Origin of the sequence: Kitasatospora sp. NPDC018058 (genome assembly GCF_044327205.1) — a bacterium.
Taxonomy (GTDB): Bacteria; Actinomycetota; Actinomycetes; order Streptomycetales; family Streptomycetaceae; genus Kitasatospora.
Map to the genome: position 1 here is coordinate 1 of NZ_JBIRFA010000014.1, position 112,924 is coordinate 112,924.

The following is a 112,924-nucleotide window of genomic DNA, read 5'->3' on the forward strand; positions in this document are numbered from 1 at the left end:
GCCACCCCGAAACCCGCACCACCACAACAGCCCTCGCCACCCTCCACACCCACGGCCACCCCGTCACCTGGCCCCACCTCGACGGCATCGCCACCCACCCCGCCGACCTGCCCACCTACCCCTTCCAACGCGAGCGCTACTGGCTCCACCCCACCCCCAGCACGGCCTCCGGCTCCACCGGTCTCGTCTCGGGCGGCCACCCGCTGCTCGACATCGCGATCGAACTCCCGGACGGCGGTCACCTGTTCACCGGTGTCCTCGCCCTTCAGCACCACGCATGGCTGGACGGGCACGCCGTCCTGGGTGTTCCGGTACTGCCGGGCGCCGCGTTCGCGGACATCGCGCTGACACTCGGTGATCGGCTCGGCCTCGGCCGGCTGGACGACCTCGCCCTCGAGCACCCGTTGGTGCTTCCCGAGCGGGGCGAGGTCGAGTTCCAGGTGTTCGTCGGCCCGGCGGACGAGTCGGGGGCCCGCCCCATCGACTTCCGCTCCCGCCCGCGCCCCACCGACCACGAGGCAGCCCAGGAGTGGGTCGGCAACGCCTCCGGCCGGCTCGCCGTGAGCACGCCGTCCCCCGCTGCGCCCCGGCCGGAGGCCTGGCCGCCGGCGGGCGCCGAGCCGGTGCCGGTCGAGCCCCTGTACGCGCAGGTCGCCGCAGTCGGCGTCGACTACGGTCCACTCTTCCGCGGCCTGCGGTCCGCCTGGCGGCACGGGACGGACCTCTACGCCGAGGTCGCCCTCCCCGAGGGCACCGCGACGGACGGGTTCGCCCTCCACCCGGCGCTGCTCGACGCCGCCCTGCACCCGCTGCTGGTCTGGTCCGGCGCCGACGACGGCCTCCAGCTGCCCTTCGCGTGGCAGGGCGTCAGCCTCCGGAGCAGCGCGGGGACCGCACTGCGCGTGCGGATGTCCCGCCTCGGCGCGGACGGCCTCGCCCTCACCCTCACCGAGCCGGTGACCGGCGCGCTGGTGGCCTCCGTCGAGTCCCTGGCTGTACGCCCGGTCGACCCGGCGACGTTCCACCGCGCAGGCACCGCCGCCCCGCTGTACGGACTCGACTGGGTCACCGTGGCCCGGTCGGCCTCGGAGTCGGTCCGTCTCGCCGCACTCGGCACCCTTCCGAAGGTGCCCTCAGGCCTGCCCCTCGACGTCCACCCGGACCTTGAGACCCTCGCCGAGAAGACGGCCGACGCCCCGCCGACCGACGTGCTCCTCGTCCTGCCCACCGAGGCCGACACCGACCACGGGCCCGACCCGGTGGCGGCCGCCCACCAGACCGCGGAGGCCGTTCTCACGGCCGTTCAGGACTTCGTCGCCGACGAGCGGCTCGCCGACAGCCGACTGGTGGTGGTGACGCGGGGCGCCGTGGCGGCCCGCCCGGGCGACGACGTCCCGGCGCTGGCGGGTTCGCCCGCCTGGGGCCTGGTCCGCGCGGCGCTCTCGGAACACCCCGGCCGGTTCGCGCTGGTCGACCACGACGGCAGCGACGCCTCCTGGCTGGCCCTGCCGACCGCGCTCGCCGTCGAGGAGGAGCAGGTCGCCCTGCGCGACGGGCAGCTCCTGGCTCCGCGCCTGGCCGCCGTCGGCGCGTCCGAGGACCTGGCCGAGCCGCGCCCGCTGGACCCGAACGGGACCGTCCTGGTCACCGGCGGCACCGGCACCCTCGGCACCCTCCTCGCCCACCACCTCGTCACCACTCACGGTGTGCGGCACCTGATGCTCACCAGCCGACGCGGCCCCCACACCCCGGGAGCCGCCCAACTCATGGACGAGCTCCGGGAACTGGGCACCACCGTCACCGTCACCGCCTGCGACACCACCGACCCCGACGCCGTGAACACCCTGCTCGCCGGCATCCCCACCGAACACCCCCTCACCGCCGTCATCCACACCGCCGGTCTCCTCGACGACGCCACCCTCACCACCCTCACCGCCCACCAACTCCACACCGTCCTCCAGCCCAAGATCGACGCCGCCTGGCACCTCCACCGGGCCACCGAACACCTCGACCTCCGCGCCTTCGTCCTCTACTCCTCCATCGCCGGCACCGTCGGCAGCCCCGGACAGGCCAACTACGCCGCCGCCAACGCCTACCTCGACGCCCTCGCCACCCACCGCCACGCCCACGGCCTACCCGCCCACTCCCTCGCCTGGGGCCTCTGGGCCCAGCCGGGCGGCATGGCGGGCACCCTGGACACCCAGGACCAGGCCCGACTGCGCCGCTCGGGCATCGCGCCGATGTCCGCCGGGTACGCGCTCGCCCTGTTCGACCGGGCGCTCCTCACGGACCGGCCGGTGCTCGTGCCCGCCAGGGTCGACACGGCGGCACTGCGCAGCGCCGAGACGGTGCCGCCGCTCTTCCGCTCGCTGGTCCGCCCGGCGGCCCACGCGGTCTCCGGGTCCACCCGGACGGCCGACGAGCCGGTGCTGCGCGAGCGGTTGGCGGTGCTCAGCGCCGCCGAACGGCTCGACGCCCTGCTGGACCTCGCGCGTACCAGGATCGCCGAGATCCTTGGCCACGACAGCCCGCGCGCGGTCGGCCCGGACCGCGGCCTGATGGACCTCGGCTTCGACTCCCTGATGGCCGTCGAGCTGCGCAACAGCCTGGGCCGGCTCACCGGTCTGCGGCTGCCGAGCACCTTCGTCTTCGACTACCCCACACCCGTCGCCATGGCCCAGGAGCTGGACGCCCGCCTCGGCCTCGGCGACGGCGGCGGCGCGGACGACGGTGCCGACACCGCCGACGAGGCGACGATCCGCCAGGCCCTGGCCGCCATCCCGCTGGACGTCCTACGGGCGTCCGGGCTGATCGAACCGCTGCTGCGCCTTGGCCGGACGGCCGAACCTGCGCCGGCCCCGGAGGACCGCAGCGCCTCCATCCAGGAGGCCGACACCGACGAGCTGATCCGGATGGCGCTCGCCGGCCTCGACTGACCACGCTCCAGCGCCACGCAGCCCCGGCCCTCCAGGCCGGGGCTGCACGGCGTCCACGGCGTCCACGGCGTCCACGGCGTCCACGGCCAGGCTGATGACGTCCGTTACTCCCCGGCGGCGTCCAGCAGGATCCGGGCCAGTTCGGCGGGCCGGGAGAACATCGGCCAGTGTCCGGTGGCCAGTTCGACCAGGCGCCACTGCCCACCCGCCACCAGCGCGGCCACGTCCTCGTCGGGCTCCTCCCCCGCGAGCAGGCACCGCAGGTACGTCGCGGGCAGCTCGCCGAGGGGGCGGGTCAGGACGGCGGGCTCGGTCAGGGTGGCGCCCGGGTGCGGAGTGGAGCCGGTGACGATGCGGGCGATCTGCTCGTCGGTGAGGTCGTGCCCCTCGAAGTGGGCGGCGGAGGCGCGCGGCCAGAAGCCGTCGTTCCCGGTGATCGCCGCCGTCAGCGCCGCTCCGCCGTCCGGCCAACTCGCGGCGAAGGACCGGCCGTCGACCGGGACGCCGGAGTCGACGAAGACCACGTGGGCCAGCCGGTCGCCGATCCGGGCCGCGGCCTGGCCGACCGGGATCCCCCCGTAGCTGTGGCCGACCAGGACGACCTCGCGCAGGTCCAGTCGCTCGATCGCAGCCACGATGTCCTGGACGTGGGTCTGCTGCCCGGCCGGCACGCCCTGCTTGTCGGCGAGGCCGGAGAGGGTCAGCGGGTGGACGCCGTGTCCGGCCGCCCGCAGGTGCGGCACCACGTCGCCCCACGCCCATGCCCCGAGCCGCGCGCCCGCCACCAGTACGAAATTCACCATGATCGTCACCGTAGCGGTCCGCCTCCGCGGCGCCCCAGGGAATTGTCCATGCCCCGGACATGACACATGCTCGCCATCCGCCTCGGCCACACTCCCCGCCCACCCCGGCAGCCGGACGACACCTCGAACAGGGAGCCGACGGTGGCGGATCGGAATCAGGCCTCGCGGCACCAGGGCGACGAGCCCGCTCCCGACAGTAACCGCGGTGGCCGTCCTCAGTCGACGGCCACCGCGGTGAACTCGGCCGTGTGGACCGCGTCGCCGTGCTTAGCTGATGCGTGTTCATATCGTCAACCATGACCCGTGAGGCCGCAGTTGATCAAGCGATTCTCCGGGATACCCCCTCCCGGTGTCGCCATCGCACCGGATCGAAGGCGGTCACCCGGGGTTCCGACGAGGCCTGCGCCCGGTACCCACCGCACGAGAGCACCAGCATCTCGTCGCCCCCGGGCTGGAATTCGTACGCCACCCTCTCCACCCGGCTCCCGATCCCGACCCCGGCCAAGTCCTCCCGCAGCCGTTCCAGCCCGTCGTACCGCTCCCCGGTGTCGTACACCACGACCGGGAAGATCCGGACCTCCCGCCGCGCCACCCGGGCGAGTTCCAGCAGCGCCGCCCGGTGGAAGTCCCCGCCGAGCCGATTGCCGTAGGAGAACAGCAGGTGTGAGCTGAGCACCAGGTCGAAGGATCCGTCGGCGAAGGGGAGTTGCGGCAGCGCCCCGGCCAGGTAGCGCTCCGGCCGGGCGGTGATGTCGGAGCGGAACAGCCGGGCGCTGCCGATCCGCTCCCGGAGCAGGCCGGCCGGGTCGCCGTACCAGGACCAGACGAAGTCCGCGGCCTCCCGCATCAGCTGCCCGCGTTTGAAGAGGGTCTCCCGCTCGACCAGCAGCCCCAGCTTCTCTCGGTGCGAGGCGTATTCACGGTCCACCGCCACCGCGTCGATGCCGCGCTGCCCCGCTTCGGCCACGAAGCTCGCCGCGCCGCCCGGGCAGTCCAGGATGCGCTGCGCCAAGTCCCGGTCGGTGAGCGCGAACATCGCCCGGTACTCCGCGAAGGAACGGGCGCTGACCAGCACGGCTCACCCCCGCCCGACGAACGGCATGGTGCTCGGCAGCACCACCAGGGACTGGATGGTGGTGTCCGGCGGCTGCGAGGCCATCAGCAGCAGGGCCTCGGTGAAGCGCTCCACCGGGATGGTCGCCTCCACCGCCATCGTCCCGTCGGCCTGCATCGCGGCGGGCTGCGGGCCACCGTCCAGCGGGGTGACGTTGCCGACGTCGATCTGCCCGCAGGAGATGCCGTACGGACGGCCGTCCAGGGCGAGCACCTTGGTGAGGCCGAGGACGGCGTGCTTGGCGGCCGTGTACGCCAGGGAGTTGGGGCGCGGCACGTACGCCGAGGGCGCGCCGTTGTTGATGATCCTGCCGCCCTGCGGGGACTGGGCGCTCATCAGCCGGAAGGCCTCCCGGGCGCACAGGAAGCTGCCGGTGGCGATGGTGTCCAGCACCCGGTTCCAGTCCTCGAACGGGGTCTCGACGATCGGCCGACGCGGGGCGGCCGCACCCGCGTTGTTGAACAGCAGGTCGAGGCGGCCGTACCGGTCGCGGACGGCGTCGAAGAGCCGGGCGACCTCCTCGGGGCTGCGGATGTCGGTCGGGACGGTCAACACCCGTGCCGGGTCGACCTCCGAGAGCGCCGCGGTCTCCTCCAGGGCGTCCTTGCGCCGCCCGGCGAGCACCACCGTCCAGCCCGCCTCCAGCAGGGCCAGCGAGGAGGCCCGGCCGAGCCCGCTGCCGCCGCCGGTGACCAGGGCGATCCTTCCGTTCAGAGTGTCCATGCCTCCCCCTCGTTCAGCCAGATCCGCAGCATCCGCCGGGCGTGCGGACCGGGTTCGTCCACGTACGGTGAACGCCCGTGCAGCACCCGGCTGTTGCGGATGACCAGTAGGTCTCCGGCGGCCATCGGCAGCCCGAAGGCGATCTCCGGCCGGTACAGCACCTCGTCCAGCACGCCCAGCGCCTCCCACTGACGGTCCGTCAGTTCCGGTGCGCCCCGGTCGGGGGAGGAACGGACGGTGCGGGTCTGGTAGTAGCAACCGATGGTCCCGTCCTTCTGCGGATACAGGATCGGGGTGACCACGACCTGCGGGCCCGCCCGGCCGGTCCGGTCGAAGGTCCAGTCCTCACCGAGGGTGGCCAGCGCGTCCGGCCGTTCCTGCCCGATCAGGTCGTGGACGTGCCGGGCGCTCGCCAGCTTGGTCAATCCTCCCCCGTGGTAGGCGGGTTGGATGCAGAGCAGGACGAGCAGGTCGCAGGTGTCGCAGTGGAAGCCGAGTTCGGTGTTGCCGTCGCCGTCCTGGTCGCGCAGCACCGAGGTGAGGTCGCCGCGCCCGTTCTGCGGCACGATCCGGCCGAAGTCCCGCAGCAGGAAGGAGAGCGCCTCGGCGATCTCCCGTTCCGGCTGCGCCGGGTCGACCAGCCGGCCGACGTGGGCGAGGCCGACCGAGGCGAGGCCGTCCCGGACGAAGCCGCGCAGCCGCCGGCGCACCGGCTCGGCCACGCCCCAGCGCTCGGCCCGCGCGTCGGCCCAGAGCAGCCGCCGCTCCTCGTCCCCCAGCGGCAGCGACCACAGCTCCCGTCGGGCCTCCAACTCCAGGCTGCTCCAGCCGATCTCGGCCACCGTGTGCTCACTCATGATGCCTCCTTCTACCGGGCCCCGGCCGCGACGGCCTTGGACCAGAGCGCCAGTGCCTCGTCGATCTGCCCGGCCGTGACGACCAGCGCGGGGATCATCCGGACCACGTTGAGGTGGATCCCGCAGAGCAGGAGCAGCAGACCGAGGTCGGCCGCGGCCTGCTGGGCCCGCCGGGCGGCGTCCGGGTCCGGTGTGCCGTCCGGGCGGCAGAACTCGCTGGCCGCCATCAGCCCGAGGCCGCGGACGTCGGCGATGCCGGGCGCCTCGGCGGCGACCGTCCGCAGTCCGTCCAGCAGCCGCACGCCCTGCTCGGCCGCGTTCTCGACCAGCCGTTCCTCGCGTAGCACGTCCAGGGTGGCCAGGGCGGCGGCGCAGGCCACCGGGTTCCCGCCGTAGGTGCCGCCCTGCGAGCCGGGCCAGGCGCGCCGCATCAGCTCGGTCGGCGCGGCGATCGCGGACAGCGGGAAGCCGCTGGCCAGGCCCTTGGCGGTGATCAGCACATCGGGCACCACCCCGTCCTCGTACTGGTGGGCCCAGAACCGGCCGGTGCGGCCGAAGCCGCTCTGCACCTCGTCCACCACGAGCAGGATGCCGTGCCGGTCGGCCCGCTCGCGCAGTCCGGCCAGGAATCCGGCCGGGGCGGGGACGTAGCCGCCCTCGCCGAGCACCGGCTCGACGAACATGGCCGCCGTCTCGGCGGGCGCGGAGACGGTGGCCAGCACCTCGTCAAGCCCGCGCAGGGCGTGCGCCACGGCCTCCTGGTCCGACAGCCCCAGCCGGAAGGCGGCCGGGAAGGGCGCCACCGCGACGCCGGGCACCAGCGGGCCGATGCCCGCCCGGAAGCGGGTCCCGGCGGTGGTGAGCGAGGCCGCACCCATGGTGCGGCCGTGGAAGGAGCCCTCGAAGACGATCACGTTCTGCCGCCCGGTGGCGTGCCGGGCCAGCCGCAGCGCCGCCTCCACCGCCTCCGTCCCGGCGGTGGCGTAGCACAGCGAGTCCAGGCCGGGCGGCAGAACGTCGCCCAACCGCTCGGTGAGGGTGAGCAGTCGGTCGTGCAGGACGGTGGTGTACTGGCCGTGGATCAGCCGGCCGGCCTGCTCGCGGACCGCCTCGACCACGCGCGGGTGGCAGTGGCCGGTACTGGTCACCCCCACGCCGGAGGTGAAGTCGAGGTAGCGGCGGCCGTCGGCGTCGTAGAGGTGGAGGCCTTCGCCGCGGACGGCGACGACCGGGGTGGCCTGCTTGAGCACCGGGGAGAGCTGGGACAACGGAGTCTGCCTTCTTCTGGAGGGGACGGGTCAGCGGGGCGGCAGGTAGCCGGCCTCGGCGGCCCAGGTGAGCGCGGCCGACCACCACTGCGGGGTCGGCGCGGTGAAGCGGACGCCCAGCCGGTCGAGCACGGAGGTGGTGTAGGCGCAGTCCACCCGGACGTTGCGCTCCTCCTGCTGGGCCCAGGCGGCGGCCAGGCGGGCGGCTGTCGGGTGCCGGTGCTCGGCCCGGGCGATGGCGGCCGCGAAGGTCCCGTCGTCGGTGATCCGGACGGGGTAGCCGAACTCGGCGAGCCGGCCCACGAGTTCGTCGTGCGGTGTCAGGTGGGGGTTCTCGACGTGGTACGCGCCGGGTGCGGCGTACGGGTCCAGCGCGATCGCGGCGATCCCGGCGGCCACCGTGTCCACGTGCGAGAACGCGAAGGCGGTGTCCGGCCGGCTGGGGGCGGCGCCCGCCAACAGGTAGCCGCGGATGAGCTGGTAGATCCGGTTGTCGCCGATGTTGGCCTGGAACGCCCCGGTCCGGCTGTGCGCCGCGATGTGGCCGCTGCGGTACAGGTAGGCGGCGTGCCCGGTGGCCGCCCAGGCCCGAACGGCCTGCTCGGCCCGGTACTTGGTGCGCTCGTACGGGGTGCGGAAGTGCTGGCCGATCCACAGGTCCGCCTCGCTGAAGCGGCGCGACGGGCCGTCCACCCCGCCGGAGACGGCGAGGGTGGAGACGTGGTGGACCGCGGCGGCCGGGGTGTGCTCCTCGACCCATCCGAGCAGCCGGCGCACCGCCGCGTGGTTGGTGCGCTCCAGCTCGTCGGGCGAGGCGACCAGTCGGACGTCCGCCGCCGCGTGCACCACGATCCGGGCGGTCCGGGCGTGCTCCAGCCCGGCCGGGGAGAGGCCGAGGCCGTCCCGGCCGATGTCCCCTGCGACGGCCCGGGCCCGGCCGACTGCCAGGCGCCGTAAGGCCTCCGCCTCGTCGGCGGCCCGGACCAGGCAGGTGACCTCGGCTCCGCGCCGCAGGAAGGCGTACAGCAGGTGGCGGCCGAGGTAGCCGGTGGCGCCGGTGAGCAGCACCCGGGCCGGCTCCCGGACGCTCACCCGGGCGGTGCGCGGCACCCGGGCGTGCAGCAGTTGCCCGGAGGTGGACAGCGGCGCCCGCACGGGCCGCTCCGCCGACGGTCCGGCGAGCGCCTGGGCGAACCGGGTGACGATCCGCTCGGCGGCGGGGTGCGCCACAGCGGGCCACCCGTACACCAGGTCGGCGACCAGGCGCTGCTCCACCACCCTGGCCGTGAGCCGCAGTCGGTAGATCGGGTCGCCCCCGGCGCAGCGGGCCACGCCCGCCTGCTCGTCGGCGACGGTCCAGTCCAGCGCGGGTTCCTCGGGCAGCCGGAAGGTGCCGAGGAAGTTGAACCCGACGGTCGGGCGCTCGCCGGACGTGTCCATCGCCCGGACGGGCGCCTCCCGCAGCCGCTGCGCCACGGCCTGCGCGCCCGCCGCCGGTTCCAGCTCGACGTGCTTGACGGCGGTGAACCAGCCGACGGTGTCCAGGAATTCGCCCGGGTCGCCGGCGGTGTCCCGACCGTGGGTCTCCACCTCCACGGCGAGCCGGGGCTCGCCCCGCCACTGCGCGACGGCCCCGGTGAAGGCGGCGAGCAGGGCGGCCTCCAGGTCGGCCCCGCCGCCGTGTCGTGCGATCAGTCGGGCGGTGGGTTCCTCGTCCAGGGCCCAGCTGAGCGCGGCCGGTCGGGAAGGCGGAACGGGCTCGGAGGTTTCCGGCGCAGGTGTCGGCGGGGCGGCCGCCGCCCACTGGTAGAAGTCGGGCGTGGGCGGCAGGTCGGCCGGTCGTCGATCGAGCACAGTCCGGTCGAGCACCGCACGGTAGGCGTGGGCGAGGTCGTCCAGCAGGATCCGCCAGGACAGCCCGTCCACCACCAGGTGGTGGGCGATCAGCGCCAGCCGGTCGTCGGTGCCGGGCGGCCCGGTGAACAGGTGGGCGCGCAGGAGCCGTCCGGCCAGCGGGTCGAGGCTGCGGTGGAGTGCGGTGCAGACCCCGGCGACGGTGTCGGCGATCGCGCCCGCCGCGCGCGGGATGCGGGAGTGGGAGAGCGGGTCGAGGTCGGCCACCGCCCTGGGTTCGCCGTACCCCTCCGGCGAGACGGGGCGCCGCAGTGCCGGGTGGCGTTCCAGTACGGCCCCGACCGCCGCCGAGAGTGCGGCCGGGTCGACGGCGGTGCGGCAGCGCAGCAGCACGGACTGGTTCCAGTGCCGCAGGTCCTCGACGGACCGCTGCCGGAACAACCAGCGCTGGGCGGGCGCGAGTCGGCCTCCGCTGTCGCCGCGACGCGGTACCGGAACGGCGGGAACCACCGGCTCGGCCACCGAAGCCAGCCCGGCTGCCGTCGGGTGCCGGTAGAAGTCCTCGTAGGCGACCCGCAGTCCGGAGCGCCGCAGGAAGGCGATGGTGCGCATGGCGAGGATGGAGTCCCCGCCGAGGCCGAGCACGTCCGCCTGCGGTCCGACGCCGGACAGTCCGAGCGCGTCGGCCCAGAACCGGGCGATCTCCCCGGCCAGGCCGTCGCCGGCCGTGCCCGACGGCTCCGCTCGGGCCTCGACCAGTTCGGACACCAGAGTGCCCAGCCGCCGCCGGTCCAGCTTGCCGTTCGGCCCGACCGGGAACTCCGGCAGCACCAGGATCGGCTGTGGCACCGAGTAGCCGGGCAGCCGGTCGCGCAGGTACGCGCCGAGGCCGTCGACACCCGAGCCGTCCAACAGTCGCACCGCGCCCAGCAGTTGGTTTCCCACCCCGGTCTCGCGCAGCAGCGCCGCCGAACCCGCCACGCCGGGGTAGCCGTCCATGGCCCGCTCGACCTCGGAGAGGTCGACCCGGTAGCCCCGGACCTTCACCTGCCGGTCCACCCGTCCGAGGAAGACCAGGTGACCGTCCGCCCGTCGACGGCACAGGTCACCGGTGCGGTACATCAGGTGCCCACCGCGCCGGACGAAGCTGCGCGCGGTCTCGTCCGGCCGGCCGAAGTAGCCGGCGCTGACGCCCCGCCCGCCGATCAGCAGCTCGCCCTCCGGCGCGGCCCGCCCCTCCCCGTCCACCACGGCGAGCAGCGCCTCCCCGATACCGCTGCCGATCGGCACGGTCGGCTCCCCGACGGGCAGCTCATGTGCGGCGGTGGCGAGGAAGCAGGTCGCCCCGACCGTGGTCTCCGTCGGCCCGTAGTGGTTGACCAGCCGCTCGGTGACCCCGCCGTCCAGCAGTGCGGCCGCCAACGGGCGCGGCAGCGCCTCGCCGCCCAGCAGCAGGGTGCGCAGCGGTGCGGTGTCGGTCGGGCGGCCCTCCAGCAGGGCGGTCAGATGCGAGGGGGTGGTCTTCAGCGTGTCGACCCCGACCCGGCGCAGCGAGGCCCAGAAGGCCTCCGGGTCACGCACCTCCCGGTCCGGGACGACGTGTACCGAGCCCCCGGTGGCCAGGGCGAGCAGCCAGGCGGTGTGGCCGAGGTCGGCGGCCAGCGTCGTGACGTGCGCCAGGCGGGGCGCGTCGGCCGAGGTCAGGCCGAGCCGCGCGGCCAGCGACAACGCGTAGTGCACGGCGTTGGCGTGGGTGACCGCCACCGCCTTGGGCTCGCCGCTGGACCCCGAGGTGAAGGACAGGTAGGCGAGGTCCTCGGCGCCCACCTCCCCACCCCGCCCCGAGGGACCGGCCGCCTCGACGTCCACCACGTCCCCGCCGAGCCCGCCCTCCGTGGCGAGCACCCGTCCGACCCGAACGGCGGCGAGCCGCCGGGCGAGGTCGGCCGCCGACCAGTCCGGGTCGGCCGGCACGGCCGCCGCGCCGGAGCGCAGCACCCCGTGCAGCAGCACCAGCATCCGGGCGTCCCGGGGCCCGAGCAGGGCGACCCGGTCGCCCGGGCCGGTGCCGTCGGCAGCCAGCCGGGTGGCGATCCGCCCGGCGGCGGTGTCGAGCGTGCGGTAGTCGTAGGCGCGGACGCCGTCGGTGACGGCGGGCCGGTCGGGGTGGGACCGGGCGAGGTGCGACAGGAGCGCGGTCAGCGAGCCGGTGGCGGACGTGGACCGGAGGTGCTGCGTCGCGGAGGTCACGCCGACTCGTCCCCCGTCCGTGCCGTTCCCACCGGCTGGGCGAGCACCCCGGGGTCGCCCACCAGGTACCCGTCCAGCCCGGCCCGTTCGGGCAGACGCCCGGCCAACTCCCAGGCCAGCATGCGGTGCAGGCCGTCGATGTGGATCAGTCCCTCCCGGACCAGCAGGTCCGAGTAGTCGGAGTGGTCGACCGGCCCGGTGCTGAGGAAGAGCGGCGTGAACGGTGCCCAGCGCAGCAGCCGCAGCTTGGCCGCGCAGACCGGGTTGGCCGCCGCCCAGGCGGCTGCGCCGGAGCGGACGCGTTCGGCCGCCTGGGCCACGGTCAGCCCGGTCCGCGGGACGAGTTCGAGCTCGCCGCCCTCGCTGAGGTGCCAGGGCAGGAGGACGCCGAGGATGTCGTCCCGGCTCAGCCGGACCCGCCACCAGCCGCCGGGGATCCGGTCGGCGCGTTCGATGTTCTCCTCGCCGTACGGGTTGCTGTTCGCCTCGTGAGCCCGCTCCACCGGGTGGTCCCGCAGGTAGGCGTCGTGGACCTCGGGGTAGGCGACGGCGGTGACGATCTCCACGGCAGTGCTCCTCAGACGGATCCGGTGTACTCGGTGAAGTGGTGTTCCGCGAACAGCTCGGGCCACTGGCCGTCGGCCAGGTCCAGCTCGCGGGCCCGGGCGAGCATCTGCCGCCAGTAGGGCTTCACCGGGCGCCAGCGCGCTCCCACCTGGCAGTAGGAGGCGTCGATGAAGTACCGGGCTCCGCCTGGCCCGTCCGGTGCCGGTCTGCGGGTGTGGAACAGCGCCGAGTTGAGCAGCACGGTGGAGCCGGGCGGCAGCCGGTCGATGACCACCTCGCCGGGCAGTTCCGCGGTGCCGTGGTGGGCGTAGGCGGTCTTGCCGACGGTGCTGCGGTGCGAGCCGGGCAGCACGGCCAGGCGGCCGACCTTCCCGTCCAGGCCGCCGAGGTAGTGCAGCGCGTGGACCATCAGCAGCGACGGATCGGAGCCGTCGTTGGGCTCGCAGTCGTGGTGCCAGGGCTTTCCGGGGATGCCCGGGGCCTGGCGGTCGCTGTGCAGGTGGTGGAAGACGAAGGAGGGCCCGATCAGTCCGGTCAGCGCCCGCAGCAGCGGCGGGTGGGCGAGCAGCTGTCCGTGGGCGGGGAGCTCCAGTTCCAGCAGCGGGGGCGGCCCGTGCCGGTCGGGGTGGGTGCAGGCCTGGATCGAGCGGGCCCGCAGGCCCTCGTCCACCCAGCGGTCCACTTCGGGGACGAGGCGTTCGCGCAGCGCCTCGGGCAGCAGTCCGGGCAGGACCAGGTAGCCGGATTCCAGGAACTGGCGGCGGTGCTCGGTGTCGAGGGCCTCACGCCCAGCGGAGTACAAGGTCACCGAACCGACCCCCTCCTTCCGTTCGACGGGATCGCACAGGGACGGGACGCGCAAGGGGATGTGGCACGAGCCAAGAGGCACACGGGTTCATCCAGACCTCAGGTGGCGGCGGTGTCGCCCGTCGTCGCCACGGACAGCTGAGATTCGCGGCCACCGGAATCCACGGGCACCACGAAGAGGAATGCCGCGATCACGCAAAGTGATCCGCCTCAGGAGTATGAACCGGCCTTCGCGTCCACGACAAGACCAAAGCCAACCCGTGGACACCTTCCCGCCACCGTGCCGTTCAGCTCCGGCCACCAGTCGATTCCTCCCCCACGGGAAACTCCGGTCGTGCCGTGTCCCGGTGATTCGCCGTCGGAACAGCGGATGCGGCAGAGTTGCCACATGAGCTCGGACACGCGGAGTCACCACAGCCCCGGAACGACCCGCCGCCGGCCGGTCCAGCAGCGCAGCCAGGAGCGGTACGGCCGCATCCTGGACGCCTGCGCCGGGCTGCTGGACGAGGTCGGGGCGACCGCGCTCACCACCAAGGAGGTCGCCCAGCGCGCCCAGGTGCCGATCGGCACCCTGTACCAGTTCTTCGCCGGCAAGGAGGACCTGCTGGCCGCGCTCGCCACCCGCAACCTGGACCGGTACCTCCAGCGCCTGGACGCCCGACTGGCCGAGTCCGCCCCGGTGGGCCCGGCCGGCTTCACCGACCTCGCGGTGGAGGAGTTCGTGGCGATGAAGCGCGCGGTGCCCGGCTTCGGCCAGGTGGACTTCGGACTGGCGGGGGCGGGGGTGCCCACCGGGGTCCGGGACGAGCAGCACCTGCTGGACGCGGGCGTGGACAACAACACCGCCGTCGCCCTGCGTCTGCAGGCCCTGGGCGGCGAACTGTTCGCGGCGAGCGACCCGGCGGCCACCACACTCACCCTGCGGGTCGCCCTGGAGGCGGCCGACGCGGTGCTCAAGCTGGCCTTCCGGGGGGATCCGGACGGCGATCCGGCGCTGATCGCCGAGTGCAAGCGGCTGGTGCGCGGTTACCTTGCGCAACAGCCGTCCGGCCTCTGACGCGGGGCCCACGGGTCCGGCGCGTCCCGTCCGCCCGAGCCGTTGCGAGCGCGGCGCGCCCGCAGCACAGTGGATAGCGGAACGGCTGCGGAGGCGGCCTCCACGACCCGAGGAGTACGACCATGCACGCAGCGGTAGGTGACCAGCTCCACATCCACAGCAGGTCGGTGGGCATGGTGGACCAGAAGGGCGAGATCATCGAGGTGCGCGGCACCAACGGCGAGCCCCCGTACGTCGTCCGCTTCGAGGACGGCCACGAGGGCCTGATCTACCCCGGCCCCGACTGCAACATCGAACCGCGCCTGGCGGAACGCTGACCGACTCCCCCACCACCCCGTGCCCGACCACCGGGGCGAGGTGGTGAGGAACGGTGTCCACCCCCTCGCCCCCGCTGCCCGGGGCGCTCGCCGGGCTCACGCCACTGCTGGACCACTACGGGTACCTCGCGGTGGCGCTGCTCGTACTGCTGGACAACTGCGGCATCCCGGTACCCGGGCAGACCATCCTGGTGCTCGCCTCGGTGTACGCCGGCACCGGGCACCTGGACTTCGCCGCCGTGCTGCTGATCGCGGCCTGCGCCGCCACGCTCGGTAACAGCCTGGGCTACCTGATCGGCCACACCGGCGGGCGCGCCTTCGTCCACCGCTGGGGCCGGTACGTGCTGCTCACCCCGGCCCGGATGGAACGCGCGGACGGCTTCTTCGCCCGCCAAGGCGGCAAGGTGGTCACGGTCGCCCGCTTCGTGGACGGGCTGCGCCAGTACAACGGCATCATCGCCGGGACCACCGAGATGCCCTGGCGCCGCTTCTCCGTCTTCAACCTGATCGGTGCCGTGCTGTGGACCGGCGTATGGGGCACAGTCGGCTATGTCGCCGGGGCCAACATCGGCACGGTCTACCGGACGGCGATCCGCTACCAGCTGTGGTTCGCGATCGGCCTCGGGCTGCTGGTCGCGGCCTTCCTGCTCCGGCAGGTGCTGCGCTACCGGCGTCAGCGCCGCGAAGGCGCCGACGCCGACTCGGACGCTGGCTCCGGCTCGGACTCCGACTCCGGCTCCTCATCGGACTCCGGCTCGGACTCCGATGAGGAGTCCTGACTCAGCGCAGCGGGAACACCTCGAACGGCACCGCGAAGCGCGTCCCCAGCCGGGCGCCCGCGCCCCGCCCGAAGCCCTCCAGGAACTCCCGGGCGTCCGCCATCGCCCCGCCCAGCCCGGCCAGGTACGCCTTGTGCTCCTCCAGTGAGGCGACGCCGACGTCGAAGTGGTCGCTGGTGTCCACCGCGTGCCGGGACTCCGGCGAGGCCGCCGCCCAGATCTGCCGCACCCCGTTCCACGGCTCGTGCCCCTCGTCCAGCAGCTCGCGGAACACCCAGCGGTTCCCGGCGTCCCGAACCCCGTCCAGGGCGGCCCGGCCGACCGCGATGTGGTCGGCCTGGTTGAGGAGCACCCCGCCGTAGGTCTCCCGGAAGTTGCCGGTGATCACGATGTCCGGCCGGTGCCGGCGAACCACCCGGGCGATGTCCCGGCGCAGCGGCAGCCCGTACTCCACCACCCCGTCCGGGTACCCGAGGAACTCGACGGTCTCCACCCCGACCACCCGCGCCGAGGCTATCTGCTCGGCCTCCCGCAGCGGCCCGCACTCCTCGGGGCTCATCGAGTCGATCCCGGCCTCGCCGCTGGTGACCATCACATAGATCACCTTCTTGCCCTGCGAGGTCCAGCGGGCGACGGCCGAGGCACCGCCGTACTCCATGTCGTCGGGGTGCGCGACGATCGCCACCGCGGTCTGCCAGTCCTCGTCGACGTGCTCGAAGGGCTCGGGGGCCTGCTCGGTCATGCTGCTCTTCCGTTCCTGATTCCGTAGTCGAATACCAGCAATCCCGGCCTTTCGGCCGGGAAGGTCCGTAGCGGTGTCACCACAGCGTGAGCGCCGTGGTGTCCTGATGACGGTCTCGCGCTTCCTCCGGCCGCTGGTGCGGCACGATCGCGCCACCCGCGCCACCACCCGCAGCCTTGCGGCTGCGGGTGGTGGCGCGGGTCTTCCGGTCGGCTCCACGCGGTTTCGACGCTCGCGCGTCCGGGTCTCCGGCCACTCCGGTACCCGTGGTACGGGCCGACGCGAGGTCGGCGAGGTTGCGGGCCGCGTTCTCGTCCCGGTCCATGACCAGACCGCAGGCGTCGCAGATGAACACTCGGACGTGCAGTGGCAGTTTGGCTTTCACTGTCCTGCAGTTCGAGCAGGTCTTGGAGGACGGGTACCAGCGGTCCGCCACTACTGTGCGGCCTCCGGCCCAGCCGGTCTTGTAGGTGATCTGACGGCGGATCTCGCCGAACCCGGCGTCCTGGATCCTGCGGGCCAGACGGTGGTTCCTGAGCATGCCGGCCACGTTGAGGTCTTCGACCATCACCGTGCCGTACTCGGCGGCGATGCCGGTGGTGAGCTTGTGCAGGGCATCGGCGCGCAGGTTCGCCACCCGGTGGTGCACACGGTTGCGCTCGGCGTCGGCGATCAGCCACCGCTTGGACGGGTTCCGACCGGTTCGCCGATCCGGGCCCTGGCGGCGCGAGACCCGGCGGGAGAGGCGCTTGAGCCTTTTGAGCGCGGTGTCGTAGTGCGCCGGGTTCGGCACGTGCCGAACCTCGCCGGCGCTGTCGGCCATCACCGCCAGGCACTTCACGCCCAGGTCCACGCCCACCACCGTGTTCGGGCGTGCGGCAGTGCGTTCGGTCTTTTTGACCTCGACCTGAAACGAGACGAACCAGCGGCCGCGCTCATACCGCACGGTCGCCGACAGAAGGCGAGCCGTGCCGTTGCCGATCCGCCGTTCGAGCTTGCGCGTGGACTCGTGGGTACGGATCGTCCCGATCCGGGGAAGCGTCACATGCCTGCGGTCGGGCTCGACGCGGATGGCGCCGGTGGTGAACCGACACGACAGGCTGGCCCTGTGCTTCGACTTTCGACGCGGCATCCCCACCTGCCTGCCCTTGCGGCGGCCGCGCTTGGACTTGGCATAGTTGTCGAACGCGGCGGCGGCGTTCGCCAGACCGGTCGAGTACGCCTCCTTCGAGTTCTCCTCCCACCAATCGGCGAACCGGGGATCGGTCCTCTTCGCCTCGTTGAACACCTTCCGCAGCGCGGGCAACGACCACGGCCGCCACTCGGTCAGCTCGGCCTCGGGGATGCCATAGGACTCCTCAGCCTTCCTCTGCCACCACGACGCCTCGACCCACGACACCGCCCAGTTGTACGCAGCCCGAGCCGCGCCACAGTGCGACCGAAGAGCCGCCTCCTGCTCGACGTTCGGATCCAGCGCGAAACGGTACGCCTGGACAACGAACCCAGGACGCTCCTCAAACTTCCGCACGACCCCCCCCCAGCCAGAGCCAGATCAGCAACGTCTCGGACCATACCGGACGGCACTGAAAAACAAGCTCGCGCGGCACATCCGTGACGGGAACGCGGGTGTGCCGGGCGAGGGTTGAGGGTGGATCAGTCGGCCTCGGGTCTGAGCTGAGCGACGGCGGCAGCGGGCTGCGGCCAGCGGATGCGGGTGGCGCAGAGGGATACCACGGCCGCGGAGACGGCGACCGCGGCCATGCCCCAGACCAGGCTGGTGGCGCCGGCGATGAAGCCGATGGCGGCGGGGCCGGCGAGCAAGCCGGTGGTGCCCAGGGCGGCGACCAGGGAGAGGGCGTCGGAGCCCTGGCGGGCGGCGGCGACGTAGACGCACGGGGTGACGGCGGCGACGCCGAGGCCGACGCAGGCGAAACCGAGCAGGGTGGGGACGACGCCGCCGACCAGCAGGGCGAGGGCGAGGCCCAGGCCGGCCAGCAGGCTGCCGGTGCGGACGATACAGCCGTCGCCGAAGCGGGTGCGCCAGCCGTCGGCGAAGATCCGGGCGCAGACCATCATCACCGAGACCACGGCGATGCCCATCGGGGCGAGCCCGGCGCCGGCGTGCACCACGTCCTTGAGGTAGAGCGCGGACCAGTCGTTCATGGCGCCCTCGGTGACGGTGCCGAAGACCATCGCCAGACCCATCCAGAGCGTCGCCGCGGCGGGCAGGGTGAAGCCGCGCCGCTGTTTCGCCGCCTCCGCCGTCACCTCCTCCGCGGCTTCCTGCGGCCCGTCGGCCAGCAGCCCGGGCCGGGCGGCGACGACCAGCACGGCCAGCAGCAACGCGGCCAGGCCGAAGTGGACGGCGAGGGTGCCGGTGAAGGCGTTGACGCCGGAGGCCAGCAGCGCGGCCAGCAGCGAGCCGGCGCTGAAGGCGGCGTGCAGCCTGGACATCGTGGTCCGCTCGAAGCGGGCCTCCAGCGCGGCGCCCTGGGCGTTCATCGCGACGTTGAGGCAGCCGACCGCGACGCCGTCGCAGAACAGCACCAGCAGGGTGACCGGGTAGTCGGGCACCGACGACAGCGCGAGCAGGATGACGCCGAGGGCGAGCGTGGACAGCACCGAGAGCAGGCGGGAGCCGAGCCGCCGCATCAGCACCGCGACCAGCGGGAAGGACACCGCCGCGCCGATCCCGCAGGTCATCAGCAGCAGGCCGATCTGGGCCTCGCCCAGGTCGAGCCGGGCCTTGAGCGCGGGCACCCGGGAGACCCAGGTCGCGTACTGGAATCCGAGGGCGAAGAACAGTGCGCCGATGGCCAGTTGGGACCGGCGGAACTCGTCGCGTACGGGGGACATGTGTATCAGCCCACTTCGGCTCTGGGTGGGGACCCGGGGGTCGGATCGGTGGAGTGCGGCAACGGGCCGGCGACGGCGGCTTCCAGGGGCTTGACCATGTAGACCGCCTCGGCGCCGTAGCTCGGGGGCAGCCCGATCTCGGGCCGGGCACGGTAGCCGATCGGGGTCCACAGCACCTGCGAACCGCGGACGGCGACCAGCGAGAGGGTCCGGTAGCCGGCCGCCCGCCCGGTCTCCTCCAGGTGCCGCAGCATCCGGTGGGCCAGGCCCCGGCCGCGGGCCCGTTCGGCGATCACCAGGTCGTGGGCGTGCAGGTTGCCGGCCCTGGAAACGCCTGCGGACTCCGCCAGGCTGAGGTCCGGACAGCGGAACAGCGGGTACGGCAGCGCGAGCAGGTAGCCGCCGAAGTCGCCGGCGTGCTCCAGGACAAAGCAGGTGGAGGGCGAGGCCCGGTGCCGGGAGCGCAGTGCCTCGCCGCCCTCGGAGAGCCCACTCGCGGCGTAGGCGCGTTCCTCCGCCGCGATGACGGCCGGCCAGTCGTCCTCGTGGAGCGGCCGGATCCGGGTGTCGGTCATGCCTCGCCTCCCCCGGCGTCGCCGCCGACGCAGGTGGACGGCAACGGTGCGAAGCCGTTGAACCCCCGCGTGGCGTAGGCGGTGGAGTACGCGCCGCAGGAGTGGATCCACACCGGGTCGCCGGAGGCGACGGCGTGCGGGACCCGGACCAGGCCGCCCTCCTGGGCGTAGGCGTCGTCGCTGTCGCAGGTCGGGCCGGCCACCACGGCGTTGACGAACTGCCCGCCCGGATGGGTGGGGAACTCCAGCCGGTACTGCAGCTGGTCCATCTCGTACAGGCCGTTGAACTTGCCGCAGCTCAGGTAGAGCCAGTCCTCGCGGGTGCCGTCGAGCCGGTGGCGGGAGGAGAGCCGGGCGACGTGGGCGCGGATCGCGCCGTGGTCGGCGACCAGGTGGCGGCCGGGTTCCAGCAGGAACTCCAGCGGGGCGGCGTTGACGGCGCGCAACCGTTCCATGCCCTCGCGGATCACCGCGAACATCTTGTCCAGCGGCGGTTCGAGCGGTCGGCCCTGCCGGTCCAGCACGCCGAGGGCGGGCAGTCCGCCGCCCAGGTTGATCCGATTCGGCACGATGCCGAGCCAGTTGAGCGCCTCCAGCACGGCGGCCAGCGACTCGACGGCCGCACCCCAGGCCTCGGCGGTCATCTGCTGCGAGCCGACGTGCACCGACAGGCCGGAGGGCACCAGCCCGGCGGTGCGGGCGGCGCCGAGCACTCGCAGGGCGTCCTCGGGCGAGCAGCCGAACTTGTGGCTGAGGCCCCACAGCGCGCCCTCGCCGGTGGTGGCCAGGCGGCAGAACACCCGTGATCCGGGGGCGTGTTCGGCGATCGCGGCGACGTCCTCCAGGCTGTCGGTGGCGAAGTCGCGCACGCCCAGCCGGTAGGCCTCGGCGATGTTGCGGTCGGACTTGACGGTGTTGCCGTAGTGGATCAGTTCGGGGGCGACCCCGGTGCGCAGCGCCTGGGCGATCTCCTGAGGCCCGGCCGCGTCGAAGCCGGAGCCGAGCCGGGCGAGGTGGCCGAGCACCTCGTCGACCGGGCAGGCCTTCATCGCGAACCGGACGGCGACGCCGGGCAGTTCGGCGCACAGCGCGGCGTACTGGCGGCCGATGCCGTCCAGGTCGTAGACGATGGTGTCCTCGACGGAGGCGGCGAGCGCGGCGCGCAGGGCGGTGTGGTCGTGCCGGTCCCAGCGGGGCGCGGTGTCCGCGCGCACGGTGGCCCGGGCGGTCGGGGCGCGGTGGTTGACCTGGGTACCGGCTCTGCACCCGTCGGTCGTACGGTACGGGTCGGCGGTCTGACGTATCACGGATGAACTCCCGGTCCGGCTAACGCGGCAGCCGTTCGGTGGCGGTGGCCTTGCTCGCCCGCACCAGCGGGCCCCACGCGTCGATCAGCAGCGCGAAGTCCTCGATGTCCGCCTGCGCCTCGTCGAGCAGACGCGCCCGGCGGGGCGCCAGGTGGTCGGCGAACTCGGCGTACTTGCCGCCCAGTCGCCGGTAGCAGCGGTCGAGTTCGGTGAGCCGGCGGTGGTTCTCGGTGCGGTCCGCCGCGGCGCTGCGGCGGGCGGAGTCGGCGATCACCTCGGGGCGCACGTGGTGCTGCCGGTCGAGCAGGGCGTCGCCGGCCGACTCCATCTCGGAGTAGACCTGGTAGAGGTAGAGCATGGAGAGCAGGAACTTGGCGTAGCGCTCCTGGTAGGCGGTGAAACCGGAGCCGGTGCGCCGTTCGGGGGTGTAGTAGTTGACGATGTGCCGGTTGTGGGTGACGCCGGGCAGGGTGGCGTCGTACACCAGGTGGTGCAGGAAGTAGTCGCTGCCGATGGTGTCGGTGGCGGGCGGCAGCGGGACGCGCTCGTACACCTCGTGGTCGAGGGCGATGTTGCACATGTCGATGCGCCAGATGTCGGGCCGGTCCAGCACGGCGCGGTCGGCGGTGAAGGGCTCGCTGCCGGCGCCGATGAAGGACTCGGCGACGAGTTCGCGCCGCTGTTCCTCGGTGGCTCCGGAGGGCGCCCAGAGCGCGACCACGTCGTGGTGGACCTCGGCGTCGAGCTCGCGGATCTCCCCGAGGTCGACGGAGGGTTCGCCGATGAAGGAGGCGCCGACCAGGGCGACCGGCTTGTCGGCGTGCGCCGGGTCGAGGGTGTGTTCGGTGACGGCGGCGGCCGCGTCGGCGGCCTTGAGGCCGATCGTCGCGAGCTCGTGCTCGATCGGGAACACCGGCTCGCCGTCGAGCAGTTGGTAGCGGCTGTCGGAGTCACGGCGGTGCACCGAGGTGCAGCCGAGCGCGGCGGCCAGCAGGAAGGCCCGGTTGGTGCAGGCGCCGTAGGAGACGGCGTCGGGCAGCATCAGGTCGAGCAGCTTGTCCGGCCCGGCGAGGCCGGCTCGCTCGATCACCTCGCGCAGGAAGGCGCGTTGGGCCCGCTCGTCGAGGTGGTGAACGATCACGCCCTCGGCGGGCGGTAGCGCGGTGACGGCCTCGGCGTGCAGCCGGTAGGCCTGCGGGTCGGTGGAGTCCAGTACCAGCAGGTGCACCTGCACGCCGAACCGCCGCGCGGCGTGGGCGGCTTCGGCGCCGATCGCGGTGACGGTGCCCGCGCACTCCCGGTTGGTGGGCAGGGTCAGGCAGACGGCGCGCATTCCCGCTCCCCCGCGAGCTCCCCCCAGGCAGCGCCGGTCCAGGACCGCAGGCCCAGCAACTTCTCCCCCAGTTCGGTCAGTTCGGCGGTCCCGTAGCGCAGCGCCTCGTGCTGGACGGCGTCTCCGACCAGGGTGCGGTTCCAGTCCGGGGTGCTGAGCGTGCGCCAGGACCGAACCCGGGAGCCGCGCAGCGGCTCGGCCTCCTCCAGGGCGGGCATCATCGACAGGTACTGCACCGCGCGCACACCGTCGGCGGAGGTGTTGCGGGCGACGCCGTGGGCCAGCAGGCCGTTCCAGATCAGCAGGTCGCCGGCTTTCAACTCGGGCCGGATCACCGGGAACTCGTCGCGGTCGACGGCCGGGCGGATCGGGTCACGGTCGGCGGGCTGGGCGGCCTGCCACTCGTTGAAGCGGCGGAACAGCTCCGGGTTGCACTGGAAGCCGCCGCGGTCGGGCGCGGTGTCGTTGAGCGCGATGATGCCCTGGACGCGCTGCGGCAGCATGCCCTGGGTGGTGTCGACGTCCCAGTGCAGTTCGATGTCGAAGCCCTTGTCGGTGGGTTCGATGAGTGCGCGGTCGCGGTTGCGGACGTTCGGCGGGTTGAGGTTGAGCCGGTCGAGGGTGACCCAGAGCTCCTCGCAGTCCCACACGTCCACGAAGGCGTCGTAGACGCGCTGCGACTGGCGGCTGTCCCAGATGAGTTGGTGGTGGTAGGCCTCGACGAAGCCGTAGACGTGCAGGTGCTGGTCGAGTTCGTCGCGGTGGTCGCGCTCGCGGTACCACTCCTCGGGGCGGTCGGGCGACAGGCCCTGGAACTCCCAGGTGAAGTCGAGCAGGCGCTTTGCGGCCTCGGCCGGGATCGCCTCCTTCACCACGACGTAGCCGTAGGTCTGCCAGTGCGCGAAGTCCTCCTCGGAGAGCACCCGCAGCGGGTGCTCCTTGCGCAGTTCGCGCAGCGAGGTGCGGGCGAGGTAGCTCTCGGTGTCGGCGCTGAAGTAGGGGCGCCGGGAGGCGGCCCGGTACAGATGTCCCTCGGGATGTTCGTCAGGGCTCGGCATGGGCGGTCACTCCATGGTTCGTAGTCGATACGGCGCTTCCTCGGGCGCTCGGTGCGGGCACGGCGAGCCGGCGGCCGGCGGTCGACCGGCTCGGGAATTCTGCGCGTGGACCGGGCGTCCGTCCGCATGCGGCCCTTCTCGCCTCGGCCCGCGAGCGCGGAACAACGCCACGCCAGAGGGCCAACTCGCCCGCTCGGCAGGGCAGCTCACCCCGCATCAGCCCCGCCGAACCGCGCTCCCCACACATTGGACTAGACCAACTAATGGTGTCAACCCTTTCCCGGGGGTTACCGATTGGGAAATCAGCGCAGCTCACGGCGCTTCTCGGGGTTCGCTTTATGTTTCGGAGACTGACATAAGGGCGCGTATGTTTGGTGAATTGACATAACCGGGAGCGGTGAACCGCGGCGCCGCGCGAACCGTTGTGCCGGGCCGGCCGAACCGTTGTACCGGGCCCGCATCGCCCGCCCACCCGCCGTAGCTTGGGACTGTGGCACGCACTCGGCTGGCACGCACCCGGCTCGCCCCACCCGGCTGGCTGACCGAGGGCCTGCGGCCCCGGAACGCGCCGATCCCCCGGGCCGCGGTGGCCCGCGCCTCGGTGGCGCTCGCCGCCCCGCTCGCGGTGGGCACCGCCACCGGGCAGCCCGGTTACGGCGCGCTGGTGTCGATGGGCGCGCTGTCCGGCGTCATCGGGGACACCGCCGACGCCTACCGGATGCGGGTGTTCAACATCGCCGTGCCGCAGCTGTTCGGCGCCCTCGGGGTGCTGCTCGGCACCCAGGTGTACGGCTCCGGCTGGACGGCCGTCGCGGTGCTGACCGTCGTCGCCCTGGTCTCCGGCATGATCTCCTCGATCGGCGCGGTCGCCTCCGTCTCCGGACTGCTCCTGCTGCTCAACGCCGTGGTCGGGGCCGGCCTGCCGCTGCCCTCCCCCTGGTGGCTGCCGCCCACCCTGCTGCTGCTCGGCGGCCTGGTGGTGCTCGCCCTCACCCTGCTCGCCTGGCCGCTGCGCCGCGGCACGCCCGAGCGCGCGGTCGTCGCGGACACCTACCGGACGGTCGCCGAACTGCTGGAGGCCACCGGCTCGTCCACGTACGACGCCAAGCGGCACGAACTCACCCAGTCGCTCAACCACGCCTACGACCTGCTGCTGGCCCGCCGCGCCCGCCGGCACGGCCGCTCCCCCACCCTGGTCCGTCTGCTCGCCCAGCTCAACGTGGTGATCCCGGTGGTCGAGGGCGCCTCCGCGGCGCGGCTGCGCCCTCCCGAGTTCGGCCCGCTGCCGCCCGGCTACCCGGCCGCCGTCCGTACGCTGGCCGAGGCCGTCGAGCTGGGCCGCACCGGTCCCGCTCCCCCGCCCGACCTGCCCGAACCGCGCGGTCCCTCCACCCGCGCGCTGGCCGAGGCGATCCGGCATGCCGCCGTCGTGGTGCACGAGGCCGAGCCGGACGCGTACGCCGCCGACGACCGGCTCGGCCGCCCCGCCGGCCTGGAGGTCCGGGCCCGCCGGGCGGTCCGGGCGCTGCTGCTGTCCGGCGCGTCCTGGCGGTACGGCCTGCGGCTGGCACTGTGCATCGGCCTGGCGCAGGTGCTGGTGTCGGTGATCGCGGTGCCCCGCTCGTACTGGGTGGCGCTCACCGTGACCTTCGTGATGAAGCCCGACTTCGGCTCGGTGTTCTCCCGCGCGGTGCTGCGCGCGCTCGGCACCGCCGCCGGGCTGCTGATCGCCATACCGGTGCTGGCCGAAGTGCCGCACGGCTGGTGGGATGTCCCGGTGATGGCGGCGCTGGCCTCGCTGATCCCGGCGCTGTCGGCCAAGGGGTACGCCTTCCAGACCGCCGCCATCACCCCGGTGATCCTGCTGCTCTCCGACCTGCTCAACCACCTGGGCTTCCACCTGGTGCTGCCCCGGCTCTTCGACTCGCTGATCGGCTGCGGCATCTCCCTGCTGGCCGGCTACCTGCTGTGGCCGGAGTCCTGGCACACCCGGATCGGCGACCGGCTGGCCGACGCCGTCCAGGACACCGCCTCGTACGTGTCGCTGGCCTTCACCACCGCGCCCGGCCGCGACGAGCCGGCCCGGGCCCGCTACCGGCGGCGGCTCTACCGGGACCTGTCCGCCGTGCGCGGCGAGTTCCAGCGCGCGCTCACCGAGCCGCCGCCGGTCGGCGCCCGGGCGGAGGCCTGGTGGCCGCTGGTGATCGCGGTGGAGCGGATCGTGGACACCACCACCGCGACCCGGGTCCGGGTCGAGCACGGCGCGCCCGTCCCCACCCCGGCCGAGGTGGGGGCCGTCACGAGGGAGCTGACCGACTTGGCCGAGGCGCTGCGCTCCGGCGTGCCGCCACCCCCGGGCGACCTGGCCGCGCTGGCGCCGGACTGCGCGCTGGCCCGGCTACACCACGAGGTGCACGCGGCCTGGTCGGTCGCGGCTCCGTGACTCCCGGGCCCCGTCGCTCCCGATCGCCGTGACGCCCGGTCGCCGTGGCCCCCGGTCCCGGTCAGTCCTGGATGCGTCGCCAGGGCCGGTCCGCCTCCAGCGCGAAGGCCAGCTCCAGCAGCAGCCGCTCCTGCCCGTGCGCGGCCGACAGGTGCACCCCGATCGGCAGGCCGCCCGGCGCCTCCCCGGTCGGCAGCGCGATGCCCGGACCGCCGGTCACGTTGTTGACCGGGGTGAAGGCGACGTAGCGCAGCAGCCGCTCGATCAGCTCGTCGAAAGCCACGTTCGGGCTCAGGTGGCCGATCGGCGGGGCGGTGTGGGCGAGCACCGGGGAGAGGATCGCGTCATGGTCGCGGAAGATCCCCGCGTACACCGCCTCGGCCTGACGCAGCCTGCGCAGCACGCCCGGGGTGCGCGGGAACTCGGTCTGGAAGCGGCGGCGCAGACCGCTGGTCAGGCCGTCCAGCCGGTCACTGCGGAAGCTCGGGTCGAACATCACCCGACCGGTGAGCGCGATCACCCAGGCGATGTAGCCCCAGTACGAGAGGAAGTCCCGGGAGAACTCCTCGCCGAACGGCAGGGTGGCCGGCTCGACCCGGTGGCCCATCGCCTCCAGCCGGGCCGCGGTCTCCTCGACCGCGCGGCAGGTCGGCTCGTCGGTCTTGGCGATCGGCGAGTCCACCACCAGCCCGATCCGCAGCCGGCGCGCGCCCGGCCCCTCGACCAGGCCGAGCGGGGGCAGCTTGGGGTTGTGGTGGTGGCGCTCGGCGGCGGCGAAGAACGCGGCGGTGTCGCGCACCGAGCGGGTCAGCACCCCGTCGGTGACCAGGTCGATCGGCAGCTTGCCGCCCTGCGCGTTGACCACCAGCCGGCCCCGGGTGGGTTTGAGCCCGACCAGGCCGCAGCAGGCCGCCGGGATCCGGATCGACCCGCCGCCGTCGTTGGCGTGCGCGATCGGCACCACGCCGGAGGCCACCAGGGCCGCCGAGCCACCCGAGGAGGCGCCCGACGAGTGTGAGGGCTTCCAGGGGTTGCGCACCGGCTGGGCGGCGGCGAACTCGGTGGAGGCGTTCAGGCCGAACTCGGGCAGCCGGGTCTTGCCGAGCACGGCCAGACCGGTGGCCAGGAACTGGTCGGTGAAGCGCGCGTTGCGGCGGGCCGGGCGGGCGCGGAAGGCCTCGCTGCCCATGGCGGTCGGCAGTCCGCGCAGGTCCACGTTGTCCTTGAGGTAGGTCGGCACGCCCCAGAGCGGGCCGCCGATGCCCTCCCGGCTGATCCGGGGCCGGTCGTACGAGGTGTGGGCGACGGGCAGCAGAGCGCCGTCGATCCGCCCGGCGCGGGCGACAGCCGCCGCGACCAGCTCCCGGGGGTTGACCTCACCGGCCCGCACCAGGGCGGCCAGCGCCACCGCGTCATGCGCGCCGAGGGCGTCGTCGGTGAACGCGTGGGCCCGCTCGTCGGCCATCCCAACTCCCCATTCCCCGCCGGGCCTTCTGCCGCCCGGCTACTGCCCTGCTCATACGGACTGGTCATACGGACTGGTAATACCGACTAGTAGTACTGGCCGGTAATCCCGCCGAGCTTCGCAGTGTAGGCGCGCCGCCCCACCCCCGGATACCCCCACGCCGAGCGGCCGCGCACGAGCCGTCAACCATTCGGCGGCGCACGGACGTTCGGCATGCGCCCCCACGTTCACCCCACCCGCCGGTCACGAACCGTTTGACCGACGGCCCTCGGGAAAGATCCCGAACACCCACCGATCCGGCCATCCCCCACCCGAGGTGACGCCCTTGACCACCCATTACCGCCCGACCGCCCAGTACACCTCGGCCACCGCACCCGGTGCCCTCCCCCTGCTCGGCCACGCCCCCGCCTTCGTCCGCCGCCCCTTCGACTTCGTGGCCGGCCTCGCCGCCCACGGCGACCTGGTCAAGGTCCGGCTCGGCCCGCTCGACGCCTACGTCGTCTGCCACCCCGACCTGGTGCGCCGACTGCTCACCGAGGACCGCACCTACGACAAGGGCGGGATCATCATCGACAAGGTCCGCGAGGCCTTCGGCAACGGCCTCGCCACCTGCCCCGCCGCCGACCACCGGCGCCAACGCCGCATGCTGCAGCCCGCGTTCCACCGCGACCGGCTCCCCGGCTACGCCGCCATGATGGCCGAGGAGATCGCCGGCACCACCGCCCGCTGGCGCGACGGCGACGTGATCGACGTGCCCGCCGCGATGTACCGCCTCACCACCGCCGTCACCGCCCGCTGCCTCTTCGCCGCCCACGAACGGGCCGGCTCCCTGCCCGTGCACGAGTGCATGAACGTCGTCACCCGGGGCGTCGCCCGGCGGATGATGATGCCGCTGCCCGGCGCCGACCGGATCCCCACCCCCGGCAACCGCCGCTTCCAGCGCGCCCAGCGGGGCCTCAAGGAGATCACCCGCCGCCTGATCGCCGACTACCGCGCAGCCGGCACCGACCACCAGGACCTGCTCTCCACGCTGCTCAGCACCCGCGACGAGCACGGCCGGGGCCTGTCCGACGGCGAGATCCACGACCAGGTCGTCACCTTCCTGCTCGCCGGCATGGAGACCACCGCCGCCACCCTCTCCTGGACCTGGACCCTGCTCGCCGCCAACCCCGCCGCCCGCGACCGCCTGAACGCCGAACTCGACACCGTCCTCGACGGCCGCCCCGCGCGCCACGAGGACCTGCCCGCCTTGCCGCTCACCTCCAGAATCATCAGCGAGACCCTGCGCCTCTACCCGCCCGCCTGGATCCTCAGCCGCACCGTCGCCGCCGACACCGAACTCGGCGGCCACCCCCTCCCGGCCGGCACCACCGTCCTCTACAGCCCCTACCTGCTGCACCGCCGCGCCGACCTCTTCCCCTGCCCCGACCGCTTCGACCCCGACCGCTGGCTCACCACCGCCCGCCCCGCCCCCGGCACCTACACGCCCTTCGGCCTCGGCGCCCGCCGCTGCATCGGCGACACCTTCGGCACCACCGAAGCCGCCCTCGCCCTGGCCACCATCGCCGGCCGCTGGACCGTCACCCCGACGCCCAGACAGCCGGTCCGGCCTCAGCGGAGCTCCTCGATGTCGCCCCGGTCCTTCCAGGCGACGCTGACCCGCCGGGTACGGTGAGTCGGCCCGCGCGGGTCGGGGGGTGATCGGGGTTCGGTACTGTCCCGGCGGGGCCGGCCACAGGTGTGCCGGCCGGACCTGCCGTTCGACCGGGACACCATCACGCCATGAACGCTCGATCCCCGCTGGGGCTCCTGACCGGGCTGCTGCGCGCCGTCCGGACCTACCCGCGCCGCTCGCCGCTGACGTTCGGCTACGTCGGCCTGCTCCTGCTCGGGCACGCCTGGGTCGAGTACGGGCTCTCCGACGCGGGGGCCGACGACCTGCGGGACTACATCAGCACCAACCTGGACAACCTGCACGACCATCCGCTCAGGGCACTGTTCGGCAGCGCCCTGCTCTACGACGGCACGCTCACCGACATCACCTCGACCGGCTTCGGCGGCACCCTGATCACCCTCGGCCTCGGCATCGTCGTCAGCCTCGCCTGGGCCGAGCGCCGCTACGGGACACTGCGCGCCGCCGCCGTGTTCCTCGCCGGGCACATCGGCGCCACCCTGATCACCGCCCTGGTCATCCTGCTCGCCCTGCACCAGGGCTGGTACCCCGAGAGCGTGCGGGAGGCCTCCGACTACGGCATCAGCTACGGCGCCCAGGCCGCCCTCGCCTTCGTCATCCTCGCCCTGCCCCGCTGGGCCCGACTCCCCTGGGCCGCCTTCGTCCTCGCCTGGCCGCTCGGCGGCGGCGCCGAGTGGGCCGGCCCGCTCCCGGAGTTCACCACCGTCGGCCACCTCCTCGCCGCCGCCCTCGGCTTCACCCTCGCCGCCGTCACGGCCGTCACCGCTCGCCACCGCGCGGGCCTGCCTTCGCGGGCGTGACCGACGTCACAGTGCCGCACTGAAACCTCGTCACTCCGTTCCTCGATCTGATCACCAGAGCAATCAGAGCAATCAGAGCAATCAGAGCAACCAGAGCAACCAGAGCAACCAGCGCAACCAGCACGTACGGGGATAGCACCATGGCAGATGACGGACCGAAAGCGAGCCGCACGCGGTACGGGTTCCAACCGGGGAACCTGAACGACCGCGCCCGCTCCCGGACGGGGTCCGCGCATGGGTGAGTCCACGGCGGCGAAGGCCGTCCAGAAACTCACCGGCATGTGGTGGCCCGACGCCGACCCGGACAAGCTCCGCAAGATCGCCGACGCCTGGGAGGCGATGGCCACCGCCATCGACAACGTCACCGTCCCCACCAACCAGGCCGCCGCCGCCATCGTCGCCAACAACCACGGCCCCGCCATCGACGCCTTCGGCAAGTTCTGGGGCCAGTACTACGGCGGCAAGGACAGCGCCGGCAAGGGCAAGGGCTGGCTCCCCGAAACCGCCGACGCCTGCCGCGCCCTCGCCAAGGCCCTACGCGACTTCGCCCACGAGGTCGACAAGGCCGTCAAGAAGCTGGAGGAGGAAGCCGCGATCGTCGGCGCCACCCTGGTGGCCGGCACCGCCCTCGCCTTCTTCACCGCCGGCATCTCCGAGGGCGTCGCCGCGGGCGCCGCCGCGGGCATCGTCGCCACCGCCGCCGGCCTCGGCGTGGCCGTCTCCGAGACCATCGCCACCATCGCCGCCACCGTCCTGGTCGGCGCCGCCTTCGGCGCCGTCGAAGCCATCACCGTCGACCTCGCCGTCGCCCAGCCCATCCGCGTCGAGTTCTTCGACGACGGCGGCTACAGCTTCAAGGAGGCCGTCGACTCCGCCGAGACCGGCGGCATCATGGGCGGCGCCGGCGGCGGCCTCGGCGCCGGCGGACGCGTCGTCGCCAACGCCGCCGAACGCGCCGAGGGAGCCTCCGTCGCCCTCGCCGGCCTCGCCAAGGTCGCGAACGCCGCCGACTCCCTCCCCGGCCGCATGGTCACCGGCGCCGGCCTCACCTACGGCTACGACACGGCCTTCAAGACCGGCCCGGTCATGCCCCTCGACCTCGTCGTCGGCGCCGTCGGCGCCGGGGCGGCACCACGAGGGGGGCGTTCCGAGGAACCCGCCCCCTACGTCCCGAAGCACGCCAAGCCGGTCGAGCTGCCGATGCCCGGTAGGCTGCCCCCACGCGAGTACGTGGAGGACCACCCGAGCGTCGCGAAGGTGTCCACGGAGCTGGCGCAGGTGCCGCCCAAGGTCTTCAACAAGGTCTGGGACTACCTGAAGGCCGTCCCCGGCGGCGGGATCAGCATCGGTCCGAGGCCCATCACGGAGCTTCCGGGCGGTTTCCATCTCGGGGGTGTCAGGCCGGTGGGCGGCAGCGCGCCGGCGGAGCACGTGCCCGGCATGTACCTGCCGAACGAGCGCAGGCTTCTCATCAATTCGAGTGCCGAGACGCAGAGCAGTGTCGCGGTCCATGAGTTCGGGCACGCGGTCGACGAGGCCTACGGTTTCAAGAGCCGCCAGCCCGACTGGCTGCATGTACAGCAGCAGGTCATGGACCGGATCGGCAGCAATCCGAAACTGGACGCGTACATTCGCCAGCCGCACGAGTACTTCGCCGAGGCGTTCAATCACTGGACCGCCAAGAAGCTGACGAAGTTCACGTTCGGCGACCGCGAGGCCGCGAGGATTCTGAAGGAGTATTTTGACCGAGCATTCTGAGGCCTACGAAGTCACCGGAAACCCGATGCTCGACGCCGACGGCGTCACCATCTGGCAGCGGTACGGCGGAAGGACCGTGGAGGGGTACCTCTACGACGGCTGGCACAAGATCGAGCCGGGGGACCCCCGCTACGAGGCACTGCTCCCGCAGGCCCGGCTGAATCCGCAGGAAGCGGATGACGACGACGAGTTGGACGACTTCGACGACGACCTGGACGAGGCGGAGCCCACGGTTCACCCCGAGACCCTGGCCATGCTGATGGAGATGCAGCGCAAGACCCGGGAGCGGAACGCGGGCCAGTAGCGGGGCGCCGCCCCCGCCCGCCGTCAGCGGGGCGGCCGACCTCCGGCCGCCATGCTGGTCAGCAGCCGCTCGATCACCTCCAGCTGCTCGCGCAGCTCCTGGACGTCGCCCTTGGTGGCGCTCTGTTCGGCCGCCCGGAGGGTGACCAGCAGCTGTCCGTCCGGCTCCAGGCGGGCGCGCGCCACGTCGCTGATGTTGTCGCCGTTCTGGACCCGGATGGCGTGTTCCAGCTCGGACGGGCGCAGCGCCAGGCTGTGCAGGGCGCCGGAGACGAGCTTGCCGTCGCGGACGAGCGTGGTGGGTGTGCCCTCCAGGAGGCGGGCGGCGCGCGGGTCGCTTGCGAGCCAGCGGGTGACGGCGGAGTTGACGGCGATCAGGGTGACCGCGCCGATGGCGCCGCCGAGCAGGCTGTTGTCGTTGCCGATGATCGCGTTCTGCACCACGTTGGAGAGCAGGAAGACGACCACCATGTCGAAGGTGTTCAGTCCCGCCAGCCCGCGCTTTCCGGCGAACCGGAACAGGATCAGGATCAGTACGTAGACGGCGATCGTGCGGAGGATCTTCTCCACGATCGGAATCTGGACGACCACCAGGTCATGCCACACGGCCCCGCTCCTCCCACCGCGACTGTCCGGAACGGGGCCGACGCTACGCCACGCGCCCGCTACGAGCGCCGCTTCGGCTTGCCGCGCCGGGCGGCGGCCGCCCCGCCCCGGCCCGCGCTCTTCTGGCCCGTGCCCTTCTGTCCGCCGGCCCGCTGGCCACCGGACTTCTGCTGCTGCGGCTTGCGCGGCGCCGCCGCCTTCTTCGGCTGCGCGGCCGGAGCCGCCGCGGCCTGCCCGGCTCCCCGGCCGCGCGAGCTGTTGACCGTACGGCCGCGGACGATCCCGATGAACTCCTCCACCAGGTCCGTCGTCCGCTCCTGCAGCCAGGACAGCGCCACCTGGGACTGCGGCGCCTCCGCCACCGGCCGGTAGGTGAGGTCGCGGCGGTGGTGCAGCCGGGCCAGCGACTGCGGGACCAGCAGCACGCCGACGTTGGCCGCGACCAGCTCGACGGCGTCCGCCGTGGTCGCCGGGCGCTCGATGGCCGGGCGGCCGGGGAGGGCGTCGGCGGCCCAGCCGAGGGTGTCGTCGAGCGGGTGGAAGACCACGTCGTCGGCGAGGTCGCCGAGGGCGACCTCCTCGGCGGCGGCGAGCCAGTGGTCCTTGGGGAAGACGACGACGGTGGTCTCGGTGTACAGCGGGATCGCGCTGAGCACGTCCTTGTCGACCGGCAGCCGGATCAGCCCGGCGTCCACCGCGCCCTCCCGAACGGTCCGCTCGCCGTCCTCGACGGGGACCGCGACGAGGTCGAGCGGGACGTCCGGGAGCCGCTCGCCCCAGACCCTGGCCCATTTGCCGGGGGTCACACCGGGGACGTACGCGAGCCGGAAGGACGGGTTCACCTGCATGTCTGTCACAGGGCAAGGCTACCGACCGTGACCGGAAGCGCCCGCGCACTCCCTTACCCTTGTCTTCATGACATCGCTCAAGCAGAAGACCGGCCAGACCATGAAGCCGGCCACGGCGGCCAAGAAGCTGGGGATCTACCTCGCCGCGGCGCCGACCGACTTCCAGGAGGGCGTGGTCTCCCGCGAGGAGCTCAACGCGCTGCAGGCCGAGCCGCCGCAGTGGCTCCAGGAGCTGCGCAAGAACGGTCCGCACCCGCGTCCGGTGGCCGCCGCCAAGCTCGGCATCTCCATCTCGGGCCTGGCCCGCGGCGGCGTGACCGAGGCGCTCACCACCGAGCAGATCGAGGCGATCAAGGCCGAGAACCCGCTCTGGCTCCAGCACGAGCGCGCCAACCAGGTGGACGTCCGCAAGGAGACCGCCCGGATCAAGGCGAAGCACGAGAAGGAGGCCGCCGCGAAGGCTGCCAAGGAGTCCTAGGACGTCCCAGGCCCGCTGACCTGCCGATTCGCGCGCTGCGGCGCCGACTGTCGGACCCCTGCGCTTGGATGGTGCCGACGTTCGTCCACGGACGGGCGTCGGCACAGCCATGAGGTCGTTCGGACGGAAGGGCAGGCGGATGGCAGGGGCACTGGACGGTCGGATCGCTCTGGTCGCGGGAGCGACCCGGGGCGCCGGGCGGGGCATCGCGGTCGAGCTCGGCGCGGCGGGCGCGACGGTGTACGTGACCGGGCGCACCACCCGGGAGCAGCGCTCGGAGTACGACCGGCCCGAGACGATCGAGGACACCGCCGAGCTGGTCACCGCGGCGGGCGGCCGGGGCATCGCGGTGCCGACCGACCACCTGGTCCCGGCCCGGGTGGCCGCCCTGGTGGAGCGGATCGAGGCCGAGCAGGGCCGGCTGGACGTCCTGGTGAACGACATCTGGGGCGGCGAGAAGCTGTTCGGCTGGAACACCCCGGTGTGGGAGCACAGCCTGGACGACGGCCTGCGGCTGCTGCGCCTCGCGGTGGAGACGCACGCGATCACCAGCCACTACGCGCTGCCGCTGCTGCTCAAGAACCCGGGCGGCCTGCTGGTGGAGATGACGGACGGCACGGAGGAGTACAACCGCGCCAACTACCGCAACTCCTTCTTCTACGACCTGGCCAAGTCCTCCGTCCTGCGGATGGCCTTCTCCCTGGGCCACGAGCTGGGCTCGCGCGGCGCCACCGCGGTGGCGCTGACCCCCGGGTGGATGCGCTCCGAGCTCATGCTGGAGCACTTCGGCGTGACCGAGGAGAACTGGCGCGACGCCGTGGCCCGGGAGCCGCACTTCGGCATCTCGGAGACCCCGTACTTCGTCGGCCGGGCGGTCGCCGCGCTGGCCGCCGACCCCGAGGTCGCCCGCTGGAACGGCCAGTCACTCTCCAGCGGTCAGCTGGCGCGGGAGTACGGCTTCACCGACCGGGACGGCAGCCGTCCGGACTGCTGGCGCTACCTGGTGGAGGTGCAGGACGCGGGCGGGCCGGCCGCGCCGGAGTCCTACCGCTGAGCACCGCACCCGGTCCGGCTGAATTCTGAATCCCGCTTCGGCGACGGCGCGTTCACCACGAGCGGACGGAACTGCTTTCCCTCCGTCGTGTATTGACCGCGCCGTCGCCGACTCCGAATAATCGCTCAATGACCGACCAGCCGAGCGACCAACCGACCGACCCCGCCCACCAGGCCGAACTCACCGCCCTCGCCGAGGAGTTCTTCGCCGCCGAGAACTCCTACAACCCTTTCGAGGCCACCCTCGTCGGCGTCGATGGCCACGCCCACGAGGTGCCCGACCCGTCCCGCGCGGCCGCGCTGCGCCACCGCGAGGCGCTCCAGGGCTTCGCCGTCCGGCTGGCCGCGATCCCGCTGGACGCGCTGACCGGCGAGGACCGGATCACCCACCGGCTGCTCGCCCGGCTGATCGACAACAACACCGGCCGGATCACCCACGGGCTGGCCGACTTCAGCATCTCCGCGACCATCGTCGCCTCGCACAACGCGGTCTTCAGCACCCTGGCCATGACCGCCGTGGACCAGGAGGGCGCCGACGCCTACCTGGAGCGGCTGGCCGGCCTGCCCGGCTACTTCGACGCCGCCCTGCAGCTCGCCGCGGACGCCGCCGCCCAGGGCCGCCACCCGCTGCGCAGCGGGGTGGACGCCGCCATCACCCAGCTGGACACCTACCTGGCCGCCGACCCGACCGCGGACCAGCTGCTGCGCCCGCTCCAGGGCCGCCGGGAGTTCGAGCGGGCCCGGGCGATCCTGCGCGACGGCGTCCACCCGGCGATAGCCCGCTACCGGGCCGGGCTGGCCCAGCGCCTCGCCGCCGACGCCCGCCCGGACGACCGGGCCGGCGTCTGCCACGTGCCCGGCGGCGCCGAGGGCTACGCCGACGCCGTCTCCCGCTACACCCGGCCCGGGCTGGACCCGGAGGAGGTGCACCGGATCGGCCTGGAGGCCGTGGCGGCGCTGCGCGAGGAGTTCGCCGACCTGGGCGCGAAGGTGCTCGGCGTCAGCGGCACCGACGCCGTCCTGGCCGCGCTGCGCGAGGACCGGTCGCTGCGCTTCGGCAGCGCGGCGGAGATGGTGGCCCTGGTGGACAGCGCCCTGGACCGCGCCCAGCGGGCCTCGGCCGACTGGTTCCGCCCGTACCCGATCGCCGACTGCGTGACCAGGGAGATCGACCCGATCGAGGCGGAGACCGCGCCGCTGGCCTACTACCAGCCGCCGGGCCCGGGCGGGCTGCCCGGCACGCACTGGATCAACACACTGCGCCCGGAGAGCCGGTTCAGCTATGAGTACGAGGCGATCGCCTTCCACGAGAGCGTGCCCGGCCACCACCTGCAGCTCGCGGTCGCCCAGACCCTGCACCACCTGCCGCAGTTCCGGCAGAAGCCGAGCGGCCAGCTGACCGCCCACGTCGAGGGCTGGGGCCTGTACACCGAGCGGCTGGCCGACGAGATGGGCCTGTACAGCTCGGACCTGTCCCGCTTCGGCATGCTCTCGATGGACGCGCTGCGCGCGGTGCGCCTGGTGGTGGACACCGGGATGCATCACTACGGCTGGTCGCGGCAGCGGGCGATGGACTTCATGCGGGACAACACCGCCACGCCCGAGGCCAACGTCCGCAACGAGATCGACCGCTACATCGCCTGGCCGGGCCAGGCCACCGCGTACCTGATCGGCCGTCGGGAGATCGTCCGGCACCGCGAGCGGGCGCAGGCGGCGCTCGGCGGGCGCTTCGACGTCCGGGAGTTCCACCACCAGGTGATCGGGCACGGCAGCCTGCCGCTGGGCGTGCTGGACGACCTGATCACCGACTGGATCGCGGCGCAGTAGCGACGGCGATGCCGGTGGGGGCGAGCCTCCCCACCGGCACCACGGGGCTCTGTTCGTACCGCGACTTCGCCGCGATCGGCGTCAGGCTACGGCACGGCCGCGAACTCGGCGGGCGGATCGTTCGACCCCTGTTCGAACACCGCGCCTTCACGACTCCGCCAGATAGGGAATCGGCCATCGGAGCCGCCGAACCCCCGGCTGTCGCGTCAAGGATGCAGAAACGATTCCGCTTGCCCACAACAGTTCTCCCGCGCCCGGACGTGGCGTCACCCGTTCGGCCCCCTCGACACGGTAGTGTCCGCTGGCGCGGCCTCCGGCACCATCGCCGGCCGGCCGCGCGTCACCCCGCAACGACCTGGAGGAATTCCGTGCCGGCTCCCGCCCGAGGCGCACTCGCCATAGCCGCGGCCGTCCTGCTCGCCGCAGCCGCAGGCTGCTCGTCCGGCGGCGGCCACACCGCCAAGGACAGCGGCCACGGCAAGGAGAGCGCCCACAGCTCCGCTCCGGCGGTCGGCGGCGGCGCCGCCCAGCCCGCCCCGGCCGCGATCGTGACCGGGCCCGGCCCGAAGCCCTCGTACGACGTCCAGCCGCAGCCCGCGGCCGGCGGCTGCCACTACCGCTACACGGCGGACAAGCAGCCGCTGCCCGACCCGAACTGCACCCCGGGCGCGATCAGCCCGGCGGTCAACCAGGGCAACATCAACGACACCATCTGCAAGCCGGGCGGCTACACCTCGACCATCCGTCCGCCGGCGAACATCACCGGCAAGGAGAAGGCCGAGAACGCCAAGTCCTACGGTTACAGCGGCCCGATGGGCGACGCCGAGTACGACCACCTGATCAGCCTGCAGCTCGGCGGCGACCCCAACGACCCGCGCAACCTCTGGATCCAGCCGCCGTCCCCCGGCCACGTCCCGGGCAAGGGGCCGAACAACCCCAAGGACTCGGTGGAGACCCACCTGCACACCGCGATCTGCAAGGGACAGGTCACCCTGGCCGCGGCCCAGACCGCGATCGCCTCCGATTGGACCACCGCCGAGGCCAAGCTCGGCCTCAAGCCCGCCGCCGCGCCCACCCCGGAGGCGGACGCGGACGACGACTGACGGATCGTTTCCCCGGCGTCCTCCGGGGCTACAGCGACTCCACCAGCTCGGCGATGGTGTCGAACGGCCGGTACTCCGCCAACTCCGCGCCCAGCACGCGGGCCCGCTCGAGGAACCGGCCCTCGCCGAGCACCCGGTCGACCGCCCGGCGCACCTCCTCCGGCGCCGGGCGGCCGGTCCGCAGGTCGAGCCCGACGCCGGCCCACTCCACCCGGGCCGCCACCTCCGGCTTGTCCTCGCTCGCTCCGGCCACCACCAGCGGCACCCCGTACCGCAGCGCGGTCTGCACCCCGCCGTAGCCGCCGTTGCTGACCAGCACAGCGGTGTGCGGCAGCAGCTGCTCGAACGGGACGTACCCGGCGACGCGGACGTTGCCCGGCAGGCTGCCGCCCAGCAGATCGGCCAGCCGCTGCGGCCCGTCCGGGCGGGCGGTGGCGGCCACCACCAGCACATCGTCCCGCTCGGCCAGGGCGCGGACGGTCGGGGCGACCAGCTCGCCGAGGTCGATGTTGGCCAGCGTGCCCTGGGTGACCACCACGACCGGCCGCTCGCCGGTCACCTCGTCCCACCACTCGGGCGGCGCCTGCTCGCTGCCGACGATCCCCGGCAGCGCGCCGATCAGCCGGTACGAGGCGGGCGCGTCACTGCGCGGGTACTCGAAGCCCGGCACGGTCAGCTGCAGGAACGCGTCCGGCACCGTCACCTGCGCCTGTCCGCGCGGGCCCTCCGGCGCCCGGACGCCCACCCCCGCGAGCACCTTCGCGGTGTAGCGCTGCAGCGGCTCGCCGCGCCGGTCCATCTCCTCCTGCAGCGCCCGGTTGCGGGCCCGGCCCTCCTCACCCGGCAGCGGCGGCAGCGCCAGCCCGAAGGGCGCGGTGTCCACGCTCGGCAGCATCGACGGGGTGAGCCCGATGCCGATCAGCGCCGGACGCTTCGCCCTCGGCCGGCTCAGCGCCAGCGGCAGCGCGCCCTGGAAGAAGGCGTCCGCGATCACGGCCCGGGCCGGGAACTCCTCTAACAGCGCGAGCAGCGCCCGGTACTGGTGCGGAATCGGGTCGAGGAACACGTGCCGGACGTCGAAGGCGATCCGCTCCGGCCCGGGTGGCAGGCTCGCCCGGCCCGGGAAGCGGGCGTCCAGGTCGCGGTCGTCGAAGTCGGCCTCGGCGGGCAGCGCGACGAACCGCGCCCCGGCCCGCTCGGCCGCCCCGGCGAACCGCGCGCCGCCGAGGAACACCACCTCGTGCCCGCGGGCGGCGAGGTCGGCTGAGATCGCCAGCAGCGGGCTGACGTGCCCGTGGGCGGGGATGGCGGTGGTGATGATCCTGGACAGCGGAGGCTCCTGTGATCGTGCGTGGTGGATCCGACCGGGCGTGCCGCACCGGTCGGATCCACCGTAGGGAGAGTCGGTAGACGTTCGCTGAACGCGCGGGCGAGAGCCGAACCCCGCGCTCAACGGCCCAGCACGGCCCCGCCGTTCAGGCCGATCACCTGGCCGGTGAGGTAGCCGGCCGCCGGGGAGGCGATGTAGGCGACCGCCTCGGCCACGTCGCCGGGGGTGCCGGCCCGGCCGACCAGGGTGTCGGCGATCTTCCGGGCGTGAAAAACCTCGTCCCGGTCGGCGCCGAAGATCTCGGTGTCCTCGACGTAGCCTGGCGCCAGCACGTTCACCGTGATGCCGTCCGGGCCCAACTGCCGTGCCAGGCCGAAGGCCCAGCCGTGCAGGGCGGCCTTCGCGGCCGCGTACGAGCCGGCCGAGTGCGGGCCCGCGCCGCCGCGCTGGGCGGCCGCCGAGCTGATCACCACCAGCCGGCCGCCGGGGCGGCGCAGCGCGCCCTGCAGGGCGGTGGTCAGCAGCACCGCGGTGAGCAGGTTGGTGTCCAGGTCCCGCCGCCAGGACGCGGCCAGGGCGGCCAGGCTGTCGTCCTCGGGCGGGGTGATGATCGCGCCCGCGTTGTTCACCAGCACGTCCACCGGCCCGAGTTCGGCGATCCGGGCGGCCACCGTCCCGACCGCCGCCGGGTCGGACAGATCGCCGGCCAGCGGTACGACCGTGCCCGCTCCGGCGCTGCGCTCGATCTCCTCCCGGGCCTGCTCCAGCACGGCCGCCCGGCGGCCGAGGATCACCACCCGGTGACCGTCCCCGGCCAGCCGGGCGGCGATCGCCCGCCCGATCCCGGTCCCGCCGCCGGACACCACCGCGAGTCGGTCCTGGGCCACGGTCAGTCCTCGCAGTCGTAGTAGGCGCGCATCAGCTCCGTCGACCACGTGGGCTGACGGACCTCCCCGCGCGGGCCGAACTCCGCCAGGTACGGCTTGATGTCGAGCACCGGCGTACCGGCCACCGCGTCCAGCCCGGTGACGTGCAGTTCCAGCCCGTCCACCCGGACGAGCGCGCAGCGGGAGACCCCGAGCCGGTTGGGGCGGTTCTTGCCGCGCTGGGCGAAGATGCCGACCAGCGGCCAGTCGGTGTTGCCGCGCGGGTGGCGGGCGCCGGTCTCGACCTTCCCGGCCGGGACACGGTCGAAGTGGTACACCACCTCCAGGTGCGAGAAGTCCGCCAGCCCGTACAGCGCCTCCTCCCCGAACCGCCCGCCGTCCAGCCGGATCACCGCCCCCACGCTCCCCCATCCGTCGTCCCGGACGTCGTCCCGTCCGCCGACCACCCACCCCACCGGACGTACCGTCACTTCGCCCATGCCGTTCCCCCTTCGTCGTCGAACCGCTCACTCGGTACGGTAGCGAGCCGTACGTACGGACGATCAAGGGGGGCGGCACGATGGCGGACACGGAGATCAGGGGCCTGGGCGCGGAGTCCAAAGACACGGTCGGCGCCGCGGTGTTCGGCGCCCTGACGGTTGCGCTCGACGGCTTCCTGCTGACCCGGATCTGGCGCTGGGCGGGCGAGCAGACCGCGACGGAGCACCGGACGGCGGTGACCCAGACCGCCGTCCTGGTCGGGGCCGTGGCCTTCGCGTCCCTGCTCGGCGTCGCCGTGGCGGGCCAGCGGTCCACCCCGCACCGGCGCTGGTACTGCGCGATGATCACTGCGCTGGCCTCGCACCTGCTGCTGCCGCTGGCGTTGATCGTCGCGGTGGCCGCCTACGGGGGCCACCTCCTCCGGTGACCGTCAGGCCGCAGCCCCGTCAGGCCGTAGCTCCGTCAGGCCACCTGGCCGTCAACTGGGCTGCCATCCACAGCAGTTCTGGCGTCCGCAGCACCCGGCCGCCGTATCCCGGCAGGGGTACGTGCAGGGGTCCGGTCCAGCGCTCCGGGATGGCCGGGAGACCGTAACGGGCGCCGGCCAGGGCGCCGGTGACGGCGGCGACGGTGTCGGTGTCGCCGCCGAGGTCGACGGCGGCGTGCAGAGCCGACTCGAAGGTGTCGGTGGTGCGCAGGGCCCAGACGGCGGAGCCGAGGCACGGCCACACCGCGCCGTTGGCCTCGGTGGCGAGGTCGGGGTGCCAGTCGGGGGCGAGGACGGTGGTGTATCGCTCGCGGTGGTCGGGGTGGACGCAGGACAGGACGGCGGGGAGTCCGGCGAGCGGGTCCGCCCCGTCCAGGGCGAGGCGAACGAGTTCGTGGAGGATCGCCGTGCCCTCCCAGGCGGCCCGGTCGCCGTGGGTGAGGGCGGCGATCCGGCGGGCGGCGTCCATGGTGGCCTCCCGTCCGGCGCGGGCGAAGGCGACGGCGGAGGTGGCGGCGCGCATCAGGGAACCGTTGCCGGCGGCGCGCAGGGTGGTGTTGAAGTGGACGGCCGCCGCGAGGTCCCAGGGCATGCCGTTGGTGAGGACGTCCTCGGTCTGGATACCGATGTCCTTGGGATCGGCCGCGGCCCAGCGGCGGAACCGGTCGAAGATGTCCGGGAGGTCCAACCCGCCCTGTTCGAGGAGGGAGTCGGCGACCAGGACGGCCATCTGCGTGTCGTCGGTGGCCTCGCCGCGGTCCCAGCCGCCGCCCGCGACCAGCTCCACCGGGCCGGACGGGAAGCGGGCGGTGAGGGCGCCGGCCGGGCCGAACTCGTAGGGGGCGCCGAGGGCGTCGCCCACCGCCGATCCGAGGACGGTCCCGGCCGCGCGTGCGTCCCGCTCGCTCACACCTGGCCCGGGATGATCGGCAGGCCGCGCTTGTGCTCGGTGCGGCGGTAGTGCCCGAGGACCGTGGCGAAGACCTGCTCGCTGACCGGCAGTCCCTCCAGAAAGTCGTCCAGGGCGTCGTACTCGACACCGAGGGCGTCCTCGTCGGGGCGGCCGGGGGCGAGGTTCTCCAGGTCCGCCGTGGGGACCTTGCCGACCAGCTCGACGGGCGCGCCCAGCACCTCGGCGATCGAGCGCACCTGCCGCTTGGTCAGGCCGGAGAGCGGCATCACGTCGGCCGCGCCGTCGCCGTACTTGGTGAAGAAGCCGACGGCGGCCTCGGCCGCGTGGTCGGTGCCGACGACCAGGCCGCCGTTGGCGCCGGCGGCCGCGTACTGGACCACCATCCGCTGGCGGGCCTTGACGTTGCCGCGCACGAAGTCCTCGTGGGCGTGGTCGCGGAAGGTCAGCCCGGCGGCGAGGAGGGCGTCGAAGGCGGCGTCCGTCGCGGGCTTGATGTCGACGGTCAGCACCTCGTCGGCGCGGATGAAGTCCAGCGCGCGCTGGGCGTCCGCCTCGTCCGCCTGGACGCCGTAGGGCAGCCGCATCGCCGTGAAGCCGGCCCGGTACCCCTCGACGCGCAGCCGCTCGACGGCGAGCTGGCAGAGCCGCCCGGTGGTGGTGGAGTCGACGCCGCCGCTGATGCCCAGCACCAGGGTGCGGGCGCCGGCGACCCGCAGCTGCTCGGCCAGGAAGGCCACCCGCCGCTCGGCCTCCTTCACGGGGTCGGGGACGGGCGCCACGCCGAGGGCGAGGGCGATCTGCCGCTGGAGGTCCGCGGGCGGGGTCTCGGTCATGCCGACTCCTTCGGGAAGGTCACACGGTGGGTGCCCGTCATCGTCGTCACCAGCGAGTACAGCGAGGTGGTGGCGGTGATGAACAGGCGGTTGTTCTTCGGGCCGCCGAAGGTGATGGTGGAGACGGGCTCGGGAACGAGCATACGGCCGATGAGGGAGCCGTCGGGGGCGTAGCAGTGGACGCCGTCCTCGAAGGCGGCCGCCCAGAGCCGGCCGTCGAGGTCGAAGCGGATGTTGTCGAACCGGCAGCCGTCACCGCCCACGAAGCCCCGGTCGCCGCTCAGGGTGCCGTCCGCGCCGATGCCGAAGACCCGGATGTGCCCGGCCCGGCTGTCGTTGACGTAGAGCTGCCGCTCGTCGTGGGAGAGGACGAGGCCATTCGGCCCCTCGGAGCCGTCCGCGGCGCACGGCGACCACCGAGCAGCTCCAGGACGTGCTGCGCCGCCTCTACGCGATCGAGGGCGTGAGCGGCACCCGGGCCACGGTGGTGCTGGCGACCTTCTTCGAGCGCCCGCCCAAGCCCTAGGACTCCGCCCCGGTCCCGGTCGCGGGCGCGGGGTGCCGCAGGATCTCCAGCACCACGCCGCCGGCCACGGTCTCCTGGGCGACCAGCATCGCCGCCAGCTCGTCCAGGTGGTGCCGGTGTTCGCGCAGCAGCTCGACGGCCCGGCGCTCGGCGTGGCGCAGCAGCGCTGCCACCGCCTCGTCCACCGCGCGCTGGGTCTGCTCGGAGTACGGGCGGCGCAGCAGGTCCTCGGGGTGGTCGCCGAGGTACTGCGGGGAGCCGCTGGAGTAGCCGACCGGGCCGAGGTCCGGGGAGAGGCCGAACTCGCGGACCATCCGGGTGGCCACCGAGGTGGCGTTGGCGAGGTCGTTGGCGGCACCGGTCGAGCCCTCACCGAAGACCGTCAACTCGGCTGCGCGCCCGCCGAGTTGGACGGCGAGCAGGTCGTTCAGGTAGCTCTCGCTGTACAGGTGCCGCTCCGCCTCGGGGAGTTGCTCGGTGGCGCCGAGCGAGACCCCTGCCGGGAGGATGGTCACCTTGGCGACCGGGTCGGCGTGTTCGCACAGCGCGGCCATCAGCGCGTGCCCGGACTCGTGCACGGCGACGGCGTGCCGCTCCTCGGGCAGCAGCGCGTTGGAGGACTCCCGGCGCCCGAGCAGCACCCGGTCGCGGGCGTCGTCGAGGTCGGCGGCGGTGATGGTGGCGCGCTCGGCACGGACGGCGTTGATGGCGGCCTCGTTGATCAGGTTGGCGAGGTCGGCGCCGGAGAACCCGGGGGTGCCGCGGGCGATCCGGTCCAGGTCGGCGTCCGGGGCGAGGGTCTTGCCCCGGATGTGCACGGCGAGGATGGCCGCCCGCTCGGCCTGGTTGGGCAGCGGCACGGTGACCTGCCGGTCGAAGCGGCCGGGGCGCAGCAGGGCCGGGTCGAGGGCGTCCGGCCGGTTGGTGGCGGCGATGACGACGATGCCGGTGCTCTGGTCGAAGCCGTCCATCTCGGAGAGCAGCTGGTTGAGGGTCTGCTCGCGCTCGTCGTTGCCGCCGATCCGGGAGCCGCCCGCGCGGCGGCCGCCGACCGCGTCGATCTCGTCGATGAAGATGATGGACGGCGCGCGTTTGCGGGCCTCCTCGAACAGGTCGCGGACCCGGGAGGCCCCGACGCCGACGAACATCTCCACGAAGCCGGAGCCGGTCACCGAGAGGAACGGCACCGAGGCCTCCCCGGCGACCGCCCGGGCGAGCAGCGTCTTGCCGGTACCCGGCGGGCCGACCATGATCACCCCGCGCGGCCCCTTGGCCCCGGCGGCGGCGTACCGCTCCGGACTGCGCAGGAAGTCGACCACCTCGCTGACCTCCTGTTTCACCCCCTCGTACCCGGCCACGTCGGCGAAGCCGGTGTTGGGGCGCTCGGCCTCGATGATCTTCGCCCGGGAGCGGCCGATCGCGCTCAGCCCGCCGCCGAGCGACCGGGCGGCCATCCGGCCCGACCAGAGGAACAGCCCGCCGAAGATCAGCAACGGCAGGAACAGCAGCAGGGTGGACCAGAGCGAGCCGCCGCTGTTGGAGCGGCTGGCGGTCACGTTCACGTGCTGGTCGGAGAGCGCGCGGCTGAGCTGGGAGGTGTCCAGGGCAGTGGGGATCTGACTGGTGAAGCGGGTGCCGTCCTTGAGCGTGCCGCTCACGCCGCCGGTGTCGTTGACGTCCACCGTCTGCACCTGGCCGGCGTCGACCCGGTTCAGGAAGTCGGTGTAGCCGTAGCTGGTGCCGGTCGGGGTCGACTTGGAGAAGAGGACGAGCACGAGCAGGGTGGCGAGGACGGCGAACGGCAGCAGCCAGCGGCGCCATGAGGGGGCGGGGGGCTTGGGCGGCGGGCCGCCGGAGCCGGGGCCTGGCCGTTGCCATTGGCCCGGGCCTTTGCCGGGACCGCCGGGGGTGGGGCCCGAACCGGGCGGGGTCGCACGGTGCTGGGCGGCGCGCAGACGCGTTCGTAGGATCATCCACGCTCACCGCCTCTCGGGCCACCGCCTGCTTCTAGCCTGAGCCCTGCTCGGGGGCTTGGTCGGGGCCCTGTTCGACCCCTGGCTCGGGTCCCTGTCCGGATCTCTGTTCCGGCCCCCGTTCGGGGCCTACCTTTCCATGGTCGGACGCTCCGGGCCCGGACGGGAGGCCGAGCAGGTACCGACCGAACGCCAGCTGCCCGTCCGGCACGAACGGCCACCGCCGTACGGCCTCGGCCAGCTCGGGCAGGGTCAGCCAGCCGTGCCAGGCGATCTCGGCCGGATCGACGGTCAGCGGGCCCGGCGGCAGCACCGCCTCGTGGACGGCCAGCCAATACGGGGCGATCGCGCCCCGGCAGCGGAAGGTGAACCGGTGCCGCACCGGGACGGCCAGCCCCAGCTCCTCCCGCAGCTCGCGCTCCGCCGCCGCGCGGTACGACTCCCCGACCCGTACGGCGCCGCCCAGCATCACGTCATGCTGCCCGGCGAAGCGGCTCACCGTGTCGGGGCGGCGGTAGACCAGCACCCGGCCGGCCGCGTCCCGGCAGACGGTGGTCGCCACCCGGTGCAGCCAGCCGCGGCGGATCGCCTCGGCGCGGTCGACGACGCCGACCACCCGGTCGTGCTCGTCGACCCGCTCGACCCGCTCGCTCATCGCGCCTCCCGTACCCCAACGGCGACCAGGGTCGCGGCGCCCGCGAGCAGCGCGCACACCGCCATCAGCGCCAGCAGCCGGGCCGGCGAGTCGACCTCGCCCGGCAGCCCGGCCAGCGACCACACGGCGTCCCGCAGACCGCCGCTCACCGGCACGGCCAGCGCCGCGGCGAAGGCGGCGGCCCTCCCCGCGCCGGGCCTCGGCCGGGTCACGGCGATGCGCAGGAGGGCGTCACTGAGCAGACAGAAGGCGAAGAACCCGCTGACGAAGACGGCGAGTTCGACCACGGCCAGCTGCCAGCCGGGCCAGCCCTCGCCGGCCGCCTGCCCACTGACCACCAGCGCCCCGGCCGACACGCTCAACCCCGCCGCGGCGGCCACGATGTGGCGGCGCAGGAAGCGGGTGACGGCCCCGAGATCGGCCAGTGGCGCGGCGATCAACGCGAGGTCGTCCAACCAGTCGCCGCCAGGCCGCCGCCGTTCCTCGGGCGGCAGCTCCCGGACCGCCCGCCGCAGCAGCGCCAGGCACCACCCGGCGCCCGCACCCAGCGGCAGCAGCGCGGCGATCAGCCAGGTCGTCCACCCGTCCCACAGCTCGTGCTCCGCCCGCAGGACCGCGGCGGTCGCGTCGGTGGCGACGGTCGCCGCGACCAGCGCGGCGCCGAGCCGGGCCGCGCGCAGCAACTGGTCTACCCGGTAACCGGGTTGCGGCCCGCCGCCGCGGCAGAGCCAGGCCCGTACGGTGGTCAGGGCGGCGAGCGCGGGGACCAGGAAGAGCGTGAAGGACACCACCGCGTCGTACGGATCGGCCTGCCAAGGGCTCACCGCGCGCAGCATTCGGACCTGCGTGGTGACGTACGCGAAGCCGGTGAAACCGACCGCCAGCGCCAAGGCGCCCCACAGCGCGCGCCGTTGTGTTCCGCTCATCGCCGCTCACCGCCCTTCCCGCCGCGCACCAGCAGGTCCGGCAGCCACGGCACCCCCGGGGCCACGTGCTGCGCCAACTCGCGCTCCGCCGGGAGGACCCGGACGAGCGCGCCCATCACCCCGACCGGCAGCCGTACGGCCACCAGCCCCACCAGTCCTACCAGTCCCACCACGGCCAGTGCCGTCGCGATCGGCAGCCATCCCCATCCGCGCGTCAACTTCCCCACCCCCAGGGCGCGTTCGGTCGCAGGCGTCTCCTTCGCGACCATGGCGGCATAGTACACGCCGCGTAGTACCTGTCGCGTAGTACTCGGCGCGTAGTATCGTGGCCAGGACGGCCGCATCCGAGGGAGTGAGCGCCCATGCAGGCGTACGACGCCCAGACGCTGGTGCTCTGCGCACTGGCCGAGGGCCCGCTGCACGGCTACGCCGTGAACGCCGCGATCGAGCGGCTGATCGGCAAGAAGCTCGGCCCCGGCAGCCTCTACGGCGCGCTGACCCGTCTGGAGGCCAAGCAGCTGATCGAGCCCGCCGACGACACCGAGTCGCAGCCCCGCCAACGGCCGGTACGGCTGACCCCGCAGGGCCGGCGACTGCTGGAGGAGGAGCTGCGGTCGATGGCGAAGGTGGCCGCCGCCGGACTGGCCGGCCTCAGGGTGAACCCCGCGTGAGCCGTGAACGCCTTCGCCGGCCCGTCGACCTCTTCCGGCTCTACCCCGCGCCGATGCGCGAGCGCTGGGGCGAGGAGCTGGCGGAGGAGGTACGGGGGGCCGGCTGGCGCGCCTGGCCCCGGCTACTGGCCGCGATCGCGGACCTGTGGCTGCACCCGGCGATCTGGCCCGCCGACGACCGCGCCCAACGGCGCGACCGGGCCACGGCGCTGGCCCTCGCCGTCGCGCTGGCGACCGGGTTCGTCGGCGCACTGGCCGCCGAACAGGGCGCCCGCCGGGTCGCCGCGCCCGGCGGCGCCTGGGCGGCGTCCCTCGGCCAGGCCCTGCTGCTGGTCGGGCTGACGCTGGTCACCCCGATCCCCCGCCGCGACCTCACCGCGGTCCGCACTCTGCTCGCCACCGCCGTCCGCCGCCTCGCCGCCCCCGCCCTCGCGGGCGCGGGCCTGGTGGCGCTCGCGCACTCGGCGCTGGGCTCGGCGGTCGCGGCCGGCGGCTACGGCTTCACGGCCTTCGCCTGCTGGTGGGCCGTGCTGGCCGTCGGTGCGCTGCAGACCTGCCGTACGGTGGCGGGCCCGGCGGGACGCGCGGCGCTGGCCACGCCGTCCCCGGTCCGGCTCAAGCTGGGCCTCCGCACCCTCACCGCCGCCGGGGTCCTCGCCGGGTCCACCCTGCTGGCCACCTGGACGGTCGGCCCCACGGCCACGGCACTGACCGCCGGAATCCTGCTGGTCCTGCTCGCCTGGCCGCTCGCCGCGGCCCTCAGGGACCTGCGCCAGACCGGAAGCTGACCCGCCGCCGACCGGCCCCTGCCCGGAAAGCCCGATGCCCCGACCGCGACCGTCATCGGCCGTCCCCCGGTCGGGGCGGATCAGGATCGACCAGCGGCTCAGGAGAAGTCCAGCGACCCCGTCCGGGTCCGCTTGAGCTCGAAGAACTTCGGGTACCCGGCCAGCAGCCGGACTCCCTCGAAAACCCGTACGGCGTCCTCCCCGCGCGGGATCGCGCTCAGCACCGGGCCGAAGAAGGCGACCCCGTCCACGTGGATGGTCGGGGTGCCGACCTCCTCGCCGACCGGGTCCATGCCCTCGTGGTGGCTCTTGCGCAGCGCGATGTCGTACGCGGTGCTGTCGGCCGCCTCGGCGAGCTCCTCGGGCAGGCCGGCCGCGACCAGGGCCTCGCGGATGAGGGTGTCGTCGGCGGCCCGGTCCTGGTCGTGCAGGCGGGTGCCGAGCTCGGTGTAGAGGTCGCGCAGGACGTGCTCGCCGCGCCTCTCGGCGGCCGCGATGCAGACCCGGACGGGGCCCCAGCCGGTGGTCATCAGGCGCTGGTAGCGCTCGGGCAGGTCGGTGCGGCCCTCGTTGAGGACGGACAGGCTCATCACCCGGAAGTTGAGGTCCAGCTCGCGCTGCTTCTCGACCTCCAGGATCCACCGGGAGGTGATCCAGGCGAAGGGGCAGACGGGATCGAAGTAGAAGTCGACCTTGGTGGCGTTCTTGTTCACGTGGACGATCCTAGGGCCCGATTGGACCGCTCACCAGAGCCAATCACCACCCACCACCATGGGCCACTTCTCAGCTGCAGGTGGTCCCGTCCGCCGGCACCGTGCCGTCCAGCAGGTAGGCGTCCACGGTCCGCTTGAGGCAGGGGTTGCCGGTGTTGTAGCCGCCGTGGCCCTCGCCCTTCAGCGTCACCGTGACGCCGACGCCCGGCCCCAACTGCCGCGCCATCGTGCGGGCGCCGTCGACCGGGGTGGCCGGGTCGCCGGTGGTGCCGACCACCAGGATCGGGGCGGCGCCCTCCGCGGCGACCTCCGGGTGGTCGGCCTTGCCCGGGACGGGCCAGCCGGTGCAGCCGGTCAGGCCCCAGGCGGTGAAGGCTCCGAACACCGGGGAGGCGGTGCGGAACCGCGTCAGCTGCTGCTGGACGTCCTGGTCGGAGTAGCGCTGCCGGTCGTCCACGCAGGAGATCGCCCGGTTGGCCGCGTTCAGGTTGTTGTAGTGCCCCTGCGGGTCGCGCCCGAGCAGCGCGTCGGCCAGCTGGAGCAGCGTGTCGCCGGTGCCGTGCTGCATCGCCTCGGTGAGCCCGGAGGCCAGTGCGGGCCAGGTCTGCTGGCTGTACAGGGCGCTGGCGATGCCGGTGACGGCCAGGGTCTCGGTGAGCTTGCGCCCGCTGTCGGTGGGAAGCGGCGACTGCTCGAGCCTCTGCAGCAGTTCGGTGATCTTCGCCGTGCCCTCGGCGCCGCCGCTGCCGGTCGGGCAGGCGGCACCCGCCTGGCTGGCGCAGGCCTTCATGAAGTCGTCGAGGGCGAGTTGGAAGCCCTGGGCCTGGCCGAGCGCGGCCTGCTGCGGGTCCTGGGTCGGGTCGACCACCGAGTCCAGGACGAGCCGGCCGACCTCCTTCGGGAACAAGTGCGCGTAGACGCCGCCGAGTTCGGTGCCGTAGCTGATGCCGAAGTAGAAGAGCTTCTGATCGCCGAGCACCTGCCGCATCAGGTCGAGGTCCCGGGCGGCGCTCTCGGTGTCGACGTACGGCAGCACCGGCCCGGAGTTGTGCTCGCAGGCGGTGGCGAACTGGGCGGTGTTCTCGTCCAGCGCCTTGACCGCGGCCGGGGTCTCCGGGGTGCTGTCGATGGCCACGCTGGCGTCCATCGCCCGGTCGCCCAGGCACGTCACCCCGGCGCTGTCGCCGACCCCGCGCGGGTCGAAACTCACCAGGTCGTAGCGGGCGTTGAGGGAGGAGTAGGTCTCGGCCAGGGCGGGCAGGGTGGCCACCCCGGAGGCACCGGGGCCACCGAAGTTGAAGAACAGCGAGCCGATCCGGTGCTGCTCGTCCTTGGCCTTCATGCGGATCAGCGCGAGGTCGATGGTCCCGCCGTCCGGCTTGTTGTAGTCCAGCGGGGCCTTGAGGGTGGCGCACTGCCAGTCGCTCGTGGGTGCGGTGCCGCCGCCCTGGGCGGTGCTCGGGGCCGGGCAGGCGCGCCAGTCGAGCTGCTGGGCGGCCAGGCCGGCGACGGCGGCGCCGGTGACCGGTGAGGTCGGCGCGGGCTCGGCGGCGGAGCGGCTGTCGCTCTGGCAGCCGGCGGCGGGGGCGAGCAGCGCTGCGGCCAGGCCGAGCGCGCCGGCGCCGCGGACGACGGTGTGCATGGAGCGGTCCACCTCTCGGGGTCTGCCGCGCGGCGCGGTCTCGGGCATGCCGACCACACCGGCGCGCGGCGGAGCGGCGTACGCCCCGGCGCGCGGCACCGTCGGCGCATCACAGACCCTAGGGGCCAGGGCGCGGCAGCGCCCGCCGGAAGCCCCGGACGGGGGGCGTGCGCCGTACGGGCTGTCACCGGCCGACCGGGTGAGCGTTCAACCGGCCCACCGGGTGGCCACCTGGCCGACCGGCGGCCGCCGCGGCGGGAGGAGTGGCCTGAGGTGGGTCAGGCGGTCGGATGGAAGAGGGCCACGGCCTCGTCGATCCGCCCGAGCGTGACGAGCAGTGCGGCCCGCAGCGGGCGGTCCGCCGAGCCGAGGACCGCAACGGCTTCCTCCGGACGACCCGCGCCGGCCAGGAGCGTCGCCAACTCCTCGGCCACGCAGGGGTGATCGACACCGGCTCGCAGCTCCTCGACCGCCTGCTCCAGGCGGCCGCAGGCCGCGAGCAGGCGGGGCCGGAGCCGGACGTACTCCCACGGCGGGGAGTCGAATCGGGCGAGGACGCCGTCCAGGTACGTCAACCCCTCCTCGGCACGCCGCTGGTCGACGTACAGCGTGCAGAGGGTGTGCACGATCCAGTCCTCGTCGCCGCCCTTCGCCCACGGCAGGGCGCGCAGCACCTGGATCGCCTCGTCTCCCCGCCCGTGCCGGACCAGGAGCTCGGCGAGCGCCACCGCCGGGTTCGGCGACTGCGCCGCGGCCGCCCGGTGGACGTCGACCGCGCCCTCGATGTCCCCGCGCAGCTCCAGCAGTTCGGCCAAGGCGGTCGCGGCGTCCCCGAGCGGGTCCTCCGCCGCGTACGCCCTCAGCTCCTCGATGCGCTCGTGCCGGGCCAGCAGGTCGGCCAGCTGGTCACGGCCGTTGACCGAGGTGACCTTCCGGGTGCGCAGCAGGGCGACCGCCTCGTCCACCCGGCCCTGCCGCTCTCGGACGACGGCCAGCAGGCCGACGGCGTCGTCGGGCTCCGGAATCCCGAGCTCCGCGTGCGGCCGGCCCCCGGCCGGGGCATCGATCCCGGCCGCGAGCAGCTCCGCGACCTCCTCGTCCCGACCGAGCCCCTCGGTCACGTCGACCAGGGCCGCCGCGAACCGCGACTCCTTGAGGTGCGGCCGGAGCACCTCGTACGCCGCCTCGCCCTGCCCGTGCCGCGCCAGCAGCCGGGTGAGGTACTCGGGTACTCGAACGCCGCGCCCTTCCCGACCCCGGCCTCCGAGAGCACCTGGACGAACGCGATCGCCTCCTCCGCGTACCCCCACCGTTCCAGCAACTCGGCGTGCACGCGGGCCGCGTTCCAGGACCCCGCCTCGATGTACGGCGCGAGCACGGCCAGGGCGTCGTCCTGCCGACCCTCGCCGGCCAACTGCTCCACCCACGCCCGGGCGCAGTGCCAGTCGCCGAACGACGCTCCCTGTTGCACCCGGTCGAGGTGACCGAGCTCGATGAGTCGGGCGACCAGGTCGGACGGTATCCAGTCCACGTACGTACCGCGGGCTCGACGGTCGAATTCAGCGGCATCCATGATCGCGCACACTACCGTCCGCAGGCGACATCCTCGGCAACTTGGCCGGATCCCACCGCGATCGACATCACATCCGTCCCGCGGCCACGGCACGCCTCGGCGGCGTTCCCGTTCGCGGGCGGAAACCGGTCCGGGACCTCAGCGCGGCTCCAGCCCCGGCGTGCCGCGCACCACGTACGCCGGCAGCCGCAGCTCGCCCAGCACCGCCCGGGGCAGGCGCAGCCCGAACCTCCGCCCGACCGCGCCGAGGGCCCGGCGGCGGACGACCTGGTACGGCTCTCGGCCGGGGGCGCAGGGGGTGACGCCGTCCGCCTCCAGAACCTTGGCGGCGACCAACTCCGGCAGCAGCAGGTCCGGCTCCTGCCCCCAGCGCCAGCGCTCCTCGCCGAGGCCGAAGCCGCACAGCACCGCGCCGTCCCGGGCGTAGTCGAGCAGGGCCGGCGGCTGCTCGGGCATCGGGCGGAAGTGCACCACCTCCGCACCGTGTCGGGCTATCTCGGTGAGCAGCTCGCCGCCGGTCGAGTCGCCGTACTCGATCGCGAAGCACCAGCCGGCCGCCTCGCCGACCCGGATCACGCCGTCACCGTCGTCGCCGGGGCGGTAGCCCTCGATGTCCAGGCCCCAGATCTCCGTCCCGTTGATCGGCCCGGTCGCGGCCGCCGGGTCGGCCCCCATCCGGCGGGCGAGCTCCGCGGGCGGGATCCCCCGGGCGAACACCACACCGTCGACCTGCGCACCGGCGTCCGCCAGCCACTGGATGCCGTCACCGCCCTGGACCTCACCGCCGTGTGCACCGTCGCCCATGACGCCCCTCCCCTCACGCCGGCCCGCGATGGACGGGCGCAGCCGGTCCGCACCCTAGCCGACACCACCGACAGGCAGCCCCTGCGGCCGGGCGGACGGCGACGGGGAAGACGAACACGCCTGGTGTGCCCCGCCGTTCACTCGACCTCGCCGCCTCCCTCCTCGCGGCCGGCGAGGAGCAGCTGGCGGGCCGGATCACCGTCCTCACCGCCGACCCGCTCACCGTTCCCACCGTCGGATTCGCCGACCTCCCCGTCCTGCTCACCGTCGTCGACGGCCGGCCCACCCACCGGGCCGACGCGCTCTCCTGACCGGCCGCGGCTGAACACGCCGCGCTGAACACCGGGCGGCGCCGCCGCATACCCCTGACGGGGCACGGAGCCGTCCGGTCCCGCGCACGTCCCGACCGAGGAGGCACGATGGTCCGCGCCGCGGCCGCAGGGGTGCGACCGGGTAACACCCGCCGGGTATGAGGGAGTTGCCCGCAGGCGAGTTCGGCGGCCCGACCGATGTCAGTAGTCGCTGATAGCGTGCCGTTCCGTTCGAGCGACGTCAGCACGACGTCAGCACAACGTCAACGCGACGTCAACGCGGCGGAGAGGCAGAGCATCCAGTGGTCGATGTGGCGTGCCACCAGGTGGCCCCCGAGCGGCTCGCGCACGCCCTCGATCCAGGAGGCACGCGCGGCCGCTTCGTCGCGCTCTGGAACTCCCTCCACGAGGACGGGCTGGAGATCGCCACCATCCGCCGGATGGCCGACGAACTCCTCGACCACCTCGGCGCGCTCACCACCGGCGCCGACCCCACGCTCACCGGCACCGACGCCCGCCTCGCCCTGAGGACGGCGGCCGAGTGCTCCTTCGGCGTCCTGGACCTCGGCACCTACCCCCGGGGCGACTTCACCGTCGACTTCCCACTCATCAACCAGACGCTGGACAGCGACGAACTCCGCTTCGGTGACACGGTGGACTTCGCCCCCACGGCCGACACCTGGATCGACGTCTTCGCGATGTGCGTGATCAGCGGCCTGGTCTGGGACGGGTCGTACCGGTGCTACATCGTCCTGGCCGAAAACTACGCACCCTCGGTCCGCAAGGGACTGCCGCACTCCGACCTGACCTCCGTCTCCGCCCCGGCGAGCCTCGCCGCCATGGACGCGCTCTGCCGGTACGCCAACGTCCCGGACCTCCCGCACCTCGCGCCCGTCCCGGCCGGCACCCCCGCGCTACGCAAGCCGGACGCCGAGAAGCGCGCGGCCGCCACCCGAGCCCTGGACTCCGTCGGCGAGCTGAGCCCCGACCAGCGTCTGCTGCGAGCCCTGCTGACGGACGACCGGCAGACCTTCGAACAGGCCCTCACCACCCGACTCGCCCACCACCGCGACATCACCCCCGCGGACGCGCCGCCCCGCACCCTGCTCCCGGTCGTCCCGATCGCCCTCGCCGCCCTGGCCGTCCAGCTCCACGACTGGGAACCGGGCACCACCTCCGGCTACCTCCCCGCCGGCCTCGTCCAGCCCCGGGCGGTGGCCGCGTGAAGGACTCCCGCAAGGTGGCGCTCCGACTCCAGTGGACCGGCGTGCTGTCCGGCCTCTGCTTCGCCGCGGGCCGGGTGCTGTCCCTCGACGGTGGCAAGAAGCCGCTGGTGGGCCTCATGGGGCTGCTCTTCGTCCTGTTCACCATCGCCAGCTTCGCCATCGGCGCGGCCTGGCTGCGCCGCTCCCGGGCGAACGCCGAGCTGTTGGCTCCCGGCAGCCAGCCGTTCGGGTCGGGCCTCGCGACGGCGGGCTGGCTGGTCCCGGGGCTGAGCATCGTGCTGCGCTGGCCACTCATGCTGGGGCTCTGGCGCGGGAGCGGCGTCCGGGGAGTCCCGGTGCTCATTCACGTGTGGTGGGGCGCCAGCCTCGCCGCCACGATCCTGGGCGTGCTCACACAGGCCCATGTCCTGGGGAGCGCAGCCGGCCTGACCGCCGCAGGGCTCACCCTGCTCCACTCCGCTCTGTTCGCCGTCGCCGTGCGGCTCATCACCGCCCGTCAGGTCGAGGCGCTGGACCTGCCGCCCGCGCGACCCGCGCCGGACACGCCTGCGCCGGAGAACAGGGCACCGGAAGAGCGGGCGGACAGCGTCACGCCGTGACGCGCCCCTCGCGGGCGACCGACCGACCGGCCCTCCGGAGGCCGCAGGCTGGTAGCGACCGCACCTGCGCACCGACCCCGTGGAGGAGCCCTGCCATGACCGCACCGCTCCCCGGCGGCCCCGACCTCACCCGGACGCCGACGGCACCACGGCCCGCGCCCACGCCGAGCGGCGGGGCTTCCCGGACATCGCGGCCGCACTGCAGGCGGCGGGGGCCAGGCAGGTCAGGCCGGCCGGGCTGAGCCTCAGCCCCAGCCGGGCACCGGCGGCAGCGGCCACCGCGGCAGCTCCGGCAGCGGACCGTCCGACCGCAGGTCCGCAGCCGGGGCGCGCCCGGCGAGCCAGGCGAGCAGCGTATGCCCCGGGCCGCGCACGACCGGGCCCTGCTCGCCGAGGGGCCAGGTGCGGCCGAGATCCTCGGCGCCGATCCGGGCGAGCGCGACCCGCCGGGCGGCCAGCGCCGCGACGCTCTCGTCCAGCGCCCGCCGGACGAAGTCGTCCGGCCAGCTCTTCGGTGAGTAGCCGAGGTTCAGGTCCACATGGTGCACCTCGAGCTCCCGCCAAGCGCGCCACAGGAGGTACCAGGCCGGGTGTCGCCACCCCGCCAGCGCGGTGACCAGCACCGCCCGACGCTCGGCGGGCAGTGCCGCCGCGTCCGCGAGCAGCCCGTCCAGGCTGCCCCGCAGGTCCGCGACCAGCGCATCGGCGCCCCGCCCCGCGCCCTCGCGCAACTGCCGCTCCAACTCGGCGGAGTCGGCGCGCGGCCCGGGCGGGGTGCCGGTACGGGCCACGGCGAGCAGCCACCGATAGGCGTCGGCGCTGCGGGCGACGTGGGTGAGGACGTGGCCCCGGCTCCACCCGGGCAGCAGCGACGGCTCCCGGGCCTCCCGGTCGGTCAGCGCCCCCACGCTCTCGCCGAGCCGCTCCGCCGAGGCCCGGACCGCCGTCACCAGCTGTTCGAAGCCCGTCGTCTCCATGTCGACCCCTGCCCTTCCTCGGCCAGCGACTTGACGCCGGCCAGGGTCGCCGCCATCCCTCCGCGCAGCTCCTCCAGCCGGAAGGCGACGATCTGCTCCTCGATCTCCGGGCGGGCCTCGATGGCCAGGGTGACCCCGCTACGGCCGGGGCCGATGACCACCGACTGGCGCACCCGGGTGCCACCGTCCTCGGGGGTCAGGTCGAATCGCCACCGGGCCATCGAGCCCGCGACGTCCGACACCGGGCCACCGTACCGTCCGTCCACGTCCATGACGGCCCAGGCGAAGGCGCGGCACTCCGTCAGTTCGATCACCTCGGAGACCGTCCGCCAGTCGCGCATGTTCACCCGCCGGTTGTGTCCCTCGAAACGCGCGCCGACCGCGGGACCGTCCGCGCCGTCCAGCCAGGCGACCCGGCGGAGTTCCGGGCTGAGCCGGGCCGGCAGAGCGATGTCGGTCACCAGCTCCCAGACCCGCTCCACCGCGGCCTGGACGAACACCTCGCACTGCGCACCCGGATCGTCGGCGTACCGCATCCCGTTCCCCCTCCACGCCTGATGTGGCTGACATACCTGATGTCACTGTCGCAGCTGTTGCAGTTGTTGCAGCTGTCGTAGCCGGTCCGGCCGAGTCCTACGGGTCGGCACCCGCCGTACCCCCGCCCCGGTGTCCGGAACACCGCGAAGGCAGCGGGCGGGTTGCCGCCCTTCTCGCGGGCCCTGCGATCGATGATCGATCCTGCCGAACATCCAAGTCAATCCACCGGTTTGCTGGGGCTCTTCCAAGCATTACCTTGGATCCCCGTGACCCTTGACGACCTCCGCGTCTTCGCCGCCGTCTGCCGGGCCGGCTCCCTCAGCGCCGTCGCCCGCGACCTGGACTGCAGCCAGTCCGCCGTCAGCCAGCACGTGAAGCGCCTGGAACGCGAGCTCGGCCTCACCCTGATCGAGCGGCACCCGCGTGGCGTGGTGCCCACCAAGGCCGGACGCCACCTGCAGACCGCCGTGGCCACCGGCCTGGGCGGAATCGACCACGCCCTGCGCACCCTCGCCGAACTCGCGCGCGGGGAGGGCGGATCGGTACGGATCACCACCGGTGCCACCAGTATCCGGCATTTCATGTCCGCGGCCGTGGTGGACTTCCGGCAGCGCTTCCCGCAGGTCAGCCTGGAGTTCCAGACCGGGGTCTCCAGCCGCAACTGCCTGGAGGCGCTCACCGCCGGCCATGTCGACCTGGCCTGGATCACCCTCGGCGGCCCGGTACGCGGCATCGACCAGCGGCCGGTGGTCGACCTGCCCTGGGTCCTCGCCGTCGCGGCCAACGACCCGCTCGCCGCCCGGGACCGCGTCGAGCCCGCCGACCTCCAGGACGCCCGGCTCATCGGGCTGCCGCAGAACTCGGTGTCCCGCTCCCAACTGGACGACTGGCTGGGCAAGTCGGGTATCCGCCCGGTTTTCGACACCAGCGTCACGGACTGGGACACCGCGATCCTGCTGGCCGAACTCGGCCTCGGCCAGGCCGTCGTGCCCGCACTCCCCGAGTGGCAGGGCCCCGGCCACCCGGGCCTGCGACTGCTGCCGCTGCCCGACCTGCCTGGCCTCACCGTCGGCTGGGCGCTGCGCGACTGGGACACCCTGGGCCCGCTGGCCCGCGCCTTCGCCGACACCGTCGCGGCCCACTGCGGACCGGCGTCAACACCCTTCAGCTCGCCGCCAGTTGCCACTCCCTGACCGACCGGAGCCCGCCCGCCGGCGCCCGCCGCAGGCCCTCCTCACCCGGGACGGCCCGCGGCAGCGCGGCGAGGTCCCCGGGCGGGCCGTCCAGCAGGCTCTGCACATGCTCCCCCGTACGCACGGCCGGCAGCACCACGCAGCGCAACTGCCCGGGCAGTTCGGGGCGGTGGGTGAGGTCGTGCCAGAGAGCCGGGCGCAGGCAGTACCGGCCGTCGGGTGCGGCGTTCGCGCGCGCCCACCCCGGGTCCAGCCGCCGACCGAGGCCGAGGTCGAGGCCCCGCCCCTCCGGCCGGAGCAGCGCGGGCGTGTCGAGGGCCTTCACCTCGCGGGGCAGTGCCGGTTCCGCAGTCATGCGCCCAGACTCGCCGACCGGCTTCCACCGTCCGCAGTCGGCCCGGCGTCAGCGCGAGTGGAAGGAGTGGATGCGGCCGATCTCGGCGAAGCCCCGCCGCCCGTACCACTCCCGCGGCCAGTCGGCGGCGTCCGCGAGCAGGAAGAGCCGCGGGATCCCGGCGGCAGCCGCGAGCGCCAGGCCGGTGGCGAGCAGGGTGTCCCCGTGGCCGGTGCCACGGTGCCGGGTGTCGGTGACCAGGTCCTCCAACTGGGCCAGTCCTGCCGCCCGGTCGAGGTAGAGGTCGCTCCAGGCCGCGACCTCCCCGCCCGGCGTCCGGGCGGCCAGGAAGTGCACCTGCTCGGCACCGCGCAGCCGGGCGGCCCGGCGGTCGGTGAGCTGGCGGGCGAGCTCCCCGTCCTCGTACCACTCCGACTGCTGGCGCAGGACCGCCGCCCGCAGCTCGGCCAACTCGGCCGGGTGCGCGGCCGGTTCGGGCAGCTCACAGCCCGCCGTCTCCCGGGCCAGGACCACGGCTGCGCCCCACTCGTACCCGGCCTCGGTCAGTACCGGAGCGGCCCGCTCGCCCAACTCGTCGTCCAGTACGGTGATCGCGTACTGCCTGCGCTGCCCGAGCCACCGCACCGCCAGCTCGGGCAGTGCCGCCGGGCCGGTACCCGGCCCTGCCACCACCAGGTGGTTGTGCTCATGGGAGAGGACGAACTCCTCGTTCGTGACCGCGAACACCCCCGGGAACTCGGGCAGTTCGGCGATCGCGGCCGCCTGGCGACGGGCGAAGGCGACGTGGAAGGCGGTCACGCGCTCAAGCAGATCGGACATCCCCCCATGGTCGCCCCACCCGCCGCTCCAGGCCAAGCGATTATGGGCGGGCGGCCGGCGAACGGTCCAGGAACCGCCACAGTCCGTCGCGTACGCCGTCCGTCGGCACGGTGACCGCGAAGGCCGCCGCCTCGACCGCCAGGCCCTCGTCGATGGGCAGGTTGATCCCCCGGGTGACGGCCCTCAGGCAGGCCGCCACGGCGGTCGGCGCGTACCGGATGATCCGGTCGGCCAAGTCCCGGGCAGTGTCCAGGAGTTCATCCGCCGGAACGACCGAGTTGACCAGGCCGATCTCGGCGGCCCGGGCGGCCGGGATCGGGTCGCCGGTGAGGATCGTCTCCAGCCCGCGCTTGCGGCCGACGTGGCGCGGCAGCCGCTGCGAGCCGCCGAAGGGCGGCGGGAAGCCGAGCGAGATCTCCGGCTTGGCGAAGGTCGCGTGCTCGGCCGCGATCGCCAGCGGCGCGCCCTCGCCACACCCCCGCTCGCCCGACTCGCCGAGGCCCTCCAGCGCCTACGGGCCGCCGTCGAGTCGATCGCCCCGTGAGCCCCCGCACAGGAAGTCGGCCCACCCGACTTCCTGTGCGGCGCGGGGAGAGTGCTTGTCCGGGACGTCGCGCTGACCGGCCCCGGCGTCAATTCATAAGACACCGCCATGGGCGCACGGTTACGCTCGCTCGGTGATCGAGGACGGCGCCACTGACCAGGGCAGCGTGACCACCGTGCGGCGGATCGGCGAAACGATCCGCCGGCCGGTCGGCGAGTGGACGCCCGCGGTGCACGCCCTGCTGACCCACCTGGAAACGGTGGGCTTCACGCGCGCGCCGCGAGTCCTCGGCGTCGACGGCACCGAAGAGGTGTTGTCGCTGGTCCACGGCGAACCCGCATTCTCCCCCTGGCCGTCGATCCTGCGGTCGACCACCGGCATCAGCGAACTGGGGCACTGGCTGCGCGACTACCACGACGCCGTCCAGGACTTCCGGCCGCCCGCCGACGCCCGATGGCAGGGCCAGCAGGACGAGTGGAGGCCCGGCATGGTCATCCGGCACGGCGACCTCGGCCCGTGGAACTCCGTCTGGACCGGTACCCGACTGGCCGGCTTCATCGACTGGGACTTCGCCGCACCCGGCCACGCCCTCGACGACCTCGCCCAACTCGCCTGGTACGCCGTACCCCTGCGACCCGCCGAGCAGCAGCGACGAGCAGCGATCACCGGTGAGCACACCCTGCGAAACCGCCTCCACGCCCTGTGCACCGCCTACGGTGCGCAACCGGCGTCCGTGCTCGATGCGCTCGACGCCGTCCAATCCCACGAGGCCGAACGCATCGAACGGCTCGGCCGACAGGGCCACCATCCCTGGGCCGTGTTCCTCGCCCGCGGCGACGCGGCCGAGATGGCAGCCGAGCGATCCTGGCTCCGCTCGGAACGCGCAGCCCTCCTCAACGGTTCGGGCGACTGAACCCCGAACGTCCCCGCCGGCCACAGCCGGAACGCTCTCCCGGTCCTGCCCGGTCCGCCCGGCCTTCCCTGTCGGAGGGACCTCCTACTCCGTATCCGCCCCCGCCGCCCTCCCGAACCGGGCGGCCCACTCCCCGACCAGCTCCCGCAGCTCAGGCGGCTCCACCACCCGGAACTCCGCGCCCAGCGACCCCAGAGCCATCGCGGGCCAGTCCAGCGAGTCCGCCGTCATCACCAGCCGGCAACGCTCGCCTCCGGCCTCCTCCACCTCGCCCCACCGCCCGACATGCCCTCGGACGTGCTCCGCCGACGCCTCGACCACCGCCACCACCCGATGCGGTCGCGGCATGCCGCTACGGCCCGCGCGGACGAATTCGGCGGCGTCGCCGGCCGGGAGCGCGCGTGGGGCGAAGCGGGCACCGCTGCCGGCGGGGACGGTGAGGCGGTCGAGGCGGAAGCTGCGCCAGTCGGCCCGGTCGAGGTCGTACGCGACCAGGTACCAGCGTCGGTCGAGGCAGACCAGCCGGTGCGGCTCGACGTGGCGTTCGGTACGGGGCGCGGAGGCGGCGGTGTAGCAGAAGTGGAGCCGTTCGTTGTCGCGGCAGGCCAGGGCGACCACGGTGAGGACGTCCGGGTCGACGCCGGAGCCGGAGGAGGTGCCCCAGTCGACTGGAACGGTCATCGCGCGCAGCGCCTCCACCCGGCGGCGCAGCCGGGCCGGCATCACCTGCACGACCTTGGCCAGCACCCGTACGGACGCCTCGGCAACGCCCTCCACCGGGCTCTCGGCCGCCGCCTGGAGGCCCACCGCCAGTGCGACCGCCTCCTCGTCGTCGATGACCAGCGGGGGCAGTGCGGCGCCCGCCGCCAGCTGGTAGCCGCCGTCGACGCCGCGCTGGGCGTCGACGGGGTAGCCCAGTTCGCGCAGCCGGTCGATGTCGCGGCGCAGGGTGCGGATGGAGACGCCGAGTCGGTCGGCCAGTTCCTCGCCGGGCCAGTACCGGTGGGTCTGGAGCAGGGAGAGCAGTCGCAGCGTCCGGGTGCCGGTGTTCGCCATGCCCTGATTCTCTCCGGAATTCAGGACAGGAAGTGGCCGCAATGGTCCGTACCGTAGTTCTTGTCCAAGGGCGCAGGAACCGAACGGAAGGCCAGAGCCATGACCACCACCACCGCCGCCACCACGACCACCGACGCCGCCGAGGCCACCGTCACCGGCGAGCGCGCCGACCTCCTGGTGGCGCTGGAGAAGCAGCGGCACTTCCTGCGGTTCACCACCCGCGACCTCACCGACGAGCAGGCCGGCCTGCGGAGCACCGTGAGCGAGCTGTGCCTGGGCGGGCTCATCAAGCACGTGACCTCGACCGAGCGCCACTGGGCGAACTTCATCGTGGAGGGCCCGTCCGCGATGCCCGACTTCACCTCCTGGACCGAGGCCGACTTCGCCCGCCGCGCCGACGAGTTCCGCATGCTGGCGGGTGAGACGCTGGCCGGCGTGCTCGCCGAGTACGCCGAGGTGGCCCGCCGTACCGACGAGTTGGTGGCCACCCTGGCCGACCTGAGCGCCACTCAGCCGCTGCCGAACGCCCCGTGGTTCGAGGCGGGCGCCGAGTGGTCGGCCCGCCGGGTGCTGATGCACATCGTCGCCGAGACCGCCCAGCACGCGGGCCACGCCGACATCATCCGCGAGTCCCTGGACGGTGCGAAGAGCATGGGCTGACGCGGCCGAAGCAGACGGGGGTCTGCCGCAGCACCTCGGCGGCAGTCCCCGTCGCACCGGAGTCAGGCCTGGCCGACGAAGGTGAACCCGGCCCCGTCCACCGCGCTGCGGAGCACCGTCTCCTCCAGCGGCTGGGCCGAGGCCACGGTGACCCGACCGCTCGGCGCGTCCGCGACGACGGCGGTGACGCCGGGGATGGCGGACAGCCCTGCGCTCACCGTCTTCTCGCAGTGGCCGCAGCTCATGCCGGAGACGGTGAGGACGGTGGTGATGGACATGGCGTGCCTCCAATGGCTCATCGAGTACGTGGGGGGTGGTCAACCCGGACGAGCCGGTCGACCCGCACCACGACACCGGATTCCGACGCCGATCCCGAGGGACACGCCGCACGGGTGGCACCTTCGAGTGGTTCCGGGAACCGGCCGGGCCCCGCGCCCGACGAGGCCTATCGGACCGCCGACTGACCCCGGCCCGGACCCCCGCCCGAACCCGCCCGAACCCCCGCCTGAACCCCCACCGCCCGTCTGCCCGTTCCTCCTGATGCACCCCTTTTGACCCAGATCAGGAGTTGCTTCGCATGGCCGCCATCGCCCGAAAGCGCTGGAAGCCCTGGCACGGCGCACTCGCCCTCGCGCTGGTCGCGGTGATGACCGCCGGTCTGCTCTGGTGGCGCCCCTGGCACAGCGGGCCCGCGCCGCTGGCCTTCACCACCGCGCCCGACGGCTCCGCCCGCTTCGGCACCGGGGAGCACCTCTACCGCTACAAGGTCCGGGTGGAGGAGGGGATCACCGAGAGCCCCGAGCAGTTCGCCGCCGAGGTGGACGCCATCCTGGGCGACACCCGGCGCGGCTGGGCCGCCGGGAACACCGCGTCCTTCCAGCGGATGGCCGCCGACCCGGTGGACTTCACGGTCTACCTGGCCACCCCGCAGTCCACCGACCGGATCTGCGGCCAGTACGGCCTGGACACGGGCGGTTGGATCAACTGCGGGGTCGGGCACCAGGTCGTGATCAACCTGAAGCGCTGGACCGAGCTGTCCGAGTTCTACCGGGGCAGGCCCGAGCTCTACCACGCACTCGCCGTCAACCACGAGGTCGGCCACATCCTCGGTAACGGCCACGTCGACTGCCCGGGCCCGGGCGCCCCGGCGCCGGTGATGATGCAGCAGATCAAGGGCCTGCACGGCTGCATCCCCAACGGCTGGCCCTACTCGGACACCGGCACGCTGCTCACCGGCCCGCCCGTCCAGGCCCCGACCAACGCACCGTAGGCACAGGAGGCCGGGTGCACGGCGGCGCGTGCTGCCGGACGCAGGGTGGTCCACGGATGGACCACGGATGGACCACGGCCCCCGAACACGGATAATCACTGGTCGGACCGGGTGCCACCGAAAGGTCGGCATCCGGCCCGACCATGATCGTCAAGCGTGTGTACGTGGAGGAACAGCCGTGATCGACGCGGAGAGCCTGGACTGGCCGGTGCTGCTGGAGGCCGCCGAGGCGGCCGCCCGGGCGACCACGGGCCGCGGCCGTGTCGCCGACTACATCCCGGCCCTCGCCACCGCCGACCCGGAGGCCTTCGGCATGGCCGTGGCCACCGTCGACGGCGAGCTGTACGGCGTCGGCGACTGGGAGCAGTCGTTCTCCATCCAGAGCGTCTCCAAGCTGTTCTCCCTGGCCCTCGCCCTCTCCTACAGCGACGACGGCGGCGACGGCCTCTGGCGGGGCGTCGGCCGCGAGCCCTCCGGCAACCCCTTCAACTCCCTGGTGCAGCTGGAGACCGAGCACGGCATCCCGCGCAACCCCTTCATCAACGCGGGCGCCCTGGTGGTCACCGACCGCCTGCAGTCGCTGACCGGCGACGCCTCCGGCGCCGTGCGGGAGTTCCTGCGCCGCGAGTCCGACAACCCGCTGCTGGACACCGACCCGGTGATCGCAGCCTCCGAGGCCGAACACGGCCACCGCAACGCCGCGCTCGCCCACTTCATCGCCAGCCACGGCAACCTGCAGAACCCGGTCGAGACCGTCCTGGACCACTACTACGCCCACTGCGCCATCGCCGCGAGCTGCCGCGACCTCGTCCTGGCCGGCTCCTTCCTCGCCCGCTACGGCATGCGCACCGACGGAACCCGGCTGATGTCCCGCAGCGAGGCCAAGCGCGTCAACGCCGTCCTCCTCACCTGCGGCACCTACGACGCCGCCGGCGAGTTCGCCTTCCGGGTCGGACTGCCCGGCAAGAGCGGCGTCGGCGGCGGCATCCTCGCCGTCCTCCCCGGCCGCGCCGCCGTCTGCGCCTGGGGGCCCCGCCTCGACCAGGCCGGCAACTCCGTCGCCGCCGTCACCGCCCTCGACACCCTCACCACCCTCTCCGGCTGCTCGGTCTTCTGAGGTGCTCTGCGGTGCTCTGAGGTGTACTGAGGCGCTCTGAGGCGTACGGGCCGGAAAGCATCCGGGCCCCGGTCGTCCGCACAGCGACCGGGGCCCGGAGTCCTGACGGACGGCGGACTACTCCACCGTCACGCTCTTCGCCAGGTTGCGCGGCTTGTCCACGTCGCGCTTGAGGGCGACGGCAGCGTGGTAGGCCAGCAGCTGGAGCGGGATGTTGAGGAGCAGCGGGTCCAACTCCGGCTCGCTCTTGGGGACCAGGATGCAGTGGTCGGCGAGCTTCTCCTCGGGGCGGCGGTGGGCGACGGCGATGACGCGGCCGTGGCGGGCCTTGATCTCACCGAGGGTGGTGAGGTTCTTGTCGAGCAGCTCGTCGTCCGGGACCAGGGCCACGGTGGGCAGTTCGGGGCTGATCAGGGCCAGCGGGCCGTGCTTGAGCTCACTCGCCGGGTAGGCCTCGGCGTGGACGTAGGAGATCTCCTTGAGCTTCTGCGCGCCCTCGCGGGCGACCGGGTAGCCGCGGACCCGGCCGATGAACATCATGCCGCTGGAGTCGGCGTACTCGGCGGCGAGTTCGGCGATCGCGTCGCTCTGGCCGAGGATCTCGCGGATCTGGTCCGGCAGGGCCTGCAGGGCCGAGACGATGCGCCGGCCGTCGGCGGGCGAGAGGTCGTGGATGCGGCCGAAGTGCAGGGCGAGCAGGGCGAAGGCGACCACGGTGGAGGTGAACGCCTTGGTGGAGGCCACCGAGACCTCGGGGCCGGCGTGCAGGTAGATGCCGCCGTCGCACTCGCGGGCGATCGCGCTGCCCACGGTGTTGACGACGCCGAGCACCCGGCCGCCCTTGCGCTTGATCTCCTGGACGGCGGCCAGCGTGTCGTAGGTCTCGCCGGACTGGCTGACCGCGACGTAGAGGGTGTCCGCCTCGATCACCGGGTTGCGGTAGCGGAACTCGGAGGCCGGCTCGCTGTGCGCGGGGATCCGGGCCAGCTCCTCGATCAGCTGCGCACCCATCTCGCCCGCGTAGTAGGCGGATCCGCAGCCGAGGATCTTCACCCGGCGGATCTCGCGCAGCTCCCGGGCGTCCAGGTTGAGGCCGCCGAGGTGGGCGGTGCTGAAGCGCTCGTCGAGCCGGCCGCTGAGGGTGCGCTCGACCGAGGTGGGCTGCTCGTTGATCTCCTTGAGCAGGAAGTGCTCGTAGCCGGCGGTGTCGTAGGAGTCGATCTCCCAGTCCACGGTGGACGGCTGACGGTGGGTGGTGCGGGCGTCCGCGGTGAAGGTGCGGAAACCGTCGGCCCGGACGGTGGCCAGCTCGCCGTCCTCCAGGTGCACGACCTGGCGGGTGTAGCGGACCAGGGCGGAGACGTCGGAGGCGACGAACATCTCCTTCTCGCCGATGCCGAGGACGATCGGGCTGCCGTTGCGGGCGACCACGATCCGGTCCGGCTGCTCGGCGTCCAGCACCGCGATGCCGTAGGTGCCGACGACCCGGCCGAGGGCGGCGCGGACGGCGTCCTCCAGCTCGACGCCCTCGGCGGCGTGGGCGGCGATCAGGTGGGAGAGCACCTCGGTGTCGGTCTCGGAGCGGAACACGGCGCCGTCGGCGGTCAGCTTGACGCGCAGCTCGTCGGCGTTCTCGATGATGCCGTTGTGGACGACGGCGATCCGCTCGGCGTTGTCCAGGTGCGGGTGGGCGTTCGCGTCGCTGGGGACGCCGTGGGTGGCCCAGCGGGTGTGGCCGATGCCGGTGGTTCCCTTGAACCGGGCCGGTACGGCCGCCGCGAGGTCGGCGACCCGGCCCTTGACCTTGCGGAGCTTGATCCCGCCGGTGCGCCCGGTCACGGCGACGCCGGCCGAGTCGTAGCCGCGGTACTCCAGTCGGGCCAGCCCCTCCAGCAGAAAGGGGGTGGCGTCCTTGGGGCCGATGTAGGCCACGATTCCGCACATGCGTGGACTCCTCCTGAGATACGTCGGGTCTTGAAGGTCTTGAAGGTCTTGAGAACGTCGGGAACGGCCGAGGACGGCGGGGAACGGCGGGGAACGGCGGGGAACGGCGGGGAACGGCGCTCAGCCGTACACGATCCGGCGCAGCTGTCGAGCCGAGAGTTCCGGCGCCGCCACGCGGCGGGCGAGCAGCTCCTCGGCGAGCCGGGCGAAGATCCGCTCGTTGGTCAGGCCGCGCGCCTGGAGCTCGCCGTGACGGCGACGGACGTACTCCTCGGTGCTCTCGGAGAAGTACGCCAGCACCTCCGCCACGACCCGCGCCGCCTCCCGGGGCCCGAGCGGGCTGGTCCGGGTGAGGTGGGCGAGGAGGTCTTCGTGAGGGTGGGGTGAGCTCGGCACGAGTGAGGACTCTAGGCCGCACTGCCCGCCGAAGCCAAAGATCCTGCCCGGATTCGGGCAGACTTTACGACTTTCAGCTCAGGCAACCATGCGGACGCCCTCCCGCCACCGCCCCGCCAGACCTTGAAGCCGCACCGAGTCCACACGTAGCGTGATCGAGAGAACACGTAGCGGAAGACCGGAGGCTTGCTGATGTGCGGGATCACCGGATGGGTCGCCTTCGAGCGCGACCTCACCGCCGAACGGGACGTCCTCGACGCGATGACGGCCACCCAGCTCTACCGCGGCCCGGACGCCGGGGGCGTCCGCATCGAGCCGCACGCCGCACTCGGCCACCGCCGGCTCGCGGTGATCGACATCGAGGGCGGCGTCCAGCCGATGACGGTCGAGCACAACGGCCGGCTGCTGGCCGCCCTCACCTACAGCGGCGAGGTCTACAACCACCGCGAGCTGCGCGCGGAACTGGAGGCGGCCGGGCACCGCTTCCGCACCCGCAGCGACACCGAGGTCGTGCTGCACGCCTACCTGGAGTGGGGCGAGGGCCTGGCGGAGCGGCTCAACGGCATGTTCGCCTTCGCGATCTGGGACGCCCGCCGCGAGGAGCTGCTGCTGGTCCGCGACCGGATGGGCGTCAAGCCGCTGCACTACCACCCCACCCCGGACGGCGTGGTCTTCGGCTCCGAGGTCAAGGCGGTCCTGGCGCACCCCTCGGTCCGCCCGGTGGTCGACCTGGACGGGCTGCGCGAACTACTCGGCCATGCCCGCACCCCCGGCCTCACCCCGTACCGGGGCATCCACGAGGTCCGCCCCGGGCACCTGGTACGGGTGCGCCGCGAGGGCCTCTCGGTGCACCGCTACTGGGCGCTGGAGCCGCGCGAGCACACCGACTCGCTGGAGGCCACCGTCGCCACCGTCCGAACCCTGCTGGACGACATCGTCCACCGCCAGCTGGACTCGGACGTGCCGCTCTGCTCGCTGCTCTCCGGCGGCCTGGACTCCAGCGCCGTCACCGCCCTCGCCGCCAGGATGCTGCGCCGGGCCGGCGCCGGCCCGGTGCGCTCCTTCTCCGTCGACTTCACCGGCCAGGGCCGGAACTTCCACACCGACGAGGTGCGGCAGACCGAGGACGGCCCGTACGCCAGGCTGCTCGCCCGGCACGTGGGCGCCGACCACACGGTGATCGAGCTGGACGCCACCGAGCTCACCGACCTGTCCCGACGCGGCACCGTGCTGCGCGCCCGCGACCTGCCGGGCGGCGTCGGCGACATGGACATCTCGCTGCTGCTGCTCTTCCGGGGCGTACGCCGGGAGTCCACCGTGGCGCTGTCCGGCGAGTCCGCCGACGAGCTGTTCGGCGGCTACCGCTGGTTCCACGACCCGAAGACCGTCGCCACCGAGGACTTCCCCTGGGCCGCCGGCCTCTCCGCCGTCGCCGGCCCGGGCTCCGTCCCGCGCGAACACCTGCTGGACGCCGGCCTGCTCACCAAGCTCGACCTGGACGGCTACCGCAGGGCCCGCTACCGCGAGGCGATCGCCGAGGTCCCCCACCTGGAGCACGCGGACCCGCTGGAGCGGCGGATGCGCGAGATCTCGTACCTCAACCTGACCCGCTTCGTCTGCATCCTGCTCGACCGCAAGGACCGGATGAGCATGGCCAACGGGCTGGAGGTGCGGGTGCCGTTCTGCGACCACCGGCTGGTGCAGTACGTCTTCAACACCCCGTGGGCGATGAAGACCTTCGACGGACGGGAGAAGAGCCTGCTGCGCGCCGCCGTCCGGGACATGCTGCCGGCCGAGATCGCCGACCGTGTGAAGAGCCCGTACCCGGTGACCGCCGACCCGCACTACCCCGCGCTGCTGCGCGCCGAGCTCGCCCGGCTCGCCGCCGCGCGCACGTCCCCCGCGCTCGGGCTGCTCGACCGGAGCCGCCTCGCCGACGCGCTCGCCCAGGCCACCGACCCGCAGTCGGTCCGGCTCGGCGTCGACCTCGCACTGGACCTGGACGCCTGGCTGACGGAGTACCAGGTGACCCTGGAGCTCTGAGGATCGGGGTACGGACGGTGCGGCGGCCCGCCGGAAGGCCGCTGTGCCGTGCGGATGATCATCGGGAACCGGCCCGACCCGCCCGGGCGTCGCACGATGCGGTAGCGTCGCCGGTACCTCTCGAATGGCGGGCGAAAACGCGGATTCCCGCCCCCCGTGCCGTCAGGATGGGAGCGAACCGTCCACCTCGATCCGCCGGGGGATCCCGTCATGCAACCGCGAGTATTCGCGATTCTCACCGCCGTGCTCCTGGGCGTCCTGGGCCTCGGCTCGGTGGCCGTCACCGACTGGTCGCCCGCGGCGGCCACCGCGGCCCCGGCCGCCGGCACCACCGGGACCGCCCCCGGCGCGCAGCCCGCCGCGACCGGCACCGCGAACGCCACCCCGACCGGCGACCCGGCGGTGTGGACCCGCTCGACGCTGCGCAACAAGCTGATGGCCGAGATGGACGCCACCGACCCCGGCGTCGCCCTCGCCGACCTCGACAAGATCACCAAGGAGAAGCCGTACACCGTGCGCTTCTGCCACCCGATCGCGCACGAGCTCGGCCACGCGGCGGTCAAGCGCTTCAACGAGGACTTCCAGAAGGTCATCTCCTTCCCGCACGAGACCTGCGCGGCCGGCTACCTGCACGGCGCGGTCGAGGAGATGCTCAACGCCTCCACCCAGCCCGAGGTGGACCTGCTCAAGCTGTGCGCCCCCAAGAACACCGGTCCCTGCATCCACGGCGTCGGCCACGGCACGATGTTCGTCGCCAAGCAGGACGTCGCCAAGGCGCGCGACCTGTGCGACAAGTTCACCACCGAGCAGAACAGGATCCGCTGCTCCGAGGGCCTGTTCATGCAGCTCTTCGGCCCGGACGAGGAGGACGAGCAGGCCAAGGCGAACCTGCCCGCCGACAAGCTCGCCCAGGACCCGCTGTACCCCTGCAAGGACCAGCCGGCCCTGTTCCAGTCCGCCTGCTTCTTCTACGCCCCGACCTTCTACCTGTCCTCGCACGACTACCCGAACCACCCCGAGGTCTACGCCGACGCCCTCAAGTGGTGCCTCAACGCCAAGGAGAGCGGCGGGGCGGTGGACTGCAGCCGGGGCGTCGGCTCGCGCACCATGAAGTACAACCTGGACCGCGAGGACTGGGCCGCCCAGCAGTGCGCCACCGCCGCCGACGGCTGGCAGCGCAAGGCCTGCACGGAGGGGCTGGTCAGCTACTACACGGTCAACTACACCGACGGCGGTGCGGCCGGACGGCTCTGCGCCAAGATCACCAACAAGGAGATGCAGGGCTACTGCCGCTCCGCGAGCGGGCTGTCCGGTTCGCTGGACTGACCCCCGGTCTCAGCATGAGGGCCCGCGCCGCACGGCGCGGGCCCTGTGCATAGGATCGCCCGATCATCGCCTGATCAGGGTGCGCCGAGGAAGCCGCGCCTCGCCCGGCCCGCCCCCCGGCCTCCCTGGAGCACGCCATGACCACCGAGGACTTCCGCAGCGCCGCCCGCACCACCGCCGAGCTGGTCTCCGACTACCTCGCCGGGCTGCCCGCCCGCCCGGTCTGGCAGCCGATGGACCAGGCCGCCCGACAGTCCCTGCTCGACGCCCCGCTGCCCACCGAGGGGCGCCTGCTCACCGAGCTGCTGGACACGATCGGGCGGGACGTCCTCCCGTACCCGATGGGCAACGGCAACCCGCGCTTCTTCGGCTGGGTCAACTCCGCCCCCGCCCCGGCCGGGGTGCTCGCCACCCTCGCCGCCGCCGCGATGAACCCCAGCTCGGCCGGCGGCGACCACGCCGACGTCCACCTGGAGCGCGCCGTCGTCCGCTGGATCGCCGAACTCGTCGGCTTCCCGCACCCGGCCGGCGGCGGCCTGCTCACCTCCGGCACCTCGATGGCGACCATCGTCTGCCTCGCCGCCGCCCGCAACCGCGCCGCCCGACTGGCCGGCCGGGACGTCCGCGAGGACGGCCTCGCGGGCATGCCGCCGCTGGTCGGCTACGTCACCGGCGAGACCCACTCCTGCGTCCGCAAGGCCGCCGAACTCCTCGGCCTCGGCAGCCGGCACCTGCGCACCGTCGCCACCGGACCCGACGGCCGCCTGGACACCGCCGACCTGCGGGCAGCCGTCGAGCGCGACCGCGCGGCCGGAATGCTGCCCTTCCTGGTGGTCGCCTCGGCGGGCACCGTCGGCACCGGCGCGGTGGACGCATTCGGCCCGATCGCCGACCTGTGCGAGGAGCAGCGGCTCTGGCTGCACGTGGACGGCGCGTACGGCGCCTTCGGCCGGCTCGACCCCGCCATCGCCCACCGCTACGAGGGCCTGGAGCGCGCCGACTCACTCGCCCTCGACCCGCACAAGTGGCTCGGCGTCCCGGTCGACTGCGGCTGCGCGCTGGTCCGCGACACCGACGAGCTGCGCGGCACCTTCAGCCTCGTCCCGTCCTACCTGCGCGACGAGGCGGCCGGCTCGCTCGGCTGGTTCTCCGAGTACGGCACCGAGCAGACCCGCCCGTTCCGCGCCCTCAAGGTCTGGGCCACCATCGCCCACCGCGGCCGCACGGGCCTCACCCAGGACATCGCCCGGTGCACCGCGCTCGCCCGACGCCTCGGCGAACTCGTCGAGGCCGACGAGGAGTTGGAGCTGCTCGCCGAGGTGCAGACCTCCATCGTCGCGTTCCGCCACCGCGCCCCGGGCCTGGACGCCGCCGCCCGCGACACCCTCAACCGCGACCTCCCGGTCGCCGTCCAGCGGCGCGGCCGGGTCTTCGTCACCGGCGCCCTGCTCGGCGGGCACGAGGTGCTGCGCGCCTGCCTGCTCAACGCCGCGACCACCGAGGCCGACCTGCGCCTGCTCCTCGCGGAGGTGAAGGCCGCGGCCCGCGAGCTGAAGCCGTAACACACCCCGGCGGACCTTAACGGCCAGGTCACGACGGGTTCGTGATCGGGAAACACCGGTCGGGCACGGTGGAGGCCATGGAGCACTCGAAGCCTTCCCCCCACCGTGCCCGCCGCTGGCGCCGTGACACCGTCGAGCTCGCCGCCGCCTTCCTCTCCGTCACCGCCGCCGACCTGATCGCGAAGGTCGTCCTGCACGGCTCCGACGGCCCGATCGTCCTCGCCACCTCCGCCGTCGCGCTGCTCGCCGCCGCCCTCCTGCACGCCTGGTGGTCCCCGCACGCCCCTCCCCCGACCACCTTGTGGCGCGTGCGCACCACCGCCCTGGCCCACACCCACACCACCCTCGCCGACCACGAGATCACCCTGCTCTCGCTCCACGCCCACCCCACCACCGACGAACTCTTCCTCCGCACCCCGCACACCCTCACCCCGACGGCCCTCACCGCCCTGCTCACCACCAGCGGCCACACCCTCCAGGACACCCCGACCCGAATCGCCTGAGCAGCGGCTGGTCGCGGCGGCGGGGCCCGGGGAGGCACCCGCCGCCGGATCACCGAGTGGCGGTGACGGGACTCAGCCCTTCGACGGCTGCACCGCGCACAGCGTGCTGCCGAGCGTGCTGCCGAAGCCTCCGAGCAGGGTGCCGGTCACGGCCAAGCAGGCGGCCGCCTCCTGCGGGATCTTGGGGCCGTTGACGCTGTTGTCGTTGTCGGCGGCGGCCGACTGGGCGAAGGCGAGCGGTACGGCCAGCAGCACGGCGCAACAGGCCGTCGCCAGCGCGGAGTTCCTGGTGAACATCGGGGAGCCCCTTCGGATCGAGGTGGGTTCGGCGAAAAGCCGAGCCATCCCTATCCGAAGGGGCTCCCGCGATCACGGATCCTGGGCCATCCGTGAGTGTGTCCCGTCAGTGCGCCGTCGACAGGCCGACGCGGCCGTCCGCCCCGGCGCCGAACGCACGCAGCTCCGCGACCGGCCCACGGGCCTGCTCGGACAGCTCCAGGGTGGGACTCCACCGTCGGCCGCCCGTCGTCCCGACCGCCTGCGGCATCGGTCCGGACCTCTGACGGATTGTCCCGGCCGGCGGGAGCCGCCTCGGCCCGGGGCATCAGCGCGTTCACGATCACGTAACCGGCCGGAAGCGCACCCTCGGTAGCGTCGGCTCCATGACGGCATCACGCACTGGCTCCGAACGGCTCTGGCACCGGCCTTTCCGCAGGTCCGACAGCAGGTCCGACCGCAGGTGCGCGGTGCCCGACGGCCAGGCCACCCGGCTGCCCGCGCTCACCGGCGGCCCGTACCGGCAGGCCCGCCCGCGCCCGCTGCCGGCCCGGCCGGACTCCGTGGCCCACCCGGGCGCCCGGGCCGACGAAGCGGTGTCCCGGCTGTCCCTGCCGGACGGGACGGAGCTGCTGCTGCGCCCCGCCGACCCGGGTGACAAGGCGGCGGCCCTCGCGATGCACGGCCGCTGCTCCCCGGCCGCGCTGCGGCAGCGCTACCACGGGCCGGTCCGCGACGCCGACCGCTATCTGGACCACCTGCTGGACGCCCGACGCGGCCGCAGCCTCGCGGTGACCTCCCCCGACGGGCGGTTGCTCGCCCTCGGGCACCTGATGTGGGACGACGACGAGGCGGAGCTCGCCGTGCTGGTCGAGGACGCCTGGCAGCGGCACGGACTGGGCCTGGCCCTGCTGCGGCGGCTGACCGCGGCGGCCCGGGCCGCCGGGATCGGGACGGTGTACGCGGTGACCCACATCGCCAACACCGCACTGATCGCCGCGATGCGCCGACTGACCGCCCCGCTGGACTTCCGCGCCGAGGGCGGCACCCTGGTGATCACCGCCACGCTGGCCACCGGAACCGCCCCCGCTCCCACCCCTGCTCCGGGCTGCTGATCATTTCTTCACCACATCCTTACCGGGTGTCCCGGCAACCCGGCGACGGCGGCGGAGCGCCGTGAAGGGACGAAGGGTCCCTCCGTACACCGCCCTCCTTGACGGACCGTCAGCGCCCCTCGCGGCCGCGTCACAGCAGACGGTGCGGGGTCCGGATCGTCCGACCGGGCGAAGGAGTCGGTAGGCTGACCCCGTCCCCGCCGCCCGACGGCCCGTTTCCGGCCCCGGGCGGTGCCGCAGCAAGGAGGAACCACTGAGCATGGCAGGCACCGAATCGGAGCCCACAGGCGCACGCGACGCCTCGCTGCCGGCCCGCGCCAAGATCGCGGTCACGGCCGGCAAGGTCGCCGCCGCCGTGTCGCGCAAGGCCGGACGCGGAAGCGGCTCGGTGATCGGCGGCAAGGTCGCCCTCAGGCTCGACCCCGATCTGCTCGCCACCCTCGCCGACCACCTCGACGTCGTCCTGGTCAGCGCGACCAACGGCAAGACCACCACCACCCGCCTGATCGCCGAGGCGCTGCGCGCCGCCGGCCCGGTGGTCTCCAACGCCCTGGGCGCCAACATGCCGGCCGGCATTACCTCCGCCCTGGCCGGCGGCACCGACGCCCGCTTCGGCGTCATCGAGGTCGACGAGAAGTACCTGGCGACGGTTGCCCGCGACACGCGTCCCAAGGCGATCGCCCTGCTCAACCTCTCCCGCGACCAGCTCGACCGCGCCGCCGAGACCCGCATGATGGCGGAGAAGTGGCGCGAGGGCCTCCAGGACACCGAGGCCGTGGTCATCGCCAACGCCGACGACCCGCTGGTGACCTGGGCCGCCTCCTCCTGCAAGAAGGTGGTCTGGGTGGCCGCCGGACAGGCCTGGAAGGAGGACGCCTGGTCCTGCCCCGCCTGCGGCGGTGTGATGCAGCGCCCCGGCGACGACTGGTTCTGCCAGGACTGCGGCTTCCGGCGCCCCAACCCGCACTGGGCGCTCCAGGGCACCCACGTGATCGACCCGCAGCGCGGCGCCTGGCCGATCCAGCTGCAGCTGCCCGGCCGGGCCAACCTGGCCAACGCCACCAGCTCGGCCGCCGTCGCCGCCGTGTTCGGCGTCTCCCCGCAGGTCGCGCTGGAGCGGATGCGCTCGGTGACCGCCGTGGCCGGCCGCTACGACGTGGTCCAGTACCAGGGCCGGGACATCAGGCTGCTGCTGGCCAAGAACCCGGCCGGCTGGCTGGAGACCTTCTCGCTGATCGACGGCCCGCCGGCCCCGGTGCTCCTCTCCGTCAACGCCCTCGACGCCGACGGCACCGACACCTCCTGGCTGTGGGACGTCGACTACGAGCGCCTGGCCGGCCACCCGATCTTCGTGATGGGCCAGCGCAAGCTGGACCTGGCCGTCCGCCTGGAGGTCGCCGGGCTGCAGTTCCACGTGGTGGACACGCTGGAGCAGGCCGTCCGGATGGCCCCGCCCGGCCGGATCGAGGCCATCGCCAACTACACCGCCTTCCAGCAGCTGCGGAAGGTCGTGGCCGGCTGATGCCGCGCCCGCACACCAGTCTTTTCGTGACGGAAGGCCTTCGAGGATGAGTGAGAGCAGCCTGCGCGTGGTCTGGGTCTACCCGGACCTGCTCAGCACCTACGGCGACCGGGGCAACGCCCTGGTCGTGGAGCGCCGGGCCCGCCAGCGCCATCTCAACGTGACCCGGATCGACGTCCGCTCCGACCAGGCGATCCCCACCAGCGGGGACATCTACCTGATCGGCGGCGGCGAGGACCGGCCGCAGCGGCTGGCCGCCGAGCGGCTCCGGGCCGACAGCGGCCTGGTGCGGGCCGCCGAGAACGGCGCGATCATCTTCGGCGTCTGCGCGGGGTTCCAGATCATGGGCCGCGAGTTCATCAACGACCTCGGCGAGCGCGAGCCGGGCCTCGGCCTGCTCGACGTCTGGACCACGCGCGGCGAGGGCGCCCGCTGCGTCGGCGACGTACTGGCCGACGTGGACCCGCGGCTCGGTCTGCCGCAGCTGACCGGCTTCGAGAACCACCAGGGCGTCACCCACCTCGGCCAGGGCGTGCAGCCGTTCGCCACCGTCAGCGTCGGCCGGGGCAACGGCACCGGTGACGGCACCGAGGGTGCCTGGCGGGACACCGTCTTCGGCACCTACCTGCACGGCCCGGTGCTGGCCCGCAACCCCGCCGTGGCCGACATGCTGATCAAGCTGGCGCTGGACGTCAACGCCCTGCCGCCGGCCGACACCACCTGGTACGACGCGCTGCGCGCCGAGCGCATCGCCGCCACGACGCGCCCCTCCTAGTACCTCCGAACGCCCCGCCCGGGTGACCGCATCGCGGTCACCCGGCCCACGGGCGGCCCCGGACGTACGACAATGGGGCTGCCGGCTGCACACCCTCTTCGGCAGCAGGCTGCAATTCCGCGCGGGGGCGCCGACGGCGCCGCTCCCGCGTCGGCTCCTGCCCGGCCGGACCAGGGGCCGTATGCTCGACTTCACGGCCGCTTTCGGACGTTCTGTCCGGATCGGCCGGTCCAACACCCTCGCGGCCGCCTCCCCGCCGTTCCGGCGTGGGAGCGCCTCGTCACGGTGTCGGCTCGTCGTCCCAGCCTGTAGTCCGGCCGTTCCTCGGTTCTGCTCGGGAGTTGCAAAGCTAATGCGTATCGGAGTGCTGACCAGCGGCGGTGACTGCCCCGGCCTGAACGCGGTGATCCGTTCCGTGGTGCACCGGGGGGTGGTCGACCACGGCGACGAGATCATCGGGTTCGAGGACGGTTGGCGCGGTTTCCTCGAGGGGCACCACCGCCCCCTGACCCTGGACTCGGTGAGCGGCATCCTGGCCCAGGGCGGCACCATCCTCGGGTCCTCCCGGGTGCAGCCGAGCCACCTGCGGGACGGCGTGGAGCGGGCCAAGAAGTACTGCTCCGACCTCGGTCTGGACGCGGTGATCCCGATCGGCGGCGAGGGCACCCTGAAGGCCGCCAAGCTGATGAGCGACGCGGGCCTGCCGATCGTCGGTGTGCCGAAGACCATCGACAACGACATCGCCGCCACCGACGTGACCTTCGGCTTCGACACCGCCGTCTCGGTCGCCACCGAGGCCCTGGACCGGCTGAAGACCACCGCCGAGTCCCACCAGCGGGTCATGGTCGTCGAGGTCATGGGCCGACACACCGGCTGGATCGCGCTGAACGCGGGCATGGCCGCCGGCGCGCACGCCATCGTCGTCCCGGAGCGTCCGTTCCACATCGAGAAGCTCACCGCCGTCGTCCGCGAGCGCTTCGACCGCCAGAAGAAGTTCGCCATCGTGGTCTGCGCCGAGGGCGCCAAGCCCGAGCCCGGCACCATGCACTGGGAGGAGGGCAGCAAGGACATCTACGGCCACGAGCGCTTCACCGGCATCGCCACCCAGCTCTCCCGCGAGCTGGAGCACCGCCTCGGTAAGGAGGCCCGTCCGGTGATCCTCGGCCACACCCAGCGCGGCGGCACCCCGACCGCCTACGACCGGGTGCTCGCCACCCGCTTCGGCTGGCACGCCGTCGAAGCCGTCCACAAGGGCGCCTTCGGGCACATCACCGCGCTGCAGGGCACCAACATCAACCTGGTGCCGCTGGCCGAGGCGGTCGCCGAGCTGAAGACCGTCCCCCAGGACCGCTACCTGGAGGCCGAGACGGTCATCTGACCGGCCGCCCCCGGACAACCGGCCCCCGGACCGCTCGTCGGTCCGGGGGCCCTCGCGCATCCTCGTGCAGCGGACGGGCCTTCCCGCCGCCGTCCCGTTAGCGTGGGCCGCAGGAGCCCACCGGAAGGACCGCGCATGGAGATCCTGGCGTACGGAGTGCAGGCCGATGAACGGCCGCTGCTGGAACGGGCCTTCGCGGGCCGGCACGGGCTGCGCTGCCTGGACGTGTTCCTCAACCGCGACACCGCCCCGCTGGCCGCCGGCTACCCGGCCGTCAGCAGCAGCGTCAACGCCGTCCTCGACGCCGAGACGCTCACCGTCCTCGCCGCCGGCGGCACCGGACTGATCGCCCAACGCTCCACCGGCTTCAACAACATCGACCTCGACGCCGCCGCCGAGCTCGGTCTCACCGTCGCCCGGGTCTCCTCCTACAGCCCGTACTCGGTCGCCGAACACGCGTGGGCCCTCGCCCTCGCCGTCAACCGCCGCCTCACCCGCGCCGCCAACCGCACCCGCGAGTTCGACTTCCGCCTCGACGGCCTGCTCGGGCGGGACGTCCACGGGATGACCGTCGGCGTGATCGGCACCGGCAAGATCGGCGAGTGCTTCGCCCGGATCGCGGCCGGCTTCGGCACCGAACTGCTCGGCTGGGACATCGCCGAGAACCCGGCCTGCACCGAACTCGGCATGGGCTACACCGAGCTGCCCGAACTCCTCTCCCGCGCCGATCTGGTGAGCCTGCACGTGCCCCTGGTGCCGGCCACCCACCACCTGATCGACGCCGCCGCGCTGGCCCGGATGAAGGCCGACGCGATCCTCGTCAACTCCAGCCGCGGCGGCCTCATCGACAGCGCCGCCCTGGTCGAGACGCTGCGCGCCGGGCGGCTGTCCGGCGTCGGCCTGGACGTCTACGAGGAGGAGACCGGCGTCTTCTTCACCGACCGCTCCATCCACGGCATCACCGACGACGTCCTCGCCCGCCTCGTCACCTTCCCCCAGGTCCTGGTCACCAGCCACCAGGCCTACTTCACCCGCACCGCCGTCGGCCAGATCATCGACGCCACCGCCCGCAACATCGACGACTTCGCCGCCGGCCACACCAACGAAAACACCCTGGTTCCGAGAAGCTGATCCCGCAAGGAACCGGCACGCGCCTACCCCTCACACACAGGCCATGCGGCACACCGCTCCGACGACGACTGCCCGGATCCGTACCGCCGAGGAAACGACGACGGTCGACGGTTCAGCATGCGCCGCCTTCAGCGACCGATAGCCGCACCCACAGCCCCATCGGCCGCCCTGGTTGCTGTGTGCGCGGACGCAGTTCGCCGAACAAGCCCCCGGCTCTGCCGGGTCGGGGCGGGTCCAATACCCCCGAGACCCGCCCCTCTTCCGCCGGCCGCCCCCTCCCCCGAGGGGCGGCCGGCGACGTGTCCGATCGGCGGAGAACGAAAGAGTCCGCGGCGTCGCTCCGATCGAGCGACGCCGCGGACCCGCGGCCACGGCCGAGCCTGACGACCTCAGCGTCCCAGCCAGCGGGGCGAGCGCCCTTCGGCGAACGCCCGCGGCCCCTCGACCGCATCCTCGCTGTGCCGACGACGCCGCTCCCACTCGTACGGGGCGGAGAACGCCTCCTCCAGCGGAATGTCCACCGATCGCATCACCGCCTCCTTGATCGCCCGCACCGCCAGCGGCGCACTGCGCAGCAGGTCCGCGGTCCACTCGGCGACGCAGTCGTCGAGTTCCTCGACCGGTACGACCTGGTTGACCAGGCCGAAGCGCAGTGCCTCGGCCGCGGTCATCCGCCGGCCCGTCAGCAGGTACCCCATCGCGGCCTTGAGCGGCACCTGCCGGGCGAGCCGGAAGGCCCCGCCCGCACCCGGCACCAGGCCGAGCCGGGCCTCCGGCAGGGCGAAGACCGTCCGGTCCGAGGCGACGATCAGGTCACAGGCGAGGGCGAGTTCGAACCCCCCGCCCAACGCGTAGCCGTCGACCCGGGCCAGCACGGGCTTGGACAGCCGGAACCGCTCGGTCAGTCGTGGCCAGCCAGGCTGGCCACGACTGCCGAAGCTCGTCCGCGGCACGCCCTGCTCGTCCAGCCGAGACCGCTCGCGCAGGTCCTGGCCGACCGAGAAGGCGCGATGACCGGCACCGGTCAGCACCGCGACCCGGATCTCGTCGTCAGCCTCGACGTCGTCCCACACCGCCGCGAGTTCCTCGTGCATCCGCAGGTCCATCGCGTTGAGGACAGCGGGACGGTCGAGTGTCACCCGCGCGACGTGGTCCTTCTTCTCGTACCGGACACGAGGGCCCTCGTCCCCGCTCACTCCGCACCTCGTGCCGGGGCTGCGAGCGTGAAGCGGCCGACCTTGTCCAGCACGTCGGAGCTGTACAGCCGCAGGGCCTGCTGGACGGCGAATTCGGCCATGTAGCGGCGGAACTCGTCGACGTTCTCCTCCACCAGGTTCAGCATCCGCCGGTTCGCCAGCACCGCCGGTCCGCGCAGACGGCCGAGTGTCCGCTCGATCTCCTCGTCGAGGTCCTCCGGCTCGTGCACCTCGTCGACCAGGAGCCGGGCGTCCGGCTCGCGTGCCCAGATCCGACGGCCGTCCAGGATCACCTGCCGGGCCAGCCGACTGCCGGCCCGACGAGCCAGCCGGAAGTTGGAAGCCCCGGGAACGATCCCCTCCTTGGCCGCGGGGAGGCTCAGGAACGCGTCCGAGGCGGCCAGCACCCGGTCGAAGACCAACAGGAGCTGGGTACCACCTCCGATGGCGAAGGTGTCCACAGCGGCCGCCCAGGGCTTCTCGACAGTTCGGGACGACCAGTGCGCGCCGGAGTCGTCCAACAGGCCCCGCCAGATCTTGTGGATGTAACCGAGCTCCCGGCGCAGCAGGAAGTCGACGAGAGAGATGCCACCACCGTGCAGGGACTTCAGGTTGATGCCGGCGCTGAAGACCCGTCGGCCGCGGTAGCGCGGATGGGTCATGACACCACCGCGCAGAAGCCCCACTTCGACACCGGGGTCGAGCAGCGCGAGGTCGACGGCAGTCTCCATGTCGTCGATCTGCCGGTCGTCCTCCGCGTTCAGACAGTCCTCCCGGCACATCGTCAGCCGAGCCACCCCGTCCACGCGCTCAAGGCGCACGGAGCCGAGATCCGCCCTCCCGTTCGCCCGGAAGTCCGGCAGCAGGGCCAGAGCCCGCGGAGTCGGGCGCAGCATCGCGTCGATCAGATGAGGGCCGGACTCGGGCGAGCCCAGGATGCGGCCGAGGAAGAGGCCTTGGTCGATCTCGTGCCCCTCCTTGGCCGCCTGCGGCCGGTCACGTTCGGCGGCCAGCCGCGCCTGCGTGGGCACCAGCCCGGGGAAGACCGCTGCGGCGACCCGAACGAGTTCCTCGATCCTGAGGTGACGGCTGCGGCCATCGGTCAGCTCGTCGTAGACCGCGTCCGTGTGGGCCTCGAGGAAGGCGGCCCGCACGGTGCGCGCGGCCTCGACCGCCTTCAGGGCAGCTGCCCGCTGCTCCTGCGAGCGCCGTTCGGGATCGGGCAGGGCAGCCAGCAGCTCGTCGGTGCGCCGGGCGGTCTCGGCCAGGACCGTCCGGGCGGCGGGCAGGACACCGCCCGCCGCCCGGACGGCATCCGTCACGTCCGCCCCGGCCCTGTCGCCGATCACGACGCGGCCCCGACGGCTGCTCTGCGCAGCGCCCTGTCGCACGCTGCGAGGTGGACGCCGAGCGCCTCGTCGAAGCCGGTCGTGACGGCGTCGTCCAGCAGCTGGCGGCGAATGGCCAGCTCGCTCCCGGAGACGGCACCGGCGCGCGTAGCGGCCAGGGCATGGGCGTTCACCCGGTCGGCCGCCACCTCGTCGAGCAGCTGGAGTTCGAGCGCCTCGGCGAGCTCGACCGGCGTGCCGAAGAGCACCGCCCTGCGGATCGCGGAGGCACCGGCGCCGCGCTGAGCCAGCCGATAGACGGCCATCCCCGGCCAGGTGGCTCCGCCGTCGACCGGCACCACAAGGCGCACGGCGCCGGTCGCGATGCGGTAGTCGGTGGCCAGGAGGGCGTCCAGGGCGATCCCGCCGCAGTCGCCGTCAACGACGGCGACGGTCGGAGCGGGGAGTCGTTCGAGGCGGCGGAGTGCGCGTTCCCACTTGCTCACGGTCGCGACCGTCAGGCCCTCGGGCCACCGCCCCTCGGGGCTGCCTGACACCTCGACCACCACCCGGGCTCGCGCCGTGTCGTCCTCGGCGGCGTCGCAGACGCCGTTCACCGCGGAGATCGACTCTACCGAGATAGGCCGACGACCGTCGATCCTCAGCAGCAGGACGTCCGGATCCGTCCGGTCGGCCTGCTCCGGCGAGGTGGCCGGGACACTGTTCTTCATCTGCTTTCCCATCACCATTGCACCAGTGCGGTCTCGATCGTCGAACCGGGCCCCATGGTCATCAGGACGCCGTACTCGCCGGCCCGGGTGACCCCCTCCCGCAGCAACCGCTCGTAGGAGAACAGGAAGGAACCGCTCGACAGGTTTCCGAAGTCGCGCAGAACGCCGGTCGTGTGCCGCACGTCGTGGCGGGTGAGCCCCAGGTTCACCCGAACGGCGTCGATCACCTTCTTGCCACCGGAGTGCACCAGCCAGTGACTGATGTCGCTGCGGCGCAGCCCGGCGTTCCCGAGCAGGCGGTCGACGACCTGCTCCGCGTTGGCGCCCACCACGTAAGGAACGTGCGGGTCCAGGTAGAAGCTGAACTTCCCCTGATCGTCGTCCCAGTCGTAGCGCATCGCCTCGGCCGCCTCGGTGATCAGATGGCTCGCGAAGCCCAGGATGCGGGGGCTGCCGGGTGCCGGCGGAACGTCGGCCGACGCGTAGGCCGTGTCCGGGCCGTCGGCAACCAGGGCTATCGCGGCTGCGCCGTCACCGAAGAGGCTGTTGACGACCGAAGTGCGCATGGTGCCGTCGATCACGTACGCGGCGGAGCAGGCTTCCGAGCACAGCAGCACGGCGACCTTGCCGGGGTTGGCATGGGCCCAACTCGCGGTTGCGTTGAGGGCGTTGAGACCCGCATTGCAGCCCATGCCCACCACATCCACCCGGCTGGTCCCGGGCAGGATCCCCATGTCACGGATCAGCAGGGCGCTCAGGCCGGGAGTGAGGAATCCCGTGGTGGTCGTGCAGCAGAGGTAGTCGATGTCGGACAGCTCGATGCCCGCATTGCCGAGGCAGGAGCGGATTGCCCGGGCTCCCATCTCCAGGGCGAGCCGCTTGTGCTTGTCGAGCAGTTCGCCTTGCGTCTCCGGGAGGATGGCGCCGTCGGCGTCACAGGGCGGGATGGAGAGGAAGCGGCGCTCGATGGCGCTGTTGAGGAAGACCGAGCGGACCTTGGGATCAGTGATCCCGAAGATGTCGAGCAGCTCACGCTGCGTGTACGAGGTCTCGGTGGTCGCCGTGCCGACACCCGTGATGCGGGCGACGCCCGCACCGTTCTTGGCATCGGGGCCGGCCAGGTCCAGGAGGCCGGTGCCGGTGGCCGGAAGGCTCAGGCTCGTGGTCATCGGAAGGTCCACCCCCACATCCGGGTCTTGCTGCGAACGAGTCGTACTACTGCCAACACGTGCTGAACCCCTTCCATGCGTGAAGGGGGCCCGCGACGGTTCGCCGCGGGCCCGGTATCGCCCTGCCCCAGCCGATTGCAGTGCCGGGGCGGCGGCCTCAGGTCCTGGCCGCCCGGTCCTTGATGAAGCACGCCAGTCGCTCGACACCGTCGGCGATCTCTGCGTGGGTCAGGTAGCTGACGGAGAGCCTGATGACCCGCTCCCCACCGCCGCGCGGGTAGAAGTAGGACATCGGGGTCCAGATCACCCCGAACTGCTCCGCCGAGCGCTCCAGCGCCGCGTTGTCAGCGTGGAACGGGACGGTCAGTGACAGGAAGAACCCGCCGCTCGGCTCGTTCCAGCGCACACCCAGCGCCACCCGCTCCTGCTCGGGGAACGCCTCGGCGAGTCGGGCCAACGTGGCCCGCATCGCGTCGCCGTAGTACGCGGCGGTCTCGACGTTCAGGTCGGCGGCCCGCCCACCGGCGGAGAGCAGCATGCCGGCGACGACGGCCTGGCTGAGAGACGGGGTGTTGACCGTCACCATGCTCTTGATCTTGGTGAGCTCGGCCGCCAGGAGTCCCGACCGTCCGGCGTCGTCCACCACCGGCTGGTCCGCGATGGCGTACCCCACCCGGGCGCCGGGGAACAGCGTCTTGGAGAGGGAACCCAGATGGACCACCCGCCGCGCCCGGTCGAGGGACTTCAGGGTGGGCAGTTGCTGCCCCGGGCTGACCAGCCGGTACGGGCTGTCCTCCAGGATCAGGAGGTCGTACCGGGCCGCCAGGTCGAGCAGTTCCTGCCGGGTCTCCAACGGGATGGTGGTTCCCGAGGGGTTCGAGTGGTCGGGGGTCACGTAGAAGGCCCGGGGCCGACGACCGCTTGCCCGCTCCGCGAGGACGGCCGCCTCCAGGTCCTCACAGCGGAACCCCTTGTCGCCCTCCTCGACCGGGGTGAGATTGACGTCCAGCAGGGCCGCGACACCGACGATTCCCACGTAGCACGGGCTGGACACCAGGAGGACGTCCTGCGGGTCCCGGATCAGAGCCCGCACGGCGAGGAGCATGGCCTCCTGGCACCCCACCGTGACCACCACGGACTCCGCCGGGACGTCGATGCCCTCGTCCTTGCGCAACGAGTCCGCGATCAGCTCCCGGATCTGTCCGCCGGTCGGCCCGTACTGGAACAGCGAGGAGCGGATCTGGCCCGGCGAGGCGCCACCGGCCTCCAGGTGGTCCAGGTAGCGACGGAGATGGTCGAAGATCTGCTCCGTCTCGAAGAACCCGTCATAGGGGCGACCGGGCGCGAAGGAGATCGCCTCCGGGTAGCGGTAGGTGATCTCGTTGAGGAAGTTCATGGTGTCCAGCACCGGGTCGCCGAGACTCGCGTGCAGGTTCGCAGTGGGCAGAGCAACCGGCTCCGGCCCGGGCCGAGTCATCGGGCCACCGCCGGCGCGAGCTCGCGGCTGGACTCCGGAGCACTCGGGATGACGGACAGGCCGGGCGCGTCGGCGGCCGACCGGATCGGGCCGACCGGGTCCATCCGTCGCGATACGACCGACCCTTCCGTCGAGCGGACCGCACGGGCACCCGCGGCCACCGCCGCCCACCGCGTGGACACCACGTCGTCGCACGTCAGGGCGATGTCGGCAACACCGTCGCCGAATTCGTCCAGGTACTTCCAGATGCCCCGTCCCGAGGTGACGACCAACTGTGTCCGCCGCCTCCGAAGCAGAATGGAACTCCGGTCGACGTCGACCGAATCCGCAGCCCGCGCGAACCCCAGGACCGATACCAGGTAATCGACGACGGGCTTCTTGTCCCGCGTGTACAACTCGACGTAGGCGATCGCGTGCACGGCCAAGATCGGCTCCCAAGAATATCCAACAGCCAACGGACGGACGGGGCGTTCGACAATTCCGGCGGGGCAGGGATCACGTCGTCGCCGGATCGAACCATGTCTATCGCCAACGGATGCTCAGGCCCGGGAAGTCCGGCGCCGCCGGCGGTCACGCTCGTGCACACCGCGGCAGCCTGGCCGGCATCACCGGCCCTACGGCTGCACCGTATCCGGCTTGTGCATCGACTCCACATTCCGCCCCCGCGTCTCTTCGCGTCGGCCGAGTGCCCTGACCACGGGCGACGTCACTGCTGTGGTGATCAGGGCCATCAGGACCAATATCGTGAACAGAGCCTCGTTGATCACCCCGAGGTCCAATCCGATGTTGAGGACTATGAGTTCGGTCAGACCTCGACAGTTCATCAGCGCGCCCAGCGACAGTGCCTCGCGCCACGGCCGTCCGCTCAGCCTCGCCGAAACGCTACCGCCACCCCATTTTCCGACCAGCGCCACCGCGAGGACAGCGCCGAGCCACAGCCATTGCACCGGGTCGGCAGCAAGCATTCCGATGTCGGTACGCAGTCCCGTCGTCACGAAGAACAGCGGCAGGAGCAGTGGTACCGCCACTGATCGCAGGCGGGCTGCAGCCCGCTCGACAACGGCGGAACGCCTCGGTGCCACCACACCGAACAAGAAGGCGCCGAAAAGGGCGTGCACCCCGATGGCATCGGTCAGCAGCGCGGAGAGACATGTGCCGCAGAACAGCAGCGCCAACACGGTTCCGTCCTGCCCTTCGCCTCCCGACGTGGCCTGCTTCCAGCGGCTCAGCCGGGCGAGCAGCGGGCGCACCACCCGCATCATCACCGCGAAGTACGCCGCCACCATCGCCACGGTCGTCAACGATTCGAGCGGAGCGCCCCCCTTCACGAAGGCCACCACGACCGCGAGCAGGCACCACGCGATGATGTCGCTCGCGGCGGCGCACGCCATTGCCAGGCTGCCGATGGGCGTGTGATAGAGCCCCTGATCGGTGAGGATCCGGGCAAGTACCGGGAACGCGGTGATGCTCATGGCCACGGCGACGAACAACACGAAGGCGACTCGGTCAGTCCCCTGTGGAGCGAATGAGTCGAACATGCCCAGGGCGAGCAGCCCACCGAGCAACAGCGGCAGCAGGATGCTGACTTGGCTGATGACCGCCGCAGCGCGGCCATTGCCCCGTAAGTGGCCGAGGTCGAGTTCGAGCCCGATCAGGAACATGAAGGCGAGCAGCCCCAGCTGCCCCAGAACCTCGACGTGGTCCGTGACCCCCGGAGGGAAGAGGTACGACTGCGCATGAGGCCACAGCCGGCCGAGCAGAGAGGGGCCGAGCAGGATGCCCGTCACGATCTCGCCCACGACGGGAGGCTGCCCCAGCCGGCGAAGCAACGCGGCGCCGACACGACAGGCGAGGATCACAACCGGCAGTGCCAGGAGTAGACGGGACATCTGTTCGGACACAAACCCTCCTCGGGGCGCGGGAGCCGGGCATTCAGTCTCGGGCGAGTTCCTCGTGCTCGGCGAGGTGCTCCAGGTACCGGCGCACGTGGGAGAAGGTCTGCTCACTGTCGAAGAACCCGCCATAAGGACGGCCGAGCGCGAAGGAAATCGCGTCGGGATAGCGGAGCGTGACCTCGTCGAGGAAGTTCATCGTGTCCAGGACCGGATCAAAGACGCTGCCGCGCAGGTCCGCCTTCCGTAATGTCACCGGTTCGGTCGCCGCGAGGGCCACGGGGGGATCGCGCACGCTGCGTTCGGTCATGGAGTTCCCCCCACGCGAAATAAGTCAATGAGTGTTGGGATTCACCGGCTCAGGTTCACACACGGGGCGGCGTTCTGACAACCGCCGTCCAACCGGCATAAATGCGTGGTGCGGTGCGGTCCCGGTGGTGACGCAGAGCCAGGCGCTCGTTCTTGCACCTCCGCGAGGTGCAGCACGTTCCGGTCGGACGGTTACACCGCCGCTCCCCGCCGGCTCGCCGCGAGCGCGCCCGAGGTGCCGATCGGACCTGTGCCGATGACGGCCATGGTGCGAATCACGAGGCATCACCCGTTCGAAAGGCCACCGATCACAATCCGAATAACCCGTCAAATTTCTGCACGCGCCCGGCCGGCAATACCCGACGGACCGGGAGTCCATCCGTCGAGCGGGCGTCTGCTTTTTTCCCACGGGACCATCTATTACAGTTCAAAGAATCCGGCCCTTCTTCTCCTGACATGGGGACAGTCATGAGCAAATCAGCAAAGGTGACGGATCCGCTGGCGGATCTCTCCGTCGACTACGTAGAGATGTACGTGGAACAGCTGGAGACGGCTGCACGCACCTGGGTCGACGGATACGCCTTCACGGTGGTCGGCTCCGGCGACTTCGCCGATCACCGAAGCGTCGCGCTGCGCCACGGACGGATCACCCTGGTACTCACCGAGGCGACGTCGGACGAGCATGTGGCCTCGACCTACGTCACCTCCCACGGAGACGGTGTCGCCGACATCGCCCTGCGCACCGCGGACGTGACCGCGGCCTTTGACGCAGCGGTCGCGAACGGCGCCCGCATCCACCGCCCGCCGACCCCGCACACGGGCGACGGGCCGACCGTGACGGCTGCCCTCCGCGGCTTCGGGGACGTCGTCCACACACTCGTCCAGCGCGCTCCCGGGGAGGGGCCGGGGCTGCCCGCCGGCTTCTCCCCGACGCCGCGGACCGGCGCTGACCCGACCGGCGTCGTGGGCCTGCTCGACGTCGATCACATCGCGGTGTGCCTGAACACCGGCGATCTCGACCCCACGGTCGACTACTACCTGGCGGCCCTCGGGTTCCGGTGCATCTTCGAGGAGCACATCGTCGTCGGCAGGCAGGCCATGGAGTCGAAGGTGGTGCAGAGCCCGTCGGGCTCGGTCACCCTGACGCTCATCCAGCCCGACCCTTCGGCAGACCCGGGACAGATCGACGAGTTCCTCAAGGCCCACCAGGGGTCCGGCGTCCAGCACCTGGCCTTCTCCTCGCCGGACGCGGTCCGTTCGGTACGGGCCCTGACCGACCGGGGCGTCAGCTTCCTCACCACTCCCCCGGCCTACTACGACCTACTGGGCGAGCGGATCGGCCTGAGCGAGTCCAGGCTGGACGACCTCCGGGCGACGAACGTGCTCGCCGACGAGGACCACGGCGGCCGGCTCTTCCAGATATTCACGGCGTCGACCCACCTCCGGCACACGCTGTTCTTCGAGGTCATCGAGCGCCAGGGCGCCGAAACCTTCGGCAGCGCGAACATCAAGGCACTCTACGAGGCCGTGGAGCTGGAGAGGACGGGGCAGCGTGGGCCACAGCGATGAGGTTTCGGCCGATCCGGCCCACTGCCTGGCCGACTTCGAACGCGCCGCCGCTTCGGCCCTGCCCGCCGACGTATGGGACTTCGTGGCCGGAGGAAGCGGCGCTGAGACCACGCTCGATGCCAACCGCACCGCGCTGGACCGCGTCTTCCTCGTCCCCCGGGTGCTCAGGGACGTATCGCAGTGCACGGCGGATTCCACTCTGCTCGGTCGGCCCGTTCCCATGCCGGTTGCCATCGCGCCCGTCGCCTACCAGCAACTGGTCCACCCCGATGGCGAGATGGCCGCCGCCCGCGCGGCCAAGGCGGCCGGAGTGCCGTTCACCGCGAGCACGCTGAGCAGTGTCCCGATCGAAGAGATCACGGCGATCGGCGGAACGGTCTGGTTCCAGCTCTACTGGCTTCGGGATGCCGCGCAGTCCCTGGAACTCGTCCGCAGAGCCGAGGACGCCGGCTGCCAGGCGATCATGCTCACCGTCGACGTGCCGTGGATGGGGCGCCGGCTGCGCGACATGCGCAACCGTTTCGCACTGCCCGGCCATGTGCGGGCGGCCAACATCAGCACCGGCTCGACCGCGCACCAACGGCACGCCGATACCTCCGCGGTGGCCGTCCACACCAGCCAGGCCTTCTCTTCTGCGATGACGTGGTCGTCGTTGGCGGCCCTGCGGAAGCAGACCCGGCTTCCACTGCTGCTCAAGGGTGTCCTGGCAGCCGAGGACGCGCTGCGGGCGGCCGAGTCCGGGGTCGACGCGGTCGTGGTCTCCAACCACGGTGGCCGCCAGCTCGACGGAGCCGTACCCAGCATCGAGGCGTTGCCGGAGGTGGCGGCGGCGGGGGGCGGATGCGAGGTGCTGCTGGACAGCGGCATCCGCAGCGGCACTGACGTGCTCAGGGCGCTCGCTCTCGGGGCGTCCGGTGTCCTGGTGGGCCGTCCGCTGATCTGGGGCCTGGCTGTGGCCGGAGAAGCCGGCGCACGTCGGGTACTCGACCTGCTGGCCGACGAACTCCGCGACGCCCTCGGCTTGTCGGGCTGCGACGGGGTCGCCGCGGTCAGGCGGCTTCGTGCCTTCGTCTCTGCCTGACGACCGAAAGTCGCCGAAGTCCCTCCACCGCGTGGTAGGAGGGACTTCGGCGACGTCACCGCCTCGCGTCCACGACCAACTGACCGTTTTCGACGCTTGGACGCGGCGACGGCGGACTACGCGGTTTCGGCCTCCCTGCGCCCCAGCCGAAGGGCCAGTTCCGACCACATCCCCGCGTACTCGTCGGCCAGATAGGCCACGATGCCGCTGCAGTGGGGCGGCACGTTGTCGATGATCCTCTGCCACTCCTTCGCGTTGATCGTGTGGAGGTTGAGCAGCCGCAGCAGGGTGCGTCCGGTCTCGCTCAGCCGCAGCGCCGGATCCGCTTTGAGCCGTTCCACGACGACGCTGGGATCCTGCGCCGACGGCCTGCCAGGCACCGCCGCGACGCCGATGCCGCGCGGTGGCGCCGAGGCTCCCACCTCGAGGTTCGCGGGTTCCGGTTCCCTGCCGTGTCGGCTGGGCAGCGGATCCTCTCCTCGGCGGAGCCGGCTTCTGACATCGCGCGCCGTCTCGGGGGATATGCCGGCCATTCTGGCGATCTGACGTAACGACAGACCGGGGTTGTCGGTGATGAGTTCTCCGGCGATCCTGCGTCCTGCAGCGGCGTTGATCGGGCGGACCCGGCCGTCCTGGCCGATCCTGCTCTCCTCGGCGGCGGACGCACCCGGAAGCCCCCTGCGCATGTCGGCCACCGTGCCGGGGGCGATACCGGTGACCGATGCGATCATCCGGTCCGACCACTGCGGATGCGAGGTGATGATCCGCGCGGCCGCCCGTTTGCGGTCGGCCTTCGATAAGGGGAGGCCGTGCTTGGTGTTGGACTCGACCGCCAGCACGAACGCGTCGGCCTCGTTGCCCTCGAAGAAGCTGACGGCGACCCTGTCCTGTCCGCGCAGTTCAGCCGCTCTCACACGATGGAGGCCGTCGATGACGCGCATCGTCGGACGGTGCACGAGGATGGGCGGAAGCGGAGACTGCACCACGGAGAGCGCCTCCACGTGGTCCGGGTCCTCCCCCGAGGTCCGCGGTGAATCGACTGTTGACAGTAAGCTGATCTCCACTTCGACGACCGCCTGCTGATCGATTTGTTCCTGCTCGCGCCCCAACGCCATCTCCCTCATGATCTGATTTCCTGTACACGGATCTGTGAAAGGCACTCAGAAGATCCCCCGTTGGATCTGGCATGCGTTCCGTTCTGCACCATGGACCAGGGAACGTCGTCATATCGGACGGTCATGCCGGGTCGACTCGCGACCCCGACGACAGCCGTGTCACGCCTTTGGCGCCATCACGTGCGCGAGGCGGCTACCGGTCAGCCCCGGGTGGTCTCCGGCGGAATCCCGGTCCTGCCAGGTCAGGGCCCCGGACATGGAAGATCGACAGACATTCGAGAACCAGTCACTCGAATCTACGTGGAAAACCGGGGCCAGGCAGAACGTCGTCTCGCCGCCGGTCGCGTGCACCCGACATTCGTGAATCTCGTTGCAGTGGCATCGCGCTGAACTAAAGGATCTTGCCCGTAGTCAAGGCCGTTCGCCCCCCGCTGGCACCCTACCACGCCCCACTACTTATATGAATGAATATTCATCAGATGGAACGGCTACGTGATCGTAACACTCTTGCGCGAATCGAGGCACTCACCTATCGGCGAATGACTGGCACTCCAGCCGTAGATTGTGATCTTGCTACTCGGGGCCGGCGCGGAGACGGGTGCGGCCACCGTTGATCATCGTGACTTGTGTGGAGTAACGATGAGACGGTGGCCGCAGGTCACAGCTGTCGACGAGACCGGCGACATGAAGAGGGGCACCCATACGGTCGGAGTGCAGCGCCAGTACACCGGAACGGACGGACGATCGAGAACCCTCAAGTCGCGGTCCACCTCGTCTACACCGCCGAGCGAGGACACACGGGCGGTGGACCGGGAGTTGTACGTCCCCCGCTCCTGGACGAGCGACCCAGATCGCTGCCGGGCGGCTAGACTCGGCGAGGACACCGTCTTCGCGGCCAAGCCGGAACCGGCCCGCACGATGATCGAACGGTATCCCAGACATGAAGATCACGATCTACAGCTGGAGTACTACGTGATGGGGAAATCGAAATAGGTGTCCGGATAGGGTTCGTTGTCGAGCGTGTAATGCCACCACTCGCACTCGTACGCACGGAAACCACAGGTCTCCATGATGGACCGCAGGTGCTGACGGTTCCGCGCTTCGACGGACGCGATCCCTCGTGCGCCATGGTGCGAGATGGGATCCATCAGGTCATGGTCGCCGCCCATGGAAACGAGTTCACCCGTGGCCAGGTCATAGAGCGTGAGGTCGACGGTGCTGCCCCGGCTGTGGCCCGACCTGGCGGCCACATATCCCTTCTCGAACATCTCGGCCCTGGCGATATTGGGATAGTGCCGCGACTTCGTCCGACCGTCCTCCGGCTGCTGCGACCAGTGCAGGAAGCAGTCGACGGCGCGCTGCGGGCGATAGCCGTCCCAGAGCAGCAGGCCGAACCCCAGCGACGCGGCCAGCTCCTGCGCCCGCTCCAGGGCCGTGCACAGAGCCCTCGTGCCGACGACCCGATTGGCCAGATATCCGTCCACCGGTTTGCCGGTGAAGTTGTCCCACGTGGCGTATTTGGCATCCCAACGTATTCCGGGCACCACGTCGTCCACAAAGACAAAGCCGTCCATCATCGACTTCATCGGATCTTCCCTGTCAAGGCGAGGGAGACGGCCCGGTCGATCACCTCGGAGAGCGGAATACCCGCGGCCGCCATCATTCTCGGATAACGGCTGTACGAGGTCATTCCGGGGAAGGTGTTGACCTCGTTGAGGACTGCTTGTCCGTCCTCCTTGAGGAACATGTCCACCCGCGCAAGACCGCTGCACCCCAAGGCGCGGTACACGGCCTTGGCCGCCTCCTGGACGAGCAGCCGTGACTCCTCGGGGATGTCGGCGGGAACGACTGCCACGGAGTTCTCGGAACCGGTCTCGGGGGAGTCTTCCTGATGGATCCTGAAGAATCCGTGCGACAGTGCAATCCGGTCCACTTCACCCGCGACGAGATCCGACCCGTTCCCGAGGATGGCGCAGCCGATCTCGCTGCCGACGACAGCCTCTTCGATCAGCACCTTCGAGTCGTACTGCCGTGCCGTTTCCACCGCACTCGGAAGTTCCTCTTCCCGGGACACCTTGGTGACGCCGAAGGACGATCCCGATCGGGCCGGCTTCACGAAGACCGGATAGGTGAGCCGGGCGGGATCGATGGTCTCGTCCGCCGTGACGGTCCAGAAATTCGGCGTGGCGATTCCGGCGCTTCTGGCGACGACATAGGCAAGGGATTTGTCCATGCACAGAGCGGAACTCTGGACGTCGCAGCCGATGTAGGGGATGCCGGAGAGTTCCAGCAGACCCTGCATCGCGCCGTCCTCGCCGAGCCTGCCGTGCAGCACGGGCAGCACGACGTCCAGACGGATCGTTCCGTAGCACCCCTGCTCCAGAGTGAGCAGTCCGTGCACGTCGCTGCCCGGCGACAGCACGACGGGGCGGCAGTTGCCGTTCTCCCATTCCCCGTCGGGCCCGTCGCAGAGCTTCCAGGCACCGCTCTTCGTGATCCCGATGTAGAAGGGTTCGTACTTCTCGAGATCCAGGTTCCGGGCCACCTCTCGCGCGGACTTGACGGAGACGAGGTGCTCCTCGGAACGGCCCCCGAAGATGATGCCGACCTTCAACCTAGCCATGCTGATTCCTGCTTTCGAATGCCAGGCAGTTGGTGAGAGAGTTCTCCACGGTGTCGCGCAGGGCGTGATCCGTGTAGTAGGCGGTGTGCGGACTGACGAGCGCGTTCGGCAGCTCCTGCAGCCGCAACAGCGCTTTGCTTTCTATGGGTTTGTCCCGGCAGTCGGCGTAGAAGACGCCTTCCTCGCCTTCGACGACATCCAGCGCCGCGCCGCCCAGCCTGCCGATCTCCAGTTCCTGTACCAGGGCCTCGGTGTCGATGAGCCCACCACGTCCGGTGTTGACGATCACCGCGCCGTCCTTCATCCGCGCCAGGCGTTGCCGGTCCAGCAGATGGTGCGTGGTCGCGGTGAGCGGCACGTGCAGCGTGACCAGGTCGCTCCGCCGCAGCAGTTCGTCGAGCGGAACGTGCTCGACAGTGGAACCGGGGTGGCTCACCGGACGGTTGTCATGGGCCAGAACGCGGCAACCGAAGCCCCGCAACCGCTCCAGGACCGCCGCACCGATACGGCCCGTCCCGATCACGCCGACCGTCAGATCGCGCAGTTCCTTCCCGCGCACATCGCTCAGTCGGTAGTCGTGCGCGTCGGTGCGACGGACGATGCCCTTCGCGTCCCGTACCGCCATCAACATGAGCATCAGCGTGTAGTCGGCCACGCTGTCCGGCGAGTAGGAGACGTTCTGGACGAAGATGCCGATGCTGTCCGCGTACTCCACGTCGATGTGGTTGTACCCGATGCTCCGCGTGGAGATGTAGCCCACGCCGACTCCACCGAGGGCGCGCAGCGTGGCACGGGTGACGGGAGTCTTGTGGCCGACGCTGATGCACCGGCTGCCGGAGGCCAGTTCACTGTTGGCTTCGGACACCGGTGCGTCGGTGATGGCCGGCAGCACACCGAAGCCGGGCGCCAGCTCGCGGAACAGAACGGCTTCGTCCGGACCGCACCCGTACATGGTGATACGGGTCCTTTCGCTGTGGGTCATGCCCCCAGTCAAGGCGGCATGCCGTATCCGGAGCGTATGTGGTTTTCGATATGCCCGTGATACGTCCCGCTCCCTTGACTGGAGGCATGACCTACCCAACACCAGGCACGGCCTCCGGGGAACCGGCGTGATCCCGCTCAGCCTCGGTGAGATCGCCGAAATCGTTGGCGGAACGGCCGAGGGCGACAGCTCCGTGACCGTGACCGCGCCAGCCGTGCTCGACAGCCGACGGGCCGAGCCGGGCGGCCTCTTCGTCGCCTTCGCCGGCAAGCATGCCGACGGCCATGACTACGCGGAACAGGCCGGGCGGGCCGGTGCGGTGGCCGTGCTCGGCTCCCGGCCCACGGCGCTGCCCACCGTCGTCGTCAAGGACGTCCAGACCGCGCTGCAGATGCTCGCCGCCCATGTCGTGGCCCGGCTACGCGACGGACTGACCGTCGTCGGGGTGACCGGCTCGCAGGGCAAGACCGGCACCAAGGACCTGCTGGCAGCCGTGCTTTCGGGCGCCGGGCGGACGGTCGCCACGGCCGGCTCGTTCAACAACGAGCTCGGTGTGCCGCTCACCATGCTGCGCGCCCAGGCGGCCACCCGGTTCCTCGTCCTGGAGATGGGAGCCCGCCACATCGGCGACATCGCCAAGCTCACCGGCCTGGTCGCGCCCGACATCGCCGTCGTCCTCAACGTCGGCCTGGCCCACCTCGGCGAGTTCGGGTCGCGCGCCGCCATCGCCAGGACCAAGGGCGAACTGGTGCAGGGGCTTGCGCCCGGCGGCACCGCGGTCCTCAACGCCGACGATCCCCGAGCGGCCGCGATGCGCGCGCTCACCGACGGTCCGGTGCTGACCTTCGGCCGGGCGGCCCACGCCGACGTACGGGTACTCGACCTGACCCTCGACCGGCTCGGCCGGCCGTCCTGCACGCTGCGGACCGCCGCCGCCTCGGCTCACCTCACGCTGCCACTCGTCGGCGCCCACCAGGCCCTCAACGCCTCGGCCGCCGCGGCGGCAGCACGTGCGGCCGGGGTTCCCCTCGACCTGGCCACGGCGGCGCTGACCACCGCCTCGCTGTCGCCGTGGCGGATGGAGTCGCGCGACCTCGCCTGCGGGGCGACGCTGATCAACGACTCCTACAACGCCAACCCCGACTCGACCCGCGCCGCCCTGGACGCGCTGGCGGCCATCGAGGGCGGGCGCCGCATCGCCGTCCTCGGCGAAATGCTCGAACTCGGCGACGACAGCGAGGCGGAGCACCGATCCGTCGGGGCGTACGCCGCCGCCCGGGCCGACGTGGTGGCCGCCGTCGGCGAGGGAGCCCGGCCGATCGCCGACGGTGCGGGAGAGCGGTCGGTGGTCATCGCCGACAACGACGCGGCCGTCGACTGGCTGCGCGACCGCCTCGCCGCCGGCGATGTCGTCCTGGTCAAGGCTTCCCGCGGGGCGCGCCTCGACGAAGTCGCCGCCGCGCTCGCGTAGGCGGCTGTACGGTTCAGCGTCCGCGCCGCCTCATGTAGAGGTCGAAGAGTCGGTAGACCACCGGTCGCAGCGGCAGGTCCCACTCGCCGACGTACCTCACCGCCCGGCCGCCGGTGCCGACTTTGAACTGGACAAGGCCGACGTGCGGGTCGTCGGCGTCGAGGGTGGGGGTGATGCCGCGCAGGTCGTAGACGTCGCAGCCGGCCGCGAGCGCGTCGCGGATCATCGCCCACTGGCAGGCGTTGGAGCCCCGCACCTCGCGCTTCGCGGTGGCGGAGGCGCCATAGGAGTACACCGCGTGGGCCCCGACGCGGACCAGGACGGTGGCGGCGACCAAGTCGCCCTGGTGGTGGGCCAGGTAGAGCTTGATCCGCTCGGGGTCCTCGGCGCTCAGCGCCGCGAACATGGTCTCGAAGTAGCGCAGCGGACGGGGCGTGAAGTGGTCGCGCTCGGCGGTGTGGACGTAGAGGTCGTGAAACGCCTTCAGGTCTTCCGGCCCCCCGTCGCCGACCGTGACCTCGACGCCCTCCTTGGCCGCCTTCTTGATGTTGCGGCGCCACTGCTGGTTCATGCCCCTGAACAGCTCGTCCTCGGTCCTGCCCGCCAGCGGGACCACGTACTTGAACTGCGGATGCCCGACCCCGAACCCGTCCAGCGGGTTCTGCGGCAGCCAGCCCGCGTCCTTGAGCCTGCTGCTCACGCGGGCGCCGACCGGGTCGCCCCCCTGTGCCGGCAGGTCGGTCAGCCGCCGGACGCCCGGGTCGGCGATGCCCTCCTTGACCTGGGCGGCGCTCCAGCTGTCCGTTTCCACCGGCGGGCCAAGCCGGATCGCGAACGCGCCGTGCTCCTTGAGATACGCCGCCAGCGGATCGAGCCACGCACCGATCTCACCGCTCCAGTCGATGACCGGACCCTCGGGCAGATACGCCAGCGTGAAACGGTCGAGCCGCGGCACCGGGCGGTGCAGGACGAGCCCGGCGCCGACCAGTCGCCGACCGTCGAACCAGCCGAGGGACTCGCTGCGCCACTCGGTCTTGACGCGGCCCCACGCCGGGGTCTGCAGGAAGCTGACCGACCGCTGGGCCCGCACGAACGCCAGGTGCTCGGCGGCGCTGATCGGCCTGACGACCGGATTCCCGGCTGCTGCTGTCCCGGCCGCAGTTCGACGTGGTTCGCTGGAGGAGTTGTAGGACATGTCGCCAGTCAATCTATCGGGGTGTTGCCTGGGTGTATGCGATTCTCGATACGCTGACGATATGTCACCACCTGGCGGCTCGCGGCTTTTACCAGCTGATTCCGGCCGCCACCGGCCGGTGATCGCTGCCCGTGGCCGGCAACAGCCAGGCACTCTTCGGGTCCACACCGCGGACCAGGATCTGGTCGATCCGCACCACCGGGAACTCCGTCGGCCAGCTGAAGCCGAACCCGTCCCCGGCCACGTCCTGGACCGAACGCAGCTGCGAGGTGAGGCCGTCGAAGGCGCGGTCGTCCATGGTGCCGTTGAAGTCACCGAGCACCAGCACCCGCTCGCTGCGCTCGGCGGCGACTGCCCGGGCGAGCTTCGTCGCGCCGACGTCCCGCGTGTCCGTCCAGAAACCGCCCCTGGGCATCACCCTCACGGAACCCAGATGCACCACGTACACCGCCAGCGGCCCCTTCGCGGCGGCCACCGTGGTGCGCAGCGCGCGAGGCGGCTCCACCGGAACGTCCCCGGGCCGCGGCTTCTCGGTCGACGGCCCGACCGTGCCCCACAGGACGTCGACCGGCCGGGTGTCGGACAGCGGCAGCTTGCTCCACAGCCCGACCGTGCCCTGCACGGTGTGGTACGGGTACGCCTTCGCCAGCTCCGTCTCGTACGTGCCCGTGGACCGGTCGGTCAGCTCCTCGAGCGCCAGCACCTCCGCACCGGAGGCGGCCAGGTCGCGGGCGGTGCCGGCCGGATCACGGTTGTCGGCGTCCACGTTGTGGCTGACCACCGTGAGGTCGCCGCCCTGGTGGGACTTGTCGTCGAGCAGCCCGCCGAAGAGGTTCAGCCAGACGGTGACCGGCAGCAGCAGCGCGACGACCGCGGAGGCGGAGCGGCGCCACAGCGCCCCGGCGAGCAGCACCGGGACCAACAGGCCGAACCACGGCAGAAAGGTCTCCACCAGACTGCCCAGACCGGCCCAGTTCGGGAGCCGCCCGTGCAGCAGCAGGAGCAGGCCGAGCAGCAGCGCGCACGTCGTGAGTACCGGGCCGCGCTTCCACCGGCCCGGCCGGGAGCCGCCCGCAGGCCGGGTTCCTTCGTCGTCGGCCGCCGGGCCGCACTGCCCGGTCTCGGCCGTGTCCACGTCTGTCATCGTCTGCCCTCGCTCCCGAAACGTGAGGAGACGTCGTCGCGGTGGCCACCCGACGGGGGGTCTCCGGGTCGTCGTTCGCGCTGAGGGCTGGGTTCGAGACATGTCACAAGAGAAGACGACCGGACGTTGCCGGCACGTATGCGGTTTTCGACACGCGGACGATATCTGCCGGCCCCTAGCCTTGATGCATGCGTGCCTTGCGGCAGGCACGGTCTTCCACTCGGATCGCGGGGCGTGGAGAACTCCGTGACCTCGGAAGTCCGTGCCTGTCGCGAACAACAGGCATCCGGTTCCTGTTCCGCTCGGCTACGACCAGTGCCATTCGGCCCGGTCGAGCAGGTGCCCGGACTTGACTCCCTTGCGCGAGCACCATTCCTCGAACTCGGCGATCTGCTGGAGCTGGTAGGAGTCCTCGTTGTAGCTGGTGGCCATCACATGGCCGAGCCAACTCTCCTCGCCCATGGCGTAGATGTACACCTCTTCGGCGCCCAGCTCGGTGACGATCGCGCTCGCCTGTTCCGCGTTGGAGCCGGACAGTTTGCGGGTCTCGCTCATCTTCTTCGGGATCGGCGTGGTGAACAGCGGCTGGTACTTCCAGTTCATCGGCGCACCGTCGCACTCCATGCCGAGGAAGGCGATGTCGACCGGTCCGAGGTGCCGGCGGACGTAGCGGTAGAGGACCGGATCGATGCCGGAGGAGTCCGCTCCCACGTAAACGGACTTCCCGCCGAGACGGATCCAGTAGGTCGCCTTGGCACGGATGTCGAGATCGGCGTGCTCCCCGAAGAACGGAGTGGCGACGATCTTCCCGCCGGGGAAGGCCACCTCGTCGAAGTCGTCCACCTCGATGACGGGGAGCCCGAGGCATTTCAGGAAGAGCGCCAGCGACGGGTCGCACAGATTGCCGCGCGAGCTCCTCGGCACAACGAACGTGCCGACCCGGCCGCGCAGTTGGAGCAGGGTCTCGGACACGAGATGGTCGGAATGCCCGTGGGTGATGAGGACGTAGTCGATGTGGTCGGGCAGGTCGTCATAGGTGTACCGGCCGGTCGCGCTGGTGTCGGCGCTGATGAACGGGTCCGTGAGGATCGACACCTCGGGCGTCTGCAGGAGGAGGCAGGCATGCCCCAGGTAACGGATCCTGGCACCGGCCGTGACGTGGCGGTCGGCGGCCAGCCCCGGCTCCGCGACCAGCAAGCGGGACAGTTGGGCGGCTTCCGCGTCGCCGAGCTCCAGCGCCTCGCGGAGCGCGGCCAAGGTGGTGGGCCGGATCCTGGAGCGGAACAGTTCCTCGATGCCGGGGTGCCGGAAGGGGATGTCCAGCTCCAGCACGTCGGGCGAGGGCAGCCGCGGGGTGCTCATCACGAACGGCCGCTCGATGCCTGACTCCAGCGAGAGCTGAACCGACTGGCGGTCCTCGGCGTAGGCCTTGCTCTGGTAGACGAGCGGCTCCAGGAAGTGCAGCGAGGCCGCGTTGCCGGTGTCATAGGAGACTTCCACCAGGCCCGCCAGTTCGGCGGGGAGCTTCGGGTAGAGCGGCCTGAGGTCGTAGCCGGTCGCCTCCTCCCGGACGATCTTCTCGGCCTCCGCGATCGCATGGGCGAACCGGATGATGTCCGCCCGGTCGCGCCGGATGGCCGCCAGCAGCGCCTCGACCTCGCCCTTCCGCTCCCCCTCGATGCCGACGAAGAATCCGCCGCGGAACTTCGGGTCGCGGCTGCCCGAGAAGTGCCAGTCCGGGGTCTGTAGGTACGACTCCAGCATCGGGAGCTGCCGGAAGGCCAGGTACATGGCGCCGGTTACGGGAGCCATCGTGTACAGCTGGGCGTAGAACCGGTCGACCAATGGCTCGATGATGGTGTCGGACCGGAGAAAGAACCGTTCCTCAGTCACTTCTGCTCCTCACGATCGAATCCACTTCATTCCGTCGGGCGAGACCGCCAGCCCGCCCGGGACCATCGGTCCCCCGGGCGCGACCGCCCCCTCGCCCCGTGCCACGAGCACCTCGTCGCCGGACGACACTCCGGCGGCCAGATCCACGAACGACTCCGGGTCCGGGTGCTCGTCGCCGGTCATCGCGTGGAACGCCGCGATGAACTCGGAGAACGCCCTGAACTCGCGGCGGTACCGCCCCTCGAACTCCGTCAGGGCGGTCTCCTCGTCCAGATCGCCCGCGAGGACGGTGTTGATCGAACGGGCGGCCAGCAGGGCGCTGTAGGTCGCGAGATGAACGCCGCTGGAGAACAGCGGGTCGACGGAACACGCGGCGTCTCCCACCAGGGCCATCCCCGGACGCCGGAACGTCGTCCGGTGGTAGGCGTAGTCCTCGCGGATCCGCAGCTTCCCGTACTTGCCGGCCGTCACCCGCATCCCTTCCGAGAGCAGGTCCGAGATGGTCGGGCATTCGGCGATCAGGGCCTTGAACGCCTCCTCCCGGTCGTCCGGGAGCTTCTCGGCGAACTCCCCGCGCACCACCGCACCCACGCTGGTGAGCCCGCCGAACAGCGGGACGTACCAGAACCAGCCCTTGTCGAAGGTCACGCTCAGGGCGTCACCCGAACGCGGTTCCGGCAGCCGCTTGCAGCCGTTCCCGAAGTAGCCGGACAGCGCCAGACCGCGGGAGGACTCCGCATGGTCGCGGGTGCCGCCGACGCTGGAGAACAGCGGGCTCCCCTGGCCTGACGCGTCGACCACGAAACGTGCAGCGACCTCGTGCTCGCCGCCGTCGGGGTCGAGGTACCGCAGGCCGGTGACCCGGTCGCCCTCCTCGACCACGGCGGTGACCGAGCACCCTTCACGAACCACCACGCCCTTGCGCTTGGCGTTGTTCAGCAGGATCTCGTCGAACCGCGCCCGATCCGCCTGGTAGGCGAAGGACGTCGAGCCGGTCAGTCGCGATGACTCCTCGAAGGAGAAGGCCCACGGTTCCGGCCGAGTGCCCCACTGGAACGTCGCACCCCGCTTCACCGGGAAGTCCGTCTCCGCCAGTTCATCGGTGACGCCGAGCATCCGGCACACCCCGTGAACGGTGGACGGGAGCAACGACTCACCGACCTGGTACCGCGGAAAGACCTCTTTCTCCACCAGGAGCACCCGGTGGCCCTGCATGGCCACCAAGGTGGCCGCGGTCGAACCCGCCGGCCCACCCCCCGCCACCACCACGTCGAACGCTTCCGCCGACATCTCCCACCGTCCCTCGATTGATCGCTAATCCGTCGTGGCGTCCGCTACCAGGTGACCGGCAACCGGTCCGGGCTGTCGATGAACGCGTTGCGGAACTTCACTTCCTCCGCGGGCACGGCCAGGCTCAGTCCGGGGAACCGTCGCCACAGGGCCTGGTAGGCGATGCGGAGCACCGCCCTCGCCACCGCGGCGCCCACGCAGTGATGGATGCCGTGCCCGAATCCGACATGCGGGAGCGGTTCGCGGTTCGCGTCGAGGAGATGGGGATCCGGCGTCAACCCCTCGTCCCGGTTGGCCATGAGAATCGAGCAGAGGACGTACTCCCCCGCCTTGATCAGCTGCCCGTCGACGACGACATCCTTGACGGCCATGCGCGGAGTCGGCTGCTGCACGGCCGAGAGGAAGCGCAGCAGTTCGTTCACCACGCGGTCGGCCTCCTCGCGGGAGGCGAAGAGCAGCTGCCTCTGGTCGGGATGGTCGAGCAGCGCGAGGACCCCGAAGCCGATCATCCCGGCGACGGTCTCGACGCCGCCGAGGATCAGCGCCGTGCAGACGCCCCTCAACTCCTCGTCGCTGACCTGCTCGCCGTGCTCACGCACCAGCATGCCGAGGAACCCCTCGTCGGGCTCCTTCCGCTGCCGGGTGATGAGAGCGTTCAGGTAGCGGTTGAACGCCGCGCTGTCCGCCGCCCGGGCCTTGTACCCGCGGCTGAGGTCGACGTTCTGCCTGACGCGGCGGATGAACTCGCTTCGATCGTCGCGCGGAACCCCGAGCAACTCGCACAGGGTCTCGCCGCCGACCGGGTCGGCGAACAGCACCTGGAGATCCGCGGGCGGTCCCGCGGCCTCCATCGCATCGAGGTGCTCCTCGATGATGCCCTCGATCGCGGGCTCGAGCCTGCGGATCCGTCGGACCGTGAACTCGGGCGTCAGTATCCGCCGCAGCCGCGTGTGTTCGGGCGGATCGTAGATCGAGAGCTGTCCGGCCAGCTCCGGCGGGACCGGCACCCCTTCGCCGCTGAGCGGTTCCGCCTCGGTCAGCCGGAGCCGCGTCGTGAAGTTCTCGTGATCACCGAGGATCTCGCGCACCACGTCGTAGCCCATGGCCTGCCAGACGTAGTCCGCGCTCATCTGGTCGGACGCGTTCCCCGCGATCCGGATCAGCGGGCCGTGCGCCCTGAGGGCGAACATGTCCTCGTGCGGATCGTAGAGCGTCCTCCTCATGTAGTTCGCCGTCGGTCGCACGATCGGTACGGCCTCATCCACGGTAGGGCATCCACTTCATCCCGTCGGGCGAGGCCACCAGCCCGCCCGGGAACACTGGTTCCTCGGGCGGCGCGGCGTCCTCACCGAGCACCGCCCTCATCTGCACCTGGCCGCCCTCCTGCATCACCTGCCTGACCACGTGCGACGTGAACATCGGCACCATGTCCCCGTCACCGCCGGCGGCCATGTCGTCGACGGCCGCGGCGAACTCGGCGCTGTGCTTGGCGATCCGGGACGCGAGCGCCGCCTCGCCGGACGACACCCCGCCGACCAGGTCCACGAACGATTCCAACTCCGAGTGCTTGTTGTTCGTGACCTTCTTGGCGTGCCAGAAGTACGACTCCTCGTTCACGTTCATCTCGTAGAACGCCACGAGGAACTCGTAGAACACCCCGTACTCGCGGCGGTACCGGGCCTCGAACTCGTTCAAGGCGGTCTTCTCGTCCAGGTCGCCCGCGAGAATGCTGTTGATCGAACGGGCGGCGAGCAGGGCGCTGTAGGTTGCCAGATGAACGCCGGAGGAGAATACCGGGTCGACGAAACACGCGGCGTCGCCCACGAGGATCATTCCCGGGCGCCAGAACGTCGTCTGGAGGTAGGAGTAGTCCTTGCGCACCCTCAGTTCCCCGTAGTTCCCGGCCGTCACCCGCGTCGCGTCCGACAGGTATTCCGAGATCAGCGGACATTCAGCGATCAGGGCGCTGTAGGCCGCTTCCCGGTCCCCCTGGACCTTCTCGGCCATCTCCCTGCGGACCACCGCGCCCACGCTGGTGAGCGTATCGCTCAGCGGAATGTACCAGAACCAGCCGCTGTCGAAGGCGACACTCAGGATGTTTCCCGAATAGGGCTCCGGGAGTCGCTTGCCGTTCTCGAAGTAGCCGAAAAGCGCCAGGCTCCGGAAGAACTCCGAATAGTCGCGAGTGCCGCCGACGCTGGAGAACAGCCGGCTCTTGTTGCCCGACGCGTCGATCACGAAGCGTGCGGCGACCTCGTGCTCGCCGCCGTCAGGGTCGGTGTACCGCAGGCCGGTGACCCGGTCGCCCTCCTCCACGACTGCGGTGACCGAGCAGCCCTCACGGACCGTCACGCCCTTGCGCTTGGCGTTGTTCAGCAGGATCTCGTCGAACCGCGCCCGCTCCACCTGATAGGCGAACGAGGTCGGCCCGGTCATTTGCGGGGACACGGCGAAGGAGAACGTCCACGGTTCCGGCCTGGCCCCCCACCGGAAAGTACCGCCGCGCTTCACCGGGAAATTCGCCGCCGCGAGTTCCTCGGTGACACCGAGCATCCGGCACACCCCGTGGACGGTGGACGGAAGCAACGACTCACCGATCTGATACCGCGGGAATACCTCTTTCTCCAGCAGCAATACTCGGTGGCCCTGCATGGCTACCAGGGAAGCCACGGTCGAGCCCGCCGGGCCGCCCCCCGCCACCACCATGTCGAACGTTTCCACCGACATCTCCCACCGTCCCTCAATTGAGTTCTTTGCGATTGTCCAGTGCGATGGATCGCCGCTCAAGCCGTCCAACCGGTCACCACGCGACCATCAGACTGCTGAGTCCATATGCGGGGGTGCTCAGCCGGAACGCGGTCGCCCCGGCGGGATCCGCCAGCCGCAGCCCGGGAAAGCGTCGCCACAGCGCGGTATAGGCGATGCGCAGTTCGAGGCGGGCGAGCGCGGCTCCCAGGCAATGGTGCACGCCGTGCCCGAACGCGACATGGGGGACGGGTTCCCGGGTGACGTCGAGGCGATCCGCGTCCGGCAGCAGGGCGGGGTCGCGGTTGGCCGTCGGGAGGGAACAGAGGACCGTCTCCCCCGCCTTGATCACCTGGTCGCCGACGGCGGTGTCCTCGATGGCGGTTCGGGGCGTCGGAGCATAGGGGACCGTCAGGTACCGGATCAGCTCGTCGACCGCCCGGTCCGCCGACTGCACGTCACCCCGCAGCGCCGCGATCTGCTCGGGGTTCCGCAGCAGCGCCAGCACGCCCAGGCCGATCATCCCGGAGATGTTGTCGTCTCCGGCCAGCATCATCTGCACGCAGACACCCCTCAGCTCCTCATCGGTCACCGAGTCACCGTGTTCGGCGGCGACCGTACCGATGAGCCCGTCGCCGGGATCCCTCCGTTCCCTGGCGACCATGGTCACGAGGTAGCGGGAGAACGCCTCGCCGGCGGCCGCGCGCCTCCGATCGCTGAGCGAAGCGTCGAGATGCCGGTGGCAGAGCTGGAGGAACCTGGCGCGGTCGTCCCGCGGTACCCCGAGCAGCTCGCACAGCACGGGGCCGGGTACCTCGTCGGCGAACATCTCGATCAGGTCCGCGGGGGACCCCTCCCGTTCCATCGCGTCGAGGCGTTCCGTCACGATCTGTTCGATGTACGGGACCATCCGCCGGATCTGGCGCTGGGTGAACCCCGGGGCCAGCAGACGCCGGAGCCGGGTGTGCTCCGGCGGGTCGTAATCCATCAGGTTGCCGACCAGCTCACGCGGCCGGAAGACGCCCTTCCCGCCGATCTCGTCATTCCGGTCGAAACGGCGGCGCGTACTGAACCGGGTGTGATCGCCGAGGACTTGCCGGACGACTGCGTGCCCGGCGGCCAGCCAGGTGGTCGTCGCCTCCGCTCCGGATCCGATCGTGATCCTCGTGAGCGTTCCGGCGGCGCGCAGATCGTCGGCCGGGTCGAAGCCCTGCCGACGTGTGTGTATCGGAGGCCTGTTGTCACCACTCAAGAGGAAGCTCCTCCACAGCAAAGGGCTCGGGCCGGCCCGGCTTGAACCGCAGGTCCTCCTCGGGAACGGCGAGCCGCAGCGACGGGAACCGGCGGAACACCTCCGGCAGAGCCACCCGCAGCTGGAGCCTGGCCAGCGGTGCCCCGAGACAATGGTGGATTCCGTATCCGAACGCCAGGTGCTTCGGGTTCTCACGGGTGATGTCGAAGCGGTCGCCCCGGGGACGGTTGACCGCCAGCATGGAGCAGGTCACGACGTCTCCGGCCCGGATGTCGCGTCCGGCGACGCGCACGTCCGCGAGAGCGACCCGAGGGGCCGGGGCCTCGACGATCGAAGCATGCCGCAGCAGCTCCTCGGTCGCACCGTCCACGAGTTCGGGACGTTCGCGAAGCAGCGCCACCTGGTCGGGATGGGTCACCAACAGGAGCACCGCGACCGCCAGTTGGGCAGCCATCTGCTCGGCCGCCATGATCAGGTTCCCCTCGGCGAGCCCCGCCAGTTCCTCGTCGCCGACCTCCGCCCCGTGCTCGCGCACGATGACACCGATCAGCCCCTCGCCGGGATCGCGGCGCTCGCGGGCCACGAGCTTCTCGGTGTAGTTGACGACGCCCATTCCCGAAGAGGTCCGCTGCCGGGGGAGCCTGCTCTCCCTGCTCTCCCGGATCATCCGCGACAGCTCGGCCTGGTCGTCGCGGGGGACATCGAGGAACTCACAGGCGATGAGCGCCGGGATGGGCCAGGCCGCGTACCTGACGAAGTCGACCGGCGACCCCATGTTCTCCAGATCGTCCAGGCATTCCTCGACGATCTCCTCGACACGCGGCCGCAGCCGTTCCATCCGCCGGACCGAGTAGGCCGGGGCCACGGTCCTGCGCAACCGGGTGTGGTCCGGCGGGTCGTATGCCTGTAGGAGTCCCGGCAGTTGGGCCCGGTCGGCCTCGTCGTCGACCGGCCGCATGGAGCTGAACCGCGCGGGATCGGCGAGGATCTCCCGGACCTCGTCATACCCGGTGACCAGCCATTGCTTACGGCCGTCCATCCCGGGCTGGGTGTCGTATTCGTGCAGCGGCCCCTCGTCCAGCAGGCCATGGAACTCCGGCACGGGATCGAGCCGGTGCCGCTGGTGCGGCAGGGGAAGTGCCATCGGTCCTCCCTAGGTCTCCGGTGCTACCAGTCGAGCAGCAGGGCTTCCACGTCGAACGGCGGCGGCCCCAAGGTGATCTCGCGGTGCGGTTCGGCCAGCCGCAAGGTGGGGAAGCGCTGCGCCAGCGCCGGAATCGCGGCCCGGAACATCAGCTCGGCCAGAGCTCTGCCGAGGCAGTGATGAATGCCGTACCCGAACGCCAGGTGTTCCGGCCGCGCACGGGTGATGTCGAACTCGTCGTCCGAACCTGGGTAGTTATGGCGGTTGGCGGCCAGCAGGGAGCACGTGACGGTATCGCCGGCCTTGACGAGGCGGTCCCCGATCCGCACGTCCTGCGTCGCGACGCGAGGATGAGTCTTCTCGTCGGTCGTGAGGTACCGCATCACCTCGTCCAGCCAATCCGGTACGGTGTCGGGCTTCTCCCGTAGCACGGCGAACTGCTCGGGCGCTTCGACCATCAGCCACGCGCCCGCCGCGAGCAGACGGGCCACCTGGTCGGCGCCCGCGCCCATGACGAACGCGGCCACCCCCGTCAGCTCGGCGTCCGTGATGGCGTCACCGTGTTCACGCACCACGACGCCGAACATGTCATCGCCGGGATCGCGACGGGAGTTGGCGACATGCTGCTTCATGTAGGTCATGAACTTGTTCCCCGCTGCGGTGCGCCGCTTGCCCGACCGGTCAGCCCGGCTGGCGAGCAGGACCCGTGCCAGATCCGCCTGGTCGTCCCGGGGAATGCCGAGGAAGTCGCAGGTCGCCGGCGTCGCCACGGCCCATCCGAAATGCGGGACGAAGTCCACCGGGCCGCCGAGTGCCTCGATGGTGTCCAGGCTGTCCTGGACGATCTGCTCGACCTGCGGCCGGAACGCCTGCATCCGGCGGACGGTGAACGCGGGAGTCACCATCCGCCGGAGCCGCGTGTGCTCCGGCGGGTCGTACTGGGTGAGGAAGCCGGGCCAGGTGAAGCCGGCCGCGGTCCCGCCGTAGAGCAGGCGCGCGCTGAACTTGTCCGAGCCGAGGACCTGCCGGACCTCCTTGATCCCGGTGGCGAGCCACGCGGTCCGCCCCTCGGCGGAGTCCTCGGTTCCCAAGGCGGTCAGGTCGCCCTCGCCCATCAGGGAGTGGAGCTCGGGCACCGGATCGAACCGGTTCCTCCGGTGCAACTGCGATGCCCGGACGACGTTGATCTCCTCGAACATGCCGCGGGTCCTTTCGTCTCATCCGGCCGGTGTGCACGGAATGGAGGTCTCGGGGCAGTCGGACGAGCGTCGAGCTCGTCCAACTGCCCACATTGAGCGGCTGGACATCGCTCAGCCGTCGATTTCCGCTACCAGGCTCTTCGGCCGGAGGTCGGTCCAGTTCTCCTCGACATAGGCGAGGCAGTCCTGCCGGGCGGCCTCGCCGTGGACGGGGGCCCAGCCGTCCGGCACCTCGGCGAAGGCGGGCCAGAGGGAGTGCTGGCCCTCGTCGTTGACGAGCACGAAGAAGGAGCCGTCTTCGTTGTCGAAGGGGTTGGTCATGGTGGTGTCCTTTCCCGCTACGGCCGCGGCCGGAGCTTCTCGGCGACGATGGCCCCGATCTGGGCCAGCGACGCGGGCTGCATCATCTCGTTGTGGTCGGCGGGGATCTCGTGGGGCTCCACGGTCCCGCTGGTCAGGGGCTGCCAACTGGCGATCGCCCAGTCGACGGGCATGTGCGGGGGGCGGTCCCGCGTAGCGATGAACAGCAGGATGTCGCCGGCGAAGCTCGGGGCGTCGTGCCTCGGTCCGACCTCGGCGAGGTTGCGCATCACCTCTTCCAAGCGTGCCCGAGCCCCGTCTCCCCTGACCAGTACGGCGGCGAGCTCCATCTGCTGTTCCTTCAGCTTGTCGACGGCCTCCTGGACTCGCCCGTCGCCGCGCGCCTTCTTCCCCATGTAGGTGGGGTAGGCGTCGAGCAGCGCGAGCATGCCGACCTCCTCGCCCTCGGCCTCGAGCAGCGCGGCCATCATCTGCGCGATCCGCCCGCCGAGGGACCAGCCGAGGAGGTGGTACGGCCCGGTCGGCTGCACGGTGCGGATCTGCGCGACGTAGTCGGCCGCCATCTCCTCGACGCCGCCGGGCAGGGGTTCGGTGCGGGCCAGGCCGCGCGCCTGGATTCCGTAGACCGGCTGGTTCGCCGGGAGCTCCCGCAGCAGCGGTCCGTAGTTCCAGCTCAGGCCGCCGCTCGCGTGAACGCAGAACAGCGGCGGACGGTCGCCGTCGGGGCGCAGCGGCAGCAGAACCTCGAAGTCGCCCGTGGCGGTCTTCGCCGTGACGCTGGATCGCCGCCGCTCGCCCAGGAGGGTCAGGGTTCCGGCAGCGGACCAGCGGGCGAGCGAGCCGGTGCGCAGCATGCGCCGCCCCTCGGTCCCGAACGGGCAGGCCAGGCTCTGGTCGGCCGGGACCGCGTCGGCCGCGGGGCCGGTGACGTAGAGATCGCCGACGGCTCCGGGCGCGACGGGGAGCAGCTGATCGTCGAGCACGAGCGCGCCGAGCGGGCCCTCCTGGGCCAGGTCGGCGACTGCCGGGGGCGCGGATCCGGTCCACACGGCCGGGGCCTCGGCCGGACGCTCGCGTTCGGCGTCGTCCAGCAGGACGTCCAGGTCGCTGACGCGCCGATGGGGGTCCTCCGCCACCTGTTCCAGGACGCGGACCAGCCGTCGTGCCAGCGATTCGGCCGTGGCCCTGTCGAACAGGTCGGTGGCGTAGCGGAGGTCGCCGTCGATGCCGGCGCCGTGGTCGTCCTCGTCGCGGTGCTCGGTGAGCTTGAACGCGAGGTCCAGCTCGATGGCCTCGGGCCGGCCGGGTTCGACACTGGTGCGCAGGGCTGGCAGTTCCGTCGCGGCCCACGCGCCGGCGTCCTCCTCGGCCACCTCCAGGCCGACCTGGAACACCGGGTGGCGGGAGAGCGAAGCGGGCAGGTCCAGCAGATCGACGATCCGCTCGAAGGGGACGTCCAGGTGCTGGCGGGCGTCCCGGACGGTCTCCTGCACCCGGGTGAGGACCTCCAGGAAGGTCGGGTCGCCCGCGACGCCGGTGCGCAGGGGGAACGGCCGGGCGAACGGCCCGATCATCGGCTCGAGGTCGATGAGGTCCTCGTCCCGCGGCAGCGTCGTGCCGATCACGAGCTCGTCGCCCGCGCCGAACCGGGTCAGCAGCATGGCGAGCGCGGCATGCACCAACTGGTGGGCGTCCGCGCCGGCCGAGTCCACGGCTGCCAGCAGCCGGGCGTGCGCGGCGCCGTCCAGCCGCAGCGCGATCGTGCCGGCCTGCCGCGACGGGATGGCCGGGCGCGGACGGTCGAAGGGGAGGACCGTGTCCCCGTCGATGCCGGCGAGGTGGTCGCGCCAGAAGGACATCTGGTCGTTGATCAGGCTGTCCTGCTCGCGCTCGCCCTCGAGCAGCCGCTGCTCCCAGATCGCGTAGTCGGCGAACTGCAGGGTCAGTGGCGCGCGCTCCGGGACCCGGCCCGCGCGCCGCGCGCCGTACGCGGCCGCCAGGTCGCGGAAGTACACGTCCAGCGAGTCGTCGTCGGCGGCGATCCGGTGCACCGTCAGCGCCAGCACGTGCTCGCGCTCCGCGACCGCGAAGAGGTCGCAGCGCCACGGCAGGTCACGGGTGAGGTCGAAGGGCCGCTCGGCCCGTTCGGCGAGCAGCCCGGGCAGGTCCTCCTCGGCGGCCGGAATCGGCGTCAGCTGAACCGCCGCGGAGTCATGGAGGTGCTGGTGGACGGTCGTGGCTCGGCCGGGGAAGGTCGTCCGGAGGACCTCGTGCCGGGACGCGACGTCACCAAGCGCCGCCTCCAGCGCGGGCACGTCCAGACGGCCGCGCACGCGCAACGCGACCGAGGCGTGCAGGCCCGCGGTCGTCTCTCCGGGACGGGCCAGCAGCCAGGTGCGGAGCTGCCGGGCGGTGAGGGGCACCTGCTCCGGCCGGGTGGCTGCCTCCAGCGCGGGGCGTGACTTCGCTGCCAGCGCCCGGGCGATGCCTGCGGGCGTGGGCGAGGAGAACAGCTGCCGAATGGGCAGGTCGGCGCCGATCTCCTCGCGGATCCGCGCGATGAGCCGCATGGCCAGCGCCGAGCTGCCGCCCAGGTCGTGGAAGGCGTCGTCGACGCCCACCCGCTCGACACCGAGGATTTCGGCGAACAGCGCGCACAGCACCTTCTCGGTCTCGCTCTCGGGGGCCTTCGCCGAGGCGCGTTCCGAGAAGTCGGGGGCGGGCAGGGCCCCGCGATCCACCTTGCCGTTCGGAGTGACGGGCAGGCCCGGACGGAGGACGATCGCCACGGGGACCATGTAGGAGGGCAGGACGAGGCTCATCCGCCGCCGCATCTCCTCCACGTCGGCCTCGTTCCCGTCGGTGACGGCGTAGCCGACCAGCCGCCGCTCGCCGGGCTCGTCCTCGCGCGCCACGGCGACCGCCTCGGTCACGCCCGGCTGGGCCGCCAGCACGGCCTCCACCTCGGCCAGCTCCACCCGGAAACCCCGGATCTTCACCTGGTCATCGGCCCGCCCGACGAACACCGCCTCTCCGTCGCGGTTCCAGCGCGCCAGGTCGCCGGTACGGTACATGCGCTCACCGGCACGGAACGGGCACGCGACGAACCGCTCGGTCGTCAGGTCCGGCCTGCCGAGGTACCCGCGGGCCAGACCGGTGCCGGCGATGTACAGCTCGCCGGTGATCCCCGGCGCGACCGGCCGCAGGAAGGCGTCGAGGATGTAGATCTCGCGGTTCGCCATGGGACGGCCGATCGGCAGCTCCCCCCCGAGCACGTCACCGGGCTCGATCGGCTTCCACGTCGCGCACAGGGTGGTCTCGGTCGGCCCGTAGGTGTTCCGCACCCGCAGACCGGGCTGGGCCCGCCGCAGGTTCTCCACCGCGTAGGCGGGAACGACGTCCCCGCCGGTGCCGACCTCGATCAAGCCCGTGAAGCACTCCGGTGATGCCTCCGCCAGGGCGCGGAAGGTTCCGGCGGTGAGGTGGATGGAGGTCGCGCCCCGTTGGACGGCCCGGCGCACACCGCCGGCGTCCACCACTCCCGGCTCGGCGAGCAGGATCCGGCCGCCCGTGGCGAGCGGCACCCACATCTCGTAGAGCGAGGCGTCGAAGACATGCGTCGCGTGCATCAGCACGGCGTCCTCGGGACCGATCCGCCAGCCCGCGTCGCCCGCCAGACCGGCCACTCCCCCATGGGTGACGGCCACACCCTTCGGGACGCCGGTGGATCCGGAGGTGTACATCACGTACGCCAGGTCGTCGGCGCCGACCCGGATCTCCGGAGCGGTGGCGGCCTGGGCGTCGACGGCCGCGCGGGTCTCCGGCGCGTCGAGGACGATGGCGTTCTCCGGCGCGACCGCGCTGGTGGCGATCGTGCACACGACGGTCGAGACCCGGGGGTCGGCGAGTACGAGCGCGATCCGCTCGGCCGGGTTCCCCGCGTCGACCGGGACGAACGCGGCGCCTGCCTTCCAGATCGCCAGGAACGTGATCAGCAGGTCGGCGGACCTGTCCATAGCCACCCCGACCAGAGCACCGCGCCGGACGCCGCGATCGGTGAGGTATCCGGCCAGCCGGTTCGACGCCTGGTCGAGCTCGGCGTAGGTCAGGTTCGTACCGCTCGCATCGGTGATCGCCACCGCCTGGGGTGCGGTGTCGACCCGCCGCCCGAACAGCTCGACCATGGACTCCCCGGGCACCGGGCCCGCGGTCGCGTTCCAGCCGTTCACCACCACGGCGCGCTCGGCGACGCTCAGCAGGGTCAGCCGGCCGACCAGGAGGCCGGGCTCGGCGACCAGCCGTTCCACCACCCGGACGAACGCGCCCAGGACGGATTCGGCGACCTCCCGGTCGAACAGACCCCGGTCGTAGTTGAGAATGACCGGCATCCGCTCGCCCGGCCCGGTGACCAGGGTGAACGGGTAGTGCGAGGAGTCGCGTCCCTTCCGCACGGGGCGCATGCTCAGGCCGTCGTCCTCCGACCGGTCGAGTCCGGTACGGGGGAAGTTCTCGTAGATGACGAGCGTGTCGAAGATCGCTCCGGGTCCGGCGGCGGCCTGCGCCTCCTGCAGGCCGAGGTGCTGGTGGGGCATGAGCGCCGACTGGTTCCGCTGCAGCTCGGCGAGCGATTCGACGAACCGCCGCCCGCCATCGAGCCGGACGCGCACCGGCAGGGTGCCGAGCAGCATGCCGACCATCGTCTCCACGCCGGCCAGCTCGGCCGGCCGTCCCGAGACGGTCGCGCCGAACACCACGTCGGTGCGGCCTGCCAGCTGTGACAGCACGACGGCCCACACGCCCTGGACAACGGTGTTCAGCGTGAGCCCGTGGCCGCGGGCCAGCTGCGCCAGCTCGTTCGTCAGCTCCGGGGAGAGCTCGGCCATCACCGTGTCGATGTCCGGCACTCGGCTCGGATCGGCCGGGACGACCGTGGTGGGGGTGTCCAGACCGGCGAGCTCCTTCCGCCAGGCGGCCCGGGCCGCCTCCTTGTCCTGGCGGCCCAGCCAGGAGAGATAGTCGCGGTAGGAGGTCGTGGCCGGCAGCCCGGACGGGTCCCCGCCCGCCGCGTAGATCGCGGAGAGCTCGCGGTGAATGATCGGCATCGACCAGCCGTCGGCCAGTACGTGATGAAGGGTGTGCACGAGCCGGTGGCTCTCCGGGCCGACCCGGATCAGGTGCAGCTTCGTCAACGGGGCCGTCTCCAGCCGGAAGCGCTCGGCCAGCTCTTCCTCCGCCAGCCGCCCCACTTCAGCGTCGGCCTGGTCGTCCGGGAGTCCGGACAGGTCCGTCTCACGCCACGGGATCTTGACGTCCCGTAGGACGACCTGCACCATCTGCGCGCCGCTGACGTACCGGAAGCAGACCCGCAGCGCGGCATGCCGGTCCAGGAGCGCCTGCCAGGACGCCTTCAGACGCTCGGAGTCCAGCGGGCCCTCGATGCCGTAGACGGACTGCACGGTGTAGGTGTCC

General features: G+C 72.2%; 102 protein-coding genes and 3 pseudogenes (1 of these 105 cut by a window edge). 38 read left to right on the top strand and 67 right to left on the bottom strand.

The annotated features are described in order from the left end of the window. Positions 1–2,936, top strand: a 2,936-nt coding sequence (locus ACH4E7_RS20645) for a type I polyketide synthase (protein ID WP_396250458.1), incomplete at its 5' end; no start/stop codon positions are given. Positions 2,937–3,040: 104 nt separating this feature from the next. Here ACH4E7_RS20645 and ACH4E7_RS20650 read toward each other — a convergent pair. The 8 genes from ACH4E7_RS20650 to ACH4E7_RS20685 all read right to left on the bottom strand — a co-directional run bounded on the left by ACH4E7_RS20650 (position 3,041) and on the right by ACH4E7_RS20685 (position 13,180). Further along, positions 3,041–3,739 (bottom strand): alpha/beta fold hydrolase, encoded by a 699-nt coding sequence (locus ACH4E7_RS20650; RefSeq protein WP_396250459.1) that lies wholly within the window; start codon positions 3,737–3,739, stop codon positions 3,041–3,043. A gap of 319 nt (positions 3,740–4,058) precedes the next feature. Next, on the bottom strand, positions 4,059–4,814 hold the full coding sequence (locus ACH4E7_RS20655) for a methyltransferase domain-containing protein (protein WP_396250460.1): 756 nt from the start codon (positions 4,812–4,814) through the stop codon (positions 4,059–4,061). A 3-nt stretch (positions 4,815–4,817) separates the two neighbouring features. Then, complete coding sequence (locus ACH4E7_RS20660) at positions 4,818–5,576, bottom strand: SDR family oxidoreductase (protein WP_396250461.1); 759 nt, start codon at positions 5,574–5,576, stop codon at positions 4,818–4,820. Next, the gene (locus ACH4E7_RS20665; protein ID WP_396250462.1) at positions 5,564–6,433 is read right to left on the bottom strand and encodes a TauD/TfdA family dioxygenase; all 870 of its coding nucleotides are present in this window, start codon (positions 6,431–6,433) and stop codon (positions 5,564–5,566) included. The genes ACH4E7_RS20660 and ACH4E7_RS20665 overlap by 13 nt, the downstream gene beginning before the upstream one ends. Positions 6,434–6,444: 11 nt before the next feature. After that, positions 6,445–7,701, bottom strand: coding sequence for an aspartate aminotransferase family protein (locus ACH4E7_RS20670; protein WP_396250463.1), 1,257 nt, complete (start codon positions 7,699–7,701; stop codon positions 6,445–6,447). 30 nt (positions 7,702–7,731) lie between these two features. Continuing rightward, complete coding sequence (locus ACH4E7_RS20675) at positions 7,732–11,805, bottom strand: AMP-binding protein (RefSeq protein ID WP_396250464.1); 4,074 nt, start codon at positions 11,803–11,805, stop codon at positions 7,732–7,734. Then, positions 11,802–12,371 (bottom strand): DUF6309 family protein, encoded by a 570-nt coding sequence (locus tag ACH4E7_RS20680; RefSeq protein WP_396250465.1) that lies wholly within the window; start codon positions 12,369–12,371, stop codon positions 11,802–11,804. Before ACH4E7_RS20680 ends, ACH4E7_RS20675 begins: the two co-directional genes overlap by 4 nt. Before the next feature lie 11 nt (positions 12,372–12,382). Then, positions 12,383–13,180: a phytanoyl-CoA dioxygenase family protein gene (locus tag ACH4E7_RS20685; protein WP_396250466.1), complete on the bottom strand. Its 798-nt coding sequence runs from the start codon at positions 13,178–13,180 to the stop codon at positions 12,383–12,385. 387 nt (positions 13,181–13,567) lie between these two features. On the opposite strand from ACH4E7_RS20685, the gene ACH4E7_RS20690 reads away from it, so the two are divergent. The 3 genes from ACH4E7_RS20690 to ACH4E7_RS20700 all read left to right on the top strand — a co-directional run bounded on the left by ACH4E7_RS20690 (position 13,568) and on the right by ACH4E7_RS20700 (position 15,332). Beyond that, positions 13,568–14,236, top strand: a complete 669-nt coding sequence (locus ACH4E7_RS20690; protein WP_396250467.1) for a TetR family transcriptional regulator — start codon at positions 13,568–13,570, stop codon at positions 14,234–14,236. A gap of 122 nt (positions 14,237–14,358) precedes the next feature. Beyond that, complete coding sequence (locus ACH4E7_RS20695; RefSeq protein ID WP_355675598.1) at positions 14,359–14,553, top strand: DUF1918 domain-containing protein; 195 nt, start codon at positions 14,359–14,361, stop codon at positions 14,551–14,553. A 53-nt stretch (positions 14,554–14,606) separates the two neighbouring features. Next, positions 14,607–15,332 carry a DedA family protein gene (locus ACH4E7_RS20700; protein WP_396250468.1) on the top strand — a complete coding sequence of 242 codons (726 nt, stop codon included), beginning with the start codon at positions 14,607–14,609 and terminating at the stop codon, positions 15,330–15,332. A gap of 1 nt (position 15,333) precedes the next feature. On the opposite strand, the gene ACH4E7_RS20705 is transcribed toward ACH4E7_RS20700, so the two are convergent. The 7 genes from ACH4E7_RS20705 to ACH4E7_RS20735 all read right to left on the bottom strand — a co-directional run bounded on the left by ACH4E7_RS20705 (position 15,334) and on the right by ACH4E7_RS20735 (position 23,203). After that, the gene (locus tag ACH4E7_RS20705) at positions 15,334–16,074 is read right to left on the bottom strand and encodes a PIG-L deacetylase family protein (protein ID WP_396250469.1); all 741 of its coding nucleotides are present in this window, start codon (positions 16,072–16,074) and stop codon (positions 15,334–15,336) included. Between the two features lie 76 nt (positions 16,075–16,150). After that, positions 16,151–17,602 (bottom strand): IS607 family element RNA-guided endonuclease TnpB, encoded by a 1,452-nt coding sequence (gene tnpB, locus ACH4E7_RS20710; RefSeq protein WP_396250470.1) that lies wholly within the window; start codon positions 17,600–17,602, stop codon positions 16,151–16,153. A 125-nt stretch (positions 17,603–17,727) separates the two neighbouring features. Beyond that, positions 17,728–18,930 carry an MFS transporter gene (locus ACH4E7_RS20715; RefSeq protein ID WP_396250471.1) on the bottom strand — a complete coding sequence of 401 codons (1,203 nt, stop codon included), beginning with the start codon at positions 18,928–18,930 and terminating at the stop codon, positions 17,728–17,730. 5 nt (positions 18,931–18,935) lie between these two features. Beyond that, positions 18,936–19,505, bottom strand: coding sequence for a GNAT family N-acetyltransferase (locus ACH4E7_RS20720; RefSeq protein ID WP_396250472.1), 570 nt, complete (start codon positions 19,503–19,505; stop codon positions 18,936–18,938). Beyond that, complete coding sequence (locus ACH4E7_RS20725; RefSeq protein WP_396250639.1) at positions 19,502–20,719, bottom strand: type III PLP-dependent enzyme; 1,218 nt, start codon at positions 20,717–20,719, stop codon at positions 19,502–19,504. Before ACH4E7_RS20725 ends, ACH4E7_RS20720 begins: the two co-directional genes overlap by 4 nt. Positions 20,720–20,831: 112 nt before the next feature. Continuing rightward, on the bottom strand, positions 20,832–22,145 hold the full coding sequence (locus ACH4E7_RS20730) for a DUF6271 family protein (protein ID WP_396250473.1): 1,314 nt from the start codon (positions 22,143–22,145) through the stop codon (positions 20,832–20,834). Continuing rightward, entirely contained in the window at positions 22,127–23,203 is a 1,077-nt protein-coding gene (locus tag ACH4E7_RS20735) for a phytanoyl-CoA dioxygenase family protein (protein WP_396250474.1), read from the bottom strand. Before ACH4E7_RS20735 ends, ACH4E7_RS20730 begins: the two co-directional genes overlap by 19 nt. A gap of 490 nt (positions 23,204–23,693) precedes the next feature. Here ACH4E7_RS20735 and ACH4E7_RS20740 point away from each other — a divergent pair, with 490 nt between their 5' ends. Then, the gene (locus ACH4E7_RS20740; RefSeq protein WP_396250475.1) at positions 23,694–25,646 is read left to right on the top strand and encodes an FUSC family protein; all 1,953 of its coding nucleotides are present in this window, start codon (positions 23,694–23,696) and stop codon (positions 25,644–25,646) included. 61 nt (positions 25,647–25,707) lie between these two features. On the opposite strand, the gene ACH4E7_RS20745 is transcribed toward ACH4E7_RS20740, so the two are convergent. Beyond that, positions 25,708–27,111, bottom strand: coding sequence for an amidase (locus ACH4E7_RS20745; RefSeq protein ID WP_396250476.1), 1,404 nt, complete (start codon positions 27,109–27,111; stop codon positions 25,708–25,710). Between the two features lie 325 nt (positions 27,112–27,436). Between ACH4E7_RS20745 and ACH4E7_RS20750 the strand changes: the two genes are divergently transcribed. The 4 genes from ACH4E7_RS20750 (at position 27,437) to ACH4E7_RS20765 (ending at position 31,666) form a co-directional block, all read left to right on the top strand. Further along, the gene (locus ACH4E7_RS20750) at positions 27,437–28,786 is read left to right on the top strand and encodes a cytochrome P450 (RefSeq protein WP_396250477.1); all 1,350 of its coding nucleotides are present in this window, start codon (positions 27,437–27,439) and stop codon (positions 28,784–28,786) included. 107 nt (positions 28,787–28,893) lie between these two features. Further along, positions 28,894–29,604: a rhomboid-like protein gene (locus tag ACH4E7_RS20755; protein WP_396250478.1), complete on the top strand. Its 711-nt coding sequence runs from the start codon at positions 28,894–28,896 to the stop codon at positions 29,602–29,604. 234 nt (positions 29,605–29,838) lie between these two features. Beyond that, on the top strand, positions 29,839–31,362 hold the full coding sequence (locus tag ACH4E7_RS20760) for a hypothetical protein (protein ID WP_396250479.1): 1,524 nt from the start codon (positions 29,839–29,841) through the stop codon (positions 31,360–31,362). After that, positions 31,346–31,666: a hypothetical protein gene (locus ACH4E7_RS20765; protein WP_396250480.1), complete on the top strand. Its 321-nt coding sequence runs from the start codon at positions 31,346–31,348 to the stop codon at positions 31,664–31,666. Before ACH4E7_RS20760 ends, ACH4E7_RS20765 begins: the two co-directional genes overlap by 17 nt. A gap of 23 nt (positions 31,667–31,689) precedes the next feature. On the opposite strand, the gene ACH4E7_RS20770 is transcribed toward ACH4E7_RS20765, so the two are convergent. Continuing rightward, the gene (locus tag ACH4E7_RS20770) at positions 31,690–32,271 is read right to left on the bottom strand and encodes a DUF421 domain-containing protein (protein WP_396250481.1); all 582 of its coding nucleotides are present in this window, start codon (positions 32,269–32,271) and stop codon (positions 31,690–31,692) included. A 59-nt stretch (positions 32,272–32,330) separates the two neighbouring features. Beyond that, positions 32,331–33,128 carry a LysR family substrate-binding domain-containing protein gene (locus ACH4E7_RS20775; RefSeq protein ID WP_396250482.1) on the bottom strand — a complete coding sequence of 266 codons (798 nt, stop codon included), beginning with the start codon at positions 33,126–33,128 and terminating at the stop codon, positions 32,331–32,333. A gap of 58 nt (positions 33,129–33,186) precedes the next feature. On the opposite strand from ACH4E7_RS20775, the gene ACH4E7_RS20780 reads away from it, so the two are divergent. From ACH4E7_RS20780 to ACH4E7_RS20795, 4 genes are all read left to right on the top strand, one after another. Continuing rightward, entirely contained in the window at positions 33,187–33,597 is a 411-nt protein-coding gene (locus tag ACH4E7_RS20780; RefSeq protein ID WP_396250483.1) for a DUF5997 family protein, read from the top strand. Positions 33,598–33,736: 139 nt separating this feature from the next. Continuing rightward, the gene (locus tag ACH4E7_RS20785) at positions 33,737–34,651 is read left to right on the top strand and encodes an SDR family oxidoreductase (protein ID WP_396250484.1); all 915 of its coding nucleotides are present in this window, start codon (positions 33,737–33,739) and stop codon (positions 34,649–34,651) included. 128 nt (positions 34,652–34,779) lie between these two features. Continuing rightward, positions 34,780–36,477, top strand: coding sequence for a DUF885 domain-containing protein (locus ACH4E7_RS20790; protein ID WP_396250485.1), 1,698 nt, complete (start codon positions 34,780–34,782; stop codon positions 36,475–36,477). Between the two features lie 368 nt (positions 36,478–36,845). Continuing rightward, a complete protein-coding gene (locus ACH4E7_RS20795; RefSeq protein WP_396250486.1) occupies positions 36,846–37,580 on the top strand; it encodes a hypothetical protein in 735 nt (244 codons plus the stop codon). A 28-nt stretch (positions 37,581–37,608) separates the two neighbouring features. Here the strand turns inward: ACH4E7_RS20795 and ACH4E7_RS20800 are convergent, their stop codons facing one another. The 3 genes from ACH4E7_RS20800 to ACH4E7_RS20810 form a co-directional block, all read right to left on the bottom strand. Beyond that, a complete protein-coding gene (locus ACH4E7_RS20800; protein WP_396250487.1) occupies positions 37,609–38,817 on the bottom strand; it encodes a glycosyltransferase in 1,209 nt (402 codons plus the stop codon). Positions 38,818–39,029: 212 nt separating this feature from the next. After that, positions 39,030–39,797: an SDR family NAD(P)-dependent oxidoreductase gene (locus ACH4E7_RS20805; RefSeq protein ID WP_396250488.1), complete on the bottom strand. Its 768-nt coding sequence runs from the start codon at positions 39,795–39,797 to the stop codon at positions 39,030–39,032. A 2-nt stretch (positions 39,798–39,799) separates the two neighbouring features. After that, positions 39,800–40,276 carry an SAM-dependent methyltransferase gene (locus ACH4E7_RS20810; protein WP_396250490.1) on the bottom strand — a complete coding sequence of 159 codons (477 nt, stop codon included), beginning with the start codon at positions 40,274–40,276 and terminating at the stop codon, positions 39,800–39,802. Between the two features lie 80 nt (positions 40,277–40,356). On the opposite strand from ACH4E7_RS20810, the gene ACH4E7_RS20815 reads away from it, so the two are divergent. After that, positions 40,357–40,704, top strand: coding sequence for a hypothetical protein (locus ACH4E7_RS20815; protein WP_396250491.1), 348 nt, complete (start codon positions 40,357–40,359; stop codon positions 40,702–40,704). Between the two features lie 19 nt (positions 40,705–40,723). On the opposite strand, the gene ACH4E7_RS20820 is transcribed toward ACH4E7_RS20815, so the two are convergent. The 3 genes and pseudogenes from ACH4E7_RS20820 to ACH4E7_RS20830 all read right to left on the bottom strand — a co-directional run. Next, positions 40,724–41,674 carry an ADP-ribosylglycohydrolase family protein gene (locus tag ACH4E7_RS20820; protein WP_396250492.1) on the bottom strand — a complete coding sequence of 317 codons (951 nt, stop codon included), beginning with the start codon at positions 41,672–41,674 and terminating at the stop codon, positions 40,724–40,726. Then, the gene (gene nadE / locus ACH4E7_RS20825) at positions 41,671–42,510 is read right to left on the bottom strand and encodes an ammonia-dependent NAD(+) synthetase (RefSeq protein ID WP_396250493.1); all 840 of its coding nucleotides are present in this window, start codon (positions 42,508–42,510) and stop codon (positions 41,671–41,673) included. The genes ACH4E7_RS20820 and nadE overlap by 4 nt, the downstream gene beginning before the upstream one ends. Further along, positions 42,507–42,914: pseudogene (locus ACH4E7_RS20830) on the bottom strand (SMP-30/gluconolactonase/LRE family protein); the annotation flags it as partial. The pseudogene ACH4E7_RS20830 and the gene nadE, both read right to left, overlap by 4 nt. On the opposite strand from ACH4E7_RS20830, the pseudogene ACH4E7_RS20835 reads away from it, so the two are divergent. Then, a pseudogene (locus ACH4E7_RS20835) lies at positions 42,914–43,036 on the top strand (Lrp/AsnC family transcriptional regulator); the annotation flags it as partial. The pseudogenes ACH4E7_RS20830 and ACH4E7_RS20835 sit on opposite strands and share 1 nt — an antisense overlap. On the opposite strand, the gene ftsH reads toward ACH4E7_RS20835, so the two are convergent. The 4 genes and pseudogenes from ftsH to ACH4E7_RS20855 form a co-directional block, all read right to left on the bottom strand. Continuing rightward, on the bottom strand, positions 43,033–45,009 hold the full coding sequence (gene ftsH / locus ACH4E7_RS20840; RefSeq protein WP_396250494.1) for an ATP-dependent zinc metalloprotease FtsH: 1,977 nt from the start codon (positions 45,007–45,009) through the stop codon (positions 43,033–43,035). The pseudogene ACH4E7_RS20835 and the gene ftsH overlap by 4 nt on opposite strands. A gap of 178 nt (positions 45,010–45,187) precedes the next feature. Next, positions 45,188–45,664 (bottom strand): annotated as a pseudogene (locus ACH4E7_RS20845) (NUDIX hydrolase); the annotation flags it as partial. Continuing rightward, a complete protein-coding gene (locus ACH4E7_RS20850) occupies positions 45,661–46,590 on the bottom strand; it encodes a hypothetical protein (RefSeq protein ID WP_396250495.1) in 930 nt (309 codons plus the stop codon). The pseudogene ACH4E7_RS20845 and the gene ACH4E7_RS20850, both read right to left, overlap by 4 nt. Further along, positions 46,587–46,859 carry a hypothetical protein gene (locus tag ACH4E7_RS20855; RefSeq protein ID WP_396250496.1) on the bottom strand — a complete coding sequence of 91 codons (273 nt, stop codon included), beginning with the start codon at positions 46,857–46,859 and terminating at the stop codon, positions 46,587–46,589. Before ACH4E7_RS20855 ends, ACH4E7_RS20850 begins: the two co-directional genes overlap by 4 nt. Positions 46,860–46,952: 93 nt before the next feature. On the opposite strand from ACH4E7_RS20855, the gene ACH4E7_RS20860 reads away from it, so the two are divergent. Further along, positions 46,953–47,261 (top strand): PadR family transcriptional regulator, encoded by a 309-nt coding sequence (locus ACH4E7_RS20860; RefSeq protein ID WP_396250497.1) that lies wholly within the window; start codon positions 46,953–46,955, stop codon positions 47,259–47,261. Then, complete coding sequence (locus tag ACH4E7_RS20865; protein ID WP_396250498.1) at positions 47,258–48,049, top strand: hypothetical protein; 792 nt, start codon at positions 47,258–47,260, stop codon at positions 48,047–48,049. Before ACH4E7_RS20860 ends, ACH4E7_RS20865 begins: the two co-directional genes overlap by 4 nt. A gap of 98 nt (positions 48,050–48,147) precedes the next feature. Here ACH4E7_RS20865 and ACH4E7_RS20870 read toward each other — a convergent pair whose 3' ends face one another. The 5 genes from ACH4E7_RS20870 to ACH4E7_RS20890 form a co-directional block, all read right to left on the bottom strand. After that, positions 48,148–48,762: a disulfide bond formation protein DsbA gene (locus ACH4E7_RS20870; protein ID WP_396250499.1), complete on the bottom strand. Its 615-nt coding sequence runs from the start codon at positions 48,760–48,762 to the stop codon at positions 48,148–48,150. Between the two features lie 70 nt (positions 48,763–48,832). Continuing rightward, a complete protein-coding gene (locus ACH4E7_RS20875; RefSeq protein ID WP_396250500.1) occupies positions 48,833–50,404 on the bottom strand; it encodes an alpha/beta hydrolase in 1,572 nt (523 codons plus the stop codon). Between the two features lie 278 nt (positions 50,405–50,682). Then, positions 50,683–51,576 (bottom strand): tetratricopeptide repeat protein, encoded by an 894-nt coding sequence (locus ACH4E7_RS20880; protein WP_396250501.1) that lies wholly within the window; start codon positions 51,574–51,576, stop codon positions 50,683–50,685. Beyond that, positions 51,522–51,977: a hypothetical protein gene (locus tag ACH4E7_RS20885; RefSeq protein WP_396250502.1), complete on the bottom strand. Its 456-nt coding sequence runs from the start codon at positions 51,975–51,977 to the stop codon at positions 51,522–51,524. Before ACH4E7_RS20885 ends, ACH4E7_RS20880 begins: the two co-directional genes overlap by 55 nt. 138 nt (positions 51,978–52,115) lie before the next feature. Next, positions 52,116–52,781, bottom strand: coding sequence for a DUF6461 domain-containing protein (locus tag ACH4E7_RS20890; RefSeq protein ID WP_396250503.1), 666 nt, complete (start codon positions 52,779–52,781; stop codon positions 52,116–52,118). Between the two features lie 125 nt (positions 52,782–52,906). Here ACH4E7_RS20890 and ACH4E7_RS20895 point away from each other — a divergent pair, with 125 nt between their 5' ends. The 3 genes from ACH4E7_RS20895 to ACH4E7_RS20905 all read left to right on the top strand — a co-directional run bounded on the left by ACH4E7_RS20895 (position 52,907) and on the right by ACH4E7_RS20905 (position 54,917). Continuing rightward, positions 52,907–53,092 carry a hypothetical protein gene (locus tag ACH4E7_RS20895; RefSeq protein ID WP_396250504.1) on the top strand — a complete coding sequence of 62 codons (186 nt, stop codon included), beginning with the start codon at positions 52,907–52,909 and terminating at the stop codon, positions 53,090–53,092. Between the two features lie 311 nt (positions 53,093–53,403). Then, entirely contained in the window at positions 53,404–54,318 is a 915-nt protein-coding gene (locus ACH4E7_RS20900; protein WP_396250505.1) for an immunity 49 family protein, read from the top strand. Between the two features lie 14 nt (positions 54,319–54,332). Further along, a complete protein-coding gene (locus ACH4E7_RS20905; protein ID WP_396250506.1) occupies positions 54,333–54,917 on the top strand; it encodes a DUF4328 domain-containing protein in 585 nt (194 codons plus the stop codon). Positions 54,918–55,162: 245 nt separating this feature from the next. Here the strand turns inward: ACH4E7_RS20905 and ACH4E7_RS20910 are convergent, their stop codons facing one another. Both ACH4E7_RS20910 and ACH4E7_RS20915 read right to left on the bottom strand, forming a co-directional pair. After that, entirely contained in the window at positions 55,163–55,894 is a 732-nt protein-coding gene (locus ACH4E7_RS20910; RefSeq protein ID WP_396250507.1) for a maleylpyruvate isomerase family mycothiol-dependent enzyme, read from the bottom strand. After that, entirely contained in the window at positions 55,864–56,430 is a 567-nt protein-coding gene (locus ACH4E7_RS20915) for an SRPBCC family protein (protein WP_396250508.1), read from the bottom strand. The genes ACH4E7_RS20910 and ACH4E7_RS20915 overlap by 31 nt, the downstream gene beginning before the upstream one ends. A gap of 267 nt (positions 56,431–56,697) precedes the next feature. On the opposite strand from ACH4E7_RS20915, the gene ACH4E7_RS20920 reads away from it, so the two are divergent. Then, positions 56,698–57,624 carry a LysR family transcriptional regulator gene (locus tag ACH4E7_RS20920; protein WP_396250509.1) on the top strand — a complete coding sequence of 309 codons (927 nt, stop codon included), beginning with the start codon at positions 56,698–56,700 and terminating at the stop codon, positions 57,622–57,624. Here the strand turns inward: ACH4E7_RS20920 and ACH4E7_RS20925 are convergent. Genes ACH4E7_RS20925 through ACH4E7_RS20935 form a run of 3 tightly spaced genes read right to left on the bottom strand, consistent with a single transcriptional unit; the run spans position 57,596 to position 59,255 of the window. After that, positions 57,596–57,979: a hypothetical protein gene (locus ACH4E7_RS20925; RefSeq protein ID WP_396250510.1), complete on the bottom strand. Its 384-nt coding sequence runs from the start codon at positions 57,977–57,979 to the stop codon at positions 57,596–57,598. The two genes, ACH4E7_RS20920 and ACH4E7_RS20925, sit on opposite strands and share 29 nt — an antisense overlap. Before the next feature lie 48 nt (positions 57,980–58,027). Further along, the gene (locus tag ACH4E7_RS20930; RefSeq protein WP_396250511.1) at positions 58,028–58,798 is read right to left on the bottom strand and encodes a GNAT family N-acetyltransferase; all 771 of its coding nucleotides are present in this window, start codon (positions 58,796–58,798) and stop codon (positions 58,028–58,030) included. Positions 58,799–58,838: 40 nt separating this feature from the next. After that, entirely contained in the window at positions 58,839–59,255 is a 417-nt protein-coding gene (locus ACH4E7_RS20935; protein WP_396250640.1) for an enoyl-CoA hydratase-related protein, read from the bottom strand. A 220-nt stretch (positions 59,256–59,475) separates the two neighbouring features. On the opposite strand from ACH4E7_RS20935, the gene ACH4E7_RS20940 reads away from it, so the two are divergent. Next, entirely contained in the window at positions 59,476–60,255 is a 780-nt protein-coding gene (locus ACH4E7_RS20940; protein ID WP_396250512.1) for a phosphotransferase, read from the top strand. Between the two features lie 84 nt (positions 60,256–60,339). On the opposite strand, the gene ACH4E7_RS20945 is transcribed toward ACH4E7_RS20940, so the two are convergent. Continuing rightward, positions 60,340–61,311: a helix-turn-helix transcriptional regulator gene (locus ACH4E7_RS20945; RefSeq protein WP_396250513.1), complete on the bottom strand. Its 972-nt coding sequence runs from the start codon at positions 61,309–61,311 to the stop codon at positions 60,340–60,342. Between the two features lie 99 nt (positions 61,312–61,410). Here ACH4E7_RS20945 and ACH4E7_RS20950 point away from each other — a divergent pair, with 99 nt between their 5' ends. After that, positions 61,411–61,971 (top strand): DinB family protein, encoded by a 561-nt coding sequence (locus ACH4E7_RS20950; protein ID WP_396250514.1) that lies wholly within the window; start codon positions 61,411–61,413, stop codon positions 61,969–61,971. A gap of 62 nt (positions 61,972–62,033) precedes the next feature. Here the strand turns inward: ACH4E7_RS20950 and ACH4E7_RS20955 are convergent, their stop codons facing one another. Beyond that, on the bottom strand, positions 62,034–62,249 hold the full coding sequence (locus ACH4E7_RS20955; RefSeq protein WP_396250515.1) for a heavy-metal-associated domain-containing protein: 216 nt from the start codon (positions 62,247–62,249) through the stop codon (positions 62,034–62,036). A 299-nt stretch (positions 62,250–62,548) separates the two neighbouring features. On the opposite strand from ACH4E7_RS20955, the gene ACH4E7_RS20960 reads away from it, so the two are divergent. After that, positions 62,549–63,241, top strand: coding sequence for a DUF3152 domain-containing protein (locus ACH4E7_RS20960; RefSeq protein WP_396250516.1), 693 nt, complete (start codon positions 62,549–62,551; stop codon positions 63,239–63,241). 196 nt (positions 63,242–63,437) lie between these two features. After that, positions 63,438–64,358 (top strand): glutaminase, encoded by a 921-nt coding sequence (locus ACH4E7_RS20965; protein WP_396250641.1) that lies wholly within the window; start codon positions 63,438–63,440, stop codon positions 64,356–64,358. Positions 64,359–64,475: 117 nt separating this feature from the next. Here the strand turns inward: ACH4E7_RS20965 and glmS are convergent, their stop codons facing one another. Further along, positions 64,476–66,302, bottom strand: a complete 1,827-nt coding sequence (gene glmS, locus ACH4E7_RS20970; protein ID WP_396250517.1) for a glutamine--fructose-6-phosphate transaminase (isomerizing) — start codon at positions 66,300–66,302, stop codon at positions 64,476–64,478. A gap of 120 nt (positions 66,303–66,422) precedes the next feature. Continuing rightward, entirely contained in the window at positions 66,423–66,698 is a 276-nt protein-coding gene (locus ACH4E7_RS20975) for a hypothetical protein (protein WP_396250518.1), read from the bottom strand. A 192-nt stretch (positions 66,699–66,890) separates the two neighbouring features. Between ACH4E7_RS20975 and asnB the strand changes: the two genes are divergently transcribed. The 4 genes from asnB to ACH4E7_RS20995 all read left to right on the top strand — a co-directional run bounded on the left by asnB (position 66,891) and on the right by ACH4E7_RS20995 (position 72,132). Then, the gene (gene asnB / locus ACH4E7_RS20980; protein ID WP_396250519.1) at positions 66,891–68,741 is read left to right on the top strand and encodes an asparagine synthase (glutamine-hydrolyzing); all 1,851 of its coding nucleotides are present in this window, start codon (positions 66,891–66,893) and stop codon (positions 68,739–68,741) included. A gap of 210 nt (positions 68,742–68,951) precedes the next feature. After that, the gene (locus ACH4E7_RS20985; RefSeq protein ID WP_396250520.1) at positions 68,952–70,067 is read left to right on the top strand and encodes a hypothetical protein; all 1,116 of its coding nucleotides are present in this window, start codon (positions 68,952–68,954) and stop codon (positions 70,065–70,067) included. A gap of 137 nt (positions 70,068–70,204) precedes the next feature. Then, the gene (locus ACH4E7_RS20990) at positions 70,205–71,629 is read left to right on the top strand and encodes a pyridoxal phosphate-dependent decarboxylase family protein (RefSeq protein WP_396250521.1); all 1,425 of its coding nucleotides are present in this window, start codon (positions 70,205–70,207) and stop codon (positions 71,627–71,629) included. Positions 71,630–71,706: 77 nt separating this feature from the next. Beyond that, positions 71,707–72,132 carry a hypothetical protein gene (locus tag ACH4E7_RS20995; protein ID WP_396250522.1) on the top strand — a complete coding sequence of 142 codons (426 nt, stop codon included), beginning with the start codon at positions 71,707–71,709 and terminating at the stop codon, positions 72,130–72,132. 72 nt (positions 72,133–72,204) lie between these two features. On the opposite strand, the gene ACH4E7_RS21000 is transcribed toward ACH4E7_RS20995, so the two are convergent. Together ACH4E7_RS21000 and ACH4E7_RS21005 are read right to left on the bottom strand one after the other, a co-directional pair. Beyond that, positions 72,205–72,429 (bottom strand): hypothetical protein, encoded by a 225-nt coding sequence (locus tag ACH4E7_RS21000; RefSeq protein ID WP_396250523.1) that lies wholly within the window; start codon positions 72,427–72,429, stop codon positions 72,205–72,207. A gap of 106 nt (positions 72,430–72,535) precedes the next feature. Beyond that, positions 72,536–72,679: a hypothetical protein gene (locus tag ACH4E7_RS21005; RefSeq protein ID WP_396250524.1), complete on the bottom strand. Its 144-nt coding sequence runs from the start codon at positions 72,677–72,679 to the stop codon at positions 72,536–72,538. A gap of 199 nt (positions 72,680–72,878) precedes the next feature. Between ACH4E7_RS21005 and ACH4E7_RS21010 the strand changes: the two genes are divergently transcribed. The 5 genes from ACH4E7_RS21010 to ACH4E7_RS21030 all read left to right on the top strand — a co-directional run bounded on the left by ACH4E7_RS21010 (position 72,879) and on the right by ACH4E7_RS21030 (position 78,329). After that, positions 72,879–73,523, top strand: a complete 645-nt coding sequence (locus ACH4E7_RS21010) for a GNAT family N-acetyltransferase (RefSeq protein WP_396250525.1) — start codon at positions 72,879–72,881, stop codon at positions 73,521–73,523. A gap of 259 nt (positions 73,524–73,782) precedes the next feature. Further along, positions 73,783–75,045 carry a MurT ligase domain-containing protein gene (locus ACH4E7_RS21015; protein ID WP_355676190.1) on the top strand — a complete coding sequence of 421 codons (1,263 nt, stop codon included), beginning with the start codon at positions 73,783–73,785 and terminating at the stop codon, positions 75,043–75,045. 46 nt (positions 75,046–75,091) lie between these two features. Beyond that, positions 75,092–75,820: a type 1 glutamine amidotransferase gene (locus ACH4E7_RS21020; RefSeq protein ID WP_396250526.1), complete on the top strand. Its 729-nt coding sequence runs from the start codon at positions 75,092–75,094 to the stop codon at positions 75,818–75,820. Between the two features lie 352 nt (positions 75,821–76,172). Further along, a complete protein-coding gene (locus ACH4E7_RS21025) occupies positions 76,173–77,198 on the top strand; it encodes a 6-phosphofructokinase (protein ID WP_355676188.1) in 1,026 nt (341 codons plus the stop codon). Between the two features lie 135 nt (positions 77,199–77,333). Further along, a complete protein-coding gene (locus tag ACH4E7_RS21030; protein WP_396250527.1) occupies positions 77,334–78,329 on the top strand; it encodes a 2-hydroxyacid dehydrogenase in 996 nt (331 codons plus the stop codon). A gap of 389 nt (positions 78,330–78,718) precedes the next feature. Here the strand turns inward: ACH4E7_RS21030 and dpgD are convergent, their stop codons facing one another. From dpgD to ACH4E7_RS21070, 8 genes are all read right to left on the bottom strand, one after another. Further along, the gene (gene dpgD / locus ACH4E7_RS21035; protein WP_396250528.1) at positions 78,719–79,525 is read right to left on the bottom strand and encodes an enoyl-CoA-hydratase DpgD; all 807 of its coding nucleotides are present in this window, start codon (positions 79,523–79,525) and stop codon (positions 78,719–78,721) included. Then, positions 79,522–80,793: a (3,5-dihydroxyphenyl)acetyl-CoA 1,2-dioxygenase DpgC gene (dpgC, locus tag ACH4E7_RS21040; protein WP_396250642.1), complete on the bottom strand. Its 1,272-nt coding sequence runs from the start codon at positions 80,791–80,793 to the stop codon at positions 79,522–79,524. The genes dpgD and dpgC overlap by 4 nt, the downstream gene beginning before the upstream one ends. A 77-nt stretch (positions 80,794–80,870) precedes the next feature. Further along, positions 80,871–81,584, bottom strand: coding sequence for an enoyl-CoA-hydratase DpgB (gene dpgB, locus ACH4E7_RS21045; RefSeq protein ID WP_396250529.1), 714 nt, complete (start codon positions 81,582–81,584; stop codon positions 80,871–80,873). A gap of 11 nt (positions 81,585–81,595) precedes the next feature. After that, positions 81,596–82,753: a 3,5-dihydroxyphenylacetyl-CoA synthase DpgA gene (gene dpgA / locus ACH4E7_RS21050; protein ID WP_396250530.1), complete on the bottom strand. Its 1,158-nt coding sequence runs from the start codon at positions 82,751–82,753 to the stop codon at positions 81,596–81,598. A 157-nt stretch (positions 82,754–82,910) separates the two neighbouring features. Beyond that, positions 82,911–84,230: a PLP-dependent aminotransferase family protein gene (locus ACH4E7_RS21055; protein ID WP_396250531.1), complete on the bottom strand. Its 1,320-nt coding sequence runs from the start codon at positions 84,228–84,230 to the stop codon at positions 82,911–82,913. After that, positions 84,227–84,649, bottom strand: coding sequence for a hypothetical protein (locus ACH4E7_RS21060; RefSeq protein ID WP_396250532.1), 423 nt, complete (start codon positions 84,647–84,649; stop codon positions 84,227–84,229). The genes ACH4E7_RS21055 and ACH4E7_RS21060 overlap by 4 nt, the downstream gene beginning before the upstream one ends. Before the next feature lie 195 nt (positions 84,650–84,844). Beyond that, positions 84,845–86,119, bottom strand: a complete 1,275-nt coding sequence (locus tag ACH4E7_RS21065; RefSeq protein ID WP_396250643.1) for a cation:proton antiporter — start codon at positions 86,117–86,119, stop codon at positions 84,845–84,847. Positions 86,120–86,162: 43 nt separating this feature from the next. Beyond that, positions 86,163–86,432 (bottom strand): hypothetical protein, encoded by a 270-nt coding sequence (locus ACH4E7_RS21070; RefSeq protein ID WP_396250533.1) that lies wholly within the window; start codon positions 86,430–86,432, stop codon positions 86,163–86,165. Between the two features lie 467 nt (positions 86,433–86,899). Here ACH4E7_RS21070 and hppD point away from each other — a divergent pair, with 467 nt between their 5' ends. After that, positions 86,900–88,000 (top strand): 4-hydroxyphenylpyruvate dioxygenase, encoded by a 1,101-nt coding sequence (gene hppD, locus ACH4E7_RS21075; protein ID WP_396250534.1) that lies wholly within the window; start codon positions 86,900–86,902, stop codon positions 87,998–88,000. Then, a complete protein-coding gene (locus ACH4E7_RS21080; RefSeq protein WP_396250535.1) occupies positions 87,984–89,081 on the top strand; it encodes an alpha-hydroxy acid oxidase in 1,098 nt (365 codons plus the stop codon). The genes hppD and ACH4E7_RS21080 overlap by 17 nt, the downstream gene beginning before the upstream one ends. A gap of 116 nt (positions 89,082–89,197) precedes the next feature. Here the strand turns inward: ACH4E7_RS21080 and ACH4E7_RS21085 are convergent, their stop codons facing one another. Further along, the gene (locus ACH4E7_RS21085) at positions 89,198–90,205 is read right to left on the bottom strand and encodes a streptomycin biosynthesis protein (RefSeq protein WP_396250536.1); all 1,008 of its coding nucleotides are present in this window, start codon (positions 90,203–90,205) and stop codon (positions 89,198–89,200) included. A 630-nt stretch (positions 90,206–90,835) separates the two neighbouring features. On the opposite strand from ACH4E7_RS21085, the gene ACH4E7_RS21090 reads away from it, so the two are divergent. Further along, positions 90,836–91,189: a transposase gene (locus tag ACH4E7_RS21090; RefSeq protein WP_396250537.1), complete on the top strand. Its 354-nt coding sequence runs from the start codon at positions 90,836–90,838 to the stop codon at positions 91,187–91,189. Here the strand turns inward: ACH4E7_RS21090 and vanX are convergent. From vanX to ACH4E7_RS21105, 3 genes are read right to left on the bottom strand one after another with little or no spacing between them, the layout of a single operon-like run. Next, complete coding sequence (gene vanX, locus ACH4E7_RS21095; protein WP_396250644.1) at positions 91,165–91,773, bottom strand: D-Ala-D-Ala dipeptidase VanX; 609 nt, start codon at positions 91,771–91,773, stop codon at positions 91,165–91,167. The two genes, ACH4E7_RS21090 and vanX, sit on opposite strands and share 25 nt — an antisense overlap. Before the next feature lie 5 nt (positions 91,774–91,778). Then, positions 91,779–92,819 (bottom strand): D-alanine--(R)-lactate ligase VanA-Sc, encoded by a 1,041-nt coding sequence (vanA-Sc, locus tag ACH4E7_RS21100; RefSeq protein ID WP_396250538.1) that lies wholly within the window; start codon positions 92,817–92,819, stop codon positions 91,779–91,781. Next, positions 92,812–93,801 (bottom strand): D-isomer specific 2-hydroxyacid dehydrogenase family protein, encoded by a 990-nt coding sequence (locus ACH4E7_RS21105; protein ID WP_396250539.1) that lies wholly within the window; start codon positions 93,799–93,801, stop codon positions 92,812–92,814. Before ACH4E7_RS21105 ends, vanA-Sc begins: the two co-directional genes overlap by 8 nt. Positions 93,802–93,928: 127 nt before the next feature. Between ACH4E7_RS21105 and murF the strand changes: the two genes are divergently transcribed. Beyond that, positions 93,929–95,272 (top strand): UDP-N-acetylmuramoyl-tripeptide--D-alanyl-D-alanine ligase, encoded by a 1,344-nt coding sequence (gene murF, locus ACH4E7_RS21110; protein ID WP_396250540.1) that lies wholly within the window; start codon positions 93,929–93,931, stop codon positions 95,270–95,272. Between the two features lie 13 nt (positions 95,273–95,285). Here the strand turns inward: murF and ACH4E7_RS21115 are convergent, their stop codons facing one another. From ACH4E7_RS21115 to ACH4E7_RS21165, 11 genes are all read right to left on the bottom strand, one after another. Further along, entirely contained in the window at positions 95,286–96,467 is a 1,182-nt protein-coding gene (locus tag ACH4E7_RS21115; protein WP_396250541.1) for a lipid II:glycine glycyltransferase FemX, read from the bottom strand. Between the two features lie 88 nt (positions 96,468–96,555). Next, positions 96,556–97,611, bottom strand: coding sequence for an endonuclease/exonuclease/phosphatase family protein (locus tag ACH4E7_RS21120; RefSeq protein ID WP_396250542.1), 1,056 nt, complete (start codon positions 97,609–97,611; stop codon positions 96,556–96,558). A gap of 306 nt (positions 97,612–97,917) precedes the next feature. Beyond that, positions 97,918–99,504 carry an MBL fold metallo-hydrolase gene (locus tag ACH4E7_RS21125; RefSeq protein WP_396250543.1) on the bottom strand — a complete coding sequence of 529 codons (1,587 nt, stop codon included), beginning with the start codon at positions 99,502–99,504 and terminating at the stop codon, positions 97,918–97,920. Between the two features lie 9 nt (positions 99,505–99,513). Beyond that, positions 99,514–100,794 (bottom strand): FAD-dependent oxidoreductase, encoded by a 1,281-nt coding sequence (locus ACH4E7_RS21130; protein WP_396250544.1) that lies wholly within the window; start codon positions 100,792–100,794, stop codon positions 99,514–99,516. Positions 100,795–100,838: 44 nt separating this feature from the next. Then, entirely contained in the window at positions 100,839–102,059 is a 1,221-nt protein-coding gene (locus tag ACH4E7_RS21135; protein WP_396250545.1) for a cytochrome P450, read from the bottom strand. Next, on the bottom strand, positions 102,052–103,521 hold the full coding sequence (locus ACH4E7_RS21140; RefSeq protein WP_396250546.1) for a tryptophan halogenase family protein: 1,470 nt from the start codon (positions 103,519–103,521) through the stop codon (positions 102,052–102,054). Before ACH4E7_RS21140 ends, ACH4E7_RS21135 begins: the two co-directional genes overlap by 8 nt. A 73-nt stretch (positions 103,522–103,594) precedes the next feature. Beyond that, on the bottom strand, positions 103,595–104,791 hold the full coding sequence (locus ACH4E7_RS21145; protein ID WP_396250547.1) for a cytochrome P450: 1,197 nt from the start codon (positions 104,789–104,791) through the stop codon (positions 103,595–103,597). Then, entirely contained in the window at positions 104,781–105,935 is a 1,155-nt protein-coding gene (locus ACH4E7_RS21150) for a cytochrome P450 (protein ID WP_396250548.1), read from the bottom strand. The genes ACH4E7_RS21145 and ACH4E7_RS21150 overlap by 11 nt, the downstream gene beginning before the upstream one ends. Positions 105,936–105,958: 23 nt before the next feature. Then, positions 105,959–107,134, bottom strand: coding sequence for a cytochrome P450 (locus ACH4E7_RS21155; RefSeq protein ID WP_396250549.1), 1,176 nt, complete (start codon positions 107,132–107,134; stop codon positions 105,959–105,961). Positions 107,135–107,245: 111 nt separating this feature from the next. Next, positions 107,246–107,455, bottom strand: coding sequence for an MbtH family protein (locus ACH4E7_RS21160; protein WP_396250550.1), 210 nt, complete (start codon positions 107,453–107,455; stop codon positions 107,246–107,248). A 17-nt stretch (positions 107,456–107,472) separates the two neighbouring features. Next, on the bottom strand, positions 107,473–112,924 hold the 3' portion of the coding sequence (locus ACH4E7_RS21165) for an amino acid adenylation domain-containing protein (RefSeq protein WP_396250551.1). The gene runs 113 nt beyond the window's last position; only the last 5,452 of its 5,565 coding nucleotides appear in the window; the start codon falls outside the window, past its right edge; its stop codon occupies positions 107,473–107,475.

What these genes read in the sequence shown, in the direction of transcription:
- asnB (WP_396250519.1), top strand. Translation starts at nt 66,891, where the DNA reads ATGTGCGGGATCACCGGATGGGTCGCCTTCGAGCGCGACCTCACCGCC.
- ACH4E7_RS20890 (WP_396250503.1), bottom strand. Translation starts at nt 52,781, where the DNA reads ATGGGCGACGGTGCACACGGCGGTGAGGTCCAGGGCGGTGACGGCATC.
- ACH4E7_RS20955 (WP_396250515.1), bottom strand. Translation starts at nt 62,249, where the DNA reads ATGTCCATCACCACCGTCCTCACCGTCTCCGGCATGAGCTGCGGCCAC.
- ACH4E7_RS20690 (WP_396250467.1), top strand. Translation starts at nt 13,568, where the DNA reads ATGAGCTCGGACACGCGGAGTCACCACAGCCCCGGAACGACCCGCCGC.
- ACH4E7_RS20790 (WP_396250485.1), top strand. Translation starts at nt 34,780, where the DNA reads ATGACCGACCAGCCGAGCGACCAACCGACCGACCCCGCCCACCAGGCC.
- ACH4E7_RS20850 (WP_396250495.1), bottom strand. Translation starts at nt 46,590, where the DNA reads ATGAGCGGAACACAACGGCGCGCGCTGTGGGGCGCCTTGGCGCTGGCG.
- ACH4E7_RS20755 (WP_396250478.1), top strand. Translation starts at nt 28,894, where the DNA reads ATGAACGCTCGATCCCCGCTGGGGCTCCTGACCGGGCTGCTGCGCGCC.
- ACH4E7_RS21055 (WP_396250531.1), bottom strand. Translation starts at nt 84,230, where the DNA reads ATGACTCGGCCCGGGCCGGAGCCGGTTGCTCTGCCCACTGCGAACCTG.
- ACH4E7_RS21070 (WP_396250533.1), bottom strand. Translation starts at nt 86,432, where the DNA reads ATGACCGAACGCAGCGTGCGCGATCCCCCCGTGGCCCTCGCGGCGACC.
- ACH4E7_RS21155 (WP_396250549.1), bottom strand. Translation starts at nt 107,134, where the DNA reads ATGTTCGAGGAGATCAACGTCGTCCGGGCATCGCAGTTGCACCGGAGG.
- ACH4E7_RS21105 (WP_396250539.1), bottom strand. Translation starts at nt 93,801, where the DNA reads ATGACCCACAGCGAAAGGACCCGTATCACCATGTACGGGTGCGGTCCG.
- dpgB (WP_396250529.1), bottom strand. Translation starts at nt 81,584, where the DNA reads ATGAAGAACAGTGTCCCGGCCACCTCGCCGGAGCAGGCCGACCGGACG.
- vanA-Sc (WP_396250538.1), bottom strand. Translation starts at nt 92,819, where the DNA reads ATGGCTAGGTTGAAGGTCGGCATCATCTTCGGGGGCCGTTCCGAGGAG.
- nadE (WP_396250493.1), bottom strand. Translation starts at nt 42,510, where the DNA reads ATGACCGAGACCCCGCCCGCGGACCTCCAGCGGCAGATCGCCCTCGCC.
- ACH4E7_RS20720 (WP_396250472.1), bottom strand. Translation starts at nt 19,505, where the DNA reads ATGACCGACACCCGGATCCGGCCGCTCCACGAGGACGACTGGCCGGCC.
- ACH4E7_RS20990 (WP_396250521.1), top strand. Translation starts at nt 70,205, where the DNA reads ATGACCACCGAGGACTTCCGCAGCGCCGCCCGCACCACCGCCGAGCTG.
- ACH4E7_RS21150 (WP_396250548.1), bottom strand. Translation starts at nt 105,935, where the DNA reads ATGGCACTTCCCCTGCCGCACCAGCGGCACCGGCTCGATCCCGTGCCG.
- ACH4E7_RS20945 (WP_396250513.1), bottom strand. Translation starts at nt 61,311, where the DNA reads ATGGCGAACACCGGCACCCGGACGCTGCGACTGCTCTCCCTGCTCCAG.
- ACH4E7_RS20925 (WP_396250510.1), bottom strand. Translation starts at nt 57,979, where the DNA reads ATGACTGCGGAACCGGCACTGCCCCGCGAGGTGAAGGCCCTCGACACG.
- ACH4E7_RS20780 (WP_396250483.1), top strand. Translation starts at nt 33,187, where the DNA reads ATGACATCGCTCAAGCAGAAGACCGGCCAGACCATGAAGCCGGCCACG.
- ACH4E7_RS20875 (WP_396250500.1), bottom strand. Translation starts at nt 50,404, where the DNA reads ATGCACACCGTCGTCCGCGGCGCCGGCGCGCTCGGCCTGGCCGCAGCG.
- ACH4E7_RS21005 (WP_396250524.1), bottom strand. Translation starts at nt 72,679, where the DNA reads ATGCCGCAGGCGGTCGGGACGACGGGCGGCCGACGGTGGAGTCCCACC.
- ACH4E7_RS20815 (WP_396250491.1), top strand. Translation starts at nt 40,357, where the DNA reads ATGGCGGACACGGAGATCAGGGGCCTGGGCGCGGAGTCCAAAGACACG.
- ACH4E7_RS20705 (WP_396250469.1), bottom strand. Translation starts at nt 16,074, where the DNA reads ATGACCGAGCAGGCCCCCGAGCCCTTCGAGCACGTCGACGAGGACTGG.
- ACH4E7_RS21065 (WP_396250643.1), bottom strand. Translation starts at nt 86,119, where the DNA reads ATGTCCCGTCTACTCCTGGCACTGCCGGTTGTGATCCTCGCCTGTCGT.
- ACH4E7_RS20950 (WP_396250514.1), top strand. Translation starts at nt 61,411, where the DNA reads ATGACCACCACCACCGCCGCCACCACGACCACCGACGCCGCCGAGGCC.
- ACH4E7_RS20885 (WP_396250502.1), bottom strand. Translation starts at nt 51,977, where the DNA reads ATGGATGCCGCTGAATTCGACCGTCGAGCCCGCGGTACGTACGTGGAC.
- ACH4E7_RS20660 (WP_396250461.1), bottom strand. Translation starts at nt 5,576, where the DNA reads ATGGACACTCTGAACGGAAGGATCGCCCTGGTCACCGGCGGCGGCAGC.
- ACH4E7_RS21015 (WP_355676190.1), top strand. Translation starts at nt 73,783, where the DNA reads ATGGCAGGCACCGAATCGGAGCCCACAGGCGCACGCGACGCCTCGCTG.
- ACH4E7_RS20960 (WP_396250516.1), top strand. Translation starts at nt 62,549, where the DNA reads ATGGCCGCCATCGCCCGAAAGCGCTGGAAGCCCTGGCACGGCGCACTC.
- ACH4E7_RS21115 (WP_396250541.1), bottom strand. Translation starts at nt 96,467, where the DNA reads ATGTCCTACAACTCCTCCAGCGAACCACGTCGAACTGCGGCCGGGACA.
- ACH4E7_RS21140 (WP_396250546.1), bottom strand. Translation starts at nt 103,521, where the DNA reads ATGTCGGTGGAAACGTTCGACATGGTGGTGGCGGGGGGCGGCCCGGCG.
- ACH4E7_RS20995 (WP_396250522.1), top strand. Translation starts at nt 71,707, where the DNA reads ATGGAGCACTCGAAGCCTTCCCCCCACCGTGCCCGCCGCTGGCGCCGT.
- ACH4E7_RS20665 (WP_396250462.1), bottom strand. Translation starts at nt 6,433, where the DNA reads ATGAGTGAGCACACGGTGGCCGAGATCGGCTGGAGCAGCCTGGAGTTG.
- ACH4E7_RS21025 (WP_355676188.1), top strand. Translation starts at nt 76,173, where the DNA reads ATGCGTATCGGAGTGCTGACCAGCGGCGGTGACTGCCCCGGCCTGAAC.
- ACH4E7_RS20650 (WP_396250459.1), bottom strand. Translation starts at nt 3,739, where the DNA reads ATGGTGAATTTCGTACTGGTGGCGGGCGCGCGGCTCGGGGCATGGGCG.
- ftsH (WP_396250494.1), bottom strand. Translation starts at nt 45,009, where the DNA reads ATGATCCTACGAACGCGTCTGCGCGCCGCCCAGCACCGTGCGACCCCG.
- ACH4E7_RS20785 (WP_396250484.1), top strand. Translation starts at nt 33,737, where the DNA reads ATGGCAGGGGCACTGGACGGTCGGATCGCTCTGGTCGCGGGAGCGACC.
- ACH4E7_RS21030 (WP_396250527.1), top strand. Translation starts at nt 77,334, where the DNA reads ATGGAGATCCTGGCGTACGGAGTGCAGGCCGATGAACGGCCGCTGCTG.
- ACH4E7_RS21020 (WP_396250526.1), top strand. Translation starts at nt 75,092, where the DNA reads ATGAGTGAGAGCAGCCTGCGCGTGGTCTGGGTCTACCCGGACCTGCTC.
- ACH4E7_RS20985 (WP_396250520.1), top strand. Translation starts at nt 68,952, where the DNA reads ATGCAACCGCGAGTATTCGCGATTCTCACCGCCGTGCTCCTGGGCGTC.
- ACH4E7_RS20855 (WP_396250496.1), bottom strand. Translation starts at nt 46,859, where the DNA reads ATGGTCGCGAAGGAGACGCCTGCGACCGAACGCGCCCTGGGGGTGGGG.
- ACH4E7_RS20745 (WP_396250476.1), bottom strand. Translation starts at nt 27,111, where the DNA reads ATGGCCGACGAGCGGGCCCACGCGTTCACCGACGACGCCCTCGGCGCG.
- ACH4E7_RS20695 (WP_355675598.1), top strand. Translation starts at nt 14,359, where the DNA reads ATGCACGCAGCGGTAGGTGACCAGCTCCACATCCACAGCAGGTCGGTG.
- ACH4E7_RS20810 (WP_396250490.1), bottom strand. Translation starts at nt 40,276, where the DNA reads ATGGGCGAAGTGACGGTACGTCCGGTGGGGTGGGTGGTCGGCGGACGG.
- ACH4E7_RS21160 (WP_396250550.1), bottom strand. Translation starts at nt 107,455, where the DNA reads ATGACCAACCCCTTCGACAACGAAGACGGCTCCTTCTTCGTGCTCGTC.
- ACH4E7_RS20715 (WP_396250471.1), bottom strand. Translation starts at nt 18,930, where the DNA reads ATGTCCCCCGTACGCGACGAGTTCCGCCGGTCCCAACTGGCCATCGGC.
- dpgA (WP_396250530.1), bottom strand. Translation starts at nt 82,753, where the DNA reads ATGACCACGAGCCTGAGCCTTCCGGCCACCGGCACCGGCCTCCTGGAC.
- ACH4E7_RS20730 (WP_396250473.1), bottom strand. Translation starts at nt 22,145, where the DNA reads ATGCGCGCCGTCTGCCTGACCCTGCCCACCAACCGGGAGTGCGCGGGC.
- ACH4E7_RS21130 (WP_396250544.1), bottom strand. Translation starts at nt 100,794, where the DNA reads ATGTCGGCGGAAGCGTTCGACGTGGTGGTGGCGGGGGGTGGGCCGGCG.
- ACH4E7_RS20910 (WP_396250507.1), bottom strand. Translation starts at nt 55,894, where the DNA reads ATGGAGACGACGGGCTTCGAACAGCTGGTGACGGCGGTCCGGGCCTCG.
- ACH4E7_RS20930 (WP_396250511.1), bottom strand. Translation starts at nt 58,798, where the DNA reads ATGTCCGATCTGCTTGAGCGCGTGACCGCCTTCCACGTCGCCTTCGCC.
- ACH4E7_RS21090 (WP_396250537.1), top strand. Translation starts at nt 90,836, where the DNA reads ATGAGACGGTGGCCGCAGGTCACAGCTGTCGACGAGACCGGCGACATG.
- ACH4E7_RS20760 (WP_396250479.1), top strand. Translation starts at nt 29,839, where the DNA reads ATGGGTGAGTCCACGGCGGCGAAGGCCGTCCAGAAACTCACCGGCATG.
- ACH4E7_RS21000 (WP_396250523.1), bottom strand. Translation starts at nt 72,429, where the DNA reads ATGTTCACCAGGAACTCCGCGCTGGCGACGGCCTGTTGCGCCGTGCTG.
- ACH4E7_RS20735 (WP_396250474.1), bottom strand. Translation starts at nt 23,203, where the DNA reads ATGCCGAGCCCTGACGAACATCCCGAGGGACATCTGTACCGGGCCGCC.
- hppD (WP_396250534.1), top strand. Translation starts at nt 86,900, where the DNA reads ATGAGCAAATCAGCAAAGGTGACGGATCCGCTGGCGGATCTCTCCGTC.
- ACH4E7_RS21085 (WP_396250536.1), bottom strand. Translation starts at nt 90,205, where the DNA reads ATGAGGGAGATGGCGTTGGGGCGCGAGCAGGAACAAATCGATCAGCAG.
- glmS (WP_396250517.1), bottom strand. Translation starts at nt 66,302, where the DNA reads ATGTGCGGAATCGTGGCCTACATCGGCCCCAAGGACGCCACCCCCTTT.
- ACH4E7_RS20915 (WP_396250508.1), bottom strand. Translation starts at nt 56,430, where the DNA reads ATGCGGTACGCCGACGATCCGGGTGCGCAGTGCGAGGTGTTCGTCCAG.
- vanX (WP_396250644.1), bottom strand. Translation starts at nt 91,773, where the DNA reads ATGATGGACGGCTTTGTCTTTGTGGACGACGTGGTGCCCGGAATACGT.
- ACH4E7_RS20860 (WP_396250497.1), top strand. Translation starts at nt 46,953, where the DNA reads ATGCAGGCGTACGACGCCCAGACGCTGGTGCTCTGCGCACTGGCCGAG.
- ACH4E7_RS21120 (WP_396250542.1), bottom strand. Translation starts at nt 97,611, where the DNA reads ATGACAGACGTGGACACGGCCGAGACCGGGCAGTGCGGCCCGGCGGCC.